Origin of the sequence: uncultured Sphingomonas sp. (assembly GCF_936927845.1) — a bacterium.
Taxonomy (GTDB): domain Bacteria; phylum Pseudomonadota; class Alphaproteobacteria; order Sphingomonadales; family Sphingomonadaceae; genus Sphingomonas.
Genome location: NZ_CAKZHV010000058.1, coordinates 1 through 110166, shown reverse-complemented (window position 1 = coordinate 110166; position 110166 = coordinate 1). Strand labels below are relative to the sequence as shown.

Sequence of the window (110166 nt, the reverse complement as noted above, 5' to 3'; positions counted from 1 at the left end):
ACAGCGAGATGATCCCCGCCGTCTCCGCGGTCCCGGCCCAGCCCTCGTAGATCATCTTGCCGGCGACGAAGACGATGACGGCGAGGCCGATGTACGCGATCCAGCGGTAGCGATTGATGATCCGCGCGATGAAGTTCGCCGCCAGTCCCATCAGCGCGACCGACAGCAGAAGCCCGATGACGAGAATGCCCGGATGCTCGCGCGCCGCGCCTGCGACCGCCAGCACGTTGTCGAGGCTCATCGACACGTCGGCAACGGCGACGGCCCAAGCCGCCGCGGCGAAGCTCTTGGCAGGTTTGATACCGGCCTGCTCGTCGGCCTCGTGTGCGCCGCCCTCTCGGATCTCGCGCCAGAACTTCCAGCTGACCCACAGCAGCAACAGCCCACCCGCGAAGATCAGCCCGACGATCCCCATCAGCCAGGTGACGATCAGCGCAAAGAAGATACGCAGCACCAGCGCGGCACCGATGCCGATCCCGATCACCTTGCGCCGGTCGGCCGCGGGCAGCCCCGCCGCCAGCGCGCCGACCACGATCGCATTGTCGCCCGCCAGCACCAGATCGATCAACAGCACCTGCCCGAACGCCGCAAGCGCGGCAGGCTCAGTCAGGTTAGAGAAATCGGCGACGACATGTTGCCAGATGTCGGACAGCGATCCCGGCCCGGCGACGGCCGCGGCGGAGAGGATGGTGGCGAGGATCACGCTTCGAGCTCCCGGTTCATGGCCGCGTCATAGCGCAACCGCCGCGCGCGCCAAGCGGGTCAGACGCACCAGCCGGCCGGCGTGATCCGCCGGACATGGTTCGACACAATGGGGAGGGGGGAAAGAGAGTGCGCCGCGGGCGAGGCCCGCGTCGTCGGTCGGGTGCGATCTACGCCGCACCCGCCGGCCGAACCGGTGCGAGTCCTGCGCCAGCATGGCGCGGGCCGCACTCGGTTACTGATTCATGCTGTCGAAGAAATCGGCGTTGGTCTTCGAATCCTTCATCTTGCCGAGCAGGAACTCCATCGCGTCAACGGTGCCCATCTGCATCAGGATGCGGCGCAGCACCCACATCTTGCTGAGCTGCCCCTTGTCGACCAGCAGCTCTTCCTTGCGCGTGCCCGATTTGCCGACGTCGATCGCGGGGAAGATGCGCTTGTCCGCCACCTTGCGGTCGAGCACGATCTCGGCGTTGCCGGTGCCCTTGAACTCCTCGAAGATCACCTCGTCCATCCGGCTGCCGGTGTCGATCAGCGAGGTCGAGATGATGGTGAGGCTGCCGCCTTCCTCGATGTTGCGCGCCGCGCCGAAGAAGCGCTTGGGCCGCTGCAGCGCGTTGGCGTCGACACCGCCCGTCAGCACCTTGCCCGAGCTCGGCACCACCGTGTTGTAGGCGCGGCCCAGGCGCGTGATGTTGTCGAGCAGGATGACGACATCCTTCTTGTGCTCGACCAGGCGCTTCGCCTTCTCGATCACCATCTCGGCGACCTGGACGTGGCGCGTCGCCGGCTCGTCGAAGGTCGACGACACGACCTCGCCGTTCACCGTGCGCTGCATGTCGGTGACTTCCTCGGGCCGCTCGTCGATCAGCAGCACGAGCAGGAACACCTCGGGGTGGTTGACCGAGATCGCGCGTGCGATGTTCTGCATCATGATCGTCTTGCCGACGCGCGGCGGCGCGACGATCAGGCAGCGCTGCCCCTTGCCGAGCGGCGCCACCACGTCGAGCACGCGGCCCGACTTGTCCTTGATCGTCGGGTCCTCGATCTCGAGCTTCAATCGCTCTTCGGGATAGAGCGGGGTGAGATTGTCGAAGTTCACCCGCTGGCGCACGCGCTCAGGGTCCTCGAAATTGACCTGCGTGATCTTCACCAGCGCGAAGTAGCGCTCGCCGTCCTTCGGCCCGCGGATCTCGCCTTCGACCGTGTCGCCGGTGCGCAGCCCGTGCTTACGGACCTGGTTCGGGCTGACGTAGATGTCATCGGGGCCAGCAAGGTAATTCGCCTGTGCCGAGCGCAGGAAACCGAACCCGTCGGCGAGCACCTCGATCGTGCCCTCGCCCATGATCTGCTCGCCATTTTCCGCCTGAACCTTCAGGATCGCGAACATCAGGTCCTGCTTGCGCAAGGTCGAGGCGCCCTCAACGCCCAGCTCTTCGGCCAGTTGGACCAGCTCGGCAGGAGCCTTCTTCTTCAAATCTTTCAGGTGCATGGTCGTCGGTCCGATGTGATCGGGTAAACAGGGAAAAGCCGGTTCCGGCGAAAAGGAGAAGTCGCTGGCGGAAACGCTGGAAGGAGGCGGCGGGGCGCGGACGCGCCTCTACCGTGCCTGCGACCTAGGATTGGCGCATAGCCAAGTCAAGCGCGCGAGGCTCGCCCGCGCATCTGTGCGACCGGACCGGCGTCGGATCAGAACGGCTTCACGATCACCAGGATGACGATCAGCGTGACGGCGAGCGCGGGTATCTCGTTCATCATCCTGAGCGCCTTGTTCGACACGCCCGCACGGCCGCGCGCCAGCTTCTTGGCATATCCGACCGCCCAGCCGTGATAGCCCGACAACAGCACCACGATCAGCAGCTTGGCATGGAGCCAGCCGAGCCCCGGCATCCCCGCGAGCAGCCCGGCGTTGATCGCCAGCAGGATGCCCAGCACCCACACCAACACCATCGCGGGCGTTAGGATGATGCTGCGAAGCTTGTTCTCGCGCTCGGTCCAGCGCGCCGCCTCGGTCGCGTCCGCCAGCTCCTCCTGATGGTACACCAAGTAGCGCGGCAGCATGAACAGCCCCGCCATCCAGAAGATCACGAAGATCAGATGTGCCGCTTTGACCCACAGATAGGTCGCGCCCAGAAAACCCGGTTCCATGGCTTAACCCCTTACCACGGCGAGCAGCCGTTCGACATTGGCGATCGGCGTGTGCTGCCCGATGCCATGCCCCAGATTGAACACGTGCGGCCGCCCGGCGAGCGACGAAAGGATCGCGTGCACGCCGTCCACCAGCGCAGGCCCGCCGGCTTCGAGCAGCAGCGGATCGAGATTGCCCTGCACTGGCATCCCCGCGGGCAGCACGCGGTTCGCCCACGCCGGGTCGACCGTCTCGTCCAGCCCGATCGCGTCGGGCGCGACCCCGGCGGCATAATCGGGAAGCTTCGCGCCCGCGCCCTTGGGGAAGCCGATGATCGGAACGCCCGGATGCCGCGCCCGCAACGCATCGACGATCGCGCGATTGGGTGCGATCACCCAGCGCTCGAACTGCGCCGGGCTGAGCGACCCCGCCCAGCTGTCGAACAGCTGCACCGCCTCCACACCCGCCGCGATCTGGCGCGACAGATATTCCACCGTCAGCGCGACGACGCGCTCGATGATCGCACCGAACCGCGCCGGGTCGCGATACGCCAGCATCCGCGTCGCCCCTTGGTCCTTCGACCCTGCGCCCGCCACCATGTACGTCGCGACCGTCCACGGCGATCCGGCGAACCCCAGGAACGTCGTCTCCGCTGGCAGCATCGCCGCCACGCGCTCGACCGTCGCGTAGACCGGATCGAGCCGGGTGAGGTCGGGCACCAGCGCGTCGAGCTCGGCCTCGACCAGCGCCGGCGCGAGCCGCGGTCCTTCCCCGACCCCGAAGGTCAGGTCTTGCCCCAGCGCCCACGGCACCATCAGGATGTCGGAGAACAGGATCGCGCCGTCGAACCCGAAACGCCGGATCGGCTGCACCGTCACTTCGGCCGCGGCTTGCGGATCGGTTGCGAGTGCCAGGAACCCGCCCTTCTCGGCCCGAAGCGCGCGATACTCGGGCAGGTAACGCCCGGCCTGACGCATCAGCCAAACCGGCGGACGCGTGCGCATCTCGCCTTTCAGAACCGCGAGCAGGGGCTTGGAGCCGGACAATCGGGCACTCCTTCTTCAATAGAAGAGTCTAAAATGAGGTTGTTGATGTTGTTGGCGTGTGGGCGCCGGGGATTATGCGTTCGCACACTTAATGCCAACAGATTGACTCGTGCGACCCTGCGATTCCGCCGGGATTCGATTCAATCGCCACCACGACTCACACCCTGTGGATAAATCGGGCGGGCGTTGGCGGGATTGTGGACAAGTGTCGCGTTATCCACGCCCCGCAGCCGGCTTGGCGGGTCGGCCGAGTTACGCTAGCCCTCGTCCCCATGTTGTCCACAGATCGATCCTGAAACGCCCGCATGGTCCGGCTTCACCTGCACCTGCTGTCGGATTCAACCGGCGAGACGCTGGAGAACATCGCCAAGGCGGCGCTGGCGCAGTACGACGATGTCGAGACGGTGCGGCATTTCTGGCCGATGGTCCGCACCGAAGCGCATCTCGACCGCATCCTGCAGGAGATCGCGCAGAACCCCGGCCTAGTCATCTTCACGCTGGTCAATCCGCAAACGCGCCGCGCGCTGGAAAGCCGCTGCCGCGCGCTCGGCCTGCCGATGGTCGCCCCGCTCGACCCGGTGAACGACGCGCTGTCGGGTTTGCTCGGGCAACAGGCTAAGGCACGTCCCGGCCGCCAGCACGTGCTCGACGCCGCGTATTTCGCGCGCGTTGACGCGATCCAGTTCACCATCGCGCACGACGACGGCATCGCGTGGGAGGAATGGGAGGAGGCCGACATCGTGCTCGCGGGTGTCAGCCGCTCGTCGAAGACGCCGACCTCGATCTATCTCGCCAACCGCGGCTACAAGACCGCGAACATCCCCGTGGTGGTGGAAAGCCCGCCGCCGCCGCTCCTCTACCAGCTCAAGAATCCGCTCGTCGTCGGGCTCACCACCAGTGCCGACCGGCTGATCGCGATCCGCCGCAACCGCCTGCTGTCGCTCAATCAGACGCCCGAGACCGATTACGTCAACAGCGACGCGGTCGCGCGCGAGATCGCGTTTGCGCGCCGGATGTTCGCCGACAACGGCTGGCCGGTGATCGATGTGACGCGTCGTTCGATTGAAGAAACCGCCGCGGCGATCATTTCCCTGTGCAACGAGCGTCGCGGCGGTGCCGTCGGCCCGCGCGACTGACCGCAGGCGCGACCTTGTCATCATCATGAGCATGTTCCCTTGACCATTATCCTTGCCTCGCAATCGGCCTCGCGCACCGCCATGCTGTCGGCGGCGGGTGTCCCCTTCATCGCCGAACCCGCGCACGCCGATGAGGCTGCCCTGAAAGCGGCGATGACGGGGCGACCGCCGCGCGACGTCGCCGACGCGCTCGCCGAGTTGAAGGCATTGAAAGTATCCGCGCGTCATCTGGGCCAGCTCGTGCTCGGCTCGGACTCGCTGGCGGTGCTCGACGACGGCACGATCCTCGACAAGCCGCGTGATCGCGACGACGCGCGCGACCACCTGCTGCGCATGTCGGGCAAGCGTCACGATCTCGTCAGCGCGGCGGTGATCGCGGAGAGCGGCCGACCCGTGTGGCGCCACGTCGAGGCGGCGCGCATGTTCGTGCGGCCGCTGTCCGACGCGTTCGTCGACGTCTATCTCGATGCCGAATGGCCGGCGATCGCGGGCTGCGTCGGCTGCTACCGGATCGAGGGACCGGGCGCGCAACTGTTCAGCCGCATCGAGGGGAGCCAGTTCACCGTGCTCGGCATGCCGCTGCTTCCCGTTCTGGGCTACCTGCGCGACCGCGGCGTGCTGCCCGCCTGATCGCGTCACACCGTCATCCCAAGCTCCATCCGGAAACCCGCTTCTTCTCACCGGCTGGTGCACGGGAGAAGGAGCTCGAAGCAAGTTCAAGGCTGCGATCATCGACACTCATCTTGGCATGACCCTCGCACGTCCTTCCACGCCGTCGGCCCGCGAAAAGTAACGCGTTGGACTAACCTTCGCGTGGTCTTTGGCGCATGATGCCGCGATGACCCGCCCCTATGCAGAAGTGATCGGCGACCCGATCGCCCATTCCAAGTCGCCGCTGATCCACCGTTTCTGGCTCGATCGGCTCGGGATCGACGCCGACTATCGCGCCACCCGCGTCGCGCCGGACGATCTCGCGGCGTACTTCGAGGACCGCGCCGATGATCCTGAGTGGCGCGGTTGCAACGTGACGGTCCCCCACAAGGTCGCCGCGCTCGATTTTGTGCCCGATCCGGGCGACGTGCGCGGCTCGATCGGCGCCGCCAATACCGTGTTCCGCACCCCCGACGGGCTCGCCGCGACCAACACCGACGCCGCCGGCTTCCTGTCACCGATCGCCGAGCTCGATCTCGCGGACAAGCCGGTGGTCGTCGTCGGGGCAGGGGGCGCAGCGCGCGCGATCTTGTTCGCACTCTCGAAGGTCGGCGTCGGCGAGGTCACCCTGCTCAACCGTACGCCGCTCAAGGGGGCGGCGCTGCTGTCGTCCTTCGGGTTGAAGGGTCAGGCATTGCCGCTGACCGCCAAGCTTCCGCCCGCCGCCCTGCTCGTCAACACGTCCACGCTCGGCATGGCAGGCCAGCCGCCACTCGACCTCAACCTGCTGGCACTGCCTGCCGATGCAATCGTCTACGACATCGTCTACTCGCCGCTCGAAACCGAACTGTTGACCCAGGCGCACGAACGCGGGCTCGACACGGTCGACGGGCTCGACATGCTGGTGGGACAGGCCGCGCTCGCGTTCGAGCTGTTCTTCGGCCAACCTGCCCCGCGCGAGCATGACGAGGACCTGCGCGAACGGTTGCTCGCGTGAGCGCGCCCGTGATCGTCGGGCTGACCGGCTCGATCGGCATGGGCAAGTCGACGGTCGCGCAGATGTTCCGCGACGAAGGCGTGCCCGTCTTCGACGCCGACGCCGAGGTGCACCGGTTGCAGGGCCCAGGCGGCAAGGTGGTCGCGGCGATCGAGGCGCGCTTTCCCGGTACGACGGGCGCAGGGGGCGTCGACCGCGCGAGGCTCGCCGCGGCGGTGCTAGGCGACGATGAAGCGATGAAGGCGCTGGAGGCGATCGTCCATCCCGCGGTCGGTGTCGAGCGTGCGGCGTTCCTCGCGGCTTATGCTGGGGCCGACCTGGTCGTGTTCGACGTGCCGCTGCTGTTCGAAACCGGAGGCGATCAGAAGGTCGACAAGGTGGTCGTCGTGTCGGCCGACGCGCAGGTGCAGCGCGCCCGCACGCTTCAGCGGCCGGGCATGACCGAGGCGAAGTTCGACGCCATCCTCGCCCGCCAGATGCCCGATGCGGAGAAACGTGCCCGCGCCGACTTCGTGATCGCGACCGACACCGCGCTGAAGGAAACGCGTGGCCAGGTCCGCCGCGTCGTCGCTTGCCTCCGCGCGCCCGAAGCACGATAACCGTTCCCCCATGCGCGAGATCGTCTTCGATACCGAAACAACGGGCCTGAGCTTCGCCGGCGGCGATCGCCTGGTCGAGATCGGCTGCGTCGAATTGTTCAACCGGGTCGAAACTGGGCAGACGTTCCACGCTTACTACCATCCCGAGCGCGACATGCCCGAAGAGGCGGCGCGCGTGCACGGGCTGCGGATCGATTTCCTGTCCAAGTTTCCGGTGTTTACCGCCGGTGTCGACGCGCTGCTCGACTTCATCGGCGACAGCCCGCTGATCGCGCACAATGCAGGGTTCGACTTCTCGTTTCTGAACGGCGAGCTGGAGCGCTGCGGGCGAAACCCGATCTGCCGCACGCGCATGGTCGACACGCTGCAGATCGCGCGCAGCCGACATCCCGGCGCCAAGCACACGCTGGACGCATTGTGCAGCCGCTACGGTGTCGACCGCTCGCACCGCGTCCTTCACGGCGCATTGCTCGACGCGCAATTGCTCGCGCAGGTCTATGTCGAGCTGCTTGGCGGGCGGCAGATCGGGCTCGGACTCGTCAGTGAGGTGGTGGTCTACACCGTGCCAACGGCAGCAGCGGCACCGCGCAAGGCACGCCAGCCACGCGTCTTTCGTGCGAGCGCGGCGGAACTGGCGGCGCATGCAACGTTTGTGAATGGTATAAAGGAGCCTTTGTGGGGAGCGGCCGAAGGCTCTTCGTGAAGGGGGCCGTCGCGCCCGGTTGGCGCGGATGGCGGGGTCGTCCTGGCCCCGTGTCGAGCAGGAGAAGACAATGGATATCCGGACCAATGGTCACCAGGTTTCGATCGGCGACGCGCTGAAGAGCCATGTCGAGGACCGCCTCCAGGGTATCGCCGACAAATATTTCGCGCGCGCCATTTCGGCCGAAGTGACCTTCGGCAAGGGCCCGCACGACGTCGGTTTCCGCTGCGACATCGTGTCGCACGTGATGCGCGGGCTGGTGCTGAAGGGCGCGCACGAGGCGCATGACGCGCACAATGCCTTCGACGGCGCGGCCGAGAAGATCGAGAAGCAGCTGCGCCGCTACATGCGCCGCCTGAAGGATCGCCACGCCGCGCATGTCGGTGCCGAGGCCGAGCAGGACCGTTCGGGCTACGACAATGCCGGATACACGCTGTTCGCCGAGACGATCAGCGAAGACGAGGTCGAGGAAGCGCCGCTGATCATCGCCGAGACGCGCGTCGACGTGCCCGACGCGAGCGTGTCGGACGCGGTGATGATGCTCGACCTGCGCAACACGCAGGCGCTGCTGTTCAAGAACGCCGGCACCGGTGCCTATAACATGGTCTATCGCCGCGGCGACGGCACGATCGGCTGGGTCGAGCCGCAGCGCGGCGGCTGATCCGACCTTCATCCCATGGATCTCAGCGACTTGTTGCTGCCCGAGCTGGTGGCGGTGGATGTGTCCGCCGTCACTCGCAAGGCCGCCTTCACCCAGATCGGCGTGCTCGCCGCGCCGGCACTGGGGATCGAGGCGCGCATGGTGGCGGACGCGCTTGCCGCGCGCGAGAAGCTCGGCTCGACCGCGTTCGGCGGCGGCGTGGCGATCCCGCACGCGCGGCTGGCCGGCCTCGACCGCATCGTCGCGGGCGCGATCAGGCTCGCGCAGCCGGTTGATTTCAGCGCGGTCGACGACGTGCCGGTCGATCTGATGCTGGTCCTCTTCTCCCCGCCCAACGCGGGCGCCGATCATCTGAAAGCGCTGGCGCGGGTTGCGCGGCTGCTGCGCGACCGTGGGCTGATTGCGAAGCTGCGCGGGGCAGGGTCGCGCGACGCGATCTGGGCGCTGCTGACCTCGGACGAGACGCGTGACGCTGCCTGAAGGCGCGGCGGCGCATTTCCGCGCGCTTGAATCGCTCTACGCGGCAGCGCCGGTCAACCACATGTTCGAGTCGCGGCTCGAAGTGCCCGAGGCGGGCGTGTCGCGCATCCATTTCGCCGTTGATCGCCGCCACTTTCATGCCGCGGGTGCGGCGCACGGCACGGCTTATTTCAAGATGCTCGACGATGCGGCCTTCTACGCCGCCAACAGTCTGGTCACCGATCGTTTCCTGCTCACCACACAGTTCAGCCTCAACCTCACCCGTCCGCTGGGTGAGGGGCCGGTCGTGGCCGAGGGACGCTGGATCAGCGGACAGCGGCGCGTCTTCATCGCAGAGGCACGGCTGATCGCCGCCGATGGCGAGGAGGTGGCGCGTGGCACCGGCACGTTCATGCGCTCGCGCATCGCGCTCGCCGGGCTGCCGGGTTACGGGATCGCCGCGTGACCGATCGGCTGCCCACTCATCTCGCGGTTGGCGCACTGGTCCGCCGGGTCAACGATGCAGGCGGGTTCGCGGTGGTGCGCGCGCGGGGCGAGGCGCAGACGGGTGCGATCCTGCTGCTGATCGACGAAGGACGCGTCGTCCGCGGTCTGGAGCGATTTCGCGACCTCGACCATCGCGAGTCCCTGGTGCCGGCTGGACCGGCAGAGGCGGACGGCGCGGCGATGGACGATTATTGGAAGAAACGCCGCACATCCGACCCCGATCTATGGGTGATTGAACTGATGATCGCGCAAGCCGAACGGTTCGCCGCTGAAACGATCCTGGTTTGTTGACCCGCTGACGTTCGCGGGGAAAGAGCGGGACATCAACTAAACGCGTTGTGCTGCGCCGGTGTGCGATGCCGGACGGTTACGCAGTCGGGGGGATCCCGGCGGTGGTGTGTTCGCTCGGCGTTCGCACGCATCGTTCGTGTACCCACCGCATGATGTAGACGATGAATGTTGTTTCGGAAGCGCGCTGCAACGGTTGCAGCGACCCTGATCTCCCTGGCCGGTCTCGCGTTCCACAGCACCGCCAGTTTCGCTGCGGAGGCTCCGGCTCTCGTCGCGAAGGATCAGACTTCCAAACCGGTCACCCCCGTTTCGGTTCCCGCAGTTTCCTATTTCGTTCAACAGCTTCCCACCCAGCCCGCGGTGGCGCAGGATCCCGCGTTCGCGCCGGAAGCTGACGAGGACGACACCGTTGCCTATCCGACGCTCGCCGCGGCCGTCGCCGCGCAGGACGACGAAGCCGATGACGAGCAGCTCCGCTGCCTTGCCGGCGCGATCTATTTCGAAGCGCGGGGCGAACCGCTGAGCGGCCAGCTCGCGGTTGCCGAAGTGATCCTGAACCGCGCCAACTCGGGCCGTTTCGCCAAGAGCGCGTGCGGCGTGGTCACCCAGCCGGGTCAGTTCTCGTTCGTTCGTGGCGGACGCATCCCCGACGTGGCCGAAAATGCGCGCTGGCGCACCGCGGTCGCCGTCGCGCGGGTGGCGATGAAGGACGCGTGGGACAGCGACGCCGCCAAGGCGCTTTACTTCAACGCCGGGCGTTCGCCCAACCGCGGTCTCGTCCGCGTCGCCGCGATCGGCAATCACACCTTCTACCGTTGATCTGCGCGCGGGCGACTAGCCTGCGTTCACCGAATGTTCTAAGCATTCGGTCATGTTGCAGCCGCCCGCCACCTGCCAGGACGCCGCCACCGACACCTTGTGCGCCGCCGATGTCGCGCGCGGGGTGACGCGCATGTTCCTGCGCCACGACTTGGTCACCATCCACGAAGTACCGTTGGAAGGGGGACGCCGCGCCGATCTGATGGCGGTGGATGCGCGCGGGCAGCTCGTCATCGTCGAGATCAAGGTGTCGCGCGCCGATTTGCTCGGCGACGCCAAATGGCAGGACTATCTGCCGCATTGCGACCGCTTCTACTGGGCGGTGCCGGCGGGGTTCGACGCCTCGCCGATCGACGGGCCCGCCTTCCTGCCCGAGCGGACCGGGGTGATCATCGCCGATCGGTACGATGCCGAGATCGTGCGCGAAGCGCGAACCGATCCGTTACCCGCGCACGTGCGCAAACGCTGCACCCTCGCCTTTGCCAGGCGCGCGGCGCGCCGGCTGATCGCGCACGGCGATCCCGAGGCGATGCAGCTCGGCGGCTGAGCTAGCGTAGGGTCGGGCCCGACACCACGCGCGGCTTGGGCGCGGGCGTGTCCGACAGAACCTTCAGGATCGGCGCAGCACGCGGATCGGCCTTGGCATAATCGCGCGCCGACATGCCGGCGACATTGTCGGTCTGATCGGGGTTAGCCCCGGCGGCGAGCAGCGAACGTACGAGCGCCAGGTCGCGACGCTGCACCGCGCGGATCAGCGGCGTCTCGCCACCCGAATTGCCGAGGTTCGGATTGGCCTTCACCAGCGCCAGTACGTCGATCAGCGCCGGTTCGCCTTCCTGAACTGCCAGCATCATCGGCGTGTTGCCGGCATTGTCGCGAATGTTCGGATCGGCGCCCTTCGCCAGCAGGTAGCGCAGATAAGTCGCGTCACCGCGCTTTACGACGATATGGAGCGCGGTTTCCCCTGAGGTCACGTCGCGCGTGTTGACGATCCGCTGCCCGGGTTGCTCGACCAGCTGCGTCACCGTGTTGCCGTCGCCATTGCGCACGGCCTGAAGGAACTTGTAGCTCGCCGACTGCTGCTGCGCGGTGGCCGGAGCGGCGACAAGGATCGCGGCGGCGGCGATGGGGGCGAAACGGAACATGCGGCTCCTTGAGGGTAGTCGTGGTGCGTGCATGGCGACGAACGCCTTGGCGAACATGCCCTTGCTCCCCATCGTATAACCGATCAATGCTGGACGCACCATGTACATGCCCCGACTGATGCTCGCCCCGGCCGCGCTGCTCGCGGCGGCGCTCTCGTCCTGCTCGTCCGCGCCCGATCAGCGGGCGGCCGCGCCGCCGCTCGCCGGCGCGCGGATCGGCGGGCCGTTCACCCTGGTCGACCAGAACGGCCGCACCTTGAGTGATCGCGACTTCGCAGGCCGCTATCGGATCATGTATTTCGGTTACACCTTCTGTCCCGATGTCTGCCCCACCGACGTGCAGAACATCGGCGCGGCGATGCGCGTGCTGGAAAAGACGGACCCCGCGCTTGCGCAGCGCATCGTGCCGGTCTTCGTCAGCGTCGACCCCGCGCGTGACACGCCCGGGGTGCTCAAGCAATTCGTCTCCGCCTTCCATCCACGGCTGGTCGGGCTGACCGGAAGCCCTGCGGAGATCGCGCGCGTCGCCAAGGAATACGGCATCTTCTTCGCGCGCGGTAAGGGGAACCAGGACGGCTATCTGATGGAGCACAGCCGCCAGATCTACCTGATGGACCCGGCGGGCAAACCGCTGGCGTTGCTGCCCGAGACGCCGCCGCAGGCGATCGCGGACGAGATCAGGAAGTGGGCGAAATGAGCATGCGCTTCTGGGAAGACACGCCGCTCTCCAAGCTCGACCGAGGGCAATGGGAGGCATTGTGCGACGGCTGCGGCAAATGCTGCCTGCACAAATTGGAGGATGACGAGACGGGCGAGCTGTACGCCACCAACGTCGCGTGCCGTCTGCTCGATCGGCGTAGCGGGCAATGCTCCAACTACCGCAACCGCCGTGCCTATGTCAGCGAATGCGTCCGGCTGACCAACGGCAACGTCGACCAGATCGACTGGCTGCCCTCGACCTGCGCCTACCGTCTGCGCGCGAACGACGAGCCGCTGCCAAAATGGCACTACCTCGTCAGCGGCGACCGGGAGGCGGTGCACCGCGCGGGTGAATCAGTGCGCGGCTGGACCGTCAGCGAGGATGACGCCGGCGATCTGGAGAACCACATGGTCGATCGCCGGCTGTGAAGCGTTTCGCATGACGCACGCGGGATGAACGAGGCGATCGATGTCGTGCGGCACGCCCGCGCGCGCCGCGCGAAGCTGTCGTTCGATCCCACGACCGGACGCGCGCGGTTGACGATTCCCAAGCGCGCGGCGCTTGCCCCCCTGATGGCATGGGCGCGCGCGCATAGCGCGTGGATCGCCGAACAACGCGACGCGCTGCCGCAACCGCGCCCCTTCGTGCCCGGCGCCACGCTGCCGCTCAATGGTGCGACCCTGGTGATCGAGTGGCGCGCGGACGCTCCTCGCCGGGTCGAGCGGTACGGTGACCGGTTGATCGTGGGCGGACCGGGCGAGCGTGTCGAAGCGCGCGTCGCGGCGTGGGTCAAGCAGCAGGCGCTCGCGCTACTGACCGCAGACACGCATCATTATGCCACGCTGGCCGAGGTTGCGGTGACGCAGGTCAGCGTCGGCGACCCGCGTGGTCGCTGGGGCAGTTGTGCGTCGCACGGCGCGATCCGGTACAATTGGCGGCTCGCGCTCGCACCGCGAGCCGTGCGCCGCGCGACCGCCGCGCACGAGGTCGCGCACCGTGTCCACATGAATCACAGCGCCGCGTTTCACGCGCTGGTGGAGACATTGTTCGGGCGCGATCCGACGCCCGAGCGGCAATGGTTACGCCAGCACGGCGCGTCTCTTCACTGGTATGGACGTTCGTCGCGCGACGGATCGGGTCCGCGCGCCGGGTAACGGCGCTCGACCGGTTGATCGTCGCTGCGGAACTGGCGCGGTGGCGGTGCGTCACTGCGGGGTGCGGTGGACGGAAGCTGTGCGGGCACCGGCCGGCCTTGATCACGCGGAACGGGATCGCGGCGACGATTGGTTACGCGATCGATCCAGTCCTGATCGAGTCGCTGCTCGTCGCCCTCCGCCGCGGGTACTTCCGAATCAGGCACGCGGCGCGTGTCGATCACCTCGTCGCCGCCGCCGGGTAGCGGACTGCCGTCGCCATCGACGAACGATCCGTTGTCGGGCGAGCCGTAATAGGCCTCTTCATCGGGTTCGAGTTGCCAGTCAGGTAACGTCACCTTGGTGTCGAACTCCTCGATCGGGCGCTTCGCGACCGCACGGCTCATGAAGGCGGCGAACGCCTTGGCGGGGGCGGTACCGCCGTGAAGCCCGGCGACCGGCCGCGCGTCATCGCGTCCCATCCACACACCCGTCGTCAGCCCCGAGGAGAAGCCAAGGAACCAGCCGTCCTTGCCCGACGACGTGGTGCCCGTCTTGCCCGCGACCGGTCGCCCGATCTGCGCCGCGCGTCCCGTGCCGGTGTTGACCGCGGTCTGGAGCAGGTCGGTCATCCGCGCCGCGACGTCGGGGGCGACCAGCACGTGGTTGCGGTCGACCTCATGCGTGTAGATCGTCTCGCCGTCGCTCGTCACCTTGGTGATGGCGTACGGGGTGACCGCCACGCCCTTGTTGGCGACGCTGGCGAAGGCGCGCGTCATGTCGATCAGGCGGACCTCGGAGGTGCCGAGCACCATGGAGGGATGCGTGTTGACGCGCGTGGTGATGCCGAACCGGCGCGCCATGTCGGCGACGGTCTGAAATCCGACCGCCTGCCCCAATTTCGCCGCCACCGTATTGAGCGAATAGGCGAAGGCGGTCCTGAGCGTGACCTCGCCCGAGTTGCGGCGCGAGTCGTTGCGCGGGCTCCAGCCGTCGATCGTGACCGACGCGTCGACTTCCTTGTCGTCGGGCGTCTTCCCCGCTTCGATCGCGGCGAGATACACGAACAGCTTGAACGCCGAGCCGGGCTGGCGCACCGCCTGCGTCGCGCGATTGTAGATCGAGCTGACGTAATCGGTACCGCCGACCATCGCGCGCACCGCCCCGTCGCGGTCGAGCGCGACGAGCGCGCCTTGCGCGCCCTTGGGCACGTTCTGCTGGACCGCGGCATCGGCGTCGCGCTGCATGCCGACGTCGAGCGTGGTCCACACCTCCAGCGGCTTGACGGTTTCGTCGATCAGCAACTCGAGCTGCGGCAATGCCCAGTCGGTAAAATAGCGCACGCTGTTCTGGCGCGGCGCGGGGGCGAGCTTCACTGCTTGCGGATCGGCGGCGGCCGCCTGCGCCGGGGTGATCGCGCCCGTTTCGCGCATCGTCTCGATCACTACACCCGCGCGGCCAACCGCGGCCTCGGCATCGGCCGTCGGCGAATAGTTGGACGGCGCCTTGACCAGTCCGGCGATGATCGCGGCCTCGGACAGGCTCAGGTGGTTGGCGCCATGCCCGAAGAAGCGCCGGGACGCCGCATCGATGCCGTAGGCACCGCCGCCGAAATAGACCTTGTTGAGGTAGAGCTCGAGAATCTGGTCCTTGGAGAATTTCCGCTCGATCGCGAAAGCGAGGATCGCCTCGCGGAACTTGCGCCCGAACTTCTTGGCGGAGGTGAGAAAGATGTTGCGCGCGAGCTGTTGCGTGATCGTCGAGCCGCCCTGCGTCCAACGTCCGCGCCGCACGCGCACGTCGACCGAGCGCGCGACGCCGATCGGGTCTACCCCTAGGTGACTGTAGAAGCGCCGGTCCTCGACCGAGATCATCGCGCGCTGCATGACAGCGGGGATGCGATCGATTGGCAACCATTCGCCGTAGCTCGGCCCGAGCGACACGATCACTGATCCGTCGGCGGCGTGAACGCGGATCATCTGCCCGTTGGGCGACGATTTCAGATCCTCGAAACTCGGCAATTGCGCGCGCGCGACGTAGACGGCGGTAACGAGCGCGCCGAGCGCGACCAAGGCGAGCACGACCAGCGACTTCCACGCGATCGACCAGCGCCGCCGCCACGGAGAGCGGGTCTTGGAGCGCTTGCGGGATGAGGAGGGACGGGCGCGGGCCATAGCGTCGGGCCTGGCGGATAGAGGCTTGAGCGATGCTTAACAAGTCATGCCCGGCGTGGCCGATCGGTGCGGATCGGCAGCTAATCGAGCGCAGGTACCCGCGTGCTGGCCGCCACTATCGCCAGCGCGCCCGGTACACGGGCGGCGAACGGCAGCCATGCGGCCGACGCACACCGGTCCGACAGCGCCCAGACCGCGCCAGCGTTGCGCAACGGCGCGGCGACCGCGCGCGCGAACCGCTGCTGCCACGCCGCCGCGCCCGCTGCGCCATGCGCGACCATCGCTTGCGCCGCCGATCGGCCGCTGGCGAGCGCAATCCCCATGCCCTCGCCGGCGAGCGACGGGATTACCGCTGCCTGATCGCCGAGCCGAAACACACCAAGCGTCGTGCGTTCGGTCCGCCAACCGTAAGGGACGTTGGCGATCGCATCGATCGCGCTCCATCCGCCGGCGAGCCGTTCGCCCAGGCGCGGCGCCTCATGCATCAGGTCGCGTAGCAGCGCTTCTGGGCTGCCCACTTCTCGTAAGCGCGAGCGGTGCACCGCCATGCAGGCGTTGGCGCTGCCATCTTCCTGCAACACGACGCCACAGTAACCGCGTTCAAACAGGTGCAGCTCGATCGCGTCGCCGACCAGTCGCGCCAACGCGGGCGAGGGAGCCAGCCGCACACGCAGCCCGAGCGTGGGATCGCTGCCCCGCGCCTCCGCGGGGCGTGCGCCGCCGCGAATGTCATGCTTGCCGCTGGCGAGGAACAAGGCGTCGGCGGCGAGCGTCGCGCCGTCGGCGGTGCTGACCGCGTGCTCAGCGACCGTGCGCACCGTCACGCCGCGCTCGACCGCGACGCCCAGCGTCTCGGCATGAGCGAGCAGCATTGTGTCGAGCCGGCGCCGCGACACGGCGAGCGCGGGTCGCGGCAGCCGCGCTTCGCCACAGCGGCCTGCCGCAAAGATGCGCGCGCGGGTGATCCGCGTCGAGGTGAGCGCGTCGGGGTCGATGCCGAGCCGTTCCAACGAATCAATCGTGCGCCAACTGATGAAACCACCACACAGCGCGTCGGCGGTTTCGCGCGTGCGCTCTACTAGCAGCGGCGCGTGCCCGCCGCGCGCGAGCGTGATCGCCGCGGCGCTGCCTGCGGGACCGCCGCCGACGATCAGGGCCGCGCGACGCACAGCCGGAACGGAAAAGCGGTGAACACGCGCCCGGCGACACCCGCCTGATCGAGCAGCGGCTGCCACTCGGCTGGACGATAGCTGCGCGCAATCGAGAGATGGCCGTCGTGCCGGACGATCGGGTGCCAGCGGAACAGCCGCGCGAGTAGCGGCCAACCGGCATGCGCGAAGCGGTGGCGATGGAGGTCGTTGACGAGCCACCCGACGCGCGCATGGTCATGCATGAAGCGCAGAAACGCGACGAGCTGCGCGGTCGTCATATGATGCGCGACCAGGCTGGAGACGATGAAGTCCCATGGCTCGTCCACCAGGTCGGCATAGTCGCCGGTGCGATAATCGATGGCGAGCGCGGCCGGGGTGTCGGCGCGCGCGGCCAGTTCGCTGCGTGGATTGAGATCAATACCGACGAGATCAAAGGCGACGTCGCGCCGTGCACCCCAACGCGCGATCCGCCGCAGCATGTCGCCGTCGCCAAACCCGACATCGAGCAGGCGATAGAGACCACCAGGGCGTGTATGGGCGCGCAGAAACGCGAGCGTCGGTCGTGCGGCGAGCGTCACCGCGTTGACACGGGCAAGGTCGCGCACCACCGCGGCATAGGTGTCCGCCGGCAGATCGTCGGCGTCCATCAACTCCTTGCCCTGGGCGCGTTCGGCGAGCGCGGTCATGCCGACGGACCGAACGCGAAACCCTCGGCGGCGAGACCGGGACCGAAGGCGAGTGCAACGCCGCGGCACACGTCGGACCGCGCCAGTACGCGCGCGAGCACGAACATCAGCGTCGCCGATGACATGTTGCCGTTGTCCACTAGCACCGCGCGCGAATCGTCGAGGGCGGCGGCGCCGAGCGACAGCCCATGCTCGACCGCGTCGAGGATTGAGCGCCCGCCGGCGTGCACCGCCCAGGCATCGATGGCGGTGGCGTCCTGTCCCGCGGTGATCGCGTCGACCAGCACCTGGTCGGCGAGCGCAGCGGCGATCCGGCCGGGCACCTCGCCCGACAGATGCATCGCGAAGCCGGCGTCGGTGATGTTCCAGCGGATCAATCGGTCCGACTCGGCGAGCGTCGTCGCGAACGGTTGACCGATCGCGAGGCCGCGGCGCTCGGCAGACACCATCGCTGCGGCCGCACCGTCGCCGAATTGCAGCATCGCCAGCAATGGCTCGATTTCGTCCACGGCTTGCAGGTGCAGCGTGGAGAGCTCGACCGTGACCACCAGCACGCGCGCGGTGGGCTCCGATCGCACGAGATGGCGCGCGGTGCGCAGCGCCGCGACTGCGGCGTAGCAGCCCATGAAGCCGATCAGCGTGCGCTCGATCGCGGGCGAGAGGCCGAGCCGTCGCGCGATGATCTGGTCGATGCCGGGCGCGACGAAGCCGGTGCAACTGGCGACCACCAGGTGAGTCGCATCGTCGATCGCGACCTGATTGCGCAGCCGCTCGATCGCAGTCAGCGCCAGTTCGGGCGCGGCCTGTGCGTAGAGCGACATTCGCGCGGCAGTACCGGGGTGCGGCGTGTTGGCGTAGAAACCAGTATCCCCGACCGGTGAGCCGGCGTCTTTCGGCAGCACCGACCAGCGATGACCGATCGCTGCACGCGCGGCCATGCGGTCGAACAGCTTGCGCTGCGCGATCGGCAAACGCTCGCGCGCCCAGCCGATAAAGGCCGCGTGGATGTCGTGGGACGGAACAGCCGTGCCGATCGCGTTGATATAGGATGTCACAAAGTCGGCCGATGCCATAACGTTCGAACGCGCACCGGCTTCGTTCGGGCCCACGCACCGGCGCGACACCGCGCCAGGAGGAGCGACGAGCAGTGCGGTGATGATGAAATCACACCCGACGCTGCCGGGCGGTTATCAATCCCGCTCTCCACGGAGCGGGAAATGGTGCGGTCGAGAAGACTCGAACTTCCACGGCCTTTCGGCCACAACGACCTCAACGTTGCGCGTCTACCAGTTCCGCCACGACCGCACACGATGTTCACCGGGCGGACCCGGCGACTGGTAGGAGCGGGCCTCTAGCAAAGCCGTTCGCGCGTGGCAACGGCGATTGTGCGGGCACGATCACCTTTCGCGTCAGCTCGCCTCGCCCACGAAGCTGAGGTCGAGCCGCTTCGACGAAGCGGGTACGTCGACCTGCGCCGAGTTGAAATCGATCGCGCCGTTCGCCGGCAGCGTGCGCTGCTGCGGGGTGATCGTCCAGCTGAACACGACGCGGCCTTTCTCGTCGCGCAGGTCGGCGCGCAGGTCGGGTACGCGCTGCGCCGCGCTCGACGGGTTGGTGATCCGCCCGCTGACCGCGAACAGTTCCGACCCGTTGGTCATCTGTCGCCGCTCGATCGGGTTGTCGACGATGCGCAGCGGCGACTGCGCCGGGCCGATATTGAACCCCGCTTGCTGCGCGAGGCCGGGCGCGGTGGTCCACAGGATCACGCCGACGAGCGCCAGCATGATCAGCCCCGCCGCGATTGACGCGATGGTGCGCACCCGCGCCATGTTGCGCCGCGGGCGGAACGGCGGCTGGTGCGCGAAGGCGTCGAACCCGCCAGGCGAGGTGGCGGGCGTCGGATCCGTGACCGGCGAGGGCGCATAGCCCGCCGGCGCGAAGTCTGCTGCCACCGGCGCGGCCGCGACGGGCGGCAGATCGGCGAGCGCCGACGCCGCCGGCAACGCCGCGCCTTCCTGGAACCAGCTATGCCGGCAATTCGCGCAGCGCACCGTGCGCCCGGTCACGCCGACCGCGGAGTCGGGCACGAGGTAGCGGGTGCGGCATTCGGGACACTCGAGGATCATGACGCCACGCTTACGGTTATCGTTAGCGACGTAAACACCTCACGTGGCACGCTGGCAAGTATCGCCTGCGAAACGGCCTCGCCGATCCCACTCCCGGACAGCGGAGCGGCGCGCCTGTGACTTGATGAAGGGGCGCGCGCTGTGCGATGGCGGGCGTGCTCAAGAAGGGATATCGCCGGCCGGTGGCCACGATCGTGCAGTTCGAGAATGTGGGGCTGCGCTACGGGCAGGGGGACGAGGTTTTGTCCGACCTCAGTTTCTCGCTGACCGCGGGCGAATTCTATTTCGTGACGGGTGCGAGCGGGGCGGGAAAGACCTCGCTGCTCAAGATGCTGTACCTGGCGCAGCGGCCGACGCGCGGTGCGATCAACCTGTTCGGCACCGACGTCGTCACGCTGCCGCGCGCGCGCATCCCGGGGTTTCGCCGCCGCATCGGCGTCGTGTTCCAGGATTTCCGGCTGGTTCCGCACCTGTCGGCGGCGGATAACATCGCGCTTCCGTTGCGGATCGCGGGCGTGCTGGAGGACGAGGTCGGCGAGGCGGTGTCGGAGATGCTCGCCTGGGTCGGGCTGACCAACCGTGCGGAAGCGCGCCCGCCGACGCTGTCGGGCGGCGAGCAGCAGCGCGTCGCGATCGCGCGCGCGGTGATCGGCCGGCCCGAAATCCTGATCGCGGACGAGCCCACCGGCAACGTCGACGAGGCGATGGCCGATCGGCTGTTGCAGTTGTTCGCGTCGCTGAACGGTCTGGGCACCACGCTCGTGATCGCGACGCACGATCTTCAGCTCATCTCGCGCGTGCGATCGGCGCAGATGATGCGGATCGACGGCGGGCGGCTGCTCGATCCGACGGGAATGCTGCGCCATCCGCCGGGACGGCACGCGTGAGCGCAGCGAGCACACGCGTCCTCGACACCGCGCGGACCGGGCGCGGTATGGTGTGGGTCATCGCGCTCATGCTGTTCCTGACCGTGCTTGCGACCGCCGCCGGGATCGGCACCGCGCGTGCGACCGGCCAAATCGGTGTGCAACTGGGCGGGCGCGCAACCGTGCAGATCGCCGCGGCAGACCCGGGGCGGCGCGAGGCGACGGCGGGCGAGGCGGCGTCGCTGCTCGCCGGGGTGGCGGGGGTCAGCGGCGTGCGCGTCGTGCCGCGGGCCGAGATCGCGCAATTGCTGAGCCCGTGGCTGGGTGGCGACGCCGATGACGTCGACCTACCGATCCCGGTGCTGGTCGACGTGACCCTGGCGGACGCGGGTGCGGCGCAGCGCGTTCGCCAGGCACTGGCGGCGGTACCCGGCGCGCGGCTCGACCTGCACAGCCAGGCGCTGGCGCCGGTGCGCGCGTTTCTTCGCACGATGAGTGCGCTGGCGACGCTGCTAGTGGCGATGATGCTGGGCGCGACCGCGTTCGTCGTCGTGCTGGCGGCGCGCGCCGGACTGGAGGCGCACCGCGGCACGATCGAGGTCATGCACATGCTGGGCGCGACCGACGTGCAGGTCGCGCGGCTGTTCCAGCGACGCTTGTCGCTCGACGCGGCGCTGGGGGCAGCGGTGGGTGGGGTCGCCGGGTTGGTGGCGGTCGTGCTGCTGGGCATGCAGGCGAGCACGCTCGGGTCCGAACTGCTGGGCGCGGTGACGCTCGGCACGGTCGGCTGGGCGGCGCTGATCGTCCTACCGTTCGGCTTCGTGGCGCTCGCCGCCACCGTCGCCCGCCGTGCCGTCGTGCGCAGCCTGGGGCAGATGCTGTGATCCGGCGGCTCGCGGGGCTCGCGCTGATCGTCTGGGCGCTCGGCTTCGCGCTGTTCGCGGTGACGCTGCCGCAACCCGCGAGCGACGCGCAGACCGACGGCATCGTTGTGCCGACGGGCGCCGCAGGCCGGATCGATCGCGGACTCGAACTGCTGGAGGCGGGCCATGCGCGGCGAATGCTGGTGACGGGAACGGCGCCGGGCGTGCAGCAGCGCGATCTGGTGCGAACCTACGGCTACGCCGCCGTCTTCGCGTGCTGCGTCGATCTGGGCGAGGAGGCGGTCGACACGCGTTCCAACGCGGAGGAGATCGCGGGCTGGGTGAAGCAGCATCGCTACCGGTCGGTGCGGCTGGTCACCTCCAACTGGCATGCGCGGCGCGCGGCCATGGAACTGGCGCAGTCGCTTGACCCCGCGGTTGCGGTGGTGATCGACGGTGTGCCGAGCCAGCCGAGCCTGACGCAATTGTTGAACGAATATCACAAGTTGCTGCTGCGCCGCGCGGTGTTGTGGTGGGAGAGCTGGCGTGGGTGACGTGGTGCGGACCTGGGTGTTCCGCTTGTTCTTCGCGGTCGGGTCGCTGATCGTGGTGCTGGTGATCCCGTTCGTGGCGTTGTTCGGGCAGCGCGTGATGATCGCCTACTCGCACGGTTGGGCACGGTATCACACGCTGATCGCGCGGTGGATCATGGGGGTGCGCACCCGGATCGAAGGCGCGCCGATCCCGTCGGGGCCGGTGCTCTACGCCGCCAAGCACGAGGCGATGTTCGAGACGCTCGAACTGCCCTATCGATTGGGGGGGCCCGCGGTGGTCATCAAGCGCGAGCTGGCGCAGATACCGCTGTGGGGCTGGGCGGCGCGCATCTACGGAGCGCTGCCGGTCGACCGTGAGGCGTCCGCGAAGGCGCTGCGGCAGTTGATGGCCGATGCGGCGGTGTTCAAGGCCGCGGGGCGGTCGGTGATCGTGTTCCCCGAAGGCACCCGGATGCCGCACGGCGAGCGTCCGCCGCTCCGTTCAGGATTCGCGGGGCTGTACCGCGCGCTCGGATACCCGGTGGTGCCGATCGCGCTCGACAGCGGGAAGCGCTGGCCGCGCAAGGGGCACGCGCATTCGGGGCCGGTCCGCGTCCTGATCGGCGAGGCGATCCCGCCCGGGCTGCCGCGGCGCGAGGCCGAGGAGCGCGTGCACGCCGCGATCAACGCGCTCAACGACTGACCGCGGAAAGTCGCTAAGGTCGAACTTATCGCGCGCGCCCGGAGCATGATGTCAAACAGCGCCGCCGCGATAGGCGCGGTGATGGCGTGTAGGACAGCCCCTAGTCGTGTTTGCGGCCGAAATCGGCGGCGGCGTCATCCTGGCCCTGGTCGACGATCGAGCGGCGGATCGCGCGGGTGCGCGCGAAACGATCATAGAGCGCGTCGCCGTCGCCCCAGCGGATCGCGCGTTGCAATTGCGACAGGTCCTCGGAGAAGCGTTGTAGCATGTCGAGCACCGCGTCCTTGTTCGACAGGAACACGTCGCGCCACATGACGGGATCGGACGCGGCGATCCGCGTGAAATCGCGGAAGCCTCCGGCGGAGAATTTGATCACCTCGCTCTGCGTCACCTGTTCGAGGTCGTCGGCGGTGCCGACGATCGTATAGGCGATAAGGTGCGGCAGGTGGCTGGTGACCGCGAGGACGAGGTCGTGGTGGCCAGGCGCCATCCGCTCGACTTGTGCGCCCAGCCGGCGCCAGAATTCGGCGACGCGCTCGACGCCGGTCGGATCGCTGTCGGCGAGTGGCGTTACGATGCACCAGCGGCCGCGGAACAGCGTCGCGAAGCCCGCGTCCGGCCCGCTCTGCTCGGTGCCCGCGACCGGGTGCGCGGGGATCACCTGCGCCGGCGGCAGATGCGCGGTGAGCGCGGCGGCGACCGATGCCTTGCAACTGCCGACATCGCTGACGATCGCGTCAGCGGGCAGCTCGTCGGCGATTTCCGCCGCGACCGCCGCCATCGCCCCGACCGGCACGCACAGGATGACGAGATCGGCGTCAGTCACCGCCGCGCCCGCGGTATCGGTCACGTCGTCGGCGAGGCGCAGCGCACGCACCGACTCGCGCACCGCCGGGCTCGCGTCATGCCCGGTCACGCGAACGCTCGGCATATATTCCCGCACCGCGCGCGCGATCGAAGAGCCGATCAGGCCCAGCCCGATGACGGTCACGCGTGCGAAGGGGAGCATCAGCCGCGCTCGATACCCTGATCGGCGGGAGTAGCGTGCGCAGGGGAGGCGTGTTGCTCGACCAGCGCGCGCAAGGCAGCGGCGACGCCGCGCGTTTCGTCTTCGGTGCCGATGGTGATGCGCAATCCTTGCGCGAGGCCCTGTCCGGGCAACCAGCGGACGATGAAGCCTGCGTCCATCAGCCCCTTGTAGGCGGTTTCCGCGGTCAGCTCGCCCTCGAACACGACGAGCACGAAGTTCGCCTGGCTGGGGATCGCGCGCAGGCCCGCGTTGCCGAGGCTGGCGACCTCCTGGTTGAACCACGCGCGCCACTCGGCATTGTGTACCCGCGTTGATTCGACGAATGCGCGGTCCTCGATCGCTGCCACCGCCGCGCGCTGCCCGCCGATCGTCACGTTGAACGGCAGGCGGATGCGGTGCAGCGCCTGGATGATGTCGGCGTGCGCGTAGCCCCAGCCGATCCGTTCGGAGGCGAGACCGTGGATCTTGGAGAAGGTGCGCGTGACGAGCACGTTGGACGCGGTGCGCGCGAGGTCGAGCCCGCCGTCGTCGTCGGCGGCGTCGAGATATTCGGCATAGGCCTGATCGAGCACCAGCAGCACGTGCGGCGGAAGGGCGGCGTGGAGGCGCGCGATCTCGTCCTTCGGCGCGAAGGTGCCGGTCGGGTTGTTGGGGTTGGCGATGTAGACGACGCGGGTGCGATCGGTGACGGCGGCGAGCACCGCGTCGACGTCGGTCGCGTAGTCGCGGTCGGGCGCGATCACCGGCGTCGCGCCGACGCGTCGCGCCGCGATCTCGTACACCGCGAAGCCGTAGCGCACGAAGATCACCTCGTCGCCCGGACCCGCGAACGCGCCGGCGGCGAGGTGGAGGATCTCGTCCGAGCCGTTGCCGTAGATGATGCGGGCAGGGTCGAGGTCGAACGCCGCGGCGATCGCCTCGCGCACCGGCGCGGCGCTCGCGTCGGGATAGCGCTCGAGCGTGTCGGCGGCGGAGGTGTAGGCCGCGCGCGCGGCAGGCGAGGTGCCGAGCGGATTCTCGTTCGACGAGAGTTTCGCGACCTTTCGCCCGTCGTCGGTGGTCGAGCGACCGGGGATATAGGGCGCGATGTCCATCACCCACTGCTTGGGGGCGGGGGCGGAAGGGCCGGTGTGGGTCTGGCGAGCGGTGTCGGTCATGGCGCGGAGGCTTAGTGAAGCGGGCGGGCGGGGGGAAGCGTGTCGTTCACGTCGAGGCGCTGCGAACGCACTAGTCCTCTCGTCACCCCTAGCTTGATCCGGGGTCTGGCTTTTGTCGGGCGGCGAGAGAAGAAGCGGGATCCCGGGTCAAGCCCGGGATGACGGGATGCGGTTGCTTGCGGGATGACGGGGCGCGGATTATCGCGGCGGCTCGATGTCGCTCGCTTCCCCATCCGACGACCAGCGTTTCGGCCTGTCGCGCCGCGCGATACTGCCGGGACCGCTCCGGCTCGACGGCGGCGCGTCGTTGTCGCCGATTGAGATCGCGTACGAGACCTACGGCACGCTCGACAGCGAAGCGGGCAATGCGATCCTCGTCTGCCACGCGCTGACCGGCGACCATCACCTAGCCAGCCCGCACCCGCGCACGGGCAAGCCCGGCTGGTGGCAGCGGATGGTGGGGCCGGGCAAGCCGATCGACACGAACCGCTTCTTCATCGTGTGCGCCAACGTGCTGGGTAGTTGCATGGGCTCGTCCGGCCCCGCCTCGATCAACCCCGCGACCGGGCGCGCCTGGGGCATGGCGTTTCCCGTCATCACGATCCGCGACATGGTGCGCGCGCAAGCGCTGCTGCTCGACCATCTCGGCATCGCGCGACTGGCGGCGGTGGTCGGCGGATCGATGGGGGGAATGCAGGCGCTCAGTTGGGCGGCGACTTACCCTCAGCGCGTCGCGGCGGCAGTGGTGATCGCCTCGACCGCGCGCCACACCGCGCAGAACATCGCCTTTCACGAGGTCGGGCGGCAGGCGGTGATGGCCGATCCCAACTGGCGCGGGGGCGATTACTACGACGGCGAGGCGCCCACGCGGGGTCTGGCGGTGGCCCGCATGGCGGCGCATATCACCTATCTGTCGGAGGCAGGCCTCACCGAGAAGTTCGGTCGCCGGCTGCAGGCACGGGAGGCGAAAAGCTTTGGCTTCGACGCCGATTTCCAGGTCGAGAGCTACCTGCGTCATCAGGGACTGACCTTCACCGATCGGTTCGACGCCAATTCCTACCTCTATATCACGCGCGCGATGGATTATTACGATCTGGCGGAGGAGCATGGCGGGCGGCTGGCGAACGCGTTCGCGCCGGCGACGCGCTTCTGCCTCGTCAGCTTCGACACCGACTGGCTCTACCCGACCGCCGAGTCGCGCGCGATCGTGCAGGCGCTGAACGCCGCCGGTGCGCCGGCGAGCTTCGTCGAATTGTCGAGTCCGTACGGCCACGACGCGTTCCTGCTCGACTCGCCCGAACTCGACCGCATCGTCGCGGGCTTCCTGGGCGCGTGACGTTGCGTCCCGACCTCGCGATCATTGCCGCCAATGTGGCGCGGGGCAGCCGCGTGCTCGACGTCGGCTGCGGGACGGGTGACCTGATGGCGGCGCTGCGCGATGAGGCTGGAGTCGACGCGCGCGGGCTGGAGATCGATGCGGTCAAGGTCGCCGATGCGGTCGCGCGCGGGTTGAGCGTCATCCAGGGTGACGCCGACGTCGATCTGGCGGGCTATCCGGACGCGAGCTTCGACTATGCGATCCTCAGCCAGACGCTGCAGACCGCGCGCGCGCCGCATCTGGTGCTCGACCATCTGCTGCGCATTGGAGAGCGCGCGTTCGTCAGTTTTCCGAATTTCGCGCACTGGCGCGTGCGGCTTTCGCTGCTGTGGGGCGGGCGGATGCCGGTGACGCGGCTGTTGCCGGAGGAATGGTACGACACCCCCAACATCCACCACCTGACGATCGACGATTTCCGCGCTTTCCTGCGCGCGCGCGGCGTCGCCGTTGAGCGCGCGTGGTTCCTGTCGGGCGACCAGGAGATCGGCAGTGCGGCGGCCAACTTTATGGCCGAACACGCCGTATTTCTGCTTGCGAGGAACCAAGAACGTTGCTCAAGGTTAGCTGAATTTGATAGCAACCTTTCCGAGACCGATGCCCAAAACCGCGCTCATCGTTGAAGACGAGATCTTCGTCGCGCTCGATCTGGAGCGTATCCTGGTCGACGCAGGCTATACAGTGGGTGCGATCGCGGCCGACAGCGCGCAGGCGCTCGCCGCCGCGCCGGCATGCTCGTTCGCCTTCGTCGACGTGAACCTGCGCGACGGGCCAACCGGTCCGATCGTTGCCGAGCGGATCGCACGCGATTACGGCGTGAAGGTCGTGTTCGTCACCGCCAACCCCGGGCAGATCGGCTCGGTACCCGACGCGCTCGGCTACGTGCGCAAGCCGTTCAGCGATCAGGCGATCCTGGCGGCGGCGGCGATCGCCGCGGCGGGGAGCCAGGCTGCCGCCGCCGACGACGATTTCGTCAGGCTCGATCAGCGCGGCTGAACGCCGATCGCGGCGCGTGTAGGGTGACGGTGAGCCCACCCGGCTGCCAGTCGCGCTCGATCGTCCCGCCGAGCTGACGCACCGCCGACAATTCGATTAGCTGCGTGCCGAACCCGACATGCTCGCTCGCGCCGGTGAGCGCCGGGCCGCCCTGTTCGCGCCACGTCATCGTCACCTCGGCGTCGCGCGTTCCGACGTCGAGCGTCACCGTGCCGCCGCTCAGCGACAAGGCGCCGTACTTGGTCGCGTTGGTGGCGAGTTCGTGGAACAGCAAGGCGAGCGGGGTGGCGGCGCGATCGTCGACGACCAGGTCGGTACCCGTCACCGTGATCCGCGCGCGGTCGCCGACGCGCGACTGATAGGGCGCGAACAATTGTTCGAGCAGCCCGTGCAGGCTGTCCTGCGCCGCGAGCGGGCGCGACTGCGGGCTGTGCGGCCGCACGAAGTCGTGCGCGCGGCCGAGCGCAGTGATCCGCTCGCGCAGGTCGCTCGCCACGGGGGCGAAGCCGGGATGGCTGCGCGCGGCGAACTGGATCAGCCCGGAGATGACCGAGAAGATGTTCTTGATCCGGTGCGACAATTCCTGGCTGATGATCTCGCGCTGCTCAAGCGCGAGCTTCTGCTCGTGAATGTCGGTGCAGGTGCCGAACCAGCGGGTGATCTGGCCGTTCGCGTCGCGGATCGGCAGCGCGCGGCCGAGCACCCAGCGGTAATTGCCGCTGGTATGCCGCAGCCGATACTCGATCTGATACGGCTCGCCGGTCGTCAGCGAATAACGCCAGACGTCCCACGCGCGCTCCTGATCGTCGGGGTGGAACATGCCGTTCCATTCCGCGCCATCGGTCGAGCCTTCGGGCATGCCGGTGAACTCGTACCAGCGTGCATTGTAATAATCATGATAACCATCGGGCAGCGTCGACCACACCATCTGCGGCATGGTGTCGGCAAGCGTGCGAAAGCGCGTTTCACTGTCGAGCGCGGCGCGGCGCGCATCATTCTCGGCCGCGCGCCACGCCGCACCGTCGCGCGAGTCGCGCAGCCGTGCGAGCACATTGGCGGCGAGCACGACGAGACCCTCGTGCTGGAGCGTGGTCAGCCCGCCGGGCCGCGGCGCCATGTCGAGCACGCACAAGGCGCCGAGCGGGATGCCGTCATCGCTGACGAGCGGCGCACCGGCGTAGAAGCGCACGCCCGGATCAACGAGCAGCGGATTGTGCGCGAAGCGCGGATCGAGCGTCAGGTCGGGCACGACCATGACGTCGCTGCCCCACATCGCATGGGCGCAGAACGACTGGTCGCGCGGCGTGCCGCACAGGTCGGTGCCGGTTGCCGAGAGGAACGACTGGCGCGTTTCTTCGACCAGGCTGACCAGCGCCACCGGCGCGTCGCACAATCGCGCGGCAAAGTCGGTGATCTGCTTCAGCGCCGGCGAGTTGCGCAGCAGATCGAGTTCGTACGCTTCCAGCGCCGCGGTGCGGCGCGCCTCGTCGACGCGCCAACCCGATGCCGCGGGCACGCTCGGCGGTTCGGGCGCGCTCGGGAGTTGGGCCGCGGGGCGCCCGTCGGACTGCGTCTGATCGGTCACTTAGAACGGAACGTCGTCGTCGAGATCGTCCGCGTAACCGCCGCCGAAATTGCCGGCATCCGACGAGCTGCCGCCGGACGAACCACCGCGCGAACCGCCACCGAAGCCGCCGCCGCCACGCGACCCGCCGCGGCTGCCGCCGCCGAAGTCGTCACCGCCGCCGAAATCGTCGCGACCGCCGCCGCCACCACCGTTCCCGCCCGGACCATCGAGCATCGTCATGACCGCGCCCGGGCCCTGGAGCACGATCTCGGTCGAGTAGCGATCCTGACCCTGCTGGTCCTGCCATTTGCGCGTCTGGAGCTGGCCCTCGATGTACACCTTCGAGCCCTTGCGCAGGTAGCGTTCGGCCACGCCCGCGAGGCCTTCGGAGAAGATTGCGACCGAGTGCCACTCGGTACGTTCCTTCTTCTCGCCCGAATTGCGGTCCTTCCACGATTCGGAAGTGGCGATGCGCAGGTTCACCACCTTGCCGCCGTTCTGGAACGAGCGTGATTCGGGGTCGCGCCCCAGATTGCCGACGATGATGACCTTGTTGACGCTGCCTGCCATTCCTGCCTCTTCAAAGGCCGACGGCGACCGCCAGCCAGTAGGTTAATCCGGCCATGATGTAGGCCGCGGCGAACAGATAGCCAATCATGAACAGCGGCCACTTCCACCCATTCGTCTCGCGTCTCGTCACCGCGATGGTCGAGATGCACTGCGGCGCGAACACGAACCACATCAGGAACGCGAGCGCGGTGGGGAGGGTCCAGCGGTGGCGCAGATTGTCGACGATGGTGCGCTCGCCGCGCGCATCCTCGGGATCGTCAACCGCGTAGACGGTGCCGATCGCCGCCACCGCGACCTCGCGCGCCGCCATCGCGGGGATCAGCGCGAGCGCGATGTCGCGGTTGAACCCGATCGGGCGCACCGCAACCTCGATCCCGTTCGCGATCCGCCCCGCAACCGAGTAATTGACCTGGCTCTGTCCCTCGGGTGCCTTGGGGAACGACAGGAGCGCCCACAGGATCACGGTGGTGAGCGCGATGGTGGTCCCTGCGCGTTTCAGGAAGATATAGGCGCGCTGCCACAGCCCGATCGCGACGTCGCGGAAGCGCGGCATCTGGTATTTGGGCATTTCCATCATGAAGCCCGACGACGCGCCCTGCGTGACCGTGCGGCGCAGCACCAAAGCAGCGATGAACGCGCCCAGGATGCCGAGCAGGTAGAGCACCAGCAGCACCAGCCCCTGTAGCCCCACGAACCCGCCCAGCCGCGTGTTGGGAATGAATGCGCCGATGATGATCGTGTAGACCGGCAGCCGTGCCGAACAGGTCATCAGCGGCGCAATCAGGATCGTGGTCAGCCGATCCTTTTCATCGTCGATCGTGCGCGTCGCCATGATGCCGGGCACCGCGCAGGCGAACGAGGAGAGGAGCGGGATGAAAGCGCGCCCGGACAAGCCGACGCGGCTCATCATCCGGTCCATAAGAAAGGCCGCGCGGACCATATAGCCCGACGCTTCGAGCACGAGGATGAACGCGAACAGGATCAGGATCTGCGGCAGGAAGACGACCACCGCGCCGACGCCCGCGATCACGCCGTCGGTCAAGAGCGAGCGAAGGAAGCCGTCGGGCAGCACGCCCTTGATCGCGCCGTCTGCCGCGGCGAACGCGCCCTCGATCCACGCGATCGGTGCCTCCGACCAGGTGAACACCGCCTGGAACATGACGAACAGCAAGGCCACGAGCAGTACCGGGCCGACGACCGGATGGAGCGCGACCGCGTCGAGCGCGTGGTTCCAGCGCCTGGTCGGCGTCTCGCTCACGGTCGCGGCGTTGGCGATCGCGCGCGCGCGGCGTTGCAACACGCCGATCTCGTCGGGCACGGCATCGACGGAAGCGCGCGCGGGCACGCGCTGGCCGAGCAGCGCGCCGAGCTGCGCCTTGAGCACGTCGATCCCGCGTCGGCGCACCGCGACGGTCGGCACGACGGGCACCCCCAGCTCGCGCGCGAGCACGTCCGGGTCGAGCGTCAGCCCGTCACGCTCGGCCAGATCGACCATGTTGAGCGCGACCACGACCGGCAGCTTCAAGGCGATCAGCTGGAGCGCGAAGCGGAGATGGTTGTCGAGGTTGGAGGCGTCGACCACGACGATCATCGCGTCGGGCCGCCGCTCGAACCCGCCGCGCCCCGTCACTACGTCAACCGTCACGCGCTCGTCGGCGGACACGGGATCGAGGCTGTAGGTGCCGGGCAGGTCGACCAGCTCGACCGGGCGCCCGTCGTCCAGTGACAAGCGGCCGGAGTGGCGCTCGACGGTGACGCCGGGGTAATTGCCGACCTTCTGCCGCGCGCCGGTCAGCGCGTTGAACAGCGCGCTCTTGCCGGCATTGGGGTTGCCGACCATCGCGACCAGCGGCGAGGCATGCATGTCAGCCGGCGTTTCTCGAAACGCGCGCGGTCACTCGGCGGGCAGCGGGTCGAGCGAGACGCGCACCGCACCCGCGACCGCGCGGCGCAGCGCCACCGTCATGCGCCCGATGCGGCAGGCGATCGGCCCGCCACCGAAGCGCGCGCGGTGCAGCACCTCGATCGAGACGCCCGCGTCGAACCCCAGCTCGCGCAGCCGCCGCGCCTCGGGCGTCGCGAGCCGCGTCCACTCGATCGAATCGACGGTCGCGGCCTGGTGGCGCGGGAGGGTTTCGAGGTTGAGGTTCGCGGTCACACCTGCGTTATAAGCGGTCTGCGATTGATTATCAATAACTCGCGCAGCACATCGCATGACAGCGCGTCATGCGACCGGATAACGCAGCCGCCCGACGAAGCGCGACAGGCTGGGGCGGTAGCGCGTGCGCGCAGTGGCGCTCGCTTTCGCCTTCTCGATCGCCATGATGTCGTCGATCCGCCGCGCGAGGAACGCGCGCGTCTCGGCATGACCCTCGCTGTCGTCGTCGAGGAAGACGGTGATCGTCGCGGCGTAGGTGGCGAGCAGCATTGCGCGCTTGGTATAATGGTTGTAGTCGGTCGCGGTGTCGCCCGCGAGCCGCCACATCCGGTCGGCGCTGCGCCAGCCGAGCCGCGCGGCACGCGCCACGTTGGTGGGAAGTGCCAGAATCGCGATCGCGCGGCGCAGCGACTCGCGATCGGGTGACAGGATGTCGAGCCGCGTCTCGATCAGCGCGGTGATACGCTGACGAATCTTCATGCCGGCGAGCGTCTCGGCAGGGAGGCGCACCGCCATCTCGGCGTCGACATGGTCGAACCAGGCATCGATCATCGCCGGCGCACCGCCCTCGAACGCCAGTCTGGCGACGTCGCGGTCAATGCCCGCGCCCTCGGCGGCATAGTCGCGTGCCTCGTCGCCCCAGCCGTCGAACGCGGCGTTGCTGGCGATCGCGGGGGCGAGCTGCTGGCGGATTTCGTCGAGTGTCAGGTCGGCAGGGTCGTGCGCCGCTGCCGTGCTGCCGGTCGTGTTCGCGATCGTATCGGTCATTACCGCACCTCGTCTGCCGCTCGCGGCTCGGCCGCGGTCTTTATCACTTGGGGACTGCGACGCACCAGCACCAGCGCTACCGCCACCATCGCGGCACCGAACAGGTCGGGCGCGCCGAGCGACTCGCCGTAAACGACCCAGCCGATCGTCGCCGCGACCACCGGCTGGAGCAGCAGCGCGAGCCCGATCACGAGCGGGCTCAATTTGCCGAGCGCGTAGATCATGCAGCCCTGCCCCACCACCTGGCTGACGAGCGCGAGCCCAACCAGCGGCCACCAGTCGCCCGGCACCACGCGCTCGCCCAGCGCGAGCGCGATGGCGAGCAGCGGCACGAGCGCGGCGAGTGAAGAGAGCGCGAGTGCGGGCCACGGCGCCATCGTGCGACGCACCCCCGACATCAGCACGAAATACACCGCGTAGAGCACGCCCGCGAGCACGCACAGCAGATCGCCGACCAAGTGACGCGGATCGAGCTGGTACGACCGCCCCATCAGCAATCCGGCGCCGAGTGCAGCGAGCAGCAGCGCCAATCCTTGCGTCCGCGTCGGCCAATTGCGCGCAACGACGAAGCCGTAGATCGGAAAAATGAAGGTCGCCGAATTGCCGAACAGCGTCGCGTTGGCGAGCGTCGTCTGCAGGATGCCGACGTGCCAGCTACCCAGGTCCATCGCGAAGGCGACGCCGGCGAGTGCGAGCAACACCCACATCTTGCCCGGCAGCCGCAGTGCTGCAACGCGGGTGCCGCTCGCGATCGCGAGCATGACGATCAGCGGCAGCGCGAGCGCCATGCGCCAGAAGGCGGCGGCGACCGGGCCGGTATCGGCCAGCCGCACGAACCACGGCCCGAACGCGAGCGCGACGTTGGCGACCACGACCGCGAGCAGCGGCAGCGCGGGCGCGCCCTCGCCCGCGTGGCCGCTCTTGCCGTTACCCAGCGGCATCGGACCGGGAATGGGGATCGCCACCGCATTCGGCTCGGCACCCGCGGGTGGAACCTCGTTCCCGACGAGCGCGCTTGGCGGCGGCGAAGCATTTCTTGGGTGCGCGCTCTGGTGCATGGCGCCCCTTAGCGTCCTATGTGTGCGGCGTCAGGTAGCTGAATGAAACGGAAAGGCCATCGAATGCCCAGCCTGTTCGACCCCATCACACTCGGCGCGATCGACGCGCCCAATCGCATCCTCATGGCGCCGCTGACCCGCTCGCGCGCGACCAAGGACCATGTGCCGACCGATCTGATGATCGAATATTACCGCCAGCGCGCGTCCGCCGGCCTCATCATCTCGGAAGCGACGGGGATCAGCCGGCAGGGGCTCGGCTGGCCGAGCACGCCGGGGCTGTGGCGCAACGAGCAGGTCGAGGCGTGGAAGCCGGTGACCGCGGCGGTGCACGAGGCGGGCGGGCGCATCGTTGCGCAGCTCTGGCACATGGGTCGGCTCGCGCGTCCCGACGTGACCGGCATCCAGTCGGTGTCGTCCTCGACCAAGCGCGCGCCTTATCACGATCCCGATCCCGCGAAGAACCCGTACGACACGCCGCGCGCACTGTCGGTGGATGAGATCCGCACCACCATCGACGATTACGGCACCGCCGCGCGCAACGCGATCGCCGCCGGATTCGACGGCGTGCAGATCCACGGCGCCAACGGCTATCTGATCGACCAATTTCTGCGCGACAACACCAACGACCGCACCGACGAATACGGCGGCAGCCCTGAGAACCGCATCCGCCTGATGCGCGAAGTGACCGAGCGCGTGATCGCCGAGGTCGGCGCCGGCCGTACCTCGATCCGCCTGTCACCCAACGGCGAGACGCAGGGCGCGGACGACAGCAACCCTGAGGCGGTGTTCGTTCCCGCGGCCAAGGCGCTGAACGATCTGGGCATCGGCTTCCTCGAATTGCGCGAGGTCGGCGCCGAGGGGACGTTCGGCACCACCGACGTGCCCAAGCTCAGCCCGAAGATCCGCGAGGTCTTCACCGGGCCGCTGGTGCTCAACCAGGATTACACGCAGGAAGCCGGGCAGGCCGATCTGGATTCGGGCGTCGCCGACGCGATCGCCTGGGGCCGGTTGTGGATCGCCAACCCCGATCTGGTCGAGCGTTTCCGCAGCGGGGCCGGCTTCAACAAGCCCAATCCGAAGACCTTCTACACGTCGGGACCCGAAGGATACGTCGACTATCCCGCATTGGAGCGCGCGGACGCGTAACCATGCCGCCCCGCCGCACATGCGCGGCGGGGCACTTCACGCCGGATCGGCGTAGCGATCGATCAGCGACGTGACGGCGGCGCGCAGCCGCACGCGCACCTTGGGATTGAACGCGACCGCGGCGAGCCCGAACAGCAGCGGGAAGCTCGACCAGGCTAGCATCAGCAGCAGCGCGGGCGTTACGATCAGCACGAGCAGTATCGCGAACGCCGTCCAGCGCAGCATCGTCGCGCGCGCCGGGTCGAGCGTGACCGTACGCGGTGCGCGATCGTCGTAGAAAGCGCGGGTCGTGAAGCTGACCGTGCCGTCGAAGCGCGTCGCGCGAGGCAATCCGCCGGGCTTTCTCGCGATGGGTGTGCAGCCGTCGACGATCCGATCGAGCAGGAGCGGCCGCTCGTCGCGGCGCACGCGCCCGGCTGAGGCAGCCGGGGTCGCGCGCGATCCCTCACCGACCGCCCGCCCCGTCGCGCTGTCGATCACCTCCAGCCGCCGCCCACGCTCCACGACGCGGAAGCGGGTGGGCGGCATGTCCATGTGGCGGTCAGCCGAGCCGCGACTTGAGGTCGAACATGGCGAGTGCCGCCTTGGCGGCAGCACCGCCCTTGTCGAGCTGCGCCGGGTCGGCGCGGACGATCGCCTGCTGCTCGTTTTCGGTGGTGAGGATGCCGTTGCCGATCGGAATACCATCCATCGTCAGTGCCATGATCCCGCGCGCGCTCTCGTTCGAGACGATCTCGAAATGATAGGTCTCGCCGCGGATCACGACACCCAAGCCTACGAACCCGTCGTAGCGCCCCGTCTCCGCTGCCAGCGCGATCGCGCCGGGCACCTCGAGCGCGCCGGGCACGGTCACGACCTCGCAGCTATGGCCTGCTGCCTTGAGCGCGGCCTCGGCGCCCGCGACCAGCATATCGTTCAGGTGATCGTAGAACCGCGCCTCGACGATGAGGAAATGCGCCATGCTGGTAAACTCCGGGAGGATCAGTCGATCTTGCGCTCGCCGACGATCGACAGGCCGTAGCCGTCCAAGCCGACCAGCGTGTGGTGCGTGTTGGTGAGGAGCACCATGTCGTGGACGCCGAGTTCGGCGAGGATCATCGCGCCGACGCCGTAATCGCGCAATTCCTCCATCTCGACCTCGACCGGCTCGCCGACCTTCATCTTGACCGCGGTGGTGAAGGCGTCGGCGCGGTGACGGTTGATGACGATGATGACACCTGCACCTTCCTCGGCGATCAGCTCCATCGAGCGCGACAGGAGGCGCGAGCGGTCGCTGTCCTCGCCGAACATGTCGGCGAAGGGTGAGAGCGCGTGCATGCGGACCAGCGTCGGCTTGGCCGGGTCGACGCGGCCTTTCACCAGCGCAATCTGCTCGGTCCCCGTCGCCTTGTTGCGATACGCGCGGACGGTCCAGTCGCCGCCCCAGCGGCTCTTGAACGGTGCCTCCGACGCCAGCTCGACCAAGTGGTCATGGCGGCGGCGATAGGCGATCAGGTCGCGGATCGTGCCGATCTTGAGGTTGTGGAGCTGCGCGAACGACACGAGGTCGTCCATCCGCGCCATCGTCCCATCCTCGTTCATGATCTCGCAGATCACGCCCGAGGGGTTGAGGCCAGCCAGTCGCGACACGTCGACCGCCGCCTCGGTATGCCCTGCGCGCACCAGCACGCCGCCGTCGCGCGCGACCAGCGGGAAGACGTGGCCGGGCGTCACGATGTCGGTCTTGTCCTTGGTCGCGTCGATCGCGACCGCGACGGTGCGCGCGCGGTCCGCGGCCGAGATGCCGGTCGTCACGCCCTCGCGCGCCTCGATCGAGACGGTGAAGGCGGTTTCGTGCCGCGTGCCATTGTTGCGGCTCATCAATTCGAGCCCGAGCGTCTCGACGCGTGCCTTGGTCATCGCCAGGCAGATCAGCCCGCGGCCGTGGCGCGCCATGAAGTTGATCTTCTCGGGCGTCGCCATCTGCGCCGGGATGACGAGGTCGCCCTCGTTCTCGCGGTCCTCGTCGTCCACCAGGATGAACATGCGCCCGTTGCGCGCTTCGTCGATGATCTCTTCGGGCGAGGAGAGATAACCGTGCCGCAGACGGGCGAGTTCGGGATTAGCGGCCACGGTAATGCTCCATCCGTTGGAGATAGCGGGCGAGGACGTCGATCTCGATGTTGACCGATTGCCCGGGCGCGAGGCGGCCGAGCGTCGTCACCGCCTGCGTGTGCGGGATAAGGTTGATCGTGAAGGTGGAGCCGTTGTCCGCGTCCTCGACCGTGTTGACCGTCAGCGACACGCCATCGACCGTCACCGACCCCTTGGGCGCGAGGAACGGCGCGAGCTCGGCGGGCACGCGGATGCTGATGCGGCGCGAGTCACCGTCGGGCGTGACCTCGGTCACCTCGGCGATACTGTCGACGTGGCCGGTCACGATATGCCCGCCCAGCTCGTCGCCCAGCTTCATCGCGCGTTCGAGGTTGAGCGCGGCGCCTTCCTGCCACTGTCCTTCGGCAGTGCGGCTGATTGTCTCACCCGAGACATCGACCGCGAACCAGTGACGGCCGTCGTGCTGGCCCTTGTCGACCACGGTCAGGCACACCCCCGAGCAGGCGATCGACGCGCCCAGGTCGACGGTGTCGGTGTCAAAGGCGGTCGCGATGTGGAGGCGCGTGTCGCCGGCGCGCTCCACGCGCTCGACCGTGCCGATGTCGGAGATGATCCCGGTGAACATATGCCCTCTCAGCCGCGCTCGTAGACCTCGACGCGGTCGCTGCCAAGCGCGCGCGCGTCGTGAAGCCGCCAGCGTCCGTGCGCGTCGCTGAGGTCGGCGAGACCGATGTCAGGCAGAGTCCGCCCCCCGCCGACGATGATCGGCGCGCGGTAGATCAGCAGCCGGTCGACCAGATCGTCAGCGACAAAGGCGGCGGCGGTGCGCGCGCCACCCTCGACCAGCAGGTGATCGCCCGCGAGGCCGGCGATCTCGGCGGGACGCGCGATCGTCCGCACGCCGGGGATCGGCTGTGACGACAGCACGACCCGCTCGGGCGCACGGTGTTCGAGGCCGGAGAGGCGCACGTCGAGCCGCGGGCGGTCCGCCTCCCACGTGCCGCGCCCTACCAGGATCGCCTCGTGCCGCGCGCGCTCCACGTGGGCGTGCACGCGTGCCTGCGCGCCGGTGATCCACTGGCTGCGCCCGTCCGCCATCGCGGCGGCACCGTCGAGCGACAGCGCGAGCTTGAGTGTCACGAACGGGCGCGAACGGGCGCGACGGGTGAGGAACCCCGCCATAACACGCGCCGCCTCGGTCTCGCGTATGCCGACCTCGACCGTGATCCCGGCGGCACGCAGCCGCGCGATTCCCTGGCCGTCAGTGCGCGGATCGGGGTCGCAGTGCGCGATAACAACGCGCGCGACGCCGGCGGCGATCAGCAGATCGCTGCACGCGGGTCCACGCGGCGACACATGCGCGCACGGCTCCAGCGTCACGTAAGCGGTCGCGCCCGCAGCACGCGCGCCCGCCTGCTCCAGCGCCATCGCCTCCGCGTGCGGACGCCCGCCCGGCTGAGTCCAGCCACGCCCAACCACCATGCCGTCGGCGACGATCACGCAACCGACATTGGGATTGGGCGCGGTCATCCCACGCGTCCGTTCGGCGAGCGCGAGTGCTACGCCCATCCGGCGCGCGTCGTCGGCGGACGGGCGGATCACGTGTCGGTCAGATGCCGAGGCGATTCATCGCGTCGTCGACCTTCTTGAACGATTGCCGCATCTTCTCCTCGCGCGCGGCCTGCTTGGCCTTGGCGGCGTCGATAGCCGGCTGGTCGAGCTTCTGTTGCGCGATGATCTCCGCGTCGGTGCGGTCGAGGCGATATTGCTGCACGTAGATGATGTTCGGCCTGTACTCCTTCTCGAAGTACGAATCGTGCGCGAATGCCCAGACCAGCACGCTGGTGATCGTCACCGCGAGCACCAGAAACCACAATTCATACGGCTGCCGCTGCGCGAGAAAGAAGCGAAGGTCGCGGTAGGCGCGCACCGGAGACATGCGGCTGAAAAATTGCATGGAACCGATATAGGATGCGGGCATGACGCGTGCGAGTCCCGCCTCACCCGCGCCCACTCAGCCTGCTGCCGCCGCCTCCAGCCGCTCGACACTGCGCGCTTGCCCGATCAGCGGCAGCAGCGCCGCCATGTCGGGGCCGTGGTCGCGCCCGGTCAGCGCACGGCGCAGCGGCAGGAACAGCGCCTTGCCCTTGCGCCCGGTCTGCGCCTTCAACGCATTGGTCAACGCGTGCCAAGGGTCACCCGCCCAGTCGATCGCACGCGCCGCGGCGGCGGCCTGTGCGAGGTAATCGGCGTCTTCGCCCGCCGGCACCGGCGGGATCGGCCCCTCGACGACGTGCCACCAGTCGGCGGCCTCGGCGACGGTGTGGAGGTTGGGGCGCACCGCCTCCCAGCCGCCCTTGTCCATGCCCGCGGGCAGGCGACCCGCGACCGCGTCGTAATCGAGCTGATGGACGACGCGCGCGTTGACCTGCGCGAGCTCCGCCTCGTCGAAGCGCGCCGGTGCGCGGCCGAAATGCGCGAAGTCGAACGCGGCGACCAGCGGCGCGGGGTCGACCATCGGCTCGACCGGATCGCTGGTGCCTAGCCGCGCGAGCAGCGAGACGATCGCGGCGGGCTCGATCCCGCTCTCGCGCAGCTCGTCCATGCCGAGCGCGCCCAATCGCTTGGACAATTTGCCCTCGCTGCCGGTCAGCAGCGCCTCGTGCGCGAAGCGCGGGTGCGCCGCCCCCATGGCGTCGAACATCTGGAGCTGCAGCGCGGTGTTCGACACATGGTCCTCGCCGCGCACGACATGGGTCACGCCCATGTCCACGTCGTCGATTGCGCTCGGCAGCAGGTAGAGCCACGACCCGTCGGCGCGACGGATTACGGGGTCGCTCAACTGAGCGGGGTCGAACGACTGCGGCCCGCGGATGAGGTCGTCCCAGGTGATCGGCGCGGCATGATCGAGCCGGAAGCGCCAGTGCGGGCGCGTGCCCTCCGCTTCGAAGCGCGCGTGATCCTCGGCCGTCAGCGCCAGCGCGGCGCGGTCGTACACCGGCGGCAAGCCCCGCCCCCGCGCGATCTTGCGCTTGAGATCGAGCTCCTGCGCGCTTTCGTACGCCGGATAGATGCGCCCGGCGCTGCGCAGTTCCTCGAACACCGCCAAGTAGCGATCAAAGCGCGCCGACTGCCGCTCCTCGCGGTCGGGGTGGAGCCCGAGCCAGGCGAGGTCGGCGCGGATCGCGTCGACGAACCGTTCTTCGCTGCGCGCGGCATCGGTGTCGTCGATGCGCAGGATGAAGTGCCCGCCATGCTTCTTCGCCCACATCCAATTGTGCAGCGCCGCGCGCACGTTGCCGACGTGGAGCAGGCCGGTCGGCGAGGGGGCGAAACGGGTGACGACGGGCGGGTGAGCGGTCATCGCGCCGCCCTAGGCGAGCGCAGCCACGCGCTCAACCGCGTCAGATGCGGCAACCGACCAGGATCGTGGTCGCGGCCTGACGCCGCACGGCCGCGCAGCGCAGCCGCACGACGGATCCGCGCCCCAACAGGTCGATCGCGTCGCCTTGTCCCCGCGACAGATCGGCAACGACGATCCCGCCGCGCTGATATCCCTCCAGGCTGAGCGCGGGTGGCGAATTGGAGAGAAGCCCGATCACGGTGCCGCGCACAGTCACGGGGCCGGGAAATTCGGCGAACGCGCGCTCGGGATCGTCGGCGAAGGCGGCGTCGATCGCCGCTGCCGGGATCGCCGCCTCGCCATTCGGATCGAGCGACGCGGGCGAGCCGATCTCGTCGCCGGTCTGCGCCAGTTCGGGCGTGGGCGTATCGGACGGGGTCGGCGTCGGCTCGGGCGTCGGCGCAGCCGCAACCTCGGTCGGCTCGGCGCTGGGCTCGTCGGCGGGTGCGCTCGTGTTCGCGCCCACCTCGGCGACCGGGCGTGCGCCCTCGCGCTGCTGCCAGAACACAATTGCGAGCACGGCGACCGCGATCAGCGCCAGGATCACGAGCAGGCGCGTGCCGGTGCTGCCATGCTCCTCCTCGTCCTCCTCATCTTCGTCAGCGCTCGCGGCGCGGCGATCGTCGAGGCGGCGATCGTCCGCGGTCGCGCGGAACGCGGGCCGCGGATCGGGACCGAAATGCAGCCCCTCTGCCGGCAGTTCGTGATCGTGCGCGGGGACACGCGGCGCCGGAGGCTCGCTCGTCTGACGGCGGTCGTCGCGCGCGTATTCGGGATCAGCAGGCACAACGGCGTCGGCAGGCAGATCGTGTGCGACGACGGGCGCGCCGCAGCGCGGGCAGAAGCGCGCGGCGTCGGGCAGGCGCGCGCCGCATTGGGTACAGAATGCCATCGCTCGCCTCCTCGTCGCGCGCCGTTCGCCCCTGCGACTAGCCCAGGCGCGCGGTCACGAACAGTAGGCGTCCGCCGGTCCGCGAGGCGTCAGAACAGCCCCGGCGTTTCACGCTGCGCGGTGGAGGGGCGTTCGGGGCTGAGCAACTGGCGCGATTGCGCGAACGGCGTCGCGGTGCGCTCCAGCGAGGCGGTGGCGCCGATCCGCGTGCAGCCGCGTCCTTCGATGAAGTCGAGCGCGGCACGCGTCGATGCCTCGCGCGGGTCGCCGAGCGGATAAGTCGAATCGTCCACCGCCTGGCACGACGCCTCCACCTTGGTCGCGAGCCCGTCGTAATAGTCGCCCTGTCGCGCGGCATTCTGCAACGCGAAGGCGATCACGCGCAGCCGGTCGTCGCACTGCGACTTGTCGAGCGCGATCTGCCCCACTGGCTTGCCGTAGGTGTTGCTGCCGACCAGCGCGACATTGGCGTGGAGGTAGGGGATCATCGCATTGATGACATATTCGCTCGCCGAGGCGGTGCCGCCCGTGCCGATGAAGGCGATCTTGGTCGGGGTGATCGTCTGCGGCTGTTGCGCGAAGAAGGTCGTTTCGTTGTTCGACGATTTCGACGCGCGAAACGTGGTAAAGCTCTGCACGTCGCTCGTCGAGCGTCCGCCGCCGAGCAGGTTGGTGAACAATTCGGCGATCGAGATCAGCCCGCCGCCGTTGTAGCGCAGATCGACGATGACGTTGGTGACCCCGGCGTCGCGGAACTGCTGAAACGCGCTGCGCAGGCCTGGGTCGGCGGTGTTGATAAAGGTACGCAGGTTGACGTAGCCGACGCGAACGCCGTTGTCGGTGATGATCTTCGCCCCATAACGCGACGACACCGGCGTCAGCGTATAATCCGCCTTGGTCAGCGTGACGTTGCGGGTGCCCGACGCGTCGTTGACGCGCAGCACGCGCGTCGTGCCCGCAGTGTCGGGGCCGAGCGCATTGACCACGCCCTGCGATCCCGACGCGGCGATGATGTCGCTGACGGTGCGCAGATTGTCCGCGCTCGTCCCGATCGCGACGATCTCGGTCCCGCGGTCGAGCCCGGCGTTGAGCGCGGGCGCACCCTCGAACGCTTCGATGATGCCGACGCGGCGGTTGGTGGTGTCATAGCCCAACCGGATGCCGAACCCGCCGCTGGTCGTGCCCGAGTTGTAATAGGCATTCTCGCTCGAGATCGAGGTGAGATAGGTGAAATAGCGGTCCTTGCGCTGCGCGCGCGCGGTCGCGGTCAGCGCGTCGATATAATCGTCGACGGTGGAATAACCCGACGGGTCGAGCGAGGCGGGCAGCGTTTCGGGGAACAGATACCAATCGTTCAACTGCGCGAAGGCCCAGTTCTGCCGCTCACGCAGCGAACAGCCCGCTGCGGCGGTGGTGGGGGTCGGCGTCGGGCTTGCGCTGGTGCTACCGCCCGCCCCCGTGCCGCCGCCATCACCACCGCCGCACGACGCGAGCATCGCCGCGCCCGCCAGCAAACCGGAAAAACGCCCGCACCGCATCGCCACGCTCCACCTCTCAAATTATTTCACGGGTGTAGCGCGGGAAAAAGATGCCGTCATTCCCGAAGTTTGCGCACCACGGGCTTACATGGATCAGTTGATCAGGGCCGTTCCGGCTCGTCGCTGGCGGGTGGCGCGCGTATAATCCCGCCCATGACGATCCGCCGATTCGCCTTCGTGGCCGCCGCCCTGCTCGCCGCCTGCAACCAGACGACGCCGAGCACCGTCAATGCGACCGATCCTGCGGTCGCAAACAGCGGCGAGAGCGCCGGCAACACCGCGGATGCGATCGCGTCGTTGAACGATGCGCAGCGTAATGCCGTGCTGTTCCGCGCCATCCGCGACGGCAACGAGGCTTGTCAGGAGATCACCGCCGCGACCGCGACCCAGTCGCTCGACAACAAGCCCGCGTGGCTCGTCACCTGCGACAAGCGGCAACAATATACGGTCGTGCTGCGCGACAATGCGGTCGCGCTGGTAACGCCGGTTACGACGCAGCGCTGACGCGCTCAGCGCCCGATCAGCCGCAGCGTCGCCGGATCGGGCGCGGGAAAGAAGCTGGAGAGCGCCTGCGCGACGATCGTGGGCGCGCCGGCGGCGTCGAACAAGGTCAGCGACGAGCGTAGCTTGAGCGCGTCGACCCCGCCCATGATCGATTCGGCGCTGCGCTCGGTGTGGGGCAGCAGCGCGGCGGTACATGCGACGTAGCGCGGCCCGAGCAGCGGATGCGCCAGATAGGTGCGCGCTTGGTCGAGATCGGCGATGGCATAGAAGATCGCGGTGGGGCTGCGGCCCAGTCCGGCGATCTGCGGAAAGATAAACCACATCCAGTGGCTGCGCTTGTTGCCGGCGGTCAGCTCGGCAAGGGCGGTGTCGTAGCTGTCGGCCTGCGCGGCGACGAAGCGGTCAAGGACATCGGGCATCGCGGACTCAACGCGGTTGCGACCCGCCGGGTGCCGCGATCAGGCGATCGCGGCACCTGCGTCGATCCACAGCAGCAGCGCGGTGGTGGCGAAGCCGGCGAGGCCGAGGGCAATCGGGTGCGCGGCACGGGGTAAGCGGAACATCGTGCACCTCACGCGATCGGCGAGACGGGAACGGCGGCACCGATCATCAGCGCGGCGACCGAGAAAGCGGCGACGAGCGCGAATGCCTGGCGACCGAGTGCGTCGAAGGTGCGGATCATGGTGGTAACTCCTGCTGGTCGATCGGCCGATCCGATCGATGTCCGGAGGTTTGCATCCCGCGTGCCAAACCGAAGAATGTAGCGTTTCTCAGGCTTTAGCGGGTTGCCGCTGTGCCGGTTGGCGCAGCGTCCCGAAATCGTGCAGTGAAATGCGCCAGATTATGGCGCGACGACCGTGTGCCCGCGTCCGGCCTGCTTCGCGGCGTAGAGCGCGCGGTCGGCACGCTCCATCAGCGCGGTCAGCGTCTCGCCCGCGAAGCCGCGCGCCACGCCGGCGGAGAAGTTGATCGTGCCGATCGGTCGATCGGTGTCGCGGTCGCGCAGGCGGCGCGCGGTGATGGCGTCGCGCGCCGCCTCGATCCGTTCCAGTACCGCGGCCTCGTCGTCGCCCTCGAACAGCAGCGCGAACTCCTCGCCGCCGTAGCGCGCGACGGTGCAGGCGACCTCGCGTTCGAGCAATTGCGCCACCAGCTTGAGCACGCGGTCGCCGACGACGTGGCCGAAGCCATCGTTGACGCGCTTGAAATGATCGATGTCGCAGATCGCCAGCGCGACCGCCTTGTCGGATGAAAGCGCCGCGAAATGCTCGTCGAAGGCACGACGATTGAGCAATTCGGTCAACGGATCGGTTTGCGCGCTGGTGCGCGCTTCTTCCAGTGCGGCACGCAATTCCGCCGTTTCGCTCTTTGCCTGCTCCAGCCGCGTCTCGGCCTGGTGGACGCGCTCGATCATCGCCGCAGTCAGGTGCGAGATGCGTTCCACGCTCGCGTCTGAACCCCCGCTGCGGATCGCTGCGGCGGTTTCGGCGAGGTCGCGGCCGAAATGATTGGTGTCGTCGTGGATCGACTGGAGCGTGTCGCTGAACCCCGCGATCTGTTCCAGCGTGCGCGTGACCAGCACGTCGTCGCGGCTCGGTTCGGCCGGCACGGGGCGAGACACGGACGCAGCAGGTCGCGGCATCAGCGGAGCGCCGCTCGGCACGCCACCCAGCCGCGCCACGTCCGCGCCTGAAAGCCGCACGCCGTCGCTGGTCAGTTCGCGTACCTCGACCGCGCGCGCGCCTTGCGGGTTGCAGATCACGTCATAGGCGAAGGCGTAATTGGCGGGCTCGGGGCTGAGCGCGTGGTCGGCCAGGAATGCGCCCACAGCTGCGAACAAGCCCTTCGGCTCCTCCGCCGCGCGCACGTTCCTGAACCTTGTCGCCACGTCACCCCCGAGCCGCATCATGTCCCGACCGGCCAATTAGGACAGAAGGGCTAACATCCGGTGTCCGCGGATGCGTCTTTCCTTACGAATGTTTCGTGAACGACGCTTTGAACGACTCAGCGCGTACCGAGCCGCTTCACCGCGGCGAGCGTCATCTGGACGTGCTCGGCCGGGTTCATGTCCGAATGGACGAAGGCGATGCGGCCGTCGCGGCCGATGACGTAGCTGGTGCGGCTGGTGACGTTTCGTCCCTTGACCGCCTGGCCAAGCGCCACGTCATAGCCCGCGATCACGCGCGGGCCCGCGCTCGCCACCGCGAACTTGCCCGCGCATTCGCTCGACGAGAATTTCTGCAGGGTCGCGACGTCGTCCGCCGACATGCCGATCACGCGCGCGCCGGCCGCCTCGAACTGCGGCACGGCTTCGGCAAAGGCGCGCGCTTCCGCGTTGCAGCCGCCGGTGAAGGCGGCGGGGAAGAAATACAGCACCACGGGCCCGCGGCGCAGTTCCTTTGCCAGATCAACCGAGATCACCTTGCCCGCCATCGCGCCGCGCGTGGTGAAGGTCGGCGCCTTTGCCCCCGTCGCCAGCGTGGCGGCGGCGGGAAGCGCGGCAATGGCGGCAACAGCGGCGAGCATGGTGGCAAGGATGCGCATGGATGAAATCTCCTGTTCCCGGCCATTCTAGCGTTCGCGCGCGCACCGCGATAGGCACCACCGCATGCCCGTACGCCCCGCCGACATCCAGCTCGCCCACCGCCTCGCCGATGCTGCAGGCGCGGTGATCCGCCCGTATTTCCGCACCCCCGCCGGCGTGCGGCTGAAGGAGGACAAGTCGCCCGTCACGCTCGCCGATACCGAGGCGGAAGCGGCGATGCGCCGCATCCTCGATGCCGAACGGTCGGGCGACGGCATCGTCGGGGAAGAATATGGCGAGAAGCCGGGGGTCACCGGGCGGCAGTGGGTGCTCGATCCGATCGACGGCACGCGCAGCTTCACCGCCGGTCGCGCGATCTTCGGCACGCTGATCGCGCTGGTGGAGGACGGCTGGCCCGTGCTCGGCATCATCGACCAGCCGATTCAGCGCGAGCGCTGGATCGGGGTAGCCGGCCGCACGACCGAGCTGAACGGCACGCCGGCACGCACCCGCGCACGCGCTGCGCTGGGAGGAGCGACGATCGCGACGACCAGCCCGCACCTGTTCGCCGACGGAGACGTGCCGCATTACCTGTCGCTTGTCGCGGCGGTGAGCGGTGGCGCGGCGCGGCAGGGACCCGTTTATGGCGGCGATTGCTATAACTACGGCCTGCTCGCCTCGGGCCACCTTGATCTGGTGTGCGAATCCGGGCTGCAGCTCTACGATTTCGCCGCGCTGGTGCCGGTGGTCGAGGGTGCGGGCGGGCGGATGTGCGACTGGAACGGCGATCCGCTGACCGCGGGAAGCGCGGGCCACGTGCTCGCGATCGGCGACCCTGCACGCACCGACGATGTGCTGGAAGCGCTGCACAACGCCGCGCACGATCATGATCATGCGCATGACCACTGACGTGGGGTGAGGCGTTCGCGCGTGCGCCGCGTTGTGTCGCGCATGACCGTCCCGACCTCGCCTCGCTACCGCTACCGCGCGATTACCGACCGCCCCGACTATGACTGGCCCGGCGGCAAGCGGCTCGCGATCTGGTTCGGCATCAATTACGAGGTGTTCGACTTTGGCGGCGGCATGGGCGCGGAGCTCGCGCCGGCAAAGAACCAGCCCGACGTGATGAATTACGCCTGGCGCGATTATGGCAATCGCGTCGGGGCGTGGCGATTGTTCGACCTGTTCGACCGGCTGGCGCTGCCTGCCACCGCGCTGGTCAATGCCGATGTGATCGAGACCTGCCCCGGCCTTGCCGAAGCTTGCGTCGAGCGCGGGTATGAGATCGCGGCGCACGGGGAAAGCAACGCCGCCGCGCAGGGGCAATTGTCGCGCGAGGACGAGTTCGCGCTGATCGCGCGCACCACCGATGCGTTGGCAGGGCTGGGAAAGCGGCCGACCGGCTGGCTGGGTCCGTGGATTTCGGAAAGCCACGACACCCCCGATCTGCTGCATCAGGCGGGTTACGGCTACGTGCTCGACTGGGCGCACGACGACCAGCCGACGTGGCTGACGACCGAGAGCGGGCGCATCCTGTCGGTCCCTTATTCGCAGGAGATCAACGACATACCCGCGATCGTCGCGCGCAATGGCGAGGCGATGGCGTTCGCGCAGATGATCGAGGACGCGGTGACGCAATTGCTGACAGAATGCGATCGCCGGCCGCTGGTGCTCGGCATCGCACTCCACCCGTACCTGATGGGGCAGGCGCATCGCGTGCCGCCGCTCGCGCGCATGCTCGAGCGGCTGCGCGCCATGGATGACCCGCGTATCTGGTGGACGACCGCGGGGGCGATCGCCGACCACGTGATCGAGCATGATCTGGGCGTCTGACGCTGTCGGGCGCGTGATGCTCAGCGCACGCAGATGCGCGCGCGCTTGTTCACCCAGCAGTCGCCGTCACGCGCGACGGTGCCGAGCGGGTCCATCGCGCGGTCGTCGGCCGGATCGGCGTTCCACGTCGCGGTCGCGGTCGTGTCGGTATCGCTGTTCTTGGTCACGACCGCGAAGTGCGGTTGCGCGGGCTTGCCGCCGTCCCAGGTGTTGAGCGTGTACTGGTCGCGACCCATCGGGAACACGCGACAACGACCCGATACCAGCACACGACCGTCGACCCTCAGGTAACAATCACGCGTCGCCGACCGCGCGGGATCGGCACTGTTGTCGCTCTGCGCAACTAGTGTCGCCGCGGCTGCTGGCTGCGGCGGCCTTGTCTGATCCGTGTTCAGCACAGCACTCCCGGCAAGCGTCGGCGCAGGGGTAGGCGTGTTTGCGGGCGCGGGAGCGGGTGGGGCGGGGACGGGCGTGTCTGTTCCGGCGCCGGTCTGACTGGCCGCGATCTGCGGCCTATCGTTCGCGGGCCCGTCCGCCGCCGGGCTGCACGCGGCTGCTATCCCGATCACCCCGAGCACGATCATCTGTTTCATACCCGCTCCTTCACTGTGAGGTCGGTCAGAAGATGCCGAGGAACTTCTTGCGCTTCTTCGGCGCCGCCTGTCCGTCGCCGACATCGTCGCGCGGTTCGCCCTTGGTGGTGCGCTGTGCCGCCGCGGTCTTGCCCGCTAGCACCGGGCCGCACGCCGCTGCCTTGGCATCGCCCGGATCAATGAAGGCGAGCAGCCCGGCAACCGGCGTCGCCAGCACGGCGAGGCCGAGTCCGGCGCCCGCGCGCGTGACCAGTTGCGGCGTGATCACCTGCAATCCGGGTGTGGCAAAGGTACCGCGGATGCCGACCGGCGACTGGCCCGAGAACAGGCTGAACTTCTTCGAATCGGCGCGGAACGCGAGGTCGACCGCCTCGGTGCGGAAGCTGAACCCACCACGGCCGAGCACGACGTTCTTGCTGGTGTCGATCAGGATCGGATCGGCCGCCGCGACACCGCCGCGCACCGTGAAGCCGATCAGCCCGCAATTGATCTTCACCGGCTCCTTCAACGCGCCCGAAAACATCTTCTGCAAGAAGGTGCCGATGTCGAGCTCGGCAAGCTCCGCGTTGCGCGTCCACAGCGTACCCGCCGGCAGCACGAACGCGATCCGCCCGCGCGCGGTGCTGAGCGAGTCGTGGATGGTGTCGCCGCGCCCGGCGAGCTGGATGCGCCCACGCACCGTGCCGCTGGTTCCGGCTTCCGCCACGCCCCAGCCGGCGAGCAGGCGACCGAGCGGGGTGGGTGCGAGGCGGATGTCGTAGCGTACGTCGCTGGGTCGCGCCCGCGTGTCGAACACCGAGTCGGCGGCGACGTTGCCGCGCGCCATCGCGAAGGTCAGCGGCGACAGTGTCAGCTTGCCGTTCGTCAGGTCGAGCCTCAGGTCGACGTCGCTGATCGGCACGCGGCGCGACTTCACCGCTGCAATCGTCCAGATCAGATCGGCGTCGAAGCGCCGCATCGTTTCGATCGGCAGCGCCGCGTCGGGCAGCAGGCGGGCGGGCGCCGCCCCCGTTTCGGCGGCGGCGGCGGTGACGCCCTTGTCCGCCACCGTATCGGGGTTGAACCCGATAAAGGGAGCGGCATCGACGATGTCGAGACTGCGCGTCGCGAGTTGCGAATCGAGGTGAAGCCGCGCGCCATTGGTGATCGTCAGTCGCCCGGCGAGGTCGGTAGCCCCGCGACGCCCGTGATCCGCGTGAAGCGATATTCATCGCCCGATTTCACCAGTCCGGCGCGCAGGCGATAGGTGCGGGTGTGCGGGATGGCGACGTCGATGATGCCCAGCAACGTCGACAGATCGCGTCCGCGCGCGCGCACCGCCAGCGGTACGCCCTCGATATCGGCGAGGCTGGGCAGGGTGCCCGACAGGTCAAGCGTGTTGTCCGCCGCGCGCATCGTCGCGATCAGCTCGTTTCGGCCGCGGTTGACCGTGGCATCGGGCGACAGCAGCCGCGCGGCGACCGTGAACGGCGTCGACTGGATCGTGCCACCGCCGCGTACGCCGACCGCCTGCCCGATCCGCGCCTCGACCGATCGGATCGTGTCGACGTCGAGGTCGGCGAGCAAGCGCATCCGCGGATCGCGATAGCGCACCACCGTGCCCGCAATCGTTGCGCGATCGATCCGCGGCAGCTCGAACGGCTTGCCGCCCTTTTTCTCGCTGAACGTCCAGGTGTTGCGGTCGTGCGCGGCATTCCATTCGAGGTCGAGCGCGCCGTTCGTCAGGTCGAGCCAGTAGAGCCGCCGCCGCCCGAACAGCAGCGACAAGGGCGCGATGCGCGTGTCGATCCGGTCGGCCGCGAACAGGTCGGGCTTGGTCGCCCAGTCGGGATTGGAGACGCGCAGCCGCTCGGCGTAGAACTTGATCTGGAAGGGCGCGAAATAGAGCTGGAAGTCGCCGCCGACGCTCACCTGGCGGTGGACCAAGCCGCCGACGATCCGCTCGAACGGGTGCTTGAGGAAGCGCCCCTTGGTGATGAACAGCACCAGCCACACCGCGAACACCGCGACGACCATGCCGATCAGCACGCGACGTACCACATGGCGGTGGCGGCGCGGCTGCGCGTGCAGCCCCTCAACCGGTGCGTCACCGATCGGCTTTTCCTCACCTGCGGGTGCCGCCTGCGTCATAACGGAAGCGCAACCGCTTGCCCAAGTGCTTGGTTGCATGGCGAACCGCGTGCGCGACGGCGTTGCATTCCGCCGACGGCCCGGCTAAGGGGCGCGGCTTCACGAGAGCGTGACGCTATGGACCGCCCGGCCAACTGGGGCTGCCGCGGCTGTCTGGTCACGTTCCAACCGAAAGGACCAAAATGCCCAAGCTCAAGACCAAGAGCGGCGTGAAGAAGCGCTTCAAGCTCACCGCGACCGGCAAGATCAAGCACGGCGTCGCTGGCAAGCGTCACCGCCTGATCAGCCACAACGCCAAGTACATCCGTCAGAACCGCGGCACCACCGTGCTGTCGAAGGCCGACACGGCGACCGTGAAGGCCTGGGCTCCCTACGGCCTGAACTGAGCGAGAAGGACTAGCATATGGCACGCGTCAAGCGGGGCGTAACCACTCGCGCCAAGCACAAGAACATTCTGGAACAGGCCAAGGGTTACCGCGGCCGTCGCAAGAACACGATCCGCGTCGCGCGGCAGGCGGTCGAAAAGGCCGGCCAGTACGCGTATCGCGACCGCAAGGTGAAGAAGCGCACCTTCCGCGGCCTGTGGATCCAGCGCATCAACGCCGGCGTCCGCGCCGAGGGGCTGAGCTACAGCCAGTTCATGCACGGGCTGAAGCTCGCCGGGATCGAACTGGACCGCAAGGTCCTGGCCGATATCGCGATGCACGAGGGCGAGGCTTTCTCCGCGATCATCGCGCAAGCGAAGGCCGCACTGCCGGAGCAGCAGCAGGCCGCCTGAACGGGCGTTCTCGCTGAACGATCAAGGGCGTCGGTGGAGCGATCCACCGGCGCCTTTTTCGTTGTGCTGCTATCGCGGCTATGTTGCGACTCGGCTGCATCTGCTCGTCATCCTGGGCTTGATCCGCGATCACGCTGGTCTTGCGCGATCCCGGATAAGGTTCGGAGCGACGAGAGGGCAGGTAACAATGCAACGCGCGCGTTACCGCGCGGTGGACTCGCTTTCCTGTACCGCCCGCGCACGCGCCTCGGTGGCGGCATCGGCGGCGCCGGTGTCGAGCCCGGTATCGATCGGATTGGCCGCGTTGGCGCCACGCGCGCTCGTGGCTGACGAGGCGGCCGCTGCATCGGCGGCATCCTGCCCGCCCATGCCACCGCCTCCACCGGCGTCGCTGCCTGCGATGCCGCCGGTGTCGCGCAGCACGTTGGCCGCGGTCGCGTCGTCGCGGGCATCGCTGCCGATGTTCTCGCGGGCTGAGTTCGGGTCGGTCATCGCCATCTCCTTGTATTCATGTGGTGAACGAGCGGGATGGGCGGACGATCCGCGATCGGCTACACGCCTTGCCATGTCCGCGCTGTCGATCATCGTTGCCGTCACGCTCTCCGCCGTCGCGATGACGGTGATCGTCGGCGTGCGCTATCTCGTCACCTCGGCAGGGTTCGCGCTGGCGACCAGGCTCAAACACCCCGGGCTCTACACCGGGCTCGACCCGCAGATCAGGCGCGAGATCTGGTGGAGCCTCGTCTCCGCCGCGATCTATGGTGTTCCCGCAGGCGTGCTCGCCTGGGGGTGGGAGCGGCACGGCTGGACCCGCGTCTACCGCGACGTGCACGATTTGCCCTTGTGGTATCTGCCCGTGTCGGTGCTCGCCTACCTGTTCCTGCACGACACCTGGTTCTACTGGACGCACCGCTGGATGCACCGGCCCGAGCCGTTCAAGCTCGCGCACGCGGTCCACCATGCCAGCCGCCCGCCGACCGCCTGGGCGGCGATGGCGTTTCACCCGATCGAGGCGTTGACCGGCGCTGTGGTAATTCCGCTACTGGTGCTGTTGATTCCGATCCACGTCGCAGCCCTCGGCTTGGTGCTGACGATCATGACCGTTATGGGTGTGACCAACCATATGGGGTGGGAGATATTCCCCCGGTTCATGTGGCGGGGGGTAGTGGGGCGCTGGCTGATCACGGCCAGCCATCATCAGCGTCACCACGAGCGTTATGGGTGCAATTATGGGCTTTATTTCCGGTTCTGGGACCGGGTGTGCGGCACCGACGACGGTGTCGGGGATTTCACCCGCGCGCACGCGAAAGCAAGCGCGCGCGCGCATCGCGGCGCTGGCGGGGGCCACGCTGTTGCTGATGGGGGCAGCGCCGGTCGCGTCGCTTGACGTCGGGATCGATCACGTCCGCTCGGCCAAGGGGCTGCTGCGCGTCTGCCTGACCGCCGATCCGGAGAATTTCCCCTCCTGCGTGGACGACAAGGACGCGGTGACGCGCAACGTGTCCGCCACCACGCACGCGCTGCGCTTCACCGGGCTGCCGTACGGCAATTACGCCGTAGCGGTGATCCACGACGAGAACGGCAATGCCAGGCTCGACACGTTCGCGGGCATTCCGCGCGAAGGCTTCGGCTTCTCACGCAACCCCCCGATCCGGTTCGGCGCGCCGCGCTTTTCCGCCGCGCGCTTCGCGGTCGCGGGTGATGCACAACGGCAACAGATCGGCATGCGCTACATGCTGTAGTGCAGGCGCAGCGGACACAAAGCCGTAAACGCTCGTTCATGCGGACAGATCAAAGGGGAAATATCGTGTTCGCTGCCCGTCCTGCCGCCCGTCCTTCGTCCGCCAACCCGGTCCGCCGCATCGCGTTGACGATCGCCGCAGCCTCGTCGCTCGCCGCCGTACCTGCGCTCGCGCAGACCAATCCGGTCGATCCGAACGGCCCGCCGACGCCGCTCGTCACCGGTGACACCGTAACGGTCGCGGTCGCGGGGGCGTTGCTGCCCGATTACGAAGGCTCGAACGATTATTCGCTGACCCCCGGCCCGGCCGCGATCGGCACGATCGGCGGCATCTCGTTCCAGGTGCTCGGCAACCGTGCCTCGGTTGACCTGATCGCCGACGCGCCGACCTCGCGCTGGGATTTCCAGGCCGGGCCGGTCGGCCTTGTCAACTTCAATCGCACCAGCCGCAAGGGCATCGACGATCCCCGCGTAAAGGCACTGCCGACCACGTCGACCGCGCTTGAGCTCGGCGGATACCTTGGCATCGGCAAGACCGGCATCATCACCAGCGATTACGACAAGCTCGCGGTCGCGGTCAGCTACCGCTACGACGTGACTGGTATTCACGACAGCGGCGTGCTCCAGCCGTCAGTCAGCTATTACACCCCGCTCAACCTCAAGTCCGCGGTCGGCATCTTCGCCTCGGCCGAGAAGGTCGAGCGGGCGTACGGGCGCACCTATTTCGACGTGCGGCCGCAGGATGTCGCTGCGAGCGGCCTCCCCGCGTTCCGCACGCGCGGCGGGTGGAAGAACTACGTCGTCGGATTCGCGGGCACCTACGCACTGACCGGCGACCTGCTGCACGGGTTCAAGGTAATCGCGGGCGGTACCTACAAGCGGATGTTGAACGATTTCGGCGACACGCCGATCGTCAGCATCGCGGGGTCGCGCAACCAATGGCTCGGCGCGGTCGGCATCGGCTACACTTTCTGATCGCGATCTGACCGGCTCGCCCCCCGAGCCGGTCGCGCGACCGGGCCGCACGAGCGGCGCCAAATCGTCCCAGCCCGTCCACGCCGCGTTTGCACCCGCGTCCGCCTGCGCCTATCGCTGCGCGCGAGTCATCTGCGCGAAAGCTTCGCTGCGCCAGAGACGTGTCGGGTCGAGTGGAAGGATGCAGGCGATGGGCGAAGGCGAACTGATCGAGGCGCTCGACGCACGGGTGAAGCGGCGCGTGAAGCGGCGCGCGTTCTTTGGACAAGCGCTGGGCGCGGCCGCACTCGGCGGCGCGATGATGACGGCGGGCCGTGCCGCTGCGCAGTCCGCGACGCCGACTCCCACGCCGTCGCCGACCGCCACCGCGACAACCGCATTCGGCACGTCCGATTATCTCAACTTCGCGCTCAACCTCGAATATCTCGAGGCGAACTTCTACGCTTTCGCGACCACCGGGTCGGCGATCGCGTCGACACTCGCGGGTGGGATCACCACCGCGGGTGCGCAGGGTGCGGCGACCGGCGGACGCGCGGTCAACTTCACCGATCCCGTCGTCGCGCAATATGCGCGCGAGATCGCGGCGGACGAACTCGCCCATGTCACCTTCCTGCGGACCAGCATCGGGTCGCTCACGGTCGCGCAGCCCGCGATCGACCTGAGCCCCGCGGGTGCCTTCACCGCCGCGGCGCGCGCCGCCGGGCTGGTGGGTTCGACCGCGACCTTTGACCCGTACGCCAGCGACGAGAACTTCCTGCTCGCCTCCTTCCTGTTCGAGGACGTCGGCGTCACCGCCTACAAGTCGACCACCGCGCTCCTCACCTCGACGCTGCGCGAAGCGGCGCAGGGCATCCTGGCGGTGGAGGCGTATCACGCCGCGATGATCCGGGCGACCTTGTACCGCAAGGGGATCGAGACGCCGTCGCTCGGGTTGATCGAGGCGGCGCAGAAGATTTCGGATGCGCGCGACCTGCTCGACGGGACGGTGACCGAGAATCTGACGCTCGGCTACGCGCCCGACGACGATCAGGGGATCACGCCGACGACCAACGCGGCGGGCGAGACTGTGTCCAACATCGTGCCGCTCAACAGCAACGGGCTCGCCTACAGCCGGACGAGCGACCGCGTGCTCAACATCCTGTACCTCAATCGGGCAGCGGTGACCTCGGGCGGGTTCTTCCCCGCGGGCGTCAACGGCGCGATCAAGACCAGCGCCGCCGCGACCTGACGCGTGCGCCGCGACGCGCGGCTCGCCCCTGCCCGATCCTTCTCGCATAAAGTGCCCTGATCCCATGACCGACCTCATGACCGATCCCGAACTCGCCCAGACGATCCTGTCCGCCGCGGCCGATCGCCGCGCCGAGCGCCGCCGCTTCATCAAGCTGGCGAGCGGCGGCGTCGCGGTCGCGGGCGGGCTGTCGTTGCTTGCCGCCTGCGGGGGCGGGGACAGCAATCCCGCGCCGTCGCCGACCCCCACACCGACCCCGACGCCGTCGGCCAGCAGCATCGCGGCCGAGGTCGACGTGTTGAACTTCGCGCTCCAGCTCGAATATCTCGAAGCGCAATTCTACGCTTATGCCGCGACCGGTGCGGGGCTGCCCGCCAACCTGCTGTCGGGCACCGGCACACAGGGCGCGGTGGCCGGCGGTCGGCGCGTCGCCTTCACCGATCCGGTCGTCGCCGCCTACGCGCGCGAGATCGCGGCGGACGAAGTCGCGCACGTCACCTTCCTGCGCTCGGTGCTCGGTAGCGCGGCGGTGGCGATGCCCGCAATCAACATCGATGGCAGTGCGAGCGGCGCGTTCAGCACCGCGGCGCGCGCCGCCGGTCTGATCAACGCGGGCGGATCATTCGATCCTTATGCCAATGACGAGAACTTCCTGCTCGGCGCGTTCATCTTCGAGGATGTCGGCGTCACCGCGTACAAGGGCGCATCGGCGACGCTGATCTACACCGCGGGCTATCAGGAGGTGACCGCCGGGCTGCTCGCGGCCGAGGCCTATCACGCGGGGCTGATCCGCACGACGCTGTACCAGAAGGGATTGGCGACGCCGACGCTGCGGACGAGCGCCGACGCGATCTCGAACGCGCGCGACGTGCTCGACGGGGTGCAGGCGACCTCGACGGCGACACCGACGCCGACACCTTCACCGACACCGACCTCGACCGCGACGGGCCTGCCGACCGGGGTCGACAGCCGCGATCTCGACCAGGGTATCACCGGCACGTCATCCGCATCGAACATCGTGCCCGCCGATGCCAATGGCATCGCCTTCAGCCGCACCGTCGGCCAAGTGCTCAACATCGCGTTTCTCAACAATGACGCGGTGAAGGCCGGCGGCTTCTTCCCCGCGGGCGTCAACGGCAATCTGACGACCAGCGCCAAGAGCAATTGAGGCAGCGCCGCGGGGGGTCACCGATCGCCTGCGGCATGAAGGCGCCTCGCCCCGCTGCCTGCGGCCGCGATCGCACCAGCCGAGGCTGACGAAATCACCCTTTCCCTCGCGCATTCCCCGCGCCTATACTGCGCCTCATCCCCGGGGGACCGCTGAAGCGGTTGAGAGGGGGGCGCATGAGCCCCCGACCCGCTGAACCTGATCCGGCTGACACCGGCGTAGGGAGTGGAGCGGCGACCATCCGGCCACGCTCTCCTCCCGTTCAAGGAGAGTGAAGCGCATGGCAGATATCCAGGCCCGCAGCGAAATTGGCGTCACCACCGGCGCGATCCGCGGCTCCCGCAAGATCCACGTCGGCCCTCTCGGCGTTGCGATGCGGGCGATCGACCTCGATCCCTCGTGCGGAGAGCCGCCACTCAACGTCTACGACACGTCCGGTCCCTACACCGATCCGAACGCCCGGATCGACATCATGGCCGGCCTGCCGGCCCTGCGCCGCGACTGGATCATCGCGCGCGGCGACGTCGAGGAATATGACGCTCGCGCGGTGCGCCCCGAGGACAACGGCCAGCTCGGCCCCGACCGTTCGGGCGGGGTGCAGCCGTTCCCCAATGTCAACCGCCGCCCGCTGCGTGCCAAGGCCGGCGCCAACGTCAGCCAGATGCACTATGCCCGCCGCGGCATCATCACGCCCGAGATGGAATATGTCGCTTGCCGCGAGAATCTCGGCCGCGAGATGCTGCGCGAGTACGTCCGCGACGGCGAGGATTTCGGCGCATCGATCCCCGACTACGTCACGCCCGAGTTCGTCCGCGACGAGGTCGCGCGCGGCCGCGCGATCATCCCCAACAACGTCAACCATCCCGAAACCGAGCCGATGGCGATCGGCCGCAATTTCTTGGTCAAGATCAACGCCAACATCGGCAATTCCGCGGTCGCCTCCAACGTCGCGAGTGAGGTCGATAAGCTCGTCTGGTCGATCCGCTGGGGCGCGGACACGGTGATGGACCTGTCGACGGGCCGCAACATCCACGACACGCGCGAGTGGATCATCCGCAACTCGCCCGTGCCGATCGGCACCGTCCCCATCTACCAGGCGCTGGAAAAGGTCGGTGGCATCGCCGAGGAGCTGACGTGGGAGATCTTCCGCGACACGCTGATCGAGCAGGCCGAGCAGGGCGTTGATTACTTCACGATTCATGCGGGCGTCCGCCTCCCGTATGTCCCGCTCACCGCGAAGCGCGTGACGGGCATCGTCAGCCGCGGCGGCTCGATCATGGCAAAATGGTGCCTCAGCCACCACAAGGAGAGCTTCCTCTACGAGCGCTTCGACGAGATCACCGAGATCATGAAGGCGTATGACATCGCCTACTCGCTCGGCGACGGCCTCCGCCCCGGCTCGATCGCCGACGCCAACGATGAGGCGCAGTTCGCGGAGTTGTACACACTCGGCGAACTCACCAAACGCGCCTGGGAACAGGACGTGCAGGTGATGATCGAGGGCCCCGGCCACGTGCCGATGCACAAGATCAAGCAGAACATGGACAAGCAGCTCGAGGCGTGCGGCGAGGCGCCGTTCTATACGCTTGGGCCGCTCACCACCGATATCGCGCCCGGTTATGACCACATCACCAGCGGCATCGGTGCGGCGATGATCGGTTGGTACGGCACCGCAATGCTCTGCTACGTCACCCCCAAGGAGCATCTGGGCCTGCCCGACCGCGATGACGTGAAGACGGGCGTGGTGACCTACAAGCTCGCCGCCCACGCCGCCGATCTGGCCAAGGGGCACCCGGCCGCCAAGATGCGCGACGACGCGCTGTCACGCGCACGCTTCGAGTTCCGCTGGCGCGACCAGTTCAACCTCAGCCTCGACCCCGACACGGCCGAATCCTACCACGACCAGACACTGCCGGCCGAAGGCGCGAAGACCGCGCACTTCTGCTCGATGTGCGGCCCGAAATTCTGCTCGATGAAGATTACGCAGGAAGTGCGAGACTTTGCGGCGAAGCAGAACGCGCCGGTGGAGACGTTCGTCGCAGCGGGCGACGCCGAGGCCGGCATGGCCGAGATGAGCGAACGCTTCCGCGAGAAGGGCGGCGAGGTTTACCTGCCGGCGTAGTGATGGGCGAACGGCCCCGCGCGGATGCGCGGGGCCGCTGTCTCATGTGATCACGGGCACTCGGGCAGGCTGAGCAGATTGTTCGGCTGCTCGCCGTCGTTCTGAGTCTTGAGGTACTTGTTACCGGCGGCGCTGCGCGCGACGATCACCCACACGCTCTGCCCGCCTGTGTAGACGTAGAAACGCCAGGTACCGCGCTCGATTGCGTCGATTGCCTGCTGTTGCGTGAGCGACCACGGTGTTGGTGATCTTCCGCCGACGTGGGAAATGCGTTCGTGCGCGCTGTAGCGGTTCGTCTTGTTGATGCACGTGATCTGCGCCGTTTGGGTCATGTTCACACTCCAACGATCCGCGCGCAGGTGCCTGCGACGGTTGATCCAAAAGCGGAGGTCCACTAAATCCTGAGTGCCTACCAAGCACTCGAGGGGGTGGGCACCTGCCTCCTCCGATTAGGGTCGCTGCTAGAAGCAGCGGCCCTAATTTCGTTTGGGCTACAGTCAGACCATTGTGGTCAGCCACAGCCATCCCCGCCTGGGCGGGGGAGTCGCATGTACACGCTCACCCATTCCTTCCAGTACGGGTCGATCCCCGCTCTATCGCGAGGGAGTGAATCGGCATGTACAGCAACAGAGTATCTTACTTTCGCAGTCATGCAATAGAATCTATCTTCCCCCGCTTCGCTCCCCCATTTACTTCTAGTACGTTACGTGCGTCCGTTGTTCAGCAGTGTGGACGGCATCCTTTTACCAGCGGTAAGGCCCAACGGGTGTAAATAAGGGAAGAGATAGGAACCCGCCGCGGCAAAGCCGCGTCGTCAGTCGACGCGGTGCGTCGCTGGCCGGGCGTGTTGCTGATCCTGAAATAGCGTGCCGCTATTTCGCGGCAACACGCTGGAGCGGGCGAAGGGATTCGAACCCTCGACCCCAACCTTGGCAAGGTTGTGCTCTACCCCTGAGCTACGCCCGCTCTGGCGTCTTCGGATCGGAGTGGCGAGAAGCCGTTCCGATCGGGGAGCGGCGCCACTAGCATCGCCCCTGAGGGTCGGCAATAGCCAAATTTGCACGCGTCCAACTTTTTGCGCGGCGAAAGGGCCATGTCGGGCAAATCTCTCGTCCACGTCGATTGACCGCGATCAACGTGGCGGATACCCGCCTATAGCCATGACCGCCCCGACCATCCTGCTCGTCGAGGACGATCCGTCGCTTCGCATGCTGACCGCGCGTGCGTTGCAGGAGAACGGCTTCCTCGTCCGCCCCGCCTCCGCCGCGCCCGAGATGTGGCTCGCGCTGGAAAACGGCCCCGTCGATCTCGTGCTGCTCGACATCATGCTGCCGGGCACCAGCGGCATCGACCTGTGCCGCACGCTGCGCCAGAAAAGCGACGTGCCGATCATCTTCATGTCGGCGCGCGCGAGCGAGACCGACCGCGTCGTCGGGCTGGAGCTGGGCGCGGATGATTACATTGCCAAGCCGTTCGGTACGCGCGAGCTCGTCGCGCGCGTCCGCGCGGTGCTGCGCCGTCCGCCGATGGACCGGCTGGCGGGCAGCGCCGAGCAGGGTGTGCTGACGTTCGACGGCTGGACGATCAACCTGCCCCGGCGCGAGCTGACCAGCCCCACGGGCGCGATCGTCGACCTGACCGGCGCGGAGTTCGACCTGCTCGTCGTGCTCGCCGACCATGCGCAGCGCGTGATCGCGCGCGAACGCCTGATCGAATTGTCACGCACGCGGCTGGGCGACAGTTCCGACCGTTCGATCGACGTGCTGGTCAGCCGCTTGCGCCGCAAGCTCGGCAGCGCAGGGACCCCGGCGCCGATCGTCACCGTGCGCGGCGTCGGCTACATGCTGAACGTCGCGGTCGAGCGCCAGTAAGCGCTTGCGGCTGCTTCGGCGCCCGGCCTTCGGGCTGCTCGGGCAGGTCGTCGCGATCCTGCTCATCACGCTGCTGATCGAGTTCGGCGCGAGCACGATCCTGTACGAGCGCGCCAGCGGCTTCGCGGTGCGCGACGACGAGGCCAATCGCCTCGCCGAGCATCTGGTCATCAGCCGGCGTCTCCTGACCGAGCGTCCGGCGCAGGGACGCACCGCGATGGCGGCCGAACTCACCACCGACCGCTACGCGCTCAACTGGTCGCCGACGCCGCATCCGACGCCGCGGATCGCGCCCCGGCTCGACGAGATGCAGCGCCAGGTGCTCGAATGGGAGCCGAGCCTCAGGGACGCGCACCTGCAATTGCGGCTGGTTTCGCCCGGGCGGCAGTCGCTGGTGACCGGCGGGATGCAGCTGCAGGACGGCAGCTGGGTTTATTTCCGCACGCTCGCACCCTTGTCGGGGATCAGCTTCGCTGCCGAACGCATCGCGCTGGCGCTGATTCCCGCGATCGCGCTGATGGTGCTGGCGGGTGTCGCGCTCAGGCGCAGTTTCCGCCCCCTACGGATGCTCGCCGCCGCGGCCGACCGCGTCGGGCACGGCGCGGTCGAGCCGGTCGAGGTCGACGGACCCGGTGAGGTGCGCCGCGTGATCAGCGCGTTCAACGACATGCAGGAGCGTATCCGCGCGCTGATCGCGGGGCGCACGCAGGCGCTCGCCGCGGTCGGCCACGACCTGCGCACCCCGCTCGCCCGGCTCCACCTGCGTACCGAGAGCCTGCCGCGTGACGAAACGCGCGAGGCGATCCTGCACGACGTCGCCGAGATGGAGGCGATGATCACCTCGCTGCTCGCTTTCCTGGGCGGCGCCGACCCGGAAGCGCCGTCGATGGTCGACCTGGCCGTGCTGTGCGAAACGGTGATCGACGACGCCGCCGACCGCGGCGCCGATGCGCGTTACGAGGGACCCGATCACCTCGAGCTTCGCGTGCGGCGACTGGCGATCAAGCGTGCGATGACCAACCTGGTCGAGAATGCGCTCCATTACGGCAGCAGCGTCACGCTGACGCTCGCGCGCGAGGAGCGGCACGGTGGCGCAGATGTGGTGATCCGCGTGTGCGACAACGGTCCCGGCATCCCCGAGGACAAATTGCGCGAGGTGCTCGAACCGTTCGTCCGGCTCGATCCCGCCCGCGGCCGCGACACGGTCGGGTTCGGGCTGGGATTGTCGATCGTCGCCAAGGCGGTGGCGGACGAAGGCGGCACGCTGACGCTGTCGAACCGGGATGAGGGTGGGCTCGAAGCATGCATCCTGCTGCCGGACACACAACGACACAGCGACACACAATAACACACGGCCGCCGATCGCGGGCAACGCCCGGTTGATACTCGTTCACATTCGTCAGGATGAGGAGAGTCGCTCGTGGCTTGTGGTCGTGCTCGCATCGCGGATGTCGTCCGCTGGAACATCGGGCGATGAAACACGGGGTTATTGCCCGCCCCGGCGTATCGGTGCCCTCCCGCCAGTTCTTCGCGCGTGACCTGACCGCGTCGATCGTCGTCTTTCTGGTTGCGATGCCCCTGTGCATGGGGATCGCGGTCGCCTCGGGCGTGTCGCCGGAAAAGGGGCTGATCACCGGCATCATCGGCGGCATCGTCGTCGGGCTGCTCGCGGGCTCGCCGCTCCAGGTCAGCGGCCCCGCCGCCGGCCTCGCCGTCATCGTCTACGAACTGGTTCGCGATCAGGGGCTGAGCGCGCTCGGGCCGATCCTGCTGCTCGCCGGCGCGATCCAGTTGGCCGCGGGTATCTTCCGCCTGGGCGGCTGGTTCCGTGCGATCTCGCCCGCGGTGGTGCATGGGATGCTCGCCGGGATCGGTGTGCTGATCGTCGCCGGGCAGTTCCACGTGCTGTTCGATGCCAAGCCGTTGCCGAGCGGGCTGCAGAACCTGTCGGCGGCACCCGCGCGGTTGTTCGGCCTGTCGCCGTTCAACCTCCAGGCGACCGAGATCGCGTTCGGCATCGGCCTTGCCACGATCGCGGCGATGCTGGCGTGGGAGAAGTTCCGCCCCGCTTCGCTCAGGCTGTTGCCGGGCGCGCTGGTCGGCGTGCTGACGGGCACCCTGCTCGCGGTCGGGCTCGGGCTGGACGTCGCGCGCGTACAGGTGCCCGCGTCGATCACCGCCGCGCTGGCACCGCCCGCCGCGGGCTTCTGGGCACAGTGGCTGAACCCGTCGATCCTGACCGCCGCGCTCGCGATCGCGTTCATCGCCTCGGCCGAGACGCTTCTGTCGGCCGCTGCGGTCGACAAGATGCACGACGGCGTGCGCACCGACTACAACAAGGAATTGCGCGCGCAGGGCGTCGGCAACATGCTGTGCGGCTTCGCGGGCTCGCTGCCGATGACCGGGGTGATCGTGCGTTCGTCCGCCAACGTGCAGGCGGGGGCGATGACGCGCGCCTCGGCGATCATGCACGGTGCGTGGATCCTCGGCTTCGTCGCCGGGCTGCCGTGGCTGCTGCGCGAGATCCCGATGGCGGCGCTGGGCGCGATCCTGGTCGTCACCGGCTTCCGCCTCGTCAGCCTCGACCATGCGCGGCATCTGGCGCGCGACCACGGGCTGCTGCCGGTGCTGATCTGGGCGGCGACGCTGGTCACCGTCGTCACTACCGACCTGCTGACCGGCGTGCTGGTCGGCATCGCGCTGACCACGCTTGAACTTGTGCCGCATCTCAGCCGGCTGCGCTTACGCGTGGTGGAGGGCGGCGACGCTGATCGGCACGCGATCGCGCTGAACGGCACCGCCACCTTCCTGACCCTGCCCAAGCTGTCCGACACGCTCGACCGCGCGCCCGTCGGCACGCCGGTCGCGCTCGACGTGTCGGGGCTCCACGCCGCCGACCACACCAGCGCGGAAATGCTGCGCGACTGGCTGCAGCGGCGGCGTCAGGCGGGCGGCAGCGTCGACGTGACCGGCGCGCGTGGCCGGATCGCCACACTGACCGCGGCGGCGGCGCACTGAACGCATGTTGCCGCTTGAAGTGAGACGGAACGCCCGATAGCGTTCCATCTCGCAGGTGCAGCACCGCCCGCCTGATGGGTGATAACCCGACGGTGAGAGCGGTGCGTACGGGCAAGCAGGAGGAGCCTCTACAACAAGGAGGTTCCCATGAAGTACGTTCTGTTATCCGCGCTCGCCCTGATGGGCGTGGCAACCCCTGCGCTGGCGCAGGAAGAAACCGCTCCGCCAAAGCCGATCACGGTGTCCGGCAGCGTCGGGCTCGTCTCCGACTATCGTTTCCGCGGCGTCTCGCAGTCGGACGAGCAGCTCGCGATCCAGGGCGGGCTGACGATCGCGCACGAGAGCGGGGTCTATATCGGTACCTGGGGATCGAACCTTGCCGGCTGGGGCACGTTCGGCGGCGCCAACATGGAGCTCGATCTGATCGCGGGCTACAAGACCACGCTGACCGAGGGCGTCGCGCTCGACGTCGGTGCGACCTGGTACATGTACCCCGGCGGGTTCGACAATACCGACTTTATCGAGCCTTATGCCAAGGTGTCGGGCACGATCGGCCCTGCCAGCGTGCTGGCGGGCATCGCCTACGCGCCCAAGCAGGAAGCGCTCGGCTCATGGTACCGTAACGGTGCCTCGGCGGCGGCTGGTGTGTACGACAATCCGGGCGACAAGAACGACAATCTGTACCTGTGGACCGACGCCAGCGTCGGCGTGCCCAACACCGGGCTGACCGCTAAGGGTCACGTCGGCTTTTCCAAGGGGAACAAGGGCCTGGGGCCGTTCGCCACCAGCGTCGCACCGACGGGCGAATATATCGACTGGATGGCGGGCGTCGATTACGCGGTGCCGGGCACGCCGCTGACGCTGGGGGTCGCGTATACCGACACCGACATCTCCAACAGCGAGGCGGCCTATCTGCGCCCGAGTTTCAGCAAGGGGCAGGACGGTACCGGCAACATCGCGGGATCGCAGGTCGTCTTCTCGCTGACCGCCGCGTTCTGAGGCCGAGAGCGGGGGCAGGAATATTCCCTCTGAGGCAGGGGGTTTGTATCCCCGTCCCCGTTCCCACATAAGGGCGCGCACGCAATCAGGAGCAGCCCTTGGCGACGTTAGGCATGTCACCGGCCGAGAAAGAGGCCATCCAGACCTTCCGCAGCGAGGTCGTCGAGCCGTCGATGACCAAGCTGGTGATCATCGATTTCTGGGCCGAATGGTGCGGGCCGTGCAAGGCGCTGACCCCGGTGCTGGAAAAGGTCGCTGCTGCCTATGCCGACAAGGGCGTGGTGCTCGCCAAGGTCGACACCGACAAGAACCAGTTCATCGCCGCCCAATTCCAGATCAAGTCGATCCCGACCGTTTACGCGATGTTCCAGGGGCAGCTCGTCGCCGACCTGACGCCCGCGCGGACCGAATCGCAACTGCGCACGATGCTTGACCAGTTGTTGCGCCAATTGCCGATCCAGGGCGAGGCGCAGTCGCAGGAAGCCGAGCTCGAACCGCTGGTCCAGATGGGCGAGGACGTGCTCGCGAGTGGCGACGCCGAGCGCGCGCTGTCGATCTTTGACCAGCTCGCCGAGATGGCGCCCGAGCAGCACGCCGTCGTTTCCGGCCGCGTCCGCGCGCTCGTCGCACTCGGCGCGACCGACGAGGCCGAGGCGATGATCGCCGCCCTGCCCGACGATCTTGCCAGGCTGCCCGACATCGAGCGCGCGCGCGCCGCGCTCGCGCTCGCGCGCTCCGCCCCCGCGGTCGATGATCTCGCCCCGCTTGAGGCCGCGGTCGCCGCCAACCCTGACGATCACCAGGCGCGCTTCGACCTCGCCAACGCGCAGATGGCGGCGGGCAACCGCGACGCGGCCGCCGATGGCTTCCTCCACATCACCGCCGCCGATCGGGCGTGGAACGAAGGCGCGGCGAGGGCGCAATTGCTCAAGCTGTTCGAGGTCGTCGGGCTCGAGGATCCGTGGGTATCGGCGCAGCGCCGTCGGCTGTCGGCGATCCTGTTCGGATGACGCGCACGCGGCTCTCGATCTTCCCGCTGCCGGGTGCGCTGCTGTTCCCCGGCATGCACCTGCCGCTCCACATCTTCGAGCCGCGCTACCGCGCGATGATGTCGGACGCGATGGCGCGCGACCGCCGCATCGGGATGATCCAGCCGCGCCCCGACGGCGATCCGGACGACCCCGAATTGTTCGACATCGGCTGCGTCGGACGGATCGCCGAGTTCGAGGCGATGGAGGACGGGCGTTATAACCTGATCCTCGAAGGCGTCGCGCTGTTCCGCGTGGTGAACGAGCTCGACGTTTCGACCGCGTTTCGCCAGGTCGAAGCCGAGTTGCTGCCGGTCGAAACCGACCAGACACTCGCGCTCGGCGAACGCTCATCGCTCGAACTCGAATCGAAACGCTTCGCAGAGGCGCTGGGCTACGCGGTTGACTGGGACTCGGTGTCGCGACTGGACGACGCCGCACTCGTCAACGGCGTGGCGCAGATCGCGCCGTTCGACGTTGCGGCGAAACAGGCGCTGCTGGAGAGCAAGGGCATCTCGGCGCGCTGCGAATTGCTGGTGCAGTTGATGCAGTTCTTCGGCCGCCACGACGGCGACGAGCGGGTGACGCTTCAGTGAACGAAGCGACCGAGCGCGAAACGCCCGCACTCGACCCATGGCTGCTCGAACGCCTCGTCTGTCCGTTGACGCGCACGCCGCTGCGTTACGACCCGCAAGCAGATGAGCTGGTATCGGAAGCGGCTGGGCTCGCCTATCCGATCCGCGACGGCGTGCCGGTCATGCTGGTCGAGGAAGCGCGGCGGCTTTGATCATCTCGTCGCCCCGGACTTGATCCGGTTTGACGATAGGCGCGGCTCAGACCGCGAGCTTCGGGAACCCGGCGCGGAAGGCTGCTAACTTGGGCTTGTCCCAGGTCACGATATACGGGTGCGTCGGGTTCCGGTCGAAGAAGTTCTGGTGATACGCCTCGGCCGGGAAGAACGCGCCGCGCTCGATCCTGGTCGCGATCGCGCGGGGGAAGACATGCGCGTTGCCGAGCTGGCGGATGTACGCCGAGGCGACGCGGGCCTGATCGGGCGTTTGCGGAAAGATCGCCGAGCGATAACTGGTGCCGCTGTCCGGTCCCTGCCGGTTCACCTGCGTCGGATCGTGCGCGATCGAGAAATACACGCGCAGCAGCGTCGCGTAGCTGACCTGACGCGGATCGTAGCTGATGCGGATTGCCTCGGCGTGGCGCGTCGTCTCGCTGCTGACCGCGTCGTAATTGGCGGTCGCGCGCGTTCCGCCAGCATAGCCCGCGGTGACCGACTTCACCCCGCGCACGTGCTCGAATACCGCTTCCATGCCCCAGAAGCAGCCGCCCGCGAGCACCGCGGTCTGCAGGCCCTTGGTCGCGGGCACGTCGATCGCGGCGGCCGGGATCGGCACGGCACGCTCGGCCTGGGCGGTTCCACAGGCGCTCAGCATCAGCGCGGCGGCGAGGAGAGGGCGGAGGGTCATGAAACTGATATAGGTCAGTGACTTGCGCGCTTCCAGAGGTCAGCGCTGCGCGTACACCGCGGTGGGATGCGTCGGATCGGCCTGCGCCGCCGGCTGCAGCGCGAACAGACCAACCGCCCCGATCGCGAAGCCGCCGGCAAATTGCCAGAAGAAGCTGGTCTTGAACAGGCGAAGCATTGGTCGTGTATCCTGCTGCGATCCGCCCGCCCGTCCGTGCCGAACGCGCGATGCGGAAATGGTTTCCGTCACATCACTTAGGTGAGCGAGGATGAACCGAGGCTGGTTCATCCGTTCATCTCCCAGCGATATACGGCACCCAATCGCACGAGCATATTTCAACGATCGAAAGAGATCGTTTCTGCGGCGATATAGTTGGTAGCCTCAGCGTAATGCGGCGCAGGCCTGCTGGATGCGCGAACATGCCTCGGTCAGCAGCGCCTCCGAGGTCGCGTAGCTGATCCGCATCGCGGGCGAGAGCCCGAATGCGACACCTTGCACCGCCGCCACACGCGCATCGTCGAGCAGATAGCCGACGAAGTCGCTGTCGCTCTCGATCCGCATGCCCTTCGGCGTGGTCTTGCCGATCACGCCGGCGACGCTTGGATAAACGTAGAACGCGCCCTCGGGCGTCGGGCAGGTGATGCCCTCGGCCTGATTGAGCATGCCGACCACCAGGTCGCGTCGCGCTTGGAACGCGCGCGCGCGCTCGCGCAGGAACGACTGGTCGCCGGTCAACGCGGCGACCGCGGCGGCCTGCGCGATCGAGCACGGGTTGCTGGTCGATTGCGATTGCAACTTCGCCATCGCCTTGATCAACCACGGCGCACCGCCCGCGAAGCCGATCCGCCAGCCGGTCATCGCATAGGCCTTGGAACAACCGTTCACCGTCAGCGTCCGCTCGTAGAGCGAGGGGCATACCTCGGCGATCGTTGCGAAGCGGAAATCGTCGTAGACGATGTGCTCGTACATGTCGTCGGCGAACACCCAGACGTGCGGATGCCGCTCGAGCACCTCGCCCAGCGCCTTCAACTCGTCGACCGTATAGGCCGCGCCCGTCGGGTTCGATGGCGAGTTGAGGATCACCCACTTGGTCCGCGGCGTGATCGCGCCTTCCAGCATCTCGGGCGTCAGCTTGTAGCCATATTCGGCGCCCGCGGGGACGATCACCGGGGTGCCGCCCGCGAATTGAACGACGTCGGGGTAGCTGACCCAGTAAGGCGCGGGCACGATGACCTCGTCGCCCGCTTCGACGGTCGCGACCAGTGCGTTGAACAAGGTGTGCTTGCCGCCGACGTTCACGCTGATCTGCTGCGGCGTATAGGTCAGGTTGTTGTCGCGGCGGAACTTGGTGACGATCGCGTCCTTCAACTCGGGCGTGCCGTCGACGTTGGTGTACTTGGTCTTGCCGTCACGGATCGCCTGGATAGCGGCTTCCTTGACGAACTCGGGCGTGTCGAAATCGGGCTCGCCCGCACCCAGGCCGATCACGTTGACCCTGGCGCGCTTCAGCTCCATCACCCGGCTCGTGATCGCGAGCGTCGGCGAGGGCGAGATGCGGTCGAGCGCGGCGGAGGTCTTCACGGGCTTCACCCTTCGGGTTCGGAAAATGCGCGTGCGCCTATGGAACGCGCACGCTTGTTACGCAACCACGCGATGGTCGGGCGCGAGCGTCGCCGGCATCAATCCACGCAACGCATTGCCGAGCAGGAGCCCGCCGGCGAGGTCTTCGGGCCAGAGCACCGCCTCGCGCGCGCGACCCGTTTCCAGCAACTCGGCACGCAGCACACCCGGCAGCAGCGCGCCCGCCGGCGGCGTCAGCAACATGCCGTCGCGCTCGACGAACAGCGAGGTGTAGCTCCCCTCGGTCAACGATCCGTCCGGCGCCACGAACACCACCTCGTCGCAGCCGCTCTCGCGCCGGGCGTCGTCGTAGAAGGCGCGATCGCTGGTCTTGTGGCGCAGGCGCCAGTCGGCGGGCGCGACCGGCAGCGGCACCAACGCGACCGACAGCGGTGTGTCGCGCCTTGGCGCCAGCGGCGACACTTGGATCGCGACCGCGCCGCTGTTCGCCAGCATCATCCGGATGCGCGATGCCTTGCGCAACCGGAAGGTCGCCGCCTGCAATTCGTTGCGCGCGTCGTGGCGGTCGAACGCGAAGCCGAGTGCGGCGGCGCTGTTCTTCATCCGCTCCAGATGCCGCTCGATCAGCGCGATCCCTTCCATCGGGTCGAACGCCATCGTCTCGATCAGGTCGACGGTGCAGACATCGCGGCCGAGGAACGCGCCCTTGGCCAGCGCCTCGTCCCATTCCGCCGCCGCGGTCGAATCGGCGACGATGCCGCCGCCCAGTCCGATCGTCGCCTGGTTCGCGCCCGCGGGCAGCGCCAGCGTGCGGATCGCGACGTTGAACATGGCGTCGCCGCTCGCGTCGAGGCGCCCGATCGCGCCGGTGTAGAGCCCGCGCGCATCACGCTCGATCTCGTTCAGCGCTTGAATCGCGCGTACCTTGGGCGCGCCGGTGATCGACCCGCACGGAAATAGGGCGCCGAGCACGTCGACCGCGTCGACGCCGGGTGCACGCGTCGCGGTGATGGTGGAGGTCATCTGGTGGACCGTTGGATAACGCTCCAACGCGAACAATTCGGGTACCGCGACGCTGCCCGCCACCGCGACGCGCGACAAATCGTTGCGCATCAGGTCGACGATCATCAGATTTTCGGCGCGCTGTTTCGGATCCTGCGCCAGCGCGGCGGCAGCGTCCGCGTCGGCGCGCGCGTCGACCTGACGCGGCGCGGTGCCCTTCATTGGGCGACAGGTGAGCCGGTTGCCCTCAAGCGCGAAGAAGAGTTCGGGCGAGAAGGACAGGTATGTCGTCTCGCCCGTGTCGACGATCGCACCCCATCCACCCCGCGTCGCCGCGCGCAACCGCGCATAGAGCGCGAGCGGATCGCCCAGGACGCGCACGTCGGCGCGAAACGTCAGATTGGCCTGGTACAGGTCACCCGCGGCGATCAACGCCTGCACGCGCGCGAACATCGCGTCGTAATCGGCGCGCGACACCCGCGGCTCGAGCGCGCCGACCCACGCACCCGCCGGATCGGGCAGCAGCGCGGGCACGTCGACCGTCTCATAGCTGTCGAACAACCCGAACCAGCCGAGCGGCCCGTCGGGCGTTCGTGCGTCCGCGACCGCCGGCTCGAACGCGCTCGCCGCTTCGTAGAACAGGAACCCCGCCGCCTCACCGCGCTGTTCGGTGGTGTGCGCGCGCACCGCCGCCAGCATCGGCGCGACGTCGGCCACGCCGCGCGCGTCAACCACGCCACGCGGGTTGCGGTACAGCCGCGCCGCCGCGCCGCCGTCGCGCGCGTCGTCCAAGAGGACGTAGGGGGCCGTGATCCGCATCCGACTCGCGTGATGCCCGCCCCTTTCGCACCCGGCAAGCGCAGCCGCGCGTGTTTCGCGTGCCCCGAGGGCGATTAACCGCGATTGTGGCCGTGTTCGCGCGCGCCCATCTCTGGCACAACGCCGCTTGAACCGATGCGAGACACGACCATGAGCACCGACACGCCCCCGCTACGCGCCGCCATCATTCCCGTCACCGCAATCGAGCAGAATTGCACGCTGATCTGGTGCACCAGGACGATGCGCGCCGCTGTGATCGATCCGGGCGGCGATCTGCCGCGGATCAAGGCCGCGATCGAGCAGGCGGGCGTCACGGTCGAGAAGGTGCTCCTCACCCACGGCCATATCGACCACGCGGGCGAGGCGCGCCCGCTCGCCGACGAACTGGGGGTGAAGATCGAGGGGCCGCACGAGGACGACCGTTTCTGGCTCGCGCGGCTGGAGGACGACGGGCGGCAATGGGGCATCCGCGGCGTCAACACCGAATCGGACCGCTGGCTGGTCGACGGCGACACGGTTACGGTCGGCGACCTGACGCTCGACGTTTATCACACGCCGGGCCACACCGCCGGCCACGTCATCTTCCACCACGCACCGTCGCGCTTCGCGCAGGTCGGCGACGTGTTGTTCCAGGGATCGGTCGGGCGCACCGATCTGCCGCAGGGCAACCACAAGCAGTTGATCGACTCGATCGTCACCAAATTGTGGCCGCTCGGCGACACGCACTTCATCCCCGGCCACGGCAAGCCCAGCACCTTTGCGCACGAACGCCGCCACAACATGTTCGTCAGCGACGCCGCGCTCGCGGCCTGACCGCCGGCGCGACCCGCCGACCCGAGTCGCAGGCCCGAGTCGCTCCCCAGTTCGTGCGCGAGCCGTACCTAGCCGCGCGAGGCGTCGATCGGCACGGTGGTGATCGTGCCGTCCGCGCGCGTGTCACCGCCGTAGACCAGCACCAGCGCCCAGATCGCCAGCCCCGCCATCACGATCCACGTCGCGGCGATGCCGCCGGCGCGCAGCGGATTGGGGGCAGGGCGGTCCATTCCCAGCCCGTGCGCGACCCGCGCGACGACGAACACCGCGCCCGCGACCCACAGCCACGTCGTCGATCCGCCCGCCAGTTCGATCCCGGCGAGCAGGATCAGCACGAACGGGGCATATTCGACGAAATTGGCGTGCGCGCGCACCGCCGCCAGCAGCGGCGCGTCACCGCCGTCGCCGATCATCACCTTGCCCTTGATCCGCCGCTGCGACACGCGCAGCGCCAGCCAGATGTTGATCGCGGCACAAGCCGCCGCGATCGTCAGCGTCATCGGCAACAGCATCGATTCTCCCCTTCATGGTCGCGCGCCAGCGTGACATTCCGCTCATCGGGTTGCAACGCGGGCAGAATTGGCTATAGGCGCGTCACTTCGCGATGCGTGCCGATGTGCGGCTGCCTGCCGCGGTCGCCCTCGTGCCGGCCGTTCGGGTGACCTGCTCGGCACATTTCGTTCAAACACGTAACACTTGGATCAAGGTGCCGAAATGGCCGTCCCTAAGCGAAAGACTTCTCCCTCACGCCGCGGCATGCGCCGCGCGCACGACGCGCTGACGATCTCGGCGTTTCAGGAATGCCCGAATTGCGGCGAGCTGAAGCGTCCGCACAATCTGTGCACCGCCTGCGGTCACTATAACGGTCGCGAGATCGTCTCGGTCGAGGGCTGAACCGCCCCGCGCGGACCTTTGTTGTCCGCGCCCGCGTTTGATTGGCGCGTTTGATTGGAGTGCCCCGTCCCATGTCCGACAGTTCCGTGATCGCCATCGATGCGATGGGCGGTGACAAGGGGCTGGAGGTCATGTTGGCGGGCGTTGCGCGTGCGCGTCGCGTCCACGACGGCCTGCGCTTCCTGCTGGTCGGCGACGAAGCCGCGATTCGCGCCGGGCTGGCGCGTCACCCGAATCTGTCGCACGCGTCGGAAGTGATCCATGCCGCCGACGTGATCGCGGGCGAGGAAAAGCCGAGCCAGGCGCTGCGCCGTGCCAAGACCTCGTCGATGGGCGTCGCGATCAACTGCGTGAAGCAAGGTCGCGCCGGTGCCGCGGTGTCGTCGGGCAACACCGGCGCGCTGATGGCGATGGCGAAGCTGAGCTTGCGCACCATGCCCGGCATCGATCGCCCCGCGCTCGCCGCGTTGCTGCCGACGCTCGGCGACAACGACGTCGTGATGCTTGATCTCGGTGCCAACACCGAGTGCGATGCGCGCAACCTGACGCAGTTCGCGGTGATGGGCGCGGCCTACGCTCGCATCGTGCTCGAACTCGACCGCCCGCGCGTCGCGCTGCTCAACATCGGCAGCGAGGATCAGAAGGGCACCGGCGAGATCAAGGACGCGGCGCAGATGCTGCGCGCCGCCACCCACCTGCCGATGGATTTCACCGGATTCGTCGAGGGCGACCGCCTGTCGCGCGGCGAGCATGACGTGATCGTGACCGACGGCTTCTCGGGCAACATCGCCTTGAAGACCGCGGAAGGTACCGCGCGCTTCGTCGCCGACCTGCTGCGCCGCGCCTTTTCCAGCTCGGCGCGCTCGAAGATCGGCTTCCTAATCTCGCGCCCGGCGACCGACCTGCTGCGCAACCACCTCGATCCCAACAACCACAATGGCGCGGTCTTCCTCGGGCTGAACGGCCTGGTCCTGAAAAGCCACGGCAGCGCGAACGAGATCGGCGTCGCGACCGCGATCGGCAACGCCGCCAAGATGGTCCGCTCGGACCTGGCACGCCGGATTGCCGAGGATCTGAGCAACATCGACGCGAAGGCTGCCGCATGATCCGCTCGGTTCTCCTCGGCACCGGTTCGGCGCTGCCCGCGCGCCGCGTCTCCAACGCCGAACTCGCGCAACAGGTCGACACCAGCGACGAGTGGATCGTCGAGCGCACCGGTATCCGCTTCCGTCACCTGGCCGGCCCCGACGAGACCACCGGCACGCTCGCCTATGACGCGGCCAAGGCGGCACTCGCGGCCGCGGGGCTGGCGGCGCAGGACGTCGACCTGATCGTCCTCGCCACCGCCACCCCCGATCAGACGTTTCCGTCGACCGCGACCAAGGTGCAGGCGCTGCTCGGCATCGACGATTGCGTCTCCTTCGACGTCGCTGCGGTCTGCTCGGGCTTCCTCTACGCGGTGCAGGTCGCCGACAGCATGATCCGCGCCGGCGCGCACCGCCGCGCGCTCGTGATCGGCGCCGAGACGTTCAGCCGCATCCTCGACTGGGAGGACCGCACCACCTGCGTGCTGTTCGGCGACGGCGCGGGCGCGATCGTGCTCGAGGCGCAGGACAGCGCCGACGATGTCGCCAGTCCCGATGCGCGCGGCATCCTCGCGGCGAAGCTCCACGCCGACGGGCGCCACAACGAGCTGCTCTACGTCGACGGCGGTCCCTCGACCACCGGCACGGTCGGCAAGCTCAGGATGAAGGGGCGCGAGGTGTTCCGCCACGCCGTCACCAATCTGGCGGCGGTGATGGCCGAGGCGCTGAAAGACATCGATCTCACGCCCGACGACATCGACTGGGTCGTCCCGCACCAGGCGAATGCGCGCATCCTCGATGCGACCGCGCGCAAGCTGTCGCTGCCGGCCGAGCGCGTGGTGGTGACGGTCGATCAGCACGCCAACACCTCCGCCGCCTCGGTCCCGCTCGCGCTCGACACCGCGGTGCGCGACGGCCGCATCCAACCCGGTCATCTCGTCGTGCTGGAGGCGATGGGCGGCGGCTTCACCTGGGGTGCGGCGGTGCTGCGCTACTGACGGTTCTTGCCGTAATGGGTACGTCTGTCTAGTCGACAAAGCCGTTTGGGCTTTATACCACCGGAAACGAAGGTTTAATTGGGGGACCGACGAGCATGACGGACGCGGGCACGCTGACACGGGCCGACTTGGCCGAGGCGCTGCACAAGCAGATCGGCCTCTCGCGCGCCGACTCTGCCCGCGTGGTCGAGCAGATCCTCGCCAAGATGTGCGAAGCGCTGTCGCACGGCGAGAACGTCAAGATTTCGGGGTTCGGTACCTTCGTGCTGCGCGACAAGGGGGAGCGGATCGGTCGCAACCCCAAGACCGGTGTCGAGGTGCCGATCGCGCCGCGCCGCGTGCTCACCTTCCGCGCCAGCCAGATGATGCGTGAGCGCATCATGTCGGCGGACTGATCCGCGGCCGCCCGATGAGGCGCCGGTGACCACGGCGGGCGAGCGCGGCACGAGCGGCGGCGAGAGCGCGGCCTTGGCCAAGGCCGACACCGCGTTCCGCACCATCGGCGAGGTCACGCAGCTGACCGGCATCGCACCGCACATCCTGCGCTATTGGGAAGGGCGCTTTCCCCAGCTCAAGCCCGTCACGCGCGCCGGCAACCGCCGCTACTACCGACCCGCCGACGTCGCGCTGGTGCAACGCATCGACAAGCTGCTCAATCACGAAGGCTATACCGTCCGCGGCGTGCAGCAATTGTTGGCGGGCGAGCGCACGTCGCCAGCGCCGACGCCCGCGTCACCTGCCCATAGCGCGCCGCCGCCGGCAGCGCCGATCGCGACCGTCCTGCCCGACACGCTCGACGCCATCCGCCTGATCCGCGACTATCTGCGCGAGGCGCTCGACGCCGATGGGTGATGAGGCATGACGCGTCCGTGATGATTCGGGCGGTGGGCTCAAATGCCGAGCCAGTCGAGTCCGCCCGGTAGTGCCCCGACTGATAGTCGATCTGCAGCACACGGCGGTGCCGCTGCCCGACGCTCGCGGCCGAGGCATGAAGGATCGGGGTCGCATAGGCCCATATGTCTCCCACAGCCGCCAGGCACGTCTGTGTCCCGCATCGCGCCACGGCGGCGGCAATGTCGCCCTCCGCGACGAGACCGAGCCGATGCGAACCCGGCGCGACCAGCAGCGGCGCGCCGTTCGCAGACGGCGATCGTGCGATCCTGATGCCGGCCGAGCGACCAATTGGCCTGGGGCGTCTTGTCGAACAGGATCGCCCGGACAGGCCGGGCACCCCCGCCGAGATAGCGAGCAGCGACCGCGCTGTGGTGAGTCAGATGAGTGAGTCTTGGCTGACCGTGCAGACGAGTGCCCCGCCACGTTGCGGCAAATCGTCGGCGAGCGTGTGCAGGTCGGAAAGCAAGGGCAATGCCTTGGCGGCATGTAGGGCGAAGCCGTCGACCGCTAGCGTGGTAGAGGGTTGTGCCATCAATGCGGCAACGTGGCGCGTTGCTACGCATGTAGCAAGCGGTTGGCAGGGTTGGAATCATCTCTGACGCTGGCGACGGTTGTAGCGTCTGGAACCGGCCCGGTTCCGCCGGCGTCATGATAACAGCATCTGCGATTGAGCAGCGGTTGTGTTGGTCGATCGCGGGGCCGCCTGATCGCGGCGACGCGGGAGCAAGTCCCGCGTCGTCGGTCGCGGCTGTGGCCGCGCCGGCCGGGCGGATGCGCGCGACGCTTCGCTCGCGCGCACCGGCGGGGCCGTGGCCCCGCCTTCCATCCTTTACAGCTTCTCGGTCAGCTCCGGCACGACCTTGAACAGGTCGCCGACCAGGCCGATGTCCGCGACCTGGAAGATCGGCGCGTCCTCGTCCTTGTTGATCGCGATGATCGTCTTGGAGTCCTTCATGCCGGCGAGATGCTGGATCGCCCCCGAGATGCCGACCGCGACGTACACTTCCGGCGCGACGATCTTGCCGGTCTGCCCGACCTGATAATCGTTGGGCACGAAGCCTGCGTCCACCGCCGCGCGGCTCGCGCCGACGCCGGCGTGCAGCTTGTCTGCCAGCGGCTCGATCAGCTCGTGGAACTTCTCGCCCGAGCCGAGCGCGCGCCCGCCCGAGACGATGATCTTCGCGCTGGTCAGCTCCGGGCGCTCGGACTTGGCGAGCTCCTGGCTGCCGAACGTCGCCAGCCCCTTGTCGCCGGTCGAGGCCACCGTCTCGATCTCGCCCGAGCCACCCTCGGTCGCGGCCTTGTCGAACGCGGTGCCGCGCACGGTGATGACCTTCTTCGCGTCGGTGGTCTGCACGGTCGCGATCGCGTTGCCGGCGTAGATCGGCCGCGTGAACGTGTCCTCGCCCTCGACCGACAGGATGTCGCTGATCTGCATCACGTCGAGCAGGGCTGCGACACGCGGCGCGATTGCCTTGCCGCTCGAGGTCGCCGGCACGACGAACGCGTCGTGGTGCCCCATCAGCTCGACGACGAGCGGCGCGACATTCTCGGCCAGCGCGTGCGCGTAGGCCGCGTCATCGGCGACGTGGACCTTGCCGACGCCCGCGATCTTCGCTGCCGCCTGCGCGGCGCCGTCGACACCTTGGCCGGCGACGAGGAGGTGGACCTCGCCCAGTTTCGACGCCGCGGTCACCGCCGACAGCGTCGCATCCTTGACGGTCTGCCCGTCGTGCTCGACCCAAACCAGAGTCTTCATGGAAACAATCCTCTCGGATAAATCGTGAACGGGCAGCGCTTAGTTGGCGATGCCCATCGACTTGAGCTTGCCGACGAGTTCGTCGACGTCGGCGACCTTGATCCCGGCCTGGCGTTTCGCGGGCTCGACCACCTTCAGCGTGGTGATGCGCGGGGCGACATCGACGCCGTAATCGGCCGGCGTCTTCTGCGCCATCGGCTTCGACTTGGCCTTCATGATGTTGGGCAGGCTCGCGTAGCGCGGCTCGTTCAGCCGCAGGTCGGTGGTGACGATCGCGGGCAGCTTGTATGTATCGGTCTCCAGACCACCGTCGACCTCGCGCGTCACGGTCGCGCTGTCGGCCGACAATTCGACCTTCGACGCCGCGGTTGCCTGACCCCAGCCGAGCAGCCCTGCGAGCATCTGACCCGTCTGGTTGTTGTCGTCGTCGATCGCCTGCTTGCCGAGGATGACGAGTTGCGGTTGCTCTTCCTCGACGATCTTGGCCAGCAACTTGGCGACGCCCAGCGGTTCGACTTTGCCCTCGGCAACGACCAGCACCGCGCGGTCCGCGCCCATCGCCAGCGCGGTACGCAGCGTTTCCTGCGCCTTCTGCTCGCCGATCGACACCGCGACGATCTCCGTCACCACGCCCTTTTCCTTCAGGCGGATGGCTTCCTCGACCGCGATCTCGTCGAACGGGTTCATGCTCATCTTGACGTTGGCCAGATCGACGCCCGACCCGTCCGCCTTCACGCGGGGCTTCACGTTATAGTCAAGCACGCGCTTGACCGGCACCAGCACCTTCATCGGAGCTCCTCTTCCATACTTTGCGCGCCTGTGTCGGCGATCCAATTGGCGATTTTCGGTCGTTTTCGCAAGTGCGGTATGGTGACCAGCCCGCAATCACGCCGTGCCGTAGCGGCATCTCACCCTTCAACGAAGAAGGGGCCGGACGTTTCCGCCCGACCCCTTCCGACTCGATCAATGGTGAAGCCGTATCACGCGGCCTTCTGCACCTCGGCGACGATCTTCTTGGCCGCATCGCCCAGATCGTTCGCGGGCACGATCGCCAGACCCGACTGGCTGAGGATTTCCTTGCCCTTGTCGACGTTGGTGCCTTCCAGACGGACGACCAGCGGCACCGACAGGTTAACTTCCTTGGCGGCCGCGACGATACCCTCGGCGATGATGTCGCACTTCATGATGCCGCCGAAGATGTTGACCAGGATGCCCTTCACTGCCGGATCGGCGAGGATGATCTTGAACGCCGCGGTCACCTTTTCCTTGCTCGCGCCGCCGCCGACGTCGAGGAAGTTGGCGGGGAACATGCCGTTCAGCTTGATGATGTCCATCGTCGCCATCGCCAGACCGGCGCCGTTCACCATGCAGCCGATGTCGCCGTCGAGCTTGATGTAGGCGAGGTCGTACTTGGAGGCTTCCAGCTCGGCAGGGTCCTCTTCGGTCTCGTCGCGCAGCTCCATCAGATCCTTGTGGCGGAACATGGCGTTCCCGTCGAAGCCGACCTTGGCGTCGAGCACCATCAGCTTGCCGTCGTCCGTCACCGCCAGCGGGTTGATCTCGATCTGCTCGGCATCGGTGCCGATAAACGCGTCGTACAGTTTCGCGGCGATGGTCTGGGCCTGCTTGGCGAGATCGCCGGTCAGACCCAGCGCGTTGGCAACCGCGCGGCCGTGGTGCGGCTGGAACCCCGACGCCGGATCGACGGAAAAGCTGTGAATCTTTTCGGGCGTGTCGTGCGCGACCGTTTCGATATCCATGCCGCCCTCGGTCGACACGACGTAGCCGATGCGCCCCGTGGCGCGGTCGACGACCAGCGCAAGGTAGAATTCCTTGGCGATGTCGACGCCGTCGGTCACGTACAGGCGGTTGACCTGCTTGCCGGCGTCCCCGGTCTGGATCGTCACCAGCGTGTTGCCCAGCATCTCGGTCGCGGCGTGGCGCACCTCGTCCTCGGTCTTGGCAAGGCGGACGCCGCCCTTCGCGTCCGGGCCGAGCTCCTTGAACTTGCCCTTGCCGCGGCCGCCGGCGTGGATCTGCGCCTTCACGACGTAGAGTGGCCCGGGTAGCTTCTTCGATGCCTCAACCGCTTCCTCCACGCTCATCGCAGCGAAGCCCTGCGGCACGGCGACGCCGTATTTCGCGAGCAATTCCTTGGCCTGATATTCGTGGATGTTCATGGGACGCCTCTCCAGATGGTGGCGGGTGGGAACGCTTTGCGCTGCTCCTAAGCACAGCAGGGCGGGAGAATCCACCCCGCGCGGCAGGTTCTTGTGCGCTGATGCTATTGCGAACCGATTGCACCGCCTGGTTTTTGCCGATTGAGCGAGGGCGACGCAGCAGCGTTCAAAGGCCGCCCTCGTAAAGCGGGTTGCCATTCTGTTCGCCAATGCGCACCTGCACGGTGGTGAGCGCGCTCCATTACCCCGCCCTGCACGCCAGCCACTCGGGCATCTGGGTGTCGGAACGCGGCGTCACGCGGGAGGTGTCGCGCGGGGAGGCGATCCGGCTCGCCGCCGACACGCCCGTAATCCTGATGAACGCCGCGCTGGTCGGGCAGCGGCTCGGCTACGCCGACCTGTCGGGGCTCGACCTGCTCGAGTTGTTCGCCTTTCTCCATCCGGCGCGCTTCATGGTGCCGACGCCCAAGGGGCTCGCCGCGGTAACCGGGCTCGACATGCCCGCCGACGACGCGCAGGTAGCGCCCTTCCTGCTCGCCGCCGCCGAGCGGTTGCTGGATGTGCCCGCGGGCGACTGGCGCGAGCGCGAAGGCGCATGGACCGCGCTCCAGTCGCTCACCCGGCTGCGCTGGGCCTGGGCGCCGCCGCTCGCCCCCCGCATCGCCAAGCCATCGTCGCAGGAGCGCTGGCTGTTCACCCGCCTGCCCGAATGGAGCGAGGCGCCGCCGCGTGCTGCCCCACGCACGGTGACGATGCCCGAAGGTGCGGTGCTCGACCGTCTGGACGAGCTGACCGGCGACGGCGCCGAGCCGCGCGCGGGACAACAGCGCTTCGCCGCCGCCGCGAGCGCCGCTTTCGCGCCCCGCACGCTGCGCGACTCGCCCAACCTGATGCTGGCGGAGGCGGGTACCGGCATCGGCAAGACGCTCGGCTATCTCGCCCCCGCGAGTCTCTGGGCGGAGGCCGCGGGCGGCGCGGTATGGATCTCGACCTATACCAAGGCGCTGCAGCGGCAGCTCGGCGCGGAGACACGCCGCGTCTATCCCGATGAGGCGGTCCGGCGCGACCGGGTGGTGACGCGCAAGGGACGCGAGAATTATCTCTGCCTCCTCAACCTGGAGGACGCACTGCAAGGCGGGTTCGCCGGGCGCGCCGCGGTGCTGGCGCAACTCGTTGCGCGCTGGGCGGCGTACAGCGCCGACGGCGACATGGTCGGCGGCGACCTCCCTGGCTGGCTGCCGACCTTGTTCCGCCGCAACGGTTCGACCGCGCTGACCGATCGCCGCGGCGAGTGCGTCTATGCCGGCTGTCCGCATTATCGCAAATGCTTCATCGAGCGCGCCGCGCGCGCCTCGGCCGAGGCCGACCTGGTGATCGCCAACCACGCGCTCGTCATGGTCAACGCCGCGCGCGGGCGTGAAACCACGACGCGCCCGACCCGCTACGTGTTCGACGAGGGGCACCATCTGTTCGACGCCGCCGACGCGATGTTCGGCGTCGCGCTGACCGGTGCGGAGACAATCGAGCTGCGCCGCTGGATCGTCGGACCCGAGGGCACCAGCCGGGGCCGCCGCCGCGGGTTGCAGGCGCGCTTGTCCGACCTTGCCAGCTACGACGAGCAGGGTGGCGCCGCGGTCGCCGACATCTTCGCCGCGGCGGGTGCGCTCGCTGCCGACGGCTGGCTCGGCCGCCTGGGGGAAGGCGCGCCGTTCGGTCCGATCGAGAAGCTGCTCGCCGCGGTGCGTGGCCTCACCTACGCCCGCGCCGAACAGCCCGGCGACGCGGGCTACGCGCTCGAAACCGAACTTGCCGAGCCTAGCCCCGAACTGATCGAGGCCGCGGCGCCCGCGGCCGCCGCGCTCGACGCGCTCGTTCGCCCGATGGTCGCGCTTGGCAAGCGGCTCGAGACGGTGCTCGCGGACGCGCCCGACTGGATGGACGCGCCGGCGCGCGCGCGGATCGAGGGCGCGATCGCCTCGCTCGGCTGGCGCGCCGAGACGGTTGCGGCGTGGCTCGCGCTCTTGTCGCGCATCGGCGGCCCGGCCGACCCCGCCTTCGTCGACTGGCTCGCGGTCGACCGCGCCGAGGGGCGCGAGTACGACATCGGGCTCCATCGCCGCTGGCTCGACCCGACCAAGCCGTTCGCCGAAACGGTGCTCAAGCCCGCCCACGGTGCGCTCGTTACCTCGGCGACGCTGACCGCGGGCGGCGACTGGACGACCGCGGAGGCACGCGTCGGCGCGACCCACCTGACGCGCCCCGCCGACCGGTTCGAGGTCGCGAGCCCGTTCGACTATGCGTCGCACGCCGAGGTGCTGATCGTCACCGACGTGAAGCGCGGCGACGTGCCGCAACTCGCGGGTGCCTATGCGCGGCTGATCGAGGCGGCGGGCGGCGGCACGCTGGGGCTGTTCACCGCGATCCGCCGGCTGCGCGCGGTCCACGCGCGCGTCGCCGACCGCCTGGCGCGCGAAGGGCTGCCGCTCCACGCGCAGCACGTCGATCCGATCGACACCGGCACCTTGGTCGACATCTTCCGCGACGATCCGCACGCCTCGCTGCTCGGCACCGATGCGCTGCGCGACGGCGTCGACGTGCCCGGCGACTCGCTCCGCCTAGTGGTAATGGAAGGCGTGCCCTGGCCCAAGCCGACCGTGCTGCACGCCGCGCGTCGGCTCGCCGGCGGCGGCAGCGCGTACGACGACCGCATCGTGCGCGCGCGGTTGGCGCAGGCGTTCGGGCGGCTGATCCGGCGGCAGGATGACGCGGGCGCGTTCGTGCTCCTGTCCGCCGCGATGCCGTCGCGCCTGCTCGACGCCTTTCCGCCCGGCGTGCCGATCCGCCGCGTCACGCTCGACGAAGCGGCGGCGCGCGTTGCCGAGCGGCTATCCACGCGGGCGCAAATCGGGCATGGAGCGCACCTGCCCGCCTGATGGAGATTAGTCCGGTGAAGACGCTGACGCTGCTGCGCCACGCCAAGTCGGGCTGGGACGATCCGGTCGCGCGCGATTTCGACCGTCCGCTCAATCCCAAGGGCCGCCGCGCCGCGCAGACCGTCGGGCGCGAGCTGCGCCGGCTGGGCCTCCGCTTCGATCACGTCGTTGCCTCGCCCGCGGTGCGCGTCGAGCAGACGATCGACGGCGTGGAATCGGGCTATGGCCGCGGGCTGTCGCCCGCCTACGATCGCCGGGTCTATCTTGCTTCGGCGGGCTCGCTGCTCGACGTGGTGCGCGAAACGAGCGACGATTACGCGCACCTGCTGCTGATCGGGCATAATCCGGGGCTGGAGGATCTGGTCCTGATGCTCGCCCCCGACGAGCCCGGTACCTTGCGCGACGATGTCGAGGAGAAATACCCGACCGCCACGCTCGCCGAGCTGACCTTCACGGTCGATACCTGGGCGCAGGTTTCGGAAGGGACGGGTACGCTCACCCGCTTCATCCGCCCGCGCGATCTCGATCCCGAACTGGGTCCCAGCGAGGACTGAGACTCAGCGCGCCGCCGGGGCGCCGCACGTCACCGGGCCACCGGCCGCCGCGCGCACCACGCATTTGGGATTGCCGCTGACGCTGACGCGACCCATGCCGGTTGAGGTGATCGCCGCCGAGTAGCGCGCCGCCGCACGCGTCTCACCCGCGCCGTCCAGCGATACGAACAGGTCACCCGCCGACAGCCCGGCGGCGTCGATCGTTCCGGGCCCGTTGGTCAGCAACCGCGCCTTGCTCGCACGGCCTGCCAGCCGGATCGCGCCGCTGCCGATCACGCTCGCGTTGACCTGTTCCGCCGCGACCTCGTCGACCGACAGCGAGCCCGTACCGGTCACGCTCAGGTCGACGCGGTCGCCCTTCACGCGCGTCACCGACACCTTCGCGCCCGACAGCAAGGCGACACTGCGCAGCGCGGTTGTCGACAGCGTGAAGACCGGCACCGCCTCCGCGCCGCGGTTGGCGCGGTCGCCGGTGCCGCGATCGAGCCTGAGCGACAGCGTGCCGCCCTCGTTGATCAGCCGCAATCGCTCGAGCAGCGCGGGGTCGGGCGCGCTCGCCGTCGCGCGCGGGCTCGCACCCGTCGCGATGCGCACCTCGAACGGCCCGTCGACGCGCACCCGGTCGAAGCTGCCGATGTTCCACACCCGCTCGGCCGCCTGGGCCGGTGTCAGCGTCGCAAGCAGGAGCAGGGGGGCGAGGAGCGCGCGCTGGGTGATCATTGCACCAGCCTTGCACCCCGTCGCCGCGCGGGCAAGCCGCCTCAAGCGTGGCAGCGCACCGTGCCCGATCCGCTCTTACGCGTGGTGCAGCGCGCGTCCGGGCCAAGATCGATGTCGCCCGATCCCGCCAGCCGCACGTCGGCGGGTCCGCGCACGGTCGCGCTGACGTCGCCCGACCCTGCAACCGAGACGGTCGCGCGCGTCGCGCTCAGCCCGCGTGCCTGTACGTCGCCCGACCCTGCGATCCGCACCGTCAGCGCTTGCGCCTGCCCGGCAGCGGTCACGTCTCCCGAGCCCGAGATGCCGAACTCGACCTCACCCGCGCGCATGTCGTCGACCGCCAGATTGCCCGATCCGCTGATCGCACCGCGGAAGCGCGCACCCTCGGCGCGCGCAACGCGCAGGTCGCCCGACCCGGCGATCGCGGCTTCCTCGATCCGCGGCATAGTGACGATCACGCGCACGCTGCCCTTGCTCCAGCTCATTCTGTTGCGGCGCCCGACGCGCAGGCTGTTGCCGTCGCGCTGGATCACCAACCGGTCGAGCAGCGCCGGATCACCCTCGGCCCGGACCGAATAGGGTCCGACGCGCACCTCGACATTGTCCGGCCCGGCGAGCGACACGCGGGTGAAGTCGCGCGCGGCGTAGCTGCGGCTCGCCCCCGTCCCCTCGGGCGCGATGCCCTCCTGATTGCCCGAGGCATAAGTGGCGGCCATGCCGCAGGCGGCAACCGGGATCAGCAAGGCGAGAGCGAAATAGCGCATGACACATCCTCCAACTGTGTTGCCGTATTGATACACGGCAGAGGTGAGATCAAGCGCCGCAGCGGATCAGCGCGCTGCCCATCTTCGACACGTCGCAGCGTGCGCGAGGACCGAGGTCGATCGTGCCGCGGCCGACGCTCGACACCCGCGCGTCGCCCTCGACGCTGGCGAGCACGCTGCCCGAACCTGCCACCGATACCTCGGCGTGCGCGGCATGAAGCGCCGGCGCGCGCAAGGTACCCGCACCACCGATCGAGACCTTCAGATCGCGCACGCGCCCGCCCGCGGCGACGCGGCCGGTGCCGCCGATCGATACCTCGGCCGCATCGGTGGCGAGCGCATCGATCGTGATCGCGCCCTGGCCGCCGACCGCCGCGCTGAAATGCGGCCCCGACACGCGGTCGATGGTGATCGCGCCGCTGCCGCCGAGCGTCGCGGCGGACAGGCTGGGCATCGTCACGGTGAAGCGCACCTGCCGTTCCAGCGCAGGGTCGCCCTTGGCGCGCGGATCGCGCCGCGCGATCTTGAGCGTGTCGCCCTCGCGCTCGACGCGCATCGTGGCCAGCACTGCGGCGGGGCCGTCAGCGTGGATCGACCAGCTCGGGCCGACGCGCACCTGCATCTGCGCACCCGTACCGAGCGCCAGACGCGAGAAGTCGCGGATTGCGTAATCGACCGCGAAGCCACCGGCAGCCGCCCCGGCGCGTTCGGCCGGAAGCGTCAGGGTGAGCGCGGCGAGAACGGGCAAGGCTAGAAACGACAAAGAGCGCATCGCAGGTAACTCCGTTGAACCGGAGCCGGCGATACGCTCTTTTGATTACATCTGTAAACAGGCAATGTTTACAGATGTAGCTGAACAGCTCAGGCGGGCTGCTTGTCCTTGTTGTAGATCGCTGCGGCCTTGCGCAGGATGTCGAGAATCTTCTCCTGCGCCGCCGGCTCGTCGATCTGCTCCATCGCGGCGAGCTCGCGCGCGAGGCGGCTGCACGCGCCCTCGAAGATTTGCCGCTCGGAATAGCTCTGCTCGGGCTGGTCCTCGGCGCGGAACAGGTCGCGCACCACCTCGGCAATCGAGGCCAAGTCGCCCGAGTTGATCTTCGCCTCATATTCCTGCGCGCGACGCGACCACATCGTGCGCTTGACCTTGGGCTTGCCCTTCAGCGTTTCCATCGCCTCGCGCATCGTCTTGTCGCTCGACAGCTTGCGCATGCCGACGCTCTCGGCCTTGTTGGTCGGCACGCGCAGCGTCATGCGCTCCTTCTCGAACCGCAGCACGTAGAGTTCGAGCGCGATGCCCGCGATCTCCGATTTCTGCAGCTCGATCACGCGACCCACGCCATGCTTGGGGTAAACGACGTAATCGCCGACATCGAAGTGCAGAGCCTTGGCAGCCATTGACGATCTTTCCAATTCTAGGCCCCGCCTGCTACCCACGCCTCGCCGGTCCGGTGCGGAAACACCTGCGTCGGTCGATTGGCATGGGGCGGGGGTAGGTTGATCTCCGTCGGGCGCGGCAGGAAAGCGCCCGTCCCGGCAGTATATAGCACGATTATTTGTTTGTTTCCAGCCTGCTTACGTCAGTGCTGCTGACGTGCGGCATCGGCCGTCGACGCGGAGCTGGGAGCCCGTGAACGTTCTGGTATTACCTGCTACGTCATCCCGGGCTCGACCCGGGATCCCGCTTCTTGTCCCGCGTGGATCGGAGCGGGTCCCCGGATTAGGTCCGGGGTGACGAACAGTCGCTCAGTCGCCCTTGCCGGGCTCGGCCGAAAAATATTTGTCGTACTTGCCCTCTTCACCCTTGTGCTCGTCGGCGTCGGGCGGGGTCTGGTCGAGCTTGCGCGTGACGTTGGGCCATTGCGCGGAGAAGGTGGTGTTCAGCTCCAGCCACTGTTCCAGCCCGTTCTCGGTATCGGGCAGGATCGCCTCGGCCGGGCACTCGGGCTCGCACACGCCGCAGTCGATGCACTCGCTGGGATTGATGACGAGCATGTTCTCGCCCTCGTAGAAACAATCCACCGGGCACACCTCGACGCAGTCCATGTACTTGCAGCGGATGCAGGCGTCGGTGACGACGTAGGTCATGTAAGCGTTCCTCGGTAACTCGGCCGTGTACGTGTCGGTGTTCGCGATTTGGGCCGCTGCTATGCCGGGCGCACGGAAGCGTCAATCATCCAGGCTTTCCTGCGAGTTGTTCGCACCGGGCGCGCCCGAACCATCAACCGACCCGACGCCATCAACCGACGCGCCTGCGGTCAGTTCCTGATAGCACGCGCGCGCCTCCGGTGCCGGTCCGCGCCGGTGCGGCAATGCCTCCACCCGCACCACCAGCACGCGATCGTGATGCGCGAAGGTCAGGATGTTGCCGACGCGCACCGCGGCGTGCGCGCGGTCGATCAGCCGTCCGTCGATCCGCAGCCGTCCCGCCGAGGCGAGCGCCGCCGCGACGCTGCGCGTCTTGGTCAGCCGCGTGAACCACAGGAATCGATCGAGCCGCATCGTCGTGCTGCCCGCGGCAACGACACCCGGCATCAATGCACGCGCATCAGGTCGCCGAGGCCGGCAAAGGCATTGCCGGGCCGCGCGGGCACCACGCTGGGCGTGGGTTTCGGGCGCGGTCGCCCGCGCCAGACGTAACGCGGGGGACCATCCTCCGCCGCCGCGCCGCGCGGACCGGCGGCGCGAAAGCCCAGTTCCGCCATCAACCGCGCCAGCGTCTCGGGCTCCAACCCCATTGAGGTCGCGAGCGCCGGGTCGGGCGCGAACGCCCCGCGCGCGCCGCCCTCGCTCGCCCCGCGCGCGTCGTGCGCCGCACGCGCGATCCGCTCGACCAGGTCGATCCGCACCGCCTGCGCGCCCAGCGGCCGATACCCCATGCCCAGCATCGCGCCGGGCGTGCCGCGCGGCAGCACGGTCGCGCCCGCGGGCGGGGCAGGGGGGGCCGCGCCATGCGCCGCCGCGATCAGCGCCTGCCGCCACGGTCGCGCATTCGGCTTGAGCAGCCGCGGATCGAACAGGTCGAGCGCGCCGATCGTGACGCCTGCGCGCCTGAGCCAGTGGCGCGCACCACCATCGAGCGCGTCGAGCGAGGCGGCGAGCGGCGCGCGCGGCGTAACGCCCGCGCCCGCCTCCAACGCCCCCGCGATGCTGCGGAGCGCCGGCCCGGCCTCCGCCGCGCGCGTCGCCTCCGACAGCTTGGCGAGTGCGGGCAGCCGACGGGCGATGCTCGCGGTCACCCAGTCGCGCACCCTGGCCGCGACCCGCTCGCGTAAGCCGGCGTCGAGGCAGGCGAGCGCGGGGTCGAGCACCACCGTCGGCCGCGCCAGCGAAGGCCCACGCGCCAGCCGCGCCAGCTCGACGCCGTTCGCGGTGATCGCGCCATCCTCGCCCAGCGCGAACGCGTCGTCGTCGCCGGCGATCAGCGCTTCGGCACGCCGGCGTCGCTCGGTGCCGAGCCTTTTCTCGGCGGTGGCGAGCAGCAGGCGCTTGTCGGCGGCGCGCGCTTCGGGCGCGACCGTAAAGCGGAAGCCGTCCAATCGCCCGATCGCGTGCGCGTCGATCGTCACCTCGCCCTCCGCACCGATCTCGACCGGCAATTCGCCCGCACCGCTACCGATCTTGCGCATCAAAGCGGTGGTGCGCTTGTCGACGAACCGCTGGGTCAGGCTCGCGTGGAGCGCGTCGGACAATCGTTCCTCGACCTCCAGCGCGCGCGCCGCCCAGGTTTGCGGGTCGGCGAGCCAGTCGGGGCGCTGCGCGATGTAGGTCCAGCTGCGGATCGCCGCGATCCGCCCCGCGATCGTCTCGACATCGCCGTCGGTGCGGTCGAGCCGCGCGACCTCGTCGGCGAACCATTGGTGCGGGATGTGCCCTTGCGCCAGATAGTTGAACACGCGACCGACGAAGCGCGCGTGCGGGTCGAGCCCCAGCTTGGCGAAATCGGGTATACCGCACGCCGCCCACAGTCGCGCGACATTGCCGCGGCCCCGACCTTCACCCGAACGCCCGTCGGCCGCAACGCGCACCGCCGGATCGTCGGCCAGCCGCTTCAATACCTTGAGGTCCAGCGCCTCGGGCGCGGGGCGCAGCATCGTCACGGTGCCACCCGGCATCTCGGGCTTCCTTGACAGGCTGGCGATCAGCGCGTCGATGCTGCGCAGGTCGGGCTCGCCCTCGCGCCAGTACAACCAATCAAGTCTGGGGAAGCGATGCCCCTCGATCGCCTGTATCTCTTCGGGCAGGAACGCCTCGTCGCCTTCCTCGGTCAGCGCGCCGAACGTGCCGTCGCGCTGGTGCCGCCCCGCGCGCCCCGCGATCTGCGCCATTTCCGCGACGGTCAGCCGCCGCCGCCTGCGTCCGTCGAACTTGTGCAGCCCCGCGAAGGCGACGTGACCGACGTCGAGGTTCAACCCCATGCCGATCGCGTCGGTCGCGACCAGGTAATCGACCTCGCCCGCCTGGAACATCTGCACCTGCGCGTTGCGCGTGCGCGGGGACAGCGCGCCCATCACCACCGCCGCGCCGCCGCGCAGGCGCCGAAGCATCTCCGCGGTTGCGTACACTTCCTCGGCGGAGAAGGCGACCACCGCCGACCGCCTAGGCAGGCGCGACAATTTCTTTGCAGCACCATAGGAGAGCGTCGAGAAGCGCGGCCGCTCGACAATCTCGATGCCGGGGATCAGGTTGCGCAGCACCGGGCGCAGCGCCTCCGAGCCCAGGATCATCGTCTCTTCGCGCCCGCGTGCGCGCAGCAGCCGGTCGGTAAAGACGTGCCCGCGCTCGGGACCGGCTCCCAGTTGCGCCTCGTCGATCGCAACGAACGCGAAATCGCGGTCAAGCTGATCGGTCGAGCGGCTGCTCTGGCCCGACCGCGGCAGTGGCATGCTCTCCACGGTGCACAGGAACCAGCGCGCGTCCTTGGGAACGATCCGTTCCTCGCCCGTCACCAGCGCGACACGGTCCTTGCCCTTGATCGCGACGACGCGGTCGTACACCTCGCGCGCCAGCAGCCGCAGCGGAAAGCCGATGCAGCCGCTCGAATGCGCGCACATCCGCTCGATCGCGAGATGGGTCTTGCCGGTGTTGGTCGGGCCCAACACTGCCGTCACTCGGGCGTTGTCACGCGCACTCATTGCCCGCCCTACATCGGGTCGCGCGCGGGGGGATGCAATCACTTCCTTCGGGTCGCGCGGCTTCGTCGCGCGCGGCGGGCGTCCGGTCGCGAAGAATACGCCGGCGCCGCGCGGTTAATTTGACTTTAGGGTCTCGCGTCCACAACGCGGCGACCCAGGTGCCGGGGGGATGCGGCGCACGCCTGTCAATCGTGTCGGGTGTCAATCGGGGCGGGGACGCCGTTTTGTTTCTGCGTGAACAGCAAGGGCTGGAACTGGCGGGTGCCGCGGGATCGGCGCGGATGCGCGCGCTCGTGCCCGCTGCCGCTCCGACGATACCGCTCGGCGAAGCGCCGCTGCTCGATCGTCTGCGCGACGCCGCTTACCGGACCGACTGGGTGCCCGATCTCGGCCAGAACATCGGCAGCCGCACCTGGTGGCGCGGTGCCGCGACCTGCGCCGCTCTGATCGCCGCGGCGTGGATGACGCGCCCCGGCATCCCGCCCGTGCTCGGCTACGCCGCCCCGGTCGTCACCGGCGCGGCGCTGGAGGAAACCCGCACGCAAGCGATCGCGCCCTTGGGGCTCGGCGCCACCACCGGACGTCGCATGGCCGCCTCGGGCCTCGTCCGCCATCTGGCCGAAACGCCCGAGCGGCCGCAGATCGACCTGACCGTCACGCTGGGCGACGGCGATACGCTCGGCCACGCGCTGCAACGCGCCGGTGTCGGGATGAACGAGGCGGCGCGCGTCGCGACGCTGGTCGCCGGCGCAGTATCGCTCGACCAGCTCAAGCCCGGCACGATCCTGTCGCTGACGATGGGGCGCCGACCGTCGCGGCTGCAACCCCGCCCGGTCGAGAAGCTGTCGTTTCGCGCCGGATTCGACCTGAACCTCGCGGTCAACCGCGCGGGCGACGACCTGCTGCTCGACCGCCAACCGATCAGCATCGACCGGGCGCCGCTGCGCGTCCGCGGGCTGGTGGGTGACAGTCTCTACCGCTCGATGCGCGCCGCGGGCGTACCGGCGCGCGTGGTCGAAGCGTATATCAAGGCGGTCGCCGCGCGCATGCCGATCGGCGACGTCGGTGCCGCCGACACGTTCGACATCGTGGCGGATCAGGCGCGCGCCGCCACCGGCGAGGTCGAGGTCGGGCAACTGCAATACGCCGGGCTCGCCGACGCCGCCGGCCACCGCCGTCTGCAACTCGTCCGCTGGGGCGACCAACAGGGTGAAGGCGGCAGCTTCATGGACCCGGCGGGTCAGGTCGAGCGGCGCGGCTTCATGGGGATGCCCGTCGCGGGGCGCGTCACCTCGACCTTCGGCTACCGCATGCACCCGCTGCTCGGCTTCATGCGGATGCACAAGGGGCTGGACATCGGCGCTCCCTACGGCAGCCCGATCTACGCCGCGATCGACGGCGTCGTCTCGTTCGCGGGACGCAGCGGCGGCTACGGCAATTTCGTCAAGCTCGCGCATGCCGGCGGCTATGCCTCGGGTTACGGCCATATGAGCCGGATCGCGGTGTCGCCCGGCACCCGCGTCGCGCGCGGTCAGGTGATCGGCTATGTCGGGTCGACCGGCATGTCGACGGGTCCGCACCTGCACTGGGAAGTGTGGCGCAACGGCGTGGCCGTCAATCCGCGCTCGATCTCGCTGTCGAGCGTGCAGACCGTGTCGGGCGACACGCTGCGCGGGTTGAAGGCGAAACTCGCCCGCCTGTTGGTGGCCCCGGTCCGCTGACGCACAACAAGCTCCCCTCCTGCAAGGGAGGGGCTGGGGGTGGGTAGAGCCGTCAAAGGCGGCGCGTTGCCGTACCCCATCGACCTATTCAGTAGCCCTTGGTCGCGTAAGGAACGACGTAGTCGTCTTCAGCTTCGTTTCGGAACCGAGAACGTCCCCGTCACACGGCCGGTCGGCGCTTGCTGCACGTTGCCCGCCGCACCGCTGCCGCTGCCGCCGCGCACCGCCGATCCGTCGATCACCGCGCGCCCGGTGTCGAGGTTGATCGTCAGCCGCGCGCCATTGACCGTATTCGGCCCCTGCGTCAGCCTGACCGCGCCCAGCATCGTGATGACGCGGCGATTGAGGTCGTAGATCGCATATTGCCCGCGCGCGGTCTGGTCTGGGCGACGCACCGTGACCCCGCCCGACGCGTCGAGCCTCGACACCTGCGGGTTCCCGTCGATCACCTGTCCGGTGTAGGCGACGTTCATCCGCGCCGCGTTCAGCGTCATCTCGGCCTGTTTCACCGCGACGTTGCCGGTCAGCACCGCGCGGTTCGCCTTGTCCTGCAACTCGATCTGGTCGGCGCCGAAATCGATCGGTGCGTTGGTGTTGTGCTTGCTCTGCGCGGCCACGGGGGCAGCCAGCACGAGCAGCGACAGGAGCGGGAACTGGCGGCGCATGGCGCTCATTTCGTTTGTCCGGGCACGATGCGCAAGCGTGCGTTGCCGTTCAGCCTGACCGTGCGCGATTCCAGATCGGCCGACATGCTGTTCGCGCTGAAATTACCCTGCCGGACCGTGCCCGTCACCGGCGCGGTCGAGGTCAGTTGCCGCGTCTTCAGATCGACGTCGGCGCTGGAGGTGTTGAGCGCGTAATTGTTGGGCGCGCGCACTGCGATCGGTCCGTCGACTCGTACCTTCTCGGTATCCATGTCATAGCGTGCGCGGGGCGCCGTCAGCCGTGCGGGGCCGTCCTGCAACTGGATCGCCGCCGCCATCTGCTGGATCCGCACCACCGCCTCGGCCGAGCTCTTCTGCACCGCCGAGCCCGCCTCGAGCTCGAACGGCTGCCCCTTGCTGTCGGTCCCGCGATAGGTCGCCGATTGCAGCTTCAAGCGCTCCTTCGCGACATCGACCTTGTTCTTGTCGAGCACGAACGACACGTCGCCCGCCATCGTCAGCGGCGCCATCACCAGAAACGCGGTCAGCACGCCGATCGAGGCGGGGATGACCCAGTTGGACGTGCGGATCAGACGGTCGTGCCGACCACCCGGACGTGCCCATTGCTGGCGATCCGACAGGGTCCGGCGGGCAAGCTCGCTCATCAGCTCCTCCGATGGCTCAAGCGTGCGCGAAGATGTCGACCTCGGGCCAGCCCGCAATGTCGAGTTCGGCCCGCGCCGGCAGGAAGTCGAAACACGCCTGCGCCAGCGCCATCCGCCCTTCGCGCACCAGCCGCTTGTCCAGTTCCTCCTTCATCCGGTGCAGGTAACGCACGTCGGAGGCGGCATAATCGCGCTGCGCGTCGGACAGCTCCGGCCCACCCCAGTCGGACGATTGCTGCTGCTTGGAGATATCCTGGCCGAGCAGTTCCTTGACCAGCTCCTTCAACCCGTGCCGATCGGTGTAGGTGCGCACCAGCCGCGACGCGATCTTGGTGCAATAAACCGGCGCGGCCACCACGCCCAGGTAGAAGCGCAGCGCCGCAATGTCGAAGCGGCCGAAATGATACAGCTTCAACCGCGCAGGATCGGCCAGCACGCGCTTCAGGTTCGGCGCGGCATAATCGCTGCCGGGCATGAACCGCACCAGATGCTCGTCACCCTGCCCGTCGGACAATTGCACCACGCACAAGCGGTCGCGCGGCGTGATCAGCCCCATCGTCTCGGTATCCACCGCGATCGCGGCGCCGGGCGCGAACACGTCGCCGGGAAGGTCTTCCTCGTGGAAATAAACAGCCATGCGTCTCGCCGTAGCTTGCGCCGCGCGTCCGCTCAATGGGCGTGAGTGTTCATTCACCCCCGATCTTCACCCCTCGTCGGCGTAGATCGCGACCTTTGCCTCGATGTCTGCCGATACCTGCCCGCGGTACATGCCCTGCGTGGTGAAGCTCCATACCGGCTGTCCGTCCGGCCCGGTCACGATCACGCCCCCGCTGCCGCCCAGTGTCTTTACGCCGGCCATCACCGCGTCGGCCGCGACCTGCAGCGGCTCGCCCAGCATCCGCACGCGCGCGCCGATCTCGTGTCCGACGCTCTCGCGGATGAAGAATTCGCCCGATCCGGTCGCCGACACCGCGCAGGCGCGATCGTCGGCCCAGGTGCCCGCGCCGATCAGCGGCGAATCGCCGACCCTGCCCCAGCGCTTGCCGGTCACGCCCCCGGTCGAGGTGGCGGCGGCGACATGGCCGTCCTTGTCGCACGCCACCGCGCCGACCGTGCCGTACTTCATGTCGACGTCGAACCAGTCCTCGCTTTCCTTCATCGCGGCGAGTTGCGCGCGACGTTCGGGGATCACGAACCAGTCCTCGCCCGCCTGCTCGACGCCCTGCTCGCGCGCGAACGTGTCCGCGCCCGCGCCGGTCAGCAGCACGTGCGGGCTGTGGTCCTTCACCGCACGCGCGAGGCTGACCGGGTTGCGCGCGCCCGTTACGCCGGCGACCGCGCCCGCCGATCGGTCGCGCCCGTCCATGATCGCGGCGTCGAGCTCGACCCGCCCCTCGAACGTCAGCACCGCCCCGCGCGCGGAATTGAAATGCGCGTCATCCTCCAGCACGCGCACCGCCGCCTCGACCGCGTCGACCGCCGCACCGCCGCGTGCCAGCACTGCACCCCCGGCCTCCAGCGCGCGGGTGAGGCCGGCGCGCGCGCCCCCGTCCTGCTCGGGCGTCAGCACGCCGCGCGTGATGATCCCCGCGCCGCCGTGGATCACCAGCGTCCAGCGCGGCGGATGCGTAAGCGTCGAGCGCGGCGGATGCTCGGTCGTCATCGATTGCTCCATGTGATGTTCAGGCGATCGCAGGGCGCGGATCGACGTGGGTGCGCTTCGACGCGTGACGCCTCAGCCCGATCAACGGCCGGACCAGCGGTATCCTGCGCCCGACGAGGTAGAACGCCCAGCATCCCGCCACGGTCGCCGCGACCAGGATCAGGAAATCGGCCAGCACCGGCAATCCCGCGCGCGTCAGCCACCAGCCCACCACCACGATCACGGTCTGGTGGATGATGTAGAACGGGAACACCGCCTCGGTCAGCATCGGGCGCCAGCGATGGTCGCGGTTCCAGTGGCTGTCGGCGAACCCGATCAGCGCGGCGATCGCGAACCAGCCCTCCACCGCGCGCGCGACCGAGAACAGCTCGCCCACCCCGTGCGGCGCGCCCGCCACGCCCGGCCAGGTCAGCTCGATCCCGGCGACGAGTGCGTAGGACGCGAGCGCCACGCCCGCGGCCAGCTTCCACCAGCGCACGAAACTCGCCAGTGTGCCGTCGGCGCGTGCCAACGCGAACCCGAACAGGAAAGCGGGGAAATAGGTCGCGTGCGCCACCCAGTCGCCCAGCACCGCATGCGTCTCGCGCCCGCCCGGAAACAGCACCAGATTGACCAGCACCATCCAGATGAGCGGCAGCAGCATCAATACCGGCCCGCGAAACAGTGCCTCGAACCCGCGCTGCGCGCGCTCGCGCAACCGCTTGGGCGTCACCGCTACCGCCAGCGTGATCGCCAGCGTGTAAAGCCACAGGTAAGCCACGAACCACAGGTGGTTCCACGTCGGCAGCGGCACGCCCATCGCCGCATCGAAGCGGAAATAATCGTGCCACCAGAACCACGCGTAATTATGCGGATAGCCGCGTTTCGCCACCAGCTCGACCCATGCCTGCGGCGGCACGATCACCGCCATCCCGAAGATGAGCGGGACCAGCAGCCGCGCCGTGCGGTTGCGTGCGAAGCGCCAGCGGCTCGAATGGCGCTTCAACAGCGCGCGGCTGGCGTAGCCGGAGACGATGAACAGCAGCGACAGCCGCCATGGGTTGGTCGCCATCATCGGCACCGTCGCCCAGCGCGGACCGGCGAGTTTCACGTGATAGTCCCACGGCACGAAAACCATGCCGACATGGTAGAGGATCAGCAGCGCGAAGGCGCCGATGCGGAGCCAGTCGAGCCCGTAATGGCGTTGCATGGGCGTGCGCCTAGCAGCTTCGCCGCGCCCACGCCAATCACGCGCCCGTTACCGGGCCATCCACCAGAGGCTCATTCCGCCGCGACCAGGCCCGCGCGCGGCGTCGGCGTCGGCGGCAGCGCGCCCAGCCCTGCCAACGCACGCAGCGGCGGCACCGCGCGCGCCAGCAGGTAGAAGCCGACACACGCCGCCGTCGTGGTCGCCAGCACGATCGCGAACCCGGCGGCGGCGGACAGACCCAGCGGCACGATTGCCCAGGCGGTCACCACGATCACCGGATGGTGGATCAGGTACGCAGGGAACACCCCCTCCGCCAGCCGCGCACGCCATGGTGCGTCGCGGTTCAACCAGCGATCGGCGACGTGCAGCAGGATCAGCAGCATCGACCACGCCATCGCCACCTGCGCGGCACGCTCGGCGGCGGCGAGCAGGTGCGGCGGCATCTCGCTGCCGGGATAACGATGCTCCACCCAGGCGGACAGGCAGCCGCACAGAAGCGCCACCGGCAGGGCGGCGTCCGCGTGCGCGGCGATCCGCTGCCACAACACGCTCGACCCGCCGAGCGCGAAGCCGAACAACAGGAACGAGAGATATTGCACGTGCCCGCTCCAGTCGGTGAACAACCCGTGCTGTTCGGGCACAACGAACATCAGCGACAGCCGCGCCGTCGCCAGTAACGCGATCGGTGCCCACAGGATGCGGTTGTTCGCGGTCAACACCTCGATTTGCGCTTGCACCCACTCGGACCCGCGCGCCCGGACCAGCAGCACCAGCAGCATGGTGTAGGTCCACAGATACAGTACGAACCACAGATGCTCCCACGCCGGGAACCCCAGTCCGTAGCGGGGCGCCGGCAGCCAATATTCGTGCAGCCAGTAACCGCCCAAGGGTAGCGGATCGCCCGCCAGCCGGGCGCGCACCCACAATTCGGGCGGCAGCAGCACCAGCAACCCGAAGGCGAGCGGAATCAGCAACCGCTTGCTGCGCCCGCGCGCGAAGTCCGCGAGCGAGGGTGAGCGCATCAGCAGCCGCCGCGTCGCGAACCCCGATACCGCGAACAGCAGCGGCAGCCGCCACGGCGTCAGGAACGCGAGCGGCACCACCAGATCGGAATTGGTTTGCGGCCATTTGATCACCCAGTGGCCGGGCGCGAACACCAAGGTCGCGTGGTACAGGATCAGCAGCGCGAACGCGCCGATCCGCAGCCAGTCGAGGCCATAGTGCCGACCGGACAAATGCCGGACAGGGGGAGCGGGACGCATCGTGCGGGCATAGCTTGCCTTCTCTCAACGAAACATTGCTGATACAGCCGATCCGGTCTGAATCTCGGGTCGGCAAGCCGGGCTTTCGGCCGGGCCTGCGCGCGCGTATATGGGCGGCATGTCCATTCGTCCGTGGCGTGACATCGTCCGCCGAGAGAGCCGCCAGATCATGGTCGGCAACGTTCCCGTCGGCGGCGGCGCGCCCGTCACCGTGCAGACGATGACCAACACGCCCACCGACAATGTCGGCGCGACGATCGACCAGATCCGCCGCTGCGAGGATGTCGGCGTCGACCTGATCCGCGTCTCGTGCCCCGACGTCGAATCAACCGCCGCGCTGCCGCAGATTGTGCGTGCCGCGAACGTGCCGATCATCGCCGACATCCATTTCCACTACAAGCGCGCGCTGGAAGCCGCCGACGCGGGTGCGGCCTGCCTGCGCATCAACCCGGGCAACATCGGCTCGCCCGCCCGCGTTGCCGAGGTCGTGCGCGCCGCCAAGGCAAACGGTTGCGCGATCCGCATCGGCGTCAATGGCGGCAGCTTGGAAAAGCATCTGCTCGAGAAATACGGCGAGCCGTGCCCAGACGCGTTGGTCGAATCCGCACTCGACCACATCAAGCTGCTCCAGGACCACGACTTTCACGAATACAAGGTCGCGGTGAAGGCGTCGGACTTTTTCCTCGCGGTCGCGGCCTATCAACAGCTCGCGGGCGTGGTCGATTGCCCGCTGCACTTAGGGATAACGGAGGCGGGCGGCTTCGTCGGCGGCACCGTCAAATCCTCGATTGGTATCGGCTCGCTGCTGTGGTTCGGCATCGGCGACACGATCCGCGTGTCCTTGTCGGCCGAGCCCGAGGACGAGGTGCGCGTCGGTTTCGAGATCCTGAAGGCGCTCGGCATCCGCAACCGCGGCGTCCGTGTCGTCTCGTGCCCCAGCTGCGCGCGCCAGGGTTTCGACGTGATCCGCACGGTGCAGGCGCTGGAGGAGCGGTTGCAGCACATCCGCACGCCGATGTCGCTCTCCGTGCTCGGCTGCGTCGTCAATGGCCCGGGCGAGGCGCGCGAGACCGATATCGGGATCACTGGCGGCGGCAACGGCAAGCACATGGTGTATCTGTCGGGCGTCACCGACCACCATGTCCAGGACGCGGGCATGATCGACCACATCGTTCGCCTGGTCGAGGCCAAGGCCGCCGAGATCGAGGCACACGCGGCCGCCGCCAAACTCGCAGCGGAATAGCGTCGCGCGGCCGGAGCCCGGCTCAGCTGACCGCCTGTTCGCTTCGAGGGATTCGCGGACGCGGCGGGGGCGCTGATCGGTCAGGTTATTCCGCCTGCATGATCGCGAGCTCAAAACCATTGGGATCGCGGAAGTGGAAGCGGCGCCCGCCGGGGAAGGCGAAAACCGCGCGGCTGATCGTTCCTCCCGCAGCGATGACACTGCGTTGTGCCGCATCGATGTCCTCGACCAGCACCACCGCGAGCGGCATGCTGGTGGCCTCGCTCATGTCGCCCTGGAGTCCGAGGTCGACGGTACCCGTCGTGGTCGACGAATAGCTCGGGCCGAAATCGGTCAGATCCCACCCGAACACCGTCGCGTAGAACGTCCGCGCCGCACCGAGATCGCGGGCGGGAAGCTCGACGTAATTGATCCGAGCCACGGAATCGATCTGGGCCAAGGGCGTCCTCCTGCGGTGATGGTCGCTCGCAGCGTAGACGCCGCGCCCTACGTCGTCACGCCTCGCGCGGCTATCGACGTAGCGCCGTTCGGGGTGGCCACCGCCATTCCTCACCGGCTCCATCGGCCGCAACGATCGTTCTCCCGCCATCGGACAACCGACTTATGCCGAACATGCAGAGGATCGTTTGCAACCCGGATCGCCGATCGCCCGGTCGTTCCTTCCCTGTCCTATCCGCCCGTGATCGGCCATAGGCGGCACGTGCCCGCTTCGATGATCCCGCCCCAAGCCAGCGCCGTTCTCGACATGATGTCGAGCCGCGCGCGCCGCGTGCGCGTGAACCTCAACTTTCTCAACTTTGCCTCAATTTCGGGCATCGACCGGGCACGGCGATGACCGCGCGTCAGCTATCGCCCGCACTAGCCTTTACGGTCGCTGCCGCGGGCATCGGGCTGTTCTCGATCATGGACGCGTTCATGAAATCGCTGGTGCTCGGCCTGGGCGTCTACAATGCGCTGGTCTGGCGCACCGGGCTGTCGACGCTGTTCGGCGGCACCGCATGGCTGGCGAGCGGTCGTCCGCGCCCGACTGCCCGCGCGCTGCGCCTCCACGGCTTGCGCGGCGGCATCACCGCGGCGATGGCGTTGCTGTTCTTCTGGGGCCTGGCGCGCGTGCCGATGGCGCAGGCGATCTCGCTCGCCTACATCGCCCCGCTGCTCGCGCTGCTGCTCGGTGCGTTGTTCCTGCACGAGCGGGTGGGACGCCGCGTCGTCACCGCCTCGTTCGTCGCGGTCGCGGGCGTCGGCGTAATCCTGGCGGGACAGCGAAGCGCCGTCATGGGACCGCAGGCGTTCGAGGGCGCGGTCGCGATCCTCGCCTCGGCCGTACTCTATGCCGTCAACTTGGTCGTCGCGCGCCTGCAAAGCCAGGCCGCGCGGCCCGCCGAGATCGCCTTTCTGCAATCCGCGCTCGTCACCGCAATCCTTGCCGGCGCCGCGCCGTGGCTGGCGGTGCTGCCTCCCTTAAGCGAGTGGTGGAAGATCGCGGTTGCCGCCGCGCTCGGCACCTCGTCCTTGTTCCTGCTCGCCTGGGCTTATGCGCACGGTGAGACGGGCTATCTCGCCACCACCGAATATACCTCTTTCGTCTACGCCGCCGCACTCGGCTGGCTTGTCTTCGGCGAGCGCGTGCAGCCGACCACGCTCGCCGGCGCCGCGATCATCGTCGGCGCATGCCTGTACGCCGCGCGTCGTCGCGATATCGCGCAATCTGCGATAGAGCAGGCGGTATGACCGATATTCGACCTGCTACCCACGCCGACGTTGCGACGATCCTGCGCTTCATCCGTGAACTCGCCGCCTATGAACGCGAACCCGATGCGGTCGAGGCGACCGACGCGAGCCTCGCGCTCGCGCTGTTCGGCGAACATCCCGCCGCCGAGGCCGTGATCGCCGAGGAGGCTGGCGAAGCGATCGGCTTCGCATTGTTCTTTCACAATTTCTCGACATGGACCGGGCGGCGCGGGCTCTACCTCGAGGATTTGTACGTCACGCCGGACGCGCGCGGGCGGGGGGCGGGGCGTGCCTTGCTCGCCCATCTCGCACGCCTGGCGCTCGACCGCGGCTGCGGACGCTTCGAATGGTCGGTGCTCGACTGGAACACCCCGGCGATCGATTTTTATCGCAAGATCGGCGCGGTGCCGATGGAGGAATGGACGATCCAGCGCGTGACGGGCGACGCGCTCGTCGCACTGGCGGGGCGTGGCTGATGGCGTGGGTGCTGCTGATCGTCGGTGGCTTGTTCGAGATCGGCTTCACTACCTGCCTGCGCCACGTCGACAACTTCCGCAACATACCCTGGACGCTCGGCTTCCTTGCCAGTGTGGGATGTTCGATGACCTTGCTGGAGGTCGCCTCGCGCAGCATCGCGATGGGAACCGCTTATGCAGTGTGGGGCGGGATCGGCGCGCTCGGCACCGTGATCGTCGGGATCGTCTGGTTCGGCGAACCCGCCAGCGCGGTCCGCCTGCTGCTGATCGCGGGCGTCGTCGCCTGCATCGCCGGCTTGAAGCTGACCGCCGGGGCAGTCGCGTGAGCGGAGCAGGCGCCTCTGCCGCAACGCTGTAATCGTCTGAGATCCACGTACGACAACGCCGGGGAGCTCGCCCGTTGCGTGCTCCCCGGCGTCACTGATGAGCGTGCGACGCGAACGCCGCCACCCGTCGTCAGGATAGAGGCTTATTCGCGACCCGGAACGTCGTGGTCGTGCGGCTCCTCGCCCTGCGCCTTGGCCGCGTCATAGCGTTCGATCGCTTCCAGCGTGATCCGGCGCGCCTCGTCGCGGTCGCCCCAGGTGCCGATCCGCACCCACTTCTTCTTCTCCAGGTCCTTGTAGTGGGTGAAGAAATGCTCGATCTGCTCGAACACGATCTCGGGCAGATCCTCACGGCCATCGACCTTGGTGTAGTAGGGAAAGGTCGAGTCGACCGGCACGCAGACCAGTTTCTCGTCGCCGCCGGCCTCGTCTTCCAGGTTCAGCACCGCGATCGGGCGCGCGCGCACCACGCAGCCTGGAATGAATGGCGAACGCGACACGACCAGCGCGTCGAGCGGATCGCCGTCGGGCGACAGCGTGTGCGGCACGAAGCCGTAGTTCGCCGGGTAACGCATCGGCGTGTGCAGGATGCGATCGACGAACAGCGCGCCCGATGCCTTGTCGAACTCGTACTTCACCGGCTCGCCGCCGGTCGGCACTTCGATGATGACGTTCAGGTCGTCGGGCGGACTCTTGCCGACCGGGATAAGATCAATACGCATTGAATTCCCTTGTTGAGATCACGCCCCGTGGCTCAGCGCGGTTCGAGCAGGCGGTCGAGCCCGGAATCACCCTTGCCGATTTTTTCGAGGCGCGGGTAGCGCAAGCCCCCGTGCCAGTCGAGGGTCACCGTGCGATACGCGTCCTGTTGACGGACGATCAGCTGGATCGGCACGCCGCCCGCCTGACCGTTGCCCGCCTGGCCGTTGGCGGTCTGTGCGGCCCGGATCGCCTTCTTCAGCGCATCCGCCGAGTAAGGCTGCCCGTTGATCGACACGATCGTCGCGCCGACCGTCAGCCCGGCGTTGAAGGCGGGGCTGCCCCAACTGACGCCGGTGACCCCGCCCTTGCTCTCGCCCTCGCTGACGACCAGCCCGCCCGAATAGGTCAGGTCGGTGATCTTGCGTGACGACTCACCGCTCTTGAACGACGGCGTGGGCGTATCGGCATAGGTCAGGCGATAGCCGTTGCGCTCGAACCCCGAGATCGGCGCGCCGGGCGCATGCTCGGTCAGTCGCTGGCGCAGCAGCGTCGCCCAGTCGTAAGGCTGAATCTTGTTGAGCGTCGCCGCCACGTCCTCGAACGTATAGGTCAGCTCACCCCAGTCGCCGTCGCGTACCCCGAAGAATGCGCGCGCGAAATCGTCGATCGATTTCTTGCCGCGCGACAGCTCGCGCAGCCGCGAATCGACCTCCATCCAGACGAGCAGCCCCTCGTTGTAATAATCCTCCGAGCGCTGCCAGCTCGTCCAACCCTTTGGCCTGCGCGCCGAGATGATCGGATCGTTGGTGGTGTCGAGCAGATCGCGCCAGTCGCGCGCGCGCTGCGAATCGTAGCTCGCCGCGATCGCCGCGAGCTGGTCGAGCGTGTCCTGCTTGCTGACGAGGCCCGAGCGCGCCTGGAGGATATAGCCCCAGAATTGCGTCTGCCCTTCGTACACCCACAGCAGCGAGTCGCGCATCGGCATGCGGAAGTCGGGTGTCCACAGGTCCGCGCCGCGGCGGAACTTGCCGTCCCACGAATGGGTGAACTCGTGCGGCAAGAGGTTGCGGCGGCCGGGGCCATCGTCCCACTTGGTGAAATAACCCGGCGTCACGCCGTTCTCGCTCGACCGGTGATGCTCCAGCCCGATGCCGCCCAATTGATCGGTGATCGACAGCAGGAACTCGTAATGGTCGTAATGCTGCGCGCCAAAGGTCTTCACCGCCTGCTCGACCAGTCGCTTGTGCGCGTCGATCTGCGCCGGCGTCGCGGCGAGCTCGGCGGGATCGTCGGCGAAGAGGTTCAGGTTCACGCGCGACGACAGCGGCACGACGCGGCCGTACTTGCCCGCCAGCATCGGCGAATCGACCAGGATCTCGTAATTGGTCGGCTCGTACGCGTAGGTCGATCCGGTCACCTGCGCCTTGAGCGCGCCGGCCGCGGTCCAGCCGTCAGGGTATCTGACCGTCATCTGCACCGGGATCTGCCGGGTGAAATAGCCCGCCGGGTAGAGGCTGACCGAGTTCGGCTCCATGCTGATCATCGTCGGCGTCGCGACGATCCGGCCCTGATCGCCCTTGGTCGCGGAGATGAACTGGAACGACGCCTCCAGCGCGGTCACGCCCGCGGGCACGTCCAGGTGGAACGCGAACACGTCGACGGTGTCGCGCGTCCACGGGATCACCTGACCGTTCGCCTTGAACACCAGACCGGCGAGCTTCTCGATCTCACCGCGCGGGCTGTGCGCGCCCGGCAACCATTTCGGAAACAGCAGCACCATGTGCCCGGCGGCCGGAACCGGGATCGTCTCGGTCACGCGGAAGATGCCGCGCGTCGTGTCGGTCGCGTCGACGTTGACCTGGAGCGTGCCGGGGAAGCGCACGTCCTTCGCCTCGGGGATCGTGTCGACGATCGGCACCGGCTGCGGCGCGGAATTGCCCGCGGGCACCTGCGCGGCGGCGGGCAGGGCGGTCGTGGCGAGCAACGTGGCGGTCAGGAAAGAACGGATCATGCGCGGCGCGGTCCCCTGAGTGATATTCTGGTGTATGTCAGAACGGCTTACCGTTCACAGACCGCCCGCGTCTAGCCTCCCGCACCGCCGATCGTGTTGATGGTGAAGGCGAGGATGCCGAGGTTGAACACGAACGCCGCCAAACACTGCCCAAGGGCCACCCGCCGCATCCGCCCGCTCGACAGCGTCACGTCCGAGGTCTGGAACGTCATACCGAGCGTGTAGCTGAAATACAGGAAGTCCCAGTAATCGGGCTCCTTCGTGCCCGGAAAGTCGAGCCCGCCCGCGTCCCCCGCGCCATCGTCGTCCGCACCATAGAACAGATGCGCGTAGTGGAGCGCATAGACCATGTTCGAGAACAGCCACGCGAGCGCGAGCGTCACGATCACGAGCGCGATGGCGAACGCGTCGTTCTTGCCCTTCAACTCGCCGTTGACCGCGACCAGAATGACGAAGGTGGTGCCCGCGGTGATCGCCAGCAGCAGCGCGCGATTGGCGTCGTTGGCGCGCGTCGCCTGCCGCATCGCCGCGGCCGAGGATTTGCGGAACAGGGAGGCGAGCGACAGCAGGAACGCCAGCGCGCCGAGATCGAACCCGCCCATCACCGCGCGGCCCTTGCCCGCGACCGGCCACAACAGGCCAGCGCCAGCGAGGCACACGACCACGAACAGCACGAAGCGCGGCGGCGCTACGCGTTGCCCCAGCATCCGCTTGATCCCGGTCCACTGGCCCGCTGTATCGTTCATCGAGCAAGCGCTAGCGCGAGCGCGGCGGCTCGCCTAGATACGCGCGCGTTTATGGCCCGTATCCAGACCCCCAATCGCGTGCGTGGCACGCAGGACATCTTTCGCGATGACGAACGCCGCTTCGCGCACGTGCAATCGACCTTCGACCGTGTGCGCCGGCTCTATTGTTTCGAGCGCGTCGAGGTGCCGGTGTTCGAGGACACGCAGGTGTTCGCACGCTCGATCGGCGAGACGACCGATGTCGTGTCGAAGGAAATGTACACCTTCCCCGATCGCGGCAACGACAGCCTGACGCTGCGCCCCGAGTTCACCGCGGGGATCGCGCGCGCCTACATCACCGGCGGATGGCAGCAGTACGCGCCGCTGAAGCTCGTCACCAGCGGCGCGGTGTTCCGCTACGAGCGGCCGCAGAAGGGCCGCTACCGCCAGTTTCACCAGATCGACGCCGAGATCCTGGGCGCGCCCGAGCCGGCGGCGGATGTCGAACTCTTGTGCCTCGCCGACCAACTACTCCACGAACTCGGCATCGCTGACGGCGTGACGCTGCAACTGAACACGCTGGGCGACGCGGAGACGCGCGACGCCTGGCGTGCCGCGCTGGTGGCGCATTTCGAAGCGCACCGGACCGAGCTGTCGGAGGACAGCCTCGCACGGCTCGACAAGAACCCGCTGCGTATTCTCGATTCAAAGGACCCCCGCGATCGTCCGATCGCCGACAGCGCGCCCGACATCGACGCCTATCTGACGTCGGAGGCGCGCGCGTTCTTCGACGCGGTGACCGCCGGGCTCGACGCCGCCGGAGTCGCGTGGACGCGCAACGCGCGGCTGGTGCGCGGGCTCGATTACTACCGCCACACCGCGTTCGAGTTCGTCACCGACCGGCTCGGCGCGCAGGGCACCGTGCTCGCGGGCGGGCGCTATGATGGTTTGGTCGAGAGCCTGGGCGGGCCGGCTACCGCGGGAGTCGGCTGGGCCGCGGGAATTGAGCGGCTGGCGATGCTGCTGGAGAAGCCGGCGTTCAGCGGACCCGACGTGGTGGTGGTGATCGAAGATGAGGCCGCGCAGGCAGAGGCCACGGCGGCGCTCGCCAAGTTGCGGCGCGCCGGTGTCTCGGCCGAACTCGTCGCCACTGGCTCACCGCGCAAGCGCTACGACAAGGCGTTGAAGCTCGATCCGGCGGAGACGGTGACATTCCGTGCCGACGGGCACGCGGTACGCGTGCTGCGCGGGGCGGGTCGCGCGCAGGCGGTGCTCGGTTGAACGGCGCGCGCGCATGACCACCATCTCCCCTGATCGCATCCGCCAGATCGAGGCGCGGCGCGACGAGCTGTCCGCGTTGATGGCGACGGGCAATCTCGACGGCGATCGCTTCGTCGCGGTGTCGAAGGAATATGCCGAGCTCGAACCCGTAGCAGCGGCCGCGGGCGAGGTGCGCCGGCTGCGCGCCGAGGCGGAGAGCCTCCAGTACATGACCGACGACGCCGACGCCGAGCTGCGCGCGATGGCCGAAGAGGAGCTGCGCGAGAACAAGGCCGCACTCGCCGAGGCCGACCGTCGCCTCGCGCTCGCGCTCTTGCCGCGCGATGCCGCCGATCAGCGCTCGGCGATGCTCGAGGTGCGCGCTGGGACCGGCGGCGACGAGGCGGCGCTGTTCGCGGGCGACCTGTTCCGCATGTACCAGCGCTTCGCCGAGGAGCAGGGCTGGCGCGTCGAGCTGATCTCGGCGTCGGACAGCGACGCGGGCGGGTTCAAGGAAGTGGTCGCCTCGATCACCGGATCGGGGGTGTTCGCGAAATTGAAGTTCGAGAGCGGCGTCCACCGTGTCCAGCGCGTGCCCGTGACCGAGAGCGGCGGGCGCATCCACACGTCCGCGGCAACGGTCGCGGTGCTGCCCGAGGCGGAGGAGGTCGACGTCCAGATCGACGAGGCGAAGGATCTGCGGATCGACGTCTATCGTTCCTCGGGTCCGGGCGGGCAGTCGGTCAACACGACCGATTCCGCGGTGCGCATCACGCATTTGCCAACCGGACTGGTCGTGATCCAGCAGGACGAGAAGTCGCAGCACAAGAACAAGGCGAAAGCGCTCAAGGTCCTACGCACCCGCCTGTACGAGGCCGAGCGCGAGCGGCTGGCGGCCGAGCGATCGGGCACCCGTCGTGCGATGGTCGGATCGGGCGATCGGTCGGAGCGCATCCGCACCTACAATTTCCCGCAGGGCCGCGTGACCGACCACCGCATCAACCTGACGCTCCACCGCCTGCCCGAGATTCTCCAGGGTGAATTGGGCGAACTGGTCGGCGCGCTGATCGCGGAGGATGAGGCGGAGCGGTTGGCGACGCTGGATGCGTAGGTCGTCCTGCTGCGTGCCGCAGCAGGACTCGACCAAGCACGGCCGGCAGGAGCGCCGCTCCTGTTCGACGGCGCGGCTTCGCCGCGGCGTGACCCGGTCCGCATCGTGATGCCCCCCTCGGCCCCCCGCGCCGCACTCGCCGCCGCTGCGCAGCGCTTCGCCTTCTCCGCCACCCCGCGGCTCGACGCCGAGCTGCTGCTGGCCCACGCGCTCGGCATCACGCGCGAGCGCCTGCTGCTAACGCTCGATGACTGGTCGGTGCCGGCGGCGTTCGACGCGCTCGTCGAGCGCCGCGCCGCGCACGAACCCGTCGCGTATCTTACCGGCACGCGCGCCTTCTGGACGATCGACCTGCATGTCGCGCCGGGTGTGCTCGTCCCGCGCGCCGACAGCGAGACGCTGATCGAGGCGGCAGTCGCGCATTTCGCCGGCTCGTCAGGACCGCGCCGCGTGCTCGACCTCGGCACCGGCTCGGGCGCGCTGCTGCTCGCCGCACTCGACGAATGGCCCCACGCGACAGGGGTCGGCATCGACGCCTCGGCGGCGGCACTCACGATTGCGCGCGGCAATGCCGAACGGCTCGGCATGGCGGACCGCGCCCAGATAATCGCGGGCGACTGGCAGGGCACCGGCGCGGCGTTCGACCTTGTGCTGTGCAACCCGCCTTATATCGAGGCGGACGCAAGCCTGCCCGCGGAGGTGCGCGACTGGGAGCCCGCGTCGGCGCTGTTCGCGGGCGCCGACGGGCTCGACGATTATCGCCGGCTCGCCCCCGCGCTGCCATCGCAGATCGCCCCCGGCGGCGTTGCCTGTATCGAGATCGGATCGGAGCAGGGTGCGCGCGCCGCGGCACTGTTCCGCGCGGTCGGGCTCCGTGTCGCAATACGCCGCGACCTCGCCGGGCTCGATCGTTGCCTCGTTGTCACGCCTTGAACCTGGGTGACCGCGCCCTCATATTTCGCTTTGAGAACGAGCGGCGAGCCGCTAGAGCGCCCGTAGGGGCCCGCACAGACAGCGCTGTTTACCGCGTCGTTGTTATGGGGCGTTGAGCCCTCCCTTCGTCATCAGCCGCTGCAGTCCGGTGGCCATGGCAGGTCCGGTTCGCCCGTGCGCAGCCGTCCTTGGGAATGATCGCCCGTGCACCGAGGTCGGTGCCGTTCGGGAGCAGTGCCGTTTTAGGTTCGAGGACGAGGACACACTTTTGATCAACAATCGTCAGCAAGGCCGCCGTCGCGGTCGTGGCAATGGACCGCAGCGTCCCGGTGGCGGTGGCCAGGGGCAGCGCGACAGCGGCAACCGGATCGACAGCCGCGCACGCGGCAACGCCGCGCAGTTGCTCGAGAAGTACAAGAACATGGCGCGCGACGCGCAGATGTCGGGCGACCGGGTCAACACCGAATATTACCTGCAGTTCGCCGACCATTATTTCCGCGTGCTCGCCGACCAGCGCGGCCGCAACGAGGATCAGGGGCAGCAGCGCCGCCAGCAGCGCGACGATTTCGACCAGTTCGATCCGTTCGACGATTTCGGTGACGAGGGCGAGCCCGTCCGCGCCGACGAGATGCAGCGCGCACAGGAGGGCGATCGTCAGGGGGGCGAGCGTCAGCAGTCCGACCGCCAGCAGAACGATCGACCGCAGAACGATCGTCAATATGGCGACCGCCAGTACGGCGAGCGATCCGCCCGCGACGACCGCCCGCGCAGCGACCGAGATGATCGCCAGCGCGACGACCGGCAGCGCGACAGCCGCGACGAGCGCCAGCGCGAGGGTCGTGAGGATCGTCAGCAGCGTCAGCCGCGCGAGGAGCGTCCCCGGTTCGATCGCGACCGTCGTCCGGTCGAAGCGCGCGATGACGAGCGTCGCTTCCAGCGCCCGACGCAGGCTCCCGTCGCCAACGACGTCGACACGCCGCCGTCCGAGGCGCCCGCGCCGAACGCCGCACCTGCGCAGGATCTGCCGCCAGTGAGCGATGTTCAGGCGGAGGAGGCACCGCGCCGCCGGACCCGGACGCGCAAGCCGCGCGAGGATGCGGGGGATACGGCTGCGCCTGCCGAGGCGCTCGGTGCCGACCGGTTGCCGCCCGCGCTCGGCCTCGTGCCTTCGCGGCAGGACGTGGCCGCGCGCGACGACGAAGACGTCCCGGCGCCTGCTGGCGACGACGCCGCTGCCGAGGCGCCCAAGCCGCGTCGCCGCCGTATCGTGCGCGCCGCCAGCGGTGAAGCGACGCCTGCCGAGTAAGCGGGACTAGCCGGGCGCGCGGTTCTCCTGCGCCGCTCGGGCTGCGATGATCACGGGCCGACGTCCTTGAGGGGCGCTCGGCCCGTTCTCGTATCCAGCCCGGCCGCGTCGGCGGCCTCGTCGTGGCCAGTGCCCGAACTCATGAACGCGAGGCCCATCAGCGCCCCCGCCATCGCGATCGACCCGACCACGCCCCCGAACGTCGCCAGCGTCGCAATCCAGCCGAGCGCGCCATAGGCTCGCCCGACCAGCCACACCGCAACGAACGCGGCAACGATGCCGATCGCGGTCATCACGCCCAGAATACGACGAAAACGCCGCCACGCGTGTCGCGCCTGCGCGGGATCGTCCAAGCCTTGCACAATGCTTCCTTTCCTCGATCAAGCGCGGCGCGGCAACGCTTTGCAACAGGCGCGCGAACGTGAAATGATGTCTGCCGCCAGCCTATAGGCGCGAGACCATACAGGAGAGAAGGCGATGACCATCGCGACGATCCTCGGCGACAAGGGCGCCGACCTTGTGTCCATCTCCCCCGATCGAACCGTCGCCGACGCGGTCGCGCTGCTCGCCGAGCGGCGGATCGGCGCGGTGCCGGTGCTCGACAACAGCGGCATGGTCGCGGGGGTCTTCTCCGAGCGCGACGTCATCCGCTGCTTGCGCGAACACGGCGCGGCGGCGCTGGATCATCCAGTCTCGGCGGAGATGACGACGCCTGCGGTCACCGTTGGCCGCGAGGATTCGGTGCTCGGCGCGCTGTCGCTGATGACCAGGCGGCGCATCCGCCACCTGCCGGTGGTCGAGGCGGGCGCGGTGGTCGGGATCGTCTCGATCGGCGATCTGGTCAAATACCGCATCGACCGGATCGAGGCGGAAGCGCGCGCGATGCGCGACTATATCCAGCAGGCGTGACGGGCGCGATGCGTGACGGCGCTCAGGCGCGGATCAGCGCCATCACCTCGCGCACGGTGCCGCGGGCCAGACCGAGCAACAGCCCGGCATAACTGACCGCGCCCGCCGCCACCAGGAACACGAGGTGCGGCACGGCGGAGAGCGGGGGCAGCAGGCGATCGAGCCCGAGCACCACCAGCGCCATCGCGCCGGCGCATAAGGCTGCGGGTGCGATGGCGCGGGCGACCGAGCCCCATGTCACGCCGATGACCGGCAGCGCGCTACGGCTTCCGAGCGCGAGGTAGAGCGGATAGGCGACGACCCACGCGGTCGCGAGTCCCGTTACCCCGCCGCGAACCCCGATCAGGAAGGCGAGCGTCAGCAAGCCGGCGCCGATCGCCCCGTTGACCACGCCAACATCGGGACGCCCGACCGCGTCGCACGCCGGCGAATAGAGGACCTGCAGCGTCATCACCGGCATCGCGAAGGCGAGCAGGCGGACGGCGGGCACGACCTCGCCCCATTTCTCGCCCAACACGGCATGAACCAGCGGCTCGGCCGTGGTGGCGAGCCCGACGTAGAAGGGGAGTGCGGCCAACATCACCAATTGCACCGCCTTCAGGAACGCGGTGGCGCGCGCCGCGCGGTCGTGCTGGATGCGGGCATAAGCGCTGAACGCGACCTCGTTGAGCGGCGGCACGAACTTCGACACGAAGATCTGAGCCAGGAACAGGCTGGTGGTGTAGATACCGAGCAGGTGCGGCGACAGCGCGCGCCCGGCGATGAACACGTCGCTCTGGCTTTGCAGGAACCAGAAGAGCTGCCCAAGCGCCATCAGCCCGCCAAACCGCATCAACTGGCCTGCGCCGCCGAATCTGAACAACGGACGGACCAAAGCGCGCGCGGCCCAGGTCAGTCCCACCGCGCGGGTCAGGTACAGCGCCCCGGGTGCGGCGACCAACGTCCACACGCCCCAGCCCGACAATGCGCCGATCAGCGCGGTCGACGCCGACATCAGCGAGGCGGCGATGTTGACCTTCGCCTGACGACTGAAATCGAGCTGGCGGCTGAGCAGCGCGGAGGGCAGCGCGATGAACGGCGTGGTCAGGTACAGCAGCGATTGCACGCGGAGCATGTCGGCGACGATCGGCTGACGGTAATAGGCCGCGAGCAGCGGCGCGACGATCACCTGCACCATTGCCAGCGTCCCGTTGAGCAGCAGCAGCAGCCCGAACAATTGCCGGATGTCGCGCTGCGTCACCTCAGGCTGACGGATCAGCGCACTCGCCAAGCCATAGCCGTCGAGCATGTTGGTGAAGGCGAGCACGACCGCGCTCATCGCGAACAGGCCGTAGTCGCTCGGCGACAGGATACGGATGACCAGAAAGGTCGCGGTCCACTGCACCAGCTGCGACAGAATCTGGCTGCCCGAGCGCCACACGACCGCGTTGCGAATCTGCCGCACCAGCGGCGTGCGGCTATGTGTTGAGGCAGGCGAGGCGAAGGTCATGTGTCGCATCTGCCTGATGCGGGGCTACGTTTGGGTAAACGTGAGATGCCTCGCTGGGGCGCTCTGGAGGTGTCGTGGGGGCTTTTTTCGCGTTCTCTGCAACTTTTCTGCAAAAACCGTTTGACGGTATCGTGGTGGTCCCCTAGATGGG

General features: G+C 68.4%; 119 protein-coding genes, 2 tRNA genes, 1 pseudogene and 1 riboswitch (1 of these 123 only partly in view). Of the genes and pseudogenes, 58 read left to right on the top strand and 64 right to left on the bottom strand.

From position 1 onward, the window contains the following. The 4 genes from Q0579_RS09550 to hemE all read right to left on the bottom strand — a co-directional run. On the bottom strand, positions 1 to 703 hold the 5' portion of the coding sequence (locus Q0579_RS09550) for a YjbE family putative metal transport protein (protein WP_298811685.1). Its footprint begins 5 nt before the window's first position; only the first 703 of its 708 coding nucleotides appear in the window; its start codon is at positions 701 to 703; its stop codon lies beyond the left edge, outside the window. A 234-nt stretch (positions 704 to 937) separates the two neighbouring features. Continuing rightward, a complete protein-coding gene (rho, locus tag Q0579_RS09545) occupies positions 938 to 2194 on the bottom strand; it encodes a transcription termination factor Rho (RefSeq protein WP_298811684.1) in 1257 nt (418 codons plus the stop codon). A gap of 197 nt (positions 2195 to 2391) precedes the next feature. Beyond that, positions 2392 to 2850, bottom strand: a complete 459-nt coding sequence (locus Q0579_RS09540; RefSeq protein WP_298811682.1) for a CopD family protein — start codon at positions 2848 to 2850, stop codon at positions 2392 to 2394. Positions 2851 to 2853: 3 nt separating this feature from the next. After that, positions 2854 to 3876, bottom strand: a complete 1023-nt coding sequence (gene hemE / locus Q0579_RS09535; RefSeq protein ID WP_298811680.1) for a uroporphyrinogen decarboxylase — start codon at positions 3874 to 3876, stop codon at positions 2854 to 2856. A gap of 305 nt (positions 3877 to 4181) precedes the next feature. Between hemE and Q0579_RS09530 the strand changes: the two genes are divergently transcribed. From Q0579_RS09530 to Q0579_RS09480, 11 genes are all read left to right on the top strand, one after another. Beyond that, a complete protein-coding gene (locus tag Q0579_RS09530) occupies positions 4182 to 5012 on the top strand; it encodes a pyruvate, water dikinase regulatory protein (RefSeq protein ID WP_298811678.1) in 831 nt (276 codons plus the stop codon). A 39-nt stretch (positions 5013 to 5051) separates the two neighbouring features. Then, complete coding sequence (locus Q0579_RS09525) at positions 5052 to 5642, top strand: nucleoside triphosphate pyrophosphatase (protein ID WP_298811676.1); 591 nt, start codon at positions 5052 to 5054, stop codon at positions 5640 to 5642. Positions 5643 to 5850: 208 nt separating this feature from the next. Beyond that, on the top strand, positions 5851 to 6660 hold the full coding sequence (locus tag Q0579_RS09520; protein WP_298811675.1) for a shikimate dehydrogenase: 810 nt from the start codon (positions 5851 to 5853) through the stop codon (positions 6658 to 6660). Further along, complete coding sequence (coaE, locus tag Q0579_RS09515) at positions 6657 to 7259, top strand: dephospho-CoA kinase (RefSeq protein WP_298811673.1); 603 nt, start codon at positions 6657 to 6659, stop codon at positions 7257 to 7259. Before Q0579_RS09520 ends, coaE begins: the two co-directional genes overlap by 4 nt. A 10-nt stretch (positions 7260 to 7269) precedes the next feature. Then, positions 7270 to 7962, top strand: coding sequence for a DNA polymerase III subunit epsilon (gene dnaQ / locus Q0579_RS09510; RefSeq protein WP_298811671.1), 693 nt, complete (start codon positions 7270 to 7272; stop codon positions 7960 to 7962). A 70-nt stretch (positions 7963 to 8032) separates the two neighbouring features. Beyond that, positions 8033 to 8623, top strand: a complete 591-nt coding sequence (raiA, locus tag Q0579_RS09505) for a ribosome-associated translation inhibitor RaiA (protein ID WP_298811669.1) — start codon at positions 8033 to 8035, stop codon at positions 8621 to 8623. 15 nt (positions 8624 to 8638) lie between these two features. Further along, positions 8639 to 9103, top strand: a complete 465-nt coding sequence (locus tag Q0579_RS09500) for a PTS sugar transporter subunit IIA (protein ID WP_298811667.1) — start codon at positions 8639 to 8641, stop codon at positions 9101 to 9103. Next, the gene (locus tag Q0579_RS09495) at positions 9090 to 9548 is read left to right on the top strand and encodes a PaaI family thioesterase (protein ID WP_298811665.1); all 459 of its coding nucleotides are present in this window, start codon (positions 9090 to 9092) and stop codon (positions 9546 to 9548) included. The genes Q0579_RS09500 and Q0579_RS09495 overlap by 14 nt, the downstream gene beginning before the upstream one ends. Then, positions 9545 to 9880 (top strand): DUF1491 family protein, encoded by a 336-nt coding sequence (locus Q0579_RS09490; protein WP_298811663.1) that lies wholly within the window; start codon positions 9545 to 9547, stop codon positions 9878 to 9880. Before Q0579_RS09495 ends, Q0579_RS09490 begins: the two co-directional genes overlap by 4 nt. Before the next feature lie 165 nt (positions 9881 to 10045). Beyond that, positions 10046 to 10699, top strand: a complete 654-nt coding sequence (locus Q0579_RS09485) for a cell wall hydrolase (protein WP_298811662.1) — start codon at positions 10046 to 10048, stop codon at positions 10697 to 10699. A gap of 52 nt (positions 10700 to 10751) precedes the next feature. After that, on the top strand, positions 10752 to 11246 hold the full coding sequence (locus Q0579_RS09480) for an MmcB family DNA repair protein (protein ID WP_298811661.1): 495 nt from the start codon (positions 10752 to 10754) through the stop codon (positions 11244 to 11246). 1 nt (position 11247) lies between these two features. Here the strand turns inward: Q0579_RS09480 and Q0579_RS09475 are convergent, their stop codons facing one another. Further along, positions 11248 to 11844 carry an ankyrin repeat domain-containing protein gene (locus Q0579_RS09475; protein ID WP_298811660.1) on the bottom strand — a complete coding sequence of 199 codons (597 nt, stop codon included), beginning with the start codon at positions 11842 to 11844 and terminating at the stop codon, positions 11248 to 11250. Positions 11845 to 11944: 100 nt separating this feature from the next. Here Q0579_RS09475 and Q0579_RS09470 point away from each other — a divergent pair, with 100 nt between their 5' ends. From Q0579_RS09470 to Q0579_RS09460, 3 genes are read left to right on the top strand one after another with little or no spacing between them, the layout of a single operon-like run. Beyond that, positions 11945 to 12541 (top strand): SCO family protein, encoded by a 597-nt coding sequence (locus Q0579_RS09470; protein WP_298811659.1) that lies wholly within the window; start codon positions 11945 to 11947, stop codon positions 12539 to 12541. Further along, complete coding sequence (locus Q0579_RS09465; protein ID WP_298811658.1) at positions 12538 to 12972, top strand: YcgN family cysteine cluster protein; 435 nt, start codon at positions 12538 to 12540, stop codon at positions 12970 to 12972. Before Q0579_RS09470 ends, Q0579_RS09465 begins: the two co-directional genes overlap by 4 nt. A gap of 24 nt (positions 12973 to 12996) precedes the next feature. Then, positions 12997 to 13698, top strand: coding sequence for a SprT family zinc-dependent metalloprotease (locus Q0579_RS09460; protein ID WP_298811656.1), 702 nt, complete (start codon positions 12997 to 12999; stop codon positions 13696 to 13698). Here the strand turns inward: Q0579_RS09460 and Q0579_RS09455 are convergent. The 6 genes from Q0579_RS09455 to Q0579_RS09430 all read right to left on the bottom strand — a co-directional run bounded on the left by Q0579_RS09455 (position 13647) and on the right by Q0579_RS09430 (position 19814). Beyond that, positions 13647 to 15851 (bottom strand): PBP1A family penicillin-binding protein, encoded by a 2205-nt coding sequence (locus Q0579_RS09455; protein WP_298811655.1) that lies wholly within the window; start codon positions 15849 to 15851, stop codon positions 13647 to 13649. The two genes, Q0579_RS09460 and Q0579_RS09455, sit on opposite strands and share 52 nt — an antisense overlap. An 80-nt stretch (positions 15852 to 15931) precedes the next feature. Continuing rightward, positions 15932 to 17020 (bottom strand): FAD-dependent monooxygenase, encoded by a 1089-nt coding sequence (locus Q0579_RS09450; RefSeq protein WP_298811654.1) that lies wholly within the window; start codon positions 17018 to 17020, stop codon positions 15932 to 15934. Next, positions 17002 to 17688 (bottom strand): methyltransferase domain-containing protein, encoded by a 687-nt coding sequence (locus Q0579_RS09445; RefSeq protein WP_298811653.1) that lies wholly within the window; start codon positions 17686 to 17688, stop codon positions 17002 to 17004. The genes Q0579_RS09450 and Q0579_RS09445 overlap by 19 nt, the downstream gene beginning before the upstream one ends. Further along, entirely contained in the window at positions 17685 to 18761 is a 1077-nt protein-coding gene (locus Q0579_RS09440; protein WP_298811651.1) for a type III polyketide synthase, read from the bottom strand. Before Q0579_RS09440 ends, Q0579_RS09445 begins: the two co-directional genes overlap by 4 nt. Before the next feature lie 145 nt (positions 18762 to 18906). Continuing rightward, positions 18907 to 18993, bottom strand: a tRNA-Leu gene (locus Q0579_RS09435). A 104-nt stretch (positions 18994 to 19097) separates the two neighbouring features. Then, the gene (locus Q0579_RS09430) at positions 19098 to 19814 is read right to left on the bottom strand and encodes a zinc-ribbon domain-containing protein (protein ID WP_298811650.1); all 717 of its coding nucleotides are present in this window, start codon (positions 19812 to 19814) and stop codon (positions 19098 to 19100) included. A gap of 182 nt (positions 19815 to 19996) precedes the next feature. Here Q0579_RS09430 and ftsE point away from each other — a divergent pair, with 182 nt between their 5' ends. The 4 genes from ftsE to Q0579_RS09410 are packed head-to-tail and all read left to right on the top strand — an operon-like array spanning position 19997 to position 22779. After that, a complete protein-coding gene (gene ftsE, locus Q0579_RS09425) occupies positions 19997 to 20701 on the top strand; it encodes a cell division ATP-binding protein FtsE (RefSeq protein WP_298811895.1) in 705 nt (234 codons plus the stop codon). Continuing rightward, positions 20698 to 21564, top strand: a complete 867-nt coding sequence (locus tag Q0579_RS09420; protein ID WP_298811649.1) for a permease — start codon at positions 20698 to 20700, stop codon at positions 21562 to 21564. The genes ftsE and Q0579_RS09420 overlap by 4 nt, the downstream gene beginning before the upstream one ends. Beyond that, positions 21561 to 22097 carry a YdcF family protein gene (locus tag Q0579_RS09415; RefSeq protein WP_298811647.1) on the top strand — a complete coding sequence of 179 codons (537 nt, stop codon included), beginning with the start codon at positions 21561 to 21563 and terminating at the stop codon, positions 22095 to 22097. Before Q0579_RS09420 ends, Q0579_RS09415 begins: the two co-directional genes overlap by 4 nt. Then, complete coding sequence (locus Q0579_RS09410; protein ID WP_298811646.1) at positions 22090 to 22779, top strand: lysophospholipid acyltransferase family protein; 690 nt, start codon at positions 22090 to 22092, stop codon at positions 22777 to 22779. The genes Q0579_RS09415 and Q0579_RS09410 overlap by 8 nt, the downstream gene beginning before the upstream one ends. Before the next feature lie 100 nt (positions 22780 to 22879). Here Q0579_RS09410 and Q0579_RS09405 read toward each other — a convergent pair whose 3' ends face one another. Both Q0579_RS09405 and hisC read right to left on the bottom strand, forming a co-directional pair. Continuing rightward, the gene (locus Q0579_RS09405) at positions 22880 to 23788 is read right to left on the bottom strand and encodes a prephenate/arogenate dehydrogenase family protein (RefSeq protein WP_298811645.1); all 909 of its coding nucleotides are present in this window, start codon (positions 23786 to 23788) and stop codon (positions 22880 to 22882) included. Then, a complete protein-coding gene (hisC, locus tag Q0579_RS09400) occupies positions 23788 to 24966 on the bottom strand; it encodes a histidinol-phosphate transaminase (protein ID WP_298811644.1) in 1179 nt (392 codons plus the stop codon). The genes Q0579_RS09405 and hisC overlap by 1 nt, the downstream gene beginning before the upstream one ends. Positions 24967 to 25180: 214 nt before the next feature. Here hisC and Q0579_RS09395 point away from each other — a divergent pair, with 214 nt between their 5' ends. From Q0579_RS09395 to Q0579_RS09385, 3 genes are read left to right on the top strand one after another with little or no spacing between them, the layout of a single operon-like run. Next, complete coding sequence (locus Q0579_RS09395; RefSeq protein WP_298811643.1) at positions 25181 to 26302, top strand: homoserine O-acetyltransferase; 1122 nt, start codon at positions 25181 to 25183, stop codon at positions 26300 to 26302. Next, positions 26299 to 26964, top strand: coding sequence for a methionine biosynthesis protein MetW (gene metW / locus Q0579_RS09390; protein WP_298811642.1), 666 nt, complete (start codon positions 26299 to 26301; stop codon positions 26962 to 26964). Before Q0579_RS09395 ends, metW begins: the two co-directional genes overlap by 4 nt. Beyond that, the gene (locus Q0579_RS09385) at positions 26939 to 27337 is read left to right on the top strand and encodes a response regulator (RefSeq protein WP_298811641.1); all 399 of its coding nucleotides are present in this window, start codon (positions 26939 to 26941) and stop codon (positions 27335 to 27337) included. The genes metW and Q0579_RS09385 overlap by 26 nt, the downstream gene beginning before the upstream one ends. Here the strand turns inward: Q0579_RS09385 and Q0579_RS09380 are convergent. The 6 genes from Q0579_RS09380 to Q0579_RS09355 all read right to left on the bottom strand — a co-directional run bounded on the left by Q0579_RS09380 (position 27315) and on the right by Q0579_RS09355 (position 33341). Continuing rightward, positions 27315 to 28853: a PAS domain-containing protein gene (locus Q0579_RS09380; RefSeq protein ID WP_298811892.1), complete on the bottom strand. Its 1539-nt coding sequence runs from the start codon at positions 28851 to 28853 to the stop codon at positions 27315 to 27317. The two genes, Q0579_RS09385 and Q0579_RS09380, sit on opposite strands and share 23 nt — an antisense overlap. 69 nt (positions 28854 to 28922) lie before the next feature. Then, positions 28923 to 29474: a single-stranded DNA-binding protein gene (gene ssb, locus Q0579_RS09375; RefSeq protein WP_298811640.1), complete on the bottom strand. Its 552-nt coding sequence runs from the start codon at positions 29472 to 29474 to the stop codon at positions 28923 to 28925. 10 nt (positions 29475 to 29484) lie between these two features. After that, positions 29485 to 31338 (bottom strand): ferrous iron transporter B, encoded by a 1854-nt coding sequence (locus tag Q0579_RS09370; protein WP_298811639.1) that lies wholly within the window; start codon positions 31336 to 31338, stop codon positions 29485 to 29487. A gap of 30 nt (positions 31339 to 31368) precedes the next feature. After that, entirely contained in the window at positions 31369 to 31632 is a 264-nt protein-coding gene (locus Q0579_RS09365; protein ID WP_219769384.1) for a FeoA family protein, read from the bottom strand. A gap of 66 nt (positions 31633 to 31698) precedes the next feature. Further along, on the bottom strand, positions 31699 to 32400 hold the full coding sequence (locus tag Q0579_RS09360; protein WP_298811633.1) for a COQ9 family protein: 702 nt from the start codon (positions 32398 to 32400) through the stop codon (positions 31699 to 31701). Then, entirely contained in the window at positions 32400 to 33341 is a 942-nt protein-coding gene (locus Q0579_RS09355; protein WP_298811890.1) for a DMT family transporter, read from the bottom strand. The genes Q0579_RS09360 and Q0579_RS09355 overlap by 1 nt, the downstream gene beginning before the upstream one ends. Positions 33342 to 33521: 180 nt before the next feature. Between Q0579_RS09355 and Q0579_RS09350 the strand changes: the two genes are divergently transcribed. Continuing rightward, the gene (locus Q0579_RS09350) at positions 33522 to 34604 is read left to right on the top strand and encodes an alkene reductase (protein WP_298811630.1); all 1083 of its coding nucleotides are present in this window, start codon (positions 33522 to 33524) and stop codon (positions 34602 to 34604) included. Positions 34605 to 34640: 36 nt separating this feature from the next. Here Q0579_RS09350 and Q0579_RS09345 read toward each other — a convergent pair whose 3' ends face one another. From Q0579_RS09345 to Q0579_RS09305, 9 genes are all read right to left on the bottom strand, one after another. Beyond that, the gene (locus Q0579_RS09345; RefSeq protein WP_298811628.1) at positions 34641 to 35138 is read right to left on the bottom strand and encodes a hypothetical protein; all 498 of its coding nucleotides are present in this window, start codon (positions 35136 to 35138) and stop codon (positions 34641 to 34643) included. A gap of 7 nt (positions 35139 to 35145) precedes the next feature. Further along, positions 35146 to 35565 (bottom strand): 6,7-dimethyl-8-ribityllumazine synthase, encoded by a 420-nt coding sequence (gene ribH, locus Q0579_RS09340; RefSeq protein WP_298811625.1) that lies wholly within the window; start codon positions 35563 to 35565, stop codon positions 35146 to 35148. A 20-nt stretch (positions 35566 to 35585) separates the two neighbouring features. Next, a complete protein-coding gene (gene ribB, locus Q0579_RS09335; protein WP_298811622.1) occupies positions 35586 to 36716 on the bottom strand; it encodes a 3,4-dihydroxy-2-butanone-4-phosphate synthase in 1131 nt (376 codons plus the stop codon). After that, on the bottom strand, positions 36706 to 37323 hold the full coding sequence (locus Q0579_RS09330) for a riboflavin synthase (RefSeq protein WP_298811620.1): 618 nt from the start codon (positions 37321 to 37323) through the stop codon (positions 36706 to 36708). The genes ribB and Q0579_RS09330 overlap by 11 nt, the downstream gene beginning before the upstream one ends. An 8-nt stretch (positions 37324 to 37331) precedes the next feature. Then, positions 37332 to 38267 carry a bifunctional diaminohydroxyphosphoribosylaminopyrimidine deaminase/5-amino-6-(5-phosphoribosylamino)uracil reductase RibD gene (gene ribD / locus Q0579_RS09325; RefSeq protein ID WP_298811888.1) on the bottom strand — a complete coding sequence of 312 codons (936 nt, stop codon included), beginning with the start codon at positions 38265 to 38267 and terminating at the stop codon, positions 37332 to 37334. A 40-nt stretch (positions 38268 to 38307) separates the two neighbouring features. Further along, positions 38308 to 38655, bottom strand: a complete 348-nt coding sequence (locus Q0579_RS09320) for a hypothetical protein (RefSeq protein WP_298811617.1) — start codon at positions 38653 to 38655, stop codon at positions 38308 to 38310. 57 nt (positions 38656 to 38712) lie between these two features. After that, on the bottom strand, positions 38713 to 40062 hold the full coding sequence (locus tag Q0579_RS09315) for a glutamate--tRNA ligase (protein ID WP_298811615.1): 1350 nt from the start codon (positions 40060 to 40062) through the stop codon (positions 38713 to 38715). A 40-nt stretch (positions 40063 to 40102) separates the two neighbouring features. After that, the gene (locus Q0579_RS09310) at positions 40103 to 40993 is read right to left on the bottom strand and encodes a zinc ribbon domain-containing protein (protein WP_298811612.1); all 891 of its coding nucleotides are present in this window, start codon (positions 40991 to 40993) and stop codon (positions 40103 to 40105) included. 89 nt (positions 40994 to 41082) lie between these two features. Beyond that, the gene (locus Q0579_RS09305) at positions 41083 to 42531 is read right to left on the bottom strand and encodes a S41 family peptidase (protein ID WP_298811610.1); all 1449 of its coding nucleotides are present in this window, start codon (positions 42529 to 42531) and stop codon (positions 41083 to 41085) included. A gap of 153 nt (positions 42532 to 42684) precedes the next feature. Here Q0579_RS09305 and Q0579_RS09300 point away from each other — a divergent pair, with 153 nt between their 5' ends. Next, positions 42685 to 43035: a hypothetical protein gene (locus Q0579_RS09300; RefSeq protein ID WP_298811607.1), complete on the top strand. Its 351-nt coding sequence runs from the start codon at positions 42685 to 42687 to the stop codon at positions 43033 to 43035. A 5-nt stretch (positions 43036 to 43040) separates the two neighbouring features. Here the strand turns inward: Q0579_RS09300 and Q0579_RS09295 are convergent, their stop codons facing one another. The 3 genes from Q0579_RS09295 to Q0579_RS09285 form a co-directional block, all read right to left on the bottom strand. Continuing rightward, positions 43041 to 43454, bottom strand: coding sequence for a DUF1810 domain-containing protein (locus tag Q0579_RS09295; RefSeq protein WP_298811605.1), 414 nt, complete (start codon positions 43452 to 43454; stop codon positions 43041 to 43043). Between the two features lie 422 nt (positions 43455 to 43876). Then, on the bottom strand, positions 43877 to 44875 hold the full coding sequence (locus Q0579_RS09290) for a diguanylate cyclase (RefSeq protein WP_298811601.1): 999 nt from the start codon (positions 44873 to 44875) through the stop codon (positions 43877 to 43879). A 164-nt stretch (positions 44876 to 45039) separates the two neighbouring features. Next, positions 45040 to 45579 carry a peroxiredoxin gene (locus tag Q0579_RS09285; protein WP_298811599.1) on the bottom strand — a complete coding sequence of 180 codons (540 nt, stop codon included), beginning with the start codon at positions 45577 to 45579 and terminating at the stop codon, positions 45040 to 45042. Between the two features lie 64 nt (positions 45580 to 45643). Between Q0579_RS09285 and Q0579_RS09280 the strand changes: the two genes are divergently transcribed. Continuing rightward, positions 45644 to 46468, top strand: a complete 825-nt coding sequence (locus tag Q0579_RS09280; RefSeq protein ID WP_298811598.1) for an inositol monophosphatase family protein — start codon at positions 45644 to 45646, stop codon at positions 46466 to 46468. A 42-nt stretch (positions 46469 to 46510) separates the two neighbouring features. Next, positions 46511 to 47392, top strand: coding sequence for a polysaccharide deacetylase family protein (locus tag Q0579_RS09275; RefSeq protein WP_298811596.1), 882 nt, complete (start codon positions 46511 to 46513; stop codon positions 47390 to 47392). 20 nt (positions 47393 to 47412) lie between these two features. Here Q0579_RS09275 and Q0579_RS09270 read toward each other — a convergent pair whose 3' ends face one another. Beyond that, on the bottom strand, positions 47413 to 47637 hold the full coding sequence (locus Q0579_RS09270) for a hypothetical protein (RefSeq protein ID WP_298811594.1): 225 nt from the start codon (positions 47635 to 47637) through the stop codon (positions 47413 to 47415). A gap of 373 nt (positions 47638 to 48010) precedes the next feature. After that, positions 48011 to 50001, bottom strand: a pseudogene (locus Q0579_RS09265) (AsmA family protein). A gap of 296 nt (positions 50002 to 50297) precedes the next feature. On the opposite strand from Q0579_RS09265, the gene rpmI reads away from it, so the two are divergent. Next, the gene (gene rpmI, locus Q0579_RS09260; protein WP_058755056.1) at positions 50298 to 50501 is read left to right on the top strand and encodes a 50S ribosomal protein L35; all 204 of its coding nucleotides are present in this window, start codon (positions 50298 to 50300) and stop codon (positions 50499 to 50501) included. A 17-nt stretch (positions 50502 to 50518) separates the two neighbouring features. Then, a complete protein-coding gene (rplT, locus tag Q0579_RS09255) occupies positions 50519 to 50893 on the top strand; it encodes a 50S ribosomal protein L20 (protein ID WP_093006686.1) in 375 nt (124 codons plus the stop codon). A gap of 201 nt (positions 50894 to 51094) precedes the next feature. On the opposite strand, the gene Q0579_RS09250 is transcribed toward rplT, so the two are convergent. Then, entirely contained in the window at positions 51095 to 51385 is a 291-nt protein-coding gene (locus Q0579_RS09250) for a hypothetical protein (protein ID WP_298811585.1), read from the bottom strand. 73 nt (positions 51386 to 51458) lie between these two features. Between Q0579_RS09250 and Q0579_RS09245 the strand changes: the two genes are divergently transcribed. The 6 genes from Q0579_RS09245 (at position 51459) to thiC (ending at position 58127) form a co-directional block, all read left to right on the top strand. Beyond that, positions 51459 to 52280 (top strand): sterol desaturase family protein, encoded by an 822-nt coding sequence (locus Q0579_RS09245; protein ID WP_298811583.1) that lies wholly within the window; start codon positions 51459 to 51461, stop codon positions 52278 to 52280. After that, the gene (locus Q0579_RS09240) at positions 52252 to 52635 is read left to right on the top strand and encodes a DUF2141 domain-containing protein (RefSeq protein WP_298811580.1); all 384 of its coding nucleotides are present in this window, start codon (positions 52252 to 52254) and stop codon (positions 52633 to 52635) included. Before Q0579_RS09245 ends, Q0579_RS09240 begins: the two co-directional genes overlap by 29 nt. Before the next feature lie 119 nt (positions 52636 to 52754). Further along, on the top strand, positions 52755 to 53609 hold the full coding sequence (locus Q0579_RS09235; protein ID WP_298811886.1) for a MipA/OmpV family protein: 855 nt from the start codon (positions 52755 to 52757) through the stop codon (positions 53607 to 53609). Between the two features lie 181 nt (positions 53610 to 53790). Next, positions 53791 to 54837, top strand: coding sequence for a ferritin-like domain-containing protein (locus tag Q0579_RS09230; protein ID WP_298811578.1), 1047 nt, complete (start codon positions 53791 to 53793; stop codon positions 54835 to 54837). 76 nt (positions 54838 to 54913) lie between these two features. After that, positions 54914 to 56005 carry a ferritin-like domain-containing protein gene (locus tag Q0579_RS09225; RefSeq protein ID WP_298811884.1) on the top strand — a complete coding sequence of 364 codons (1092 nt, stop codon included), beginning with the start codon at positions 54914 to 54916 and terminating at the stop codon, positions 56003 to 56005. A 132-nt stretch (positions 56006 to 56137) separates the two neighbouring features. Further along, positions 56138 to 56248: riboswitch (TPP riboswitch) on the top strand. A 37-nt stretch (positions 56249 to 56285) separates the two neighbouring features. Beyond that, positions 56286 to 58127: a phosphomethylpyrimidine synthase ThiC gene (gene thiC, locus Q0579_RS09220; protein ID WP_298811576.1), complete on the top strand. Its 1842-nt coding sequence runs from the start codon at positions 56286 to 56288 to the stop codon at positions 58125 to 58127. A 50-nt stretch (positions 58128 to 58177) separates the two neighbouring features. Here the strand turns inward: thiC and Q0579_RS09215 are convergent, their stop codons facing one another. Together Q0579_RS09215 and Q0579_RS09210 are read right to left on the bottom strand one after the other, a co-directional pair. Continuing rightward, positions 58178 to 58459, bottom strand: coding sequence for a DUF3892 domain-containing protein (locus tag Q0579_RS09215; RefSeq protein ID WP_298811573.1), 282 nt, complete (start codon positions 58457 to 58459; stop codon positions 58178 to 58180). 559 nt (positions 58460 to 59018) lie between these two features. Beyond that, positions 59019 to 59093 (bottom strand) — tRNA-Gly (locus Q0579_RS09210). Positions 59094 to 59287: 194 nt separating this feature from the next. Between Q0579_RS09210 and Q0579_RS09205 the strand changes: the two genes are divergently transcribed. The 7 genes from Q0579_RS09205 (at position 59288) to Q0579_RS09175 (ending at position 65830) form a co-directional block, all read left to right on the top strand. Beyond that, complete coding sequence (locus tag Q0579_RS09205; RefSeq protein ID WP_174194715.1) at positions 59288 to 59998, top strand: response regulator transcription factor; 711 nt, start codon at positions 59288 to 59290, stop codon at positions 59996 to 59998. A gap of 4 nt (positions 59999 to 60002) precedes the next feature. Next, positions 60003 to 61346, top strand: a complete 1344-nt coding sequence (locus Q0579_RS09200) for an ATP-binding protein (RefSeq protein WP_298811566.1) — start codon at positions 60003 to 60005, stop codon at positions 61344 to 61346. A gap of 125 nt (positions 61347 to 61471) precedes the next feature. After that, on the top strand, positions 61472 to 63016 hold the full coding sequence (locus tag Q0579_RS09195) for a SulP family inorganic anion transporter (protein ID WP_298811564.1): 1545 nt from the start codon (positions 61472 to 61474) through the stop codon (positions 63014 to 63016). Between the two features lie 147 nt (positions 63017 to 63163). Continuing rightward, entirely contained in the window at positions 63164 to 64015 is an 852-nt protein-coding gene (locus Q0579_RS09190; RefSeq protein WP_298811563.1) for a TorF family putative porin, read from the top strand. Between the two features lie 113 nt (positions 64016 to 64128). Further along, positions 64129 to 65025 carry a tetratricopeptide repeat protein gene (locus tag Q0579_RS09185; protein ID WP_298811882.1) on the top strand — a complete coding sequence of 299 codons (897 nt, stop codon included), beginning with the start codon at positions 64129 to 64131 and terminating at the stop codon, positions 65023 to 65025. Further along, entirely contained in the window at positions 65022 to 65639 is a 618-nt protein-coding gene (locus Q0579_RS09180) for an LON peptidase substrate-binding domain-containing protein (RefSeq protein WP_298811561.1), read from the top strand. Before Q0579_RS09185 ends, Q0579_RS09180 begins: the two co-directional genes overlap by 4 nt. After that, positions 65636 to 65830 (top strand): Trm112 family protein, encoded by a 195-nt coding sequence (locus tag Q0579_RS09175; RefSeq protein WP_298811559.1) that lies wholly within the window; start codon positions 65636 to 65638, stop codon positions 65828 to 65830. The genes Q0579_RS09180 and Q0579_RS09175 overlap by 4 nt, the downstream gene beginning before the upstream one ends. Before the next feature lie 46 nt (positions 65831 to 65876). On the opposite strand, the gene msrA is transcribed toward Q0579_RS09175, so the two are convergent. The 4 genes from msrA to pabB form a co-directional block, all read right to left on the bottom strand. Further along, positions 65877 to 66521, bottom strand: coding sequence for a peptide-methionine (S)-S-oxide reductase MsrA (msrA, locus tag Q0579_RS09170; protein WP_298811556.1), 645 nt, complete (start codon positions 66519 to 66521; stop codon positions 65877 to 65879). 39 nt (positions 66522 to 66560) lie between these two features. Continuing rightward, the gene (locus Q0579_RS09165; protein ID WP_298811554.1) at positions 66561 to 66698 is read right to left on the bottom strand and encodes a hypothetical protein; all 138 of its coding nucleotides are present in this window, start codon (positions 66696 to 66698) and stop codon (positions 66561 to 66563) included. A 204-nt stretch (positions 66699 to 66902) separates the two neighbouring features. Continuing rightward, entirely contained in the window at positions 66903 to 68102 is a 1200-nt protein-coding gene (locus Q0579_RS09160) for a pyridoxal phosphate-dependent aminotransferase (protein ID WP_298811552.1), read from the bottom strand. A 57-nt stretch (positions 68103 to 68159) separates the two neighbouring features. After that, positions 68160 to 69923, bottom strand: coding sequence for an aminodeoxychorismate synthase component I (pabB, locus tag Q0579_RS09155; protein ID WP_298811550.1), 1764 nt, complete (start codon positions 69921 to 69923; stop codon positions 68160 to 68162). Positions 69924 to 70073: 150 nt separating this feature from the next. Between pabB and Q0579_RS09150 the strand changes: the two genes are divergently transcribed. After that, a complete protein-coding gene (locus tag Q0579_RS09150; protein WP_298811548.1) occupies positions 70074 to 70736 on the top strand; it encodes an MBL fold metallo-hydrolase in 663 nt (220 codons plus the stop codon). Between the two features lie 68 nt (positions 70737 to 70804). On the opposite strand, the gene Q0579_RS09145 is transcribed toward Q0579_RS09150, so the two are convergent. After that, positions 70805 to 71248 (bottom strand): MAPEG family protein, encoded by a 444-nt coding sequence (locus Q0579_RS09145; protein ID WP_298811545.1) that lies wholly within the window; start codon positions 71246 to 71248, stop codon positions 70805 to 70807. A gap of 202 nt (positions 71249 to 71450) precedes the next feature. Here Q0579_RS09145 and rpmF point away from each other — a divergent pair, with 202 nt between their 5' ends. From rpmF to Q0579_RS09120, 5 genes are all read left to right on the top strand, one after another. After that, positions 71451 to 71630, top strand: coding sequence for a 50S ribosomal protein L32 (gene rpmF / locus Q0579_RS09140; protein WP_298811543.1), 180 nt, complete (start codon positions 71451 to 71453; stop codon positions 71628 to 71630). A gap of 71 nt (positions 71631 to 71701) precedes the next feature. Next, complete coding sequence (gene plsX, locus Q0579_RS09135) at positions 71702 to 72736, top strand: phosphate acyltransferase PlsX (protein ID WP_298811541.1); 1035 nt, start codon at positions 71702 to 71704, stop codon at positions 72734 to 72736. Next, positions 72733 to 73713 (top strand): beta-ketoacyl-ACP synthase III, encoded by a 981-nt coding sequence (locus tag Q0579_RS09130; protein ID WP_298811539.1) that lies wholly within the window; start codon positions 72733 to 72735, stop codon positions 73711 to 73713. Before plsX ends, Q0579_RS09130 begins: the two co-directional genes overlap by 4 nt. A 95-nt stretch (positions 73714 to 73808) precedes the next feature. Continuing rightward, positions 73809 to 74108 carry an integration host factor subunit alpha gene (locus Q0579_RS09125; protein WP_219769423.1) on the top strand — a complete coding sequence of 100 codons (300 nt, stop codon included), beginning with the start codon at positions 73809 to 73811 and terminating at the stop codon, positions 74106 to 74108. A 25-nt stretch (positions 74109 to 74133) separates the two neighbouring features. Next, positions 74134 to 74565: a MerR family transcriptional regulator gene (locus Q0579_RS09120; protein WP_298811535.1), complete on the top strand. Its 432-nt coding sequence runs from the start codon at positions 74134 to 74136 to the stop codon at positions 74563 to 74565. Positions 74566 to 74983: 418 nt separating this feature from the next. Here the strand turns inward: Q0579_RS09120 and Q0579_RS09115 are convergent, their stop codons facing one another. From Q0579_RS09115 to sucC, 4 genes are all read right to left on the bottom strand, one after another. After that, positions 74984 to 75139 carry a hypothetical protein gene (locus Q0579_RS09115; protein WP_298811533.1) on the bottom strand — a complete coding sequence of 52 codons (156 nt, stop codon included), beginning with the start codon at positions 75137 to 75139 and terminating at the stop codon, positions 74984 to 74986. A 297-nt stretch (positions 75140 to 75436) separates the two neighbouring features. Further along, positions 75437 to 76366: an electron transfer flavoprotein subunit alpha/FixB family protein gene (locus tag Q0579_RS09110; protein WP_298811530.1), complete on the bottom strand. Its 930-nt coding sequence runs from the start codon at positions 76364 to 76366 to the stop codon at positions 75437 to 75439. A 39-nt stretch (positions 76367 to 76405) separates the two neighbouring features. Beyond that, a complete protein-coding gene (locus Q0579_RS09105; RefSeq protein WP_298811527.1) occupies positions 76406 to 77155 on the bottom strand; it encodes an electron transfer flavoprotein subunit beta/FixA family protein in 750 nt (249 codons plus the stop codon). A 191-nt stretch (positions 77156 to 77346) separates the two neighbouring features. Continuing rightward, the gene (sucC, locus tag Q0579_RS09100; RefSeq protein WP_298811525.1) at positions 77347 to 78546 is read right to left on the bottom strand and encodes an ADP-forming succinate--CoA ligase subunit beta; all 1200 of its coding nucleotides are present in this window, start codon (positions 78544 to 78546) and stop codon (positions 77347 to 77349) included. A gap of 209 nt (positions 78547 to 78755) precedes the next feature. Here sucC and Q0579_RS09095 point away from each other — a divergent pair, with 209 nt between their 5' ends. Together Q0579_RS09095 and Q0579_RS09090 are read left to right on the top strand one after the other, a co-directional pair. Next, positions 78756 to 81479 carry an ATP-dependent DNA helicase gene (locus Q0579_RS09095; RefSeq protein WP_298811523.1) on the top strand — a complete coding sequence of 908 codons (2724 nt, stop codon included), beginning with the start codon at positions 78756 to 78758 and terminating at the stop codon, positions 81477 to 81479. Between the two features lie 14 nt (positions 81480 to 81493). Continuing rightward, a complete protein-coding gene (locus tag Q0579_RS09090) occupies positions 81494 to 82033 on the top strand; it encodes a histidine phosphatase family protein (protein ID WP_298811521.1) in 540 nt (179 codons plus the stop codon). A 3-nt stretch (positions 82034 to 82036) separates the two neighbouring features. Here the strand turns inward: Q0579_RS09090 and Q0579_RS09085 are convergent, their stop codons facing one another. From Q0579_RS09085 to Q0579_RS09055, 7 genes are all read right to left on the bottom strand, one after another. After that, positions 82037 to 82753, bottom strand: a complete 717-nt coding sequence (locus Q0579_RS09085; RefSeq protein ID WP_298811520.1) for a DUF2807 domain-containing protein — start codon at positions 82751 to 82753, stop codon at positions 82037 to 82039. Positions 82754 to 82794: 41 nt separating this feature from the next. Further along, positions 82795 to 83517 (bottom strand): head GIN domain-containing protein, encoded by a 723-nt coding sequence (locus tag Q0579_RS09080; RefSeq protein WP_298811519.1) that lies wholly within the window; start codon positions 83515 to 83517, stop codon positions 82795 to 82797. Between the two features lie 49 nt (positions 83518 to 83566). Continuing rightward, positions 83567 to 84289 (bottom strand): DUF2807 domain-containing protein, encoded by a 723-nt coding sequence (locus Q0579_RS09075; RefSeq protein ID WP_298811514.1) that lies wholly within the window; start codon positions 84287 to 84289, stop codon positions 83567 to 83569. A gap of 89 nt (positions 84290 to 84378) precedes the next feature. Then, positions 84379 to 84912, bottom strand: a complete 534-nt coding sequence (locus Q0579_RS09070; protein WP_174194740.1) for a CarD family transcriptional regulator — start codon at positions 84910 to 84912, stop codon at positions 84379 to 84381. 348 nt (positions 84913 to 85260) lie between these two features. After that, entirely contained in the window at positions 85261 to 85602 is a 342-nt protein-coding gene (fdxA, locus tag Q0579_RS09065) for a ferredoxin FdxA (protein ID WP_298811495.1), read from the bottom strand. 81 nt (positions 85603 to 85683) lie between these two features. After that, the gene (locus tag Q0579_RS09060; protein WP_298811880.1) at positions 85684 to 86016 is read right to left on the bottom strand and encodes an RNA-binding S4 domain-containing protein; all 333 of its coding nucleotides are present in this window, start codon (positions 86014 to 86016) and stop codon (positions 85684 to 85686) included. Positions 86017 to 86048: 32 nt separating this feature from the next. Further along, the gene (locus tag Q0579_RS09055; RefSeq protein ID WP_298811494.1) at positions 86049 to 88649 is read right to left on the bottom strand and encodes a helicase-related protein; all 2601 of its coding nucleotides are present in this window, start codon (positions 88647 to 88649) and stop codon (positions 86049 to 86051) included. Positions 88650 to 88873: 224 nt separating this feature from the next. Here Q0579_RS09055 and Q0579_RS09050 point away from each other — a divergent pair, with 224 nt between their 5' ends. Next, complete coding sequence (locus tag Q0579_RS09050; RefSeq protein WP_298811492.1) at positions 88874 to 90370, top strand: M23 family metallopeptidase; 1497 nt, start codon at positions 88874 to 88876, stop codon at positions 90368 to 90370. Positions 90371 to 90498: 128 nt separating this feature from the next. On the opposite strand, the gene Q0579_RS09045 is transcribed toward Q0579_RS09050, so the two are convergent. The 6 genes from Q0579_RS09045 to Q0579_RS09020 all read right to left on the bottom strand — a co-directional run bounded on the left by Q0579_RS09045 (position 90499) and on the right by Q0579_RS09020 (position 95793). Beyond that, complete coding sequence (locus Q0579_RS09045; protein WP_298811490.1) at positions 90499 to 91035, bottom strand: LptA/OstA family protein; 537 nt, start codon at positions 91033 to 91035, stop codon at positions 90499 to 90501. Positions 91036 to 91040: 5 nt separating this feature from the next. Continuing rightward, the gene (gene lptC / locus Q0579_RS09040) at positions 91041 to 91679 is read right to left on the bottom strand and encodes an LPS export ABC transporter periplasmic protein LptC (protein ID WP_298811488.1); all 639 of its coding nucleotides are present in this window, start codon (positions 91677 to 91679) and stop codon (positions 91041 to 91043) included. A 16-nt stretch (positions 91680 to 91695) separates the two neighbouring features. Continuing rightward, the gene (locus tag Q0579_RS09035) at positions 91696 to 92316 is read right to left on the bottom strand and encodes a ribonuclease D (protein ID WP_298811485.1); all 621 of its coding nucleotides are present in this window, start codon (positions 92314 to 92316) and stop codon (positions 91696 to 91698) included. A 66-nt stretch (positions 92317 to 92382) separates the two neighbouring features. Further along, complete coding sequence (locus Q0579_RS09030) at positions 92383 to 93342, bottom strand: isoaspartyl peptidase/L-asparaginase (protein ID WP_298811483.1); 960 nt, start codon at positions 93340 to 93342, stop codon at positions 92383 to 92385. Between the two features lie 19 nt (positions 93343 to 93361). Continuing rightward, the gene (locus Q0579_RS09025) at positions 93362 to 94531 is read right to left on the bottom strand and encodes an acyltransferase family protein (protein ID WP_298811481.1); all 1170 of its coding nucleotides are present in this window, start codon (positions 94529 to 94531) and stop codon (positions 93362 to 93364) included. Positions 94532 to 94602: 71 nt separating this feature from the next. Next, complete coding sequence (locus Q0579_RS09020; protein WP_298811480.1) at positions 94603 to 95793, bottom strand: acyltransferase family protein; 1191 nt, start codon at positions 95791 to 95793, stop codon at positions 94603 to 94605. A 118-nt stretch (positions 95794 to 95911) separates the two neighbouring features. Between Q0579_RS09020 and ispG the strand changes: the two genes are divergently transcribed. After that, the gene (ispG, locus tag Q0579_RS09015) at positions 95912 to 97036 is read left to right on the top strand and encodes a flavodoxin-dependent (E)-4-hydroxy-3-methylbut-2-enyl-diphosphate synthase (RefSeq protein WP_298811478.1); all 1125 of its coding nucleotides are present in this window, start codon (positions 95912 to 95914) and stop codon (positions 97034 to 97036) included. 85 nt (positions 97037 to 97121) lie between these two features. Here ispG and Q0579_RS09010 read toward each other — a convergent pair whose 3' ends face one another. Continuing rightward, positions 97122 to 97475 carry a VOC family protein gene (locus Q0579_RS09010; RefSeq protein ID WP_366522281.1) on the bottom strand — a complete coding sequence of 118 codons (354 nt, stop codon included), beginning with the start codon at positions 97473 to 97475 and terminating at the stop codon, positions 97122 to 97124. Positions 97476 to 97867: 392 nt separating this feature from the next. On the opposite strand from Q0579_RS09010, the gene Q0579_RS09005 reads away from it, so the two are divergent. Genes Q0579_RS09005 through Q0579_RS08995 form a run of 3 tightly spaced genes read left to right on the top strand, consistent with a single transcriptional unit; the run spans position 97868 to position 99569 of the window. Further along, positions 97868 to 98767, top strand: a complete 900-nt coding sequence (locus tag Q0579_RS09005; RefSeq protein ID WP_298811476.1) for a DMT family transporter — start codon at positions 97868 to 97870, stop codon at positions 98765 to 98767. Further along, entirely contained in the window at positions 98764 to 99243 is a 480-nt protein-coding gene (locus Q0579_RS09000; protein WP_298811474.1) for a GNAT family N-acetyltransferase, read from the top strand. Before Q0579_RS09005 ends, Q0579_RS09000 begins: the two co-directional genes overlap by 4 nt. Next, positions 99243 to 99569, top strand: a complete 327-nt coding sequence (locus Q0579_RS08995; protein ID WP_298811472.1) for a multidrug efflux SMR transporter — start codon at positions 99243 to 99245, stop codon at positions 99567 to 99569. Before Q0579_RS09000 ends, Q0579_RS08995 begins: the two co-directional genes overlap by 1 nt. A 143-nt stretch (positions 99570 to 99712) precedes the next feature. Here Q0579_RS08995 and ppa read toward each other — a convergent pair whose 3' ends face one another. The 3 genes from ppa to Q0579_RS08980 form a co-directional block, all read right to left on the bottom strand. After that, on the bottom strand, positions 99713 to 100291 hold the full coding sequence (gene ppa / locus Q0579_RS08990; RefSeq protein WP_298811469.1) for an inorganic diphosphatase: 579 nt from the start codon (positions 100289 to 100291) through the stop codon (positions 99713 to 99715). 32 nt (positions 100292 to 100323) lie between these two features. Then, entirely contained in the window at positions 100324 to 102282 is a 1959-nt protein-coding gene (locus tag Q0579_RS08985; RefSeq protein WP_298811467.1) for a peptidase M61, read from the bottom strand. 71 nt (positions 102283 to 102353) lie between these two features. After that, entirely contained in the window at positions 102354 to 103028 is a 675-nt protein-coding gene (locus Q0579_RS08980) for a DUF1345 domain-containing protein (protein ID WP_298811465.1), read from the bottom strand. Positions 103029 to 103079: 51 nt separating this feature from the next. Here Q0579_RS08980 and hisS point away from each other — a divergent pair, with 51 nt between their 5' ends. From hisS to Q0579_RS08960, 4 genes are all read left to right on the top strand, one after another. Beyond that, the gene (hisS, locus tag Q0579_RS08975) at positions 103080 to 104288 is read left to right on the top strand and encodes a histidine--tRNA ligase (RefSeq protein ID WP_298811463.1); all 1209 of its coding nucleotides are present in this window, start codon (positions 103080 to 103082) and stop codon (positions 104286 to 104288) included. A gap of 13 nt (positions 104289 to 104301) precedes the next feature. Then, the gene (gene prfA / locus Q0579_RS08970; RefSeq protein ID WP_298811461.1) at positions 104302 to 105378 is read left to right on the top strand and encodes a peptide chain release factor 1; all 1077 of its coding nucleotides are present in this window, start codon (positions 104302 to 104304) and stop codon (positions 105376 to 105378) included. A gap of 108 nt (positions 105379 to 105486) precedes the next feature. Next, positions 105487 to 106311, top strand: a complete 825-nt coding sequence (gene prmC, locus Q0579_RS08965) for a peptide chain release factor N(5)-glutamine methyltransferase (RefSeq protein ID WP_298811459.1) — start codon at positions 105487 to 105489, stop codon at positions 106309 to 106311. Positions 106312 to 106579: 268 nt separating this feature from the next. Further along, positions 106580 to 107617, top strand: a complete 1038-nt coding sequence (locus Q0579_RS08960) for a DUF4167 domain-containing protein (RefSeq protein WP_298811456.1) — start codon at positions 106580 to 106582, stop codon at positions 107615 to 107617. Between the two features lie 50 nt (positions 107618 to 107667). On the opposite strand, the gene Q0579_RS08955 is transcribed toward Q0579_RS08960, so the two are convergent. Beyond that, on the bottom strand, positions 107668 to 107979 hold the full coding sequence (locus Q0579_RS08955; protein ID WP_298811453.1) for a hypothetical protein: 312 nt from the start codon (positions 107977 to 107979) through the stop codon (positions 107668 to 107670). Between the two features lie 115 nt (positions 107980 to 108094). Between Q0579_RS08955 and Q0579_RS08950 the strand changes: the two genes are divergently transcribed. Beyond that, positions 108095 to 108526 carry a CBS domain-containing protein gene (locus Q0579_RS08950; RefSeq protein ID WP_298811451.1) on the top strand — a complete coding sequence of 144 codons (432 nt, stop codon included), beginning with the start codon at positions 108095 to 108097 and terminating at the stop codon, positions 108524 to 108526. 22 nt (positions 108527 to 108548) lie between these two features. Here Q0579_RS08950 and Q0579_RS08945 read toward each other — a convergent pair whose 3' ends face one another. Next, the gene (locus Q0579_RS08945) at positions 108549 to 110015 is read right to left on the bottom strand and encodes a lipopolysaccharide biosynthesis protein (RefSeq protein ID WP_298811448.1); all 1467 of its coding nucleotides are present in this window, start codon (positions 110013 to 110015) and stop codon (positions 108549 to 108551) included. Between the last annotated feature and the right edge of the window lie 151 nt (positions 110016 to 110166).

What these genes read in the sequence shown, in the direction of transcription:
- rho (WP_298811684.1), bottom strand. Translation starts at nt 2,194, where the DNA reads ATGCACCTGAAAGATTTGAAGAAGAAGGCTCCTGCCGAGCTGGTCCAA.
- Q0579_RS09540 (WP_298811682.1), bottom strand. Translation starts at nt 2,850, where the DNA reads ATGGAACCGGGTTTTCTGGGCGCGACCTATCTGTGGGTCAAAGCGGCA.
- Q0579_RS09530 (WP_298811678.1), top strand. Translation starts at nt 4,182, where the DNA reads ATGGTCCGGCTTCACCTGCACCTGCTGTCGGATTCAACCGGCGAGACG.
- Q0579_RS09520 (WP_298811675.1), top strand. Translation starts at nt 5,851, where the DNA reads ATGACCCGCCCCTATGCAGAAGTGATCGGCGACCCGATCGCCCATTCC.
- dnaQ (WP_298811671.1), top strand. Translation starts at nt 7,270, where the DNA reads ATGCGCGAGATCGTCTTCGATACCGAAACAACGGGCCTGAGCTTCGCC.
- raiA (WP_298811669.1), top strand. Translation starts at nt 8,033, where the DNA reads ATGGATATCCGGACCAATGGTCACCAGGTTTCGATCGGCGACGCGCTG.
- Q0579_RS09500 (WP_298811667.1), top strand. Translation starts at nt 8,639, where the DNA reads ATGGATCTCAGCGACTTGTTGCTGCCCGAGCTGGTGGCGGTGGATGTG.
- Q0579_RS09485 (WP_298811662.1), top strand. Translation starts at nt 10,046, where the DNA reads ATGTTGTTTCGGAAGCGCGCTGCAACGGTTGCAGCGACCCTGATCTCC.
- Q0579_RS09480 (WP_298811661.1), top strand. Translation starts at nt 10,752, where the DNA reads ATGTTGCAGCCGCCCGCCACCTGCCAGGACGCCGCCACCGACACCTTG.
- Q0579_RS09475 (WP_298811660.1), bottom strand. Translation starts at nt 11,844, where the DNA reads ATGTTCCGTTTCGCCCCCATCGCCGCCGCCGCGATCCTTGTCGCCGCT.
- Q0579_RS09470 (WP_298811659.1), top strand. Translation starts at nt 11,945, where the DNA reads ATGTACATGCCCCGACTGATGCTCGCCCCGGCCGCGCTGCTCGCGGCG.
- Q0579_RS09465 (WP_298811658.1), top strand. Translation starts at nt 12,538, where the DNA reads ATGAGCATGCGCTTCTGGGAAGACACGCCGCTCTCCAAGCTCGACCGA.
- Q0579_RS09460 (WP_298811656.1), top strand. Translation starts at nt 12,997, where the DNA reads ATGAACGAGGCGATCGATGTCGTGCGGCACGCCCGCGCGCGCCGCGCG.
- Q0579_RS09455 (WP_298811655.1), bottom strand. Translation starts at nt 15,851, where the DNA reads ATGGCCCGCGCCCGTCCCTCCTCATCCCGCAAGCGCTCCAAGACCCGC.
- Q0579_RS09445 (WP_298811653.1), bottom strand. Translation starts at nt 17,688, where the DNA reads ATGACCGCGCTCGCCGAACGCGCCCAGGGCAAGGAGTTGATGGACGCC.
- Q0579_RS09440 (WP_298811651.1), bottom strand. Translation starts at nt 18,761, where the DNA reads ATGGCATCGGCCGACTTTGTGACATCCTATATCAACGCGATCGGCACG.
- Q0579_RS09430 (WP_298811650.1), bottom strand. Translation starts at nt 19,814, where the DNA reads ATGATCCTCGAGTGTCCCGAATGCCGCACCCGCTACCTCGTGCCCGAC.
- Q0579_RS09405 (WP_298811645.1), bottom strand. Translation starts at nt 23,788, where the DNA reads ATGCTCCCCTTCGCACGCGTGACCGTCATCGGGCTGGGCCTGATCGGC.
- hisC (WP_298811644.1), bottom strand. Translation starts at nt 24,966, where the DNA reads ATGACCGACACCGCTCGCCAGACCCACACCGGCCCTTCCGCCCCCGCC.
- Q0579_RS09395 (WP_298811643.1), top strand. Translation starts at nt 25,181, where the DNA reads ATGTCGCTCGCTTCCCCATCCGACGACCAGCGTTTCGGCCTGTCGCGC.
- Q0579_RS09385 (WP_298811641.1), top strand. Translation starts at nt 26,939, where the DNA reads ATGCCCAAAACCGCGCTCATCGTTGAAGACGAGATCTTCGTCGCGCTC.
- ssb (WP_298811640.1), bottom strand. Translation starts at nt 29,474, where the DNA reads ATGGCAGGCAGCGTCAACAAGGTCATCATCGTCGGCAATCTGGGGCGC.
- Q0579_RS09370 (WP_298811639.1), bottom strand. Translation starts at nt 31,338, where the DNA reads ATGCATGCCTCGCCGCTGGTCGCGATGGTCGGCAACCCCAATGCCGGC.
- Q0579_RS09360 (WP_298811633.1), bottom strand. Translation starts at nt 32,400, where the DNA reads ATGACCGATACGATCGCGAACACGACCGGCAGCACGGCAGCGGCGCAC.
- Q0579_RS09355 (WP_298811890.1), bottom strand. Translation starts at nt 33,341, where the DNA reads ATGCCGCTGGGTAACGGCAAGAGCGGCCACGCGGGCGAGGGCGCGCCC.
- Q0579_RS09350 (WP_298811630.1), top strand. Translation starts at nt 33,522, where the DNA reads ATGCCCAGCCTGTTCGACCCCATCACACTCGGCGCGATCGACGCGCCC.
- Q0579_RS09345 (WP_298811628.1), bottom strand. Translation starts at nt 35,138, where the DNA reads ATGGACATGCCGCCCACCCGCTTCCGCGTCGTGGAGCGTGGGCGGCGG.
- ribH (WP_298811625.1), bottom strand. Translation starts at nt 35,565, where the DNA reads ATGGCGCATTTCCTCATCGTCGAGGCGCGGTTCTACGATCACCTGAAC.
- Q0579_RS09330 (WP_298811620.1), bottom strand. Translation starts at nt 37,323, where the DNA reads ATGTTCACCGGGATCATCTCCGACATCGGCACGGTCGAGCGCGTGGAG.
- ribD (WP_298811888.1), bottom strand. Translation starts at nt 38,267, where the DNA reads ATGGGCGTAGCACTCGCGCTCGCCGAACGGACGCGTGGGATGACCGCG.
- Q0579_RS09320 (WP_298811617.1), bottom strand. Translation starts at nt 38,655, where the DNA reads ATGCAATTTTTCAGCCGCATGTCTCCGGTGCGCGCCTACCGCGACCTT.
- Q0579_RS09315 (WP_298811615.1), bottom strand. Translation starts at nt 40,062, where the DNA reads ATGACCGCTCACCCGCCCGTCGTCACCCGTTTCGCCCCCTCGCCGACC.
- Q0579_RS09310 (WP_298811612.1), bottom strand. Translation starts at nt 40,993, where the DNA reads ATGGCATTCTGTACCCAATGCGGCGCGCGCCTGCCCGACGCCGCGCGC.
- Q0579_RS09305 (WP_298811610.1), bottom strand. Translation starts at nt 42,531, where the DNA reads ATGCGGTGCGGGCGTTTTTCCGGTTTGCTGGCGGGCGCGGCGATGCTC.
- Q0579_RS09300 (WP_298811607.1), top strand. Translation starts at nt 42,685, where the DNA reads ATGACGATCCGCCGATTCGCCTTCGTGGCCGCCGCCCTGCTCGCCGCC.
- Q0579_RS09295 (WP_298811605.1), bottom strand. Translation starts at nt 43,454, where the DNA reads ATGCCCGATGTCCTTGACCGCTTCGTCGCCGCGCAGGCCGACAGCTAC.
- Q0579_RS09285 (WP_298811599.1), bottom strand. Translation starts at nt 45,579, where the DNA reads ATGCGCATCCTTGCCACCATGCTCGCCGCTGTTGCCGCCATTGCCGCG.
- Q0579_RS09280 (WP_298811598.1), top strand. Translation starts at nt 45,644, where the DNA reads ATGCCCGTACGCCCCGCCGACATCCAGCTCGCCCACCGCCTCGCCGAT.
- Q0579_RS09275 (WP_298811596.1), top strand. Translation starts at nt 46,511, where the DNA reads ATGACCGTCCCGACCTCGCCTCGCTACCGCTACCGCGCGATTACCGAC.
- rpmI (WP_058755056.1), top strand. Translation starts at nt 50,298, where the DNA reads ATGCCCAAGCTCAAGACCAAGAGCGGCGTGAAGAAGCGCTTCAAGCTC.
- rplT (WP_093006686.1), top strand. Translation starts at nt 50,519, where the DNA reads ATGGCACGCGTCAAGCGGGGCGTAACCACTCGCGCCAAGCACAAGAAC.
- Q0579_RS09250 (WP_298811585.1), bottom strand. Translation starts at nt 51,385, where the DNA reads ATGACCGACCCGAACTCAGCCCGCGAGAACATCGGCAGCGATGCCCGC.
- Q0579_RS09245 (WP_298811583.1), top strand. Translation starts at nt 51,459, where the DNA reads ATGTCCGCGCTGTCGATCATCGTTGCCGTCACGCTCTCCGCCGTCGCG.
- Q0579_RS09240 (WP_298811580.1), top strand. Translation starts at nt 52,252, where the DNA reads ATGGGGGCAGCGCCGGTCGCGTCGCTTGACGTCGGGATCGATCACGTC.
- Q0579_RS09230 (WP_298811578.1), top strand. Translation starts at nt 53,791, where the DNA reads ATGCAGGCGATGGGCGAAGGCGAACTGATCGAGGCGCTCGACGCACGG.
- Q0579_RS09225 (WP_298811884.1), top strand. Translation starts at nt 54,914, where the DNA reads ATGACCGATCCCGAACTCGCCCAGACGATCCTGTCCGCCGCGGCCGAT.
- thiC (WP_298811576.1), top strand. Translation starts at nt 56,286, where the DNA reads ATGGCAGATATCCAGGCCCGCAGCGAAATTGGCGTCACCACCGGCGCG.
- Q0579_RS09215 (WP_298811573.1), bottom strand. Translation starts at nt 58,459, where the DNA reads ATGACCCAAACGGCGCAGATCACGTGCATCAACAAGACGAACCGCTAC.
- Q0579_RS09205 (WP_174194715.1), top strand. Translation starts at nt 59,288, where the DNA reads ATGACCGCCCCGACCATCCTGCTCGTCGAGGACGATCCGTCGCTTCGC.
- Q0579_RS09195 (WP_298811564.1), top strand. Translation starts at nt 61,472, where the DNA reads ATGAAACACGGGGTTATTGCCCGCCCCGGCGTATCGGTGCCCTCCCGC.
- Q0579_RS09190 (WP_298811563.1), top strand. Translation starts at nt 63,164, where the DNA reads ATGAAGTACGTTCTGTTATCCGCGCTCGCCCTGATGGGCGTGGCAACC.
- Q0579_RS09185 (WP_298811882.1), top strand. Translation starts at nt 64,129, where the DNA reads ATGTCACCGGCCGAGAAAGAGGCCATCCAGACCTTCCGCAGCGAGGTC.
- Q0579_RS09180 (WP_298811561.1), top strand. Translation starts at nt 65,022, where the DNA reads ATGACGCGCACGCGGCTCTCGATCTTCCCGCTGCCGGGTGCGCTGCTG.
- msrA (WP_298811556.1), bottom strand. Translation starts at nt 66,521, where the DNA reads ATGACCCTCCGCCCTCTCCTCGCCGCCGCGCTGATGCTGAGCGCCTGT.
- Q0579_RS09165 (WP_298811554.1), bottom strand. Translation starts at nt 66,698, where the DNA reads ATGCTTCGCCTGTTCAAGACCAGCTTCTTCTGGCAATTTGCCGGCGGC.
- pabB (WP_298811550.1), bottom strand. Translation starts at nt 69,923, where the DNA reads ATGCGGATCACGGCCCCCTACGTCCTCTTGGACGACGCGCGCGACGGC.
- Q0579_RS09150 (WP_298811548.1), top strand. Translation starts at nt 70,074, where the DNA reads ATGAGCACCGACACGCCCCCGCTACGCGCCGCCATCATTCCCGTCACC.
- Q0579_RS09145 (WP_298811545.1), bottom strand. Translation starts at nt 71,248, where the DNA reads ATGCTGTTGCCGATGACGCTGACGATCGCGGCGGCTTGTGCCGCGATC.
- rpmF (WP_298811543.1), top strand. Translation starts at nt 71,451, where the DNA reads ATGGCCGTCCCTAAGCGAAAGACTTCTCCCTCACGCCGCGGCATGCGC.
- plsX (WP_298811541.1), top strand. Translation starts at nt 71,702, where the DNA reads ATGTCCGACAGTTCCGTGATCGCCATCGATGCGATGGGCGGTGACAAG.
- Q0579_RS09130 (WP_298811539.1), top strand. Translation starts at nt 72,733, where the DNA reads ATGATCCGCTCGGTTCTCCTCGGCACCGGTTCGGCGCTGCCCGCGCGC.
- Q0579_RS09125 (WP_219769423.1), top strand. Translation starts at nt 73,809, where the DNA reads ATGACGGACGCGGGCACGCTGACACGGGCCGACTTGGCCGAGGCGCTG.
- Q0579_RS09115 (WP_298811533.1), bottom strand. Translation starts at nt 75,139, where the DNA reads ATGGCACAACCCTCTACCACGCTAGCGGTCGACGGCTTCGCCCTACAT.
- Q0579_RS09110 (WP_298811530.1), bottom strand. Translation starts at nt 76,366, where the DNA reads ATGAAGACTCTGGTTTGGGTCGAGCACGACGGGCAGACCGTCAAGGAT.
- Q0579_RS09105 (WP_298811527.1), bottom strand. Translation starts at nt 77,155, where the DNA reads ATGAAGGTGCTGGTGCCGGTCAAGCGCGTGCTTGACTATAACGTGAAG.
- sucC (WP_298811525.1), bottom strand. Translation starts at nt 78,546, where the DNA reads ATGAACATCCACGAATATCAGGCCAAGGAATTGCTCGCGAAATACGGC.
- Q0579_RS09095 (WP_298811523.1), top strand. Translation starts at nt 78,756, where the DNA reads ATGCGCACCTGCACGGTGGTGAGCGCGCTCCATTACCCCGCCCTGCAC.
- Q0579_RS09085 (WP_298811520.1), bottom strand. Translation starts at nt 82,753, where the DNA reads ATGATCACCCAGCGCGCGCTCCTCGCCCCCCTGCTCCTGCTTGCGACG.
- Q0579_RS09080 (WP_298811519.1), bottom strand. Translation starts at nt 83,517, where the DNA reads ATGCGCTATTTCGCTCTCGCCTTGCTGATCCCGGTTGCCGCCTGCGGC.
- Q0579_RS09075 (WP_298811514.1), bottom strand. Translation starts at nt 84,289, where the DNA reads ATGCGCTCTTTGTCGTTTCTAGCCTTGCCCGTTCTCGCCGCGCTCACC.
- Q0579_RS09070 (WP_174194740.1), bottom strand. Translation starts at nt 84,912, where the DNA reads ATGGCTGCCAAGGCTCTGCACTTCGATGTCGGCGATTACGTCGTTTAC.
- fdxA (WP_298811495.1), bottom strand. Translation starts at nt 85,602, where the DNA reads ATGACCTACGTCGTCACCGACGCCTGCATCCGCTGCAAGTACATGGAC.
- Q0579_RS09060 (WP_298811880.1), bottom strand. Translation starts at nt 86,016, where the DNA reads ATGCGGCTCGATCGATTCCTGTGGTTCACGCGGCTGACCAAGACGCGC.
- Q0579_RS09055 (WP_298811494.1), bottom strand. Translation starts at nt 88,649, where the DNA reads ATGAGTGCGCGTGACAACGCCCGAGTGACGGCAGTGTTGGGCCCGACC.
- Q0579_RS09045 (WP_298811490.1), bottom strand. Translation starts at nt 91,035, where the DNA reads ATGCGCCGCCAGTTCCCGCTCCTGTCGCTGCTCGTGCTGGCTGCCCCC.
- lptC (WP_298811488.1), bottom strand. Translation starts at nt 91,679, where the DNA reads ATGAGCGAGCTTGCCCGCCGGACCCTGTCGGATCGCCAGCAATGGGCA.
- Q0579_RS09035 (WP_298811485.1), bottom strand. Translation starts at nt 92,316, where the DNA reads ATGGCTGTTTATTTCCACGAGGAAGACCTTCCCGGCGACGTGTTCGCG.
- Q0579_RS09030 (WP_298811483.1), bottom strand. Translation starts at nt 93,342, where the DNA reads ATGACGACCGAGCATCCGCCGCGCTCGACGCTTACGCATCCGCCGCGC.
- Q0579_RS09025 (WP_298811481.1), bottom strand. Translation starts at nt 94,531, where the DNA reads ATGCAACGCCATTACGGGCTCGACTGGCTCCGCATCGGCGCCTTCGCG.
- Q0579_RS09020 (WP_298811480.1), bottom strand. Translation starts at nt 95,793, where the DNA reads ATGCGTCCCGCTCCCCCTGTCCGGCATTTGTCCGGTCGGCACTATGGC.
- ispG (WP_298811478.1), top strand. Translation starts at nt 95,912, where the DNA reads ATGTCCATTCGTCCGTGGCGTGACATCGTCCGCCGAGAGAGCCGCCAG.
- Q0579_RS09005 (WP_298811476.1), top strand. Translation starts at nt 97,868, where the DNA reads ATGACCGCGCGTCAGCTATCGCCCGCACTAGCCTTTACGGTCGCTGCC.
- Q0579_RS09000 (WP_298811474.1), top strand. Translation starts at nt 98,764, where the DNA reads ATGACCGATATTCGACCTGCTACCCACGCCGACGTTGCGACGATCCTG.
- Q0579_RS08995 (WP_298811472.1), top strand. Translation starts at nt 99,243, where the DNA reads ATGGCGTGGGTGCTGCTGATCGTCGGTGGCTTGTTCGAGATCGGCTTC.
- ppa (WP_298811469.1), bottom strand. Translation starts at nt 100,291, where the DNA reads ATGCGTATTGATCTTATCCCGGTCGGCAAGAGTCCGCCCGACGACCTG.
- Q0579_RS08985 (WP_298811467.1), bottom strand. Translation starts at nt 102,282, where the DNA reads ATGATCCGTTCTTTCCTGACCGCCACGTTGCTCGCCACGACCGCCCTG.
- Q0579_RS08980 (WP_298811465.1), bottom strand. Translation starts at nt 103,028, where the DNA reads ATGAACGATACAGCGGGCCAGTGGACCGGGATCAAGCGGATGCTGGGG.
- hisS (WP_298811463.1), top strand. Translation starts at nt 103,080, where the DNA reads ATGGCCCGTATCCAGACCCCCAATCGCGTGCGTGGCACGCAGGACATC.
- prfA (WP_298811461.1), top strand. Translation starts at nt 104,302, where the DNA reads ATGACCACCATCTCCCCTGATCGCATCCGCCAGATCGAGGCGCGGCGC.
- prmC (WP_298811459.1), top strand. Translation starts at nt 105,487, where the DNA reads ATGCCCCCCTCGGCCCCCCGCGCCGCACTCGCCGCCGCTGCGCAGCGC.
- Q0579_RS08950 (WP_298811451.1), top strand. Translation starts at nt 108,095, where the DNA reads ATGACCATCGCGACGATCCTCGGCGACAAGGGCGCCGACCTTGTGTCC.
- Q0579_RS08945 (WP_298811448.1), bottom strand. Translation starts at nt 110,015, where the DNA reads ATGACCTTCGCCTCGCCTGCCTCAACACATAGCCGCACGCCGCTGGTG.